This window comes from Thermodesulfobacteriota bacterium, assembly GCA_035325995.1.
Taxonomy (GTDB): domain Bacteria; phylum Desulfobacterota_D; class UBA1144; order Nemesobacterales; family UBA2774; genus JADLGH01.
The window spans coordinates 518,420-633,762 of record DAOKYU010000001.1 but is presented as its reverse complement, the minus strand read 5'-3'; the positions used below and the strand labels follow the sequence as shown (position 1 = coordinate 633,762).

The window sequence follows — 115,343 nt, the reverse complement described above, 5'->3', positions numbered from 1 at the left end:
ACGCCCCGGAAAGATTCCTCAGGATGACGGACCTCATAAGGGAGACAATGCCCGACGCGGCGATAGGCTCGGACATAATGGTGGGGTTCCCGGGCGAGACGGACGAGGAATTCGCCAACACCTGCGAGACGGCGGGCAAGTCCGCGCTCACGTATTTCCACGTGTTCCCGTACTCGCGCCGGAGAGAGACCCCGGCCGCCGCCATGCCTGAGCAGGTCAGGCCCGACGTCATACGCGAGAGGAGCAGGGCCCTCCGCGCCATAGGCGTCCGTAAGAAAAAGGAATTCTACTCCACGTTCATAGGAAGAACGCTCCCCGTGCTGGTCGAGTCGGGCAATACGGGGACGACGCCTAATTACATCTCCGTCCGCATCACCGGGGGGGACTTCAATGTCGGGGACGAGGTCCCGATGACCATAACCGGGCTCGACGGAGAGGAAGCGCTCGCCGCCCCCATCCGGGAAGGGCGCAACCGACGTATATTTTAAGTGTCATCATGACGCGAGCCCTCTTACCATTCATAGCGGCGGTCCTTATCTTCGGATCGTCCTGCCGCATCGGATATACTTCCGGAAAGGAAATGCTAGAAGCCGACTGGTTCGACCCGGTAAACACGCTCACCGTGTGGGTGCTCGCCGACATACAGCCGACGAAGAAGAGCCACAGGAAGGCGTGGGAAGAGGCTGTCCGGGACATGAACGAGAACGTCCCGGGGATAGATTTCGCCATCGTCGCCGGGGACATCGTGAACGACACCGAAGAGGAGACCTTCGACTGGTACGTGAACACGCGGAACGGCTCTTACGTCGAGGAATGGTACGAGATAATCGGCAACCACGACCTCAAGACCGACAGGGGGAAGCTCTTCAGGGAAAAGCTCCGGGAGGAAACGGATTACGCGATCCTCAAGGGAAACATACTATTCATATTCATGTCCGACTCCGAAAGGGGTAAATCGACGGAGATAAGCGACGAGACGTTCGAGTGGTGGAAGGACCTCGTCGTGAATAACCAGGACAAGATAATAGTCGTCGTGACGCACGCGCCTCTCAAGGGGAGCGGCATATCCTTTTCGGCCTGGAAGGGGAGGAACATCGTCGGCTCGAAAAGATTCAGACAGGTGCTCAAGGATTACAGGGTCGATCTCTGGTTCTCGGGGCACCTGCACATCCCGCACGGCATGCTGAGCACCACGGCCAAAAAGGAGAGTCTCGGGGGCACGGTGTTCATTCACGTCTCGTCGATACGCCCGGAGATGGCGGGGATGAAGGAATCCGAATCGCGTGTGCTGACGTTCGTCTGCGGCTCGGACAAGGTACTGGTGAGGGTGAGGAACCACGAGAGGCGCGAGTACATGACGCACTTGGGCGAAGTGTTTACGCTCTCGAAGCCCTACGAGTGCAAGGACGTAAATCCCGTCGCCGGGCCGCTGGCGCCGGGCAAGACGGCGAGGGCCGTTACCCCCGAAACCGCGCACTAGAGCATCTTCTTTTTTCTCTTGAGATAATCCACGAGCAGGTACTTCCCGAGCTGTGAAGGGGTGGTGAAAAACGCCCGGCCCTTGTTTATGCGCGTCATTTCTTCGACGAACCGCCGGAGGGACGCGCTGTCGTCGAGCATGAAGGTATTTATCTTTATCCCCATCCCCGTCACGCGCTTCACTTCCTTGAGCGTTTCGAACGTCGCCCTCGGCGAGAGGCCCCCGAAGAACATGGGCAGCTCCACCTGGAGGTAGCCGTCCATGTAGTACGCGGTCGGCTGGCCGTCCGTGATGAGGATTATCTGACGGTTGGAGCTCCGTTGCCTGGATAGCAGCTTGGCCGCCGCCGACAGGGCCTCCTGTATATTCGTGAAGGGGTCGTTCGAGTCCCACGCCGTGACCGCGAGCTCCGGGGTCGTAAGCCTCCGTGCGCCGGTAGAGAACCCGATTATGTAAAGCTCGTCGCGGGGGTAATTGGTGCGTATGAGGTGGTCGAGCGCGAGCGCCACCCTCTTGGCCGCGGGGAACCTCCCCTGAAAGCTCATCGACCAGGAGAGGTCGAGCAGCAGCGCCGTGGCCGCGTGCGTGTGGTACTCGGTGTCGTAGACCTCGAAGTCCCCGGGCTCTATCCTGAGCCCGCTCCCCCCGGCCTCGCGGGCGAGGGATTTCTTGAGCGTGTTTACTATGTCGAGGTTAAACGGGTCGCCGAACTCGTACTGCTTCGTCTCCTCGGGCCGCGCGGAGCCGGTGCCCCTCTGGCCTGTCTCGTGCTCGGAGAGCTTCTTACGGTCGAGGGACGAGAATATATCCGACAGCGCCGTCTCGCCGAGCTTCCTTATGCCCTTGGGGGTGAGCTCCGTCCGCTCGCCCCTCGTCGCGACGAGGCCCGATTTTTCGAGCTCCGATTTGAGCCCCTTTAAAAGCACGAGCGAATTCACGCCGTCGGGACTAAGGACGTCCTTCACGTCGTCCGGGCTTATGTCGTCGAGGCTCCCCGACGAGAGCAGCTTTTCCATGCGCTCCAGGTTATCGAGCTGTTCCATGAGATCGAGGAGCTCTTCGAAATCGACCTCGTTCCCGCCCGTGAACCTCTCGCCGTAGCGCTTGACGAACCTCTCGGCCTTCTTGATCTCTTCGAGGACTTCGGCGAGGCTGTCGTAGCGCATCTTCGCCTCCCCGTCCGTAAAGTCGTAACCTGAAAGGGCTTCGATGGCGAGGCTGAGCCTTCCTTCGAGGCCCTTGAGGAACTCTTCCCTCCGCCCCAGCTCTTCAGAGCCCTCGGGGAACTTCTCCCCAAGGCTTTCGAGCTCCTTCCCGATGATCTCGGCGAGCTCGTCCCTCAGGCCCGAGAGGGAGTTCTTAAGGCTCGCGGAATCGTAGAGGCCCTGCCTGTAGGACGATATACGCGAGCGGAGGTCTTCAACCCCCATGATGCGAGATTCCTTGCCGCGTATGCCCTGCTTCAGTATCCACTGGTACGCCTCGTCGGGCGACCACCCTTCCATGAGGTAGTCGGAGAGCCCCTCGAAGAGGTCGCCCGTCCTGACGTCGAACCCCTCCTGCGCGCCGTCCCACCGTCTGTACCTGTAGAGGGTCATTTGTACACCATCTTCCCGCCGACGTTTTCCTTGTTGAGCTTGTTGCTCAAATGGAGCCCTTCGAGAGTGAATTCGACCGCCGACGCGATCTCGGCGGGCGAGTCGCCCGCGCCGAGAATGTCTACGCAAGTACGGAGCCCCGGCACCTCGCCGAGCCCGGTCATGTATTCCTCGGAATGCATGTAGTCGGCCACCTCGACGTAGCCCTTTTCGAAGCTCTTTACGAGGTCGGCCATGACGTCGAGCGAGGGGAAATAGGAATCGAATACCGTCTTGACCGCGCGCTTTATGAGCTTGTCGACGACGCCGGATTCGGAAACGTCCTCGCCCAGGTATTCGAGCTCTATCTTCCCGGTGGTCGAAGGTATCATCGACGGGAAGTCCGTGATCCGGGGCGAAACGACCCTTTCGCCGAGCCTTATCGCCCGCTTGCCCGAGGCGGCTATCACGCTCTCGTAGTTTGCGATGGTCGTCCTTACGCTGACGCCCGAGCGCTGGTTTATGTCGGGTGAGGTGCGCGCCTGGAACGATATCTCCGCGACTATTTCCTTTATGAACGAGGGCACGCTGTAAGTGCAGCCGTCTATTTCCGGGACGTCGGCTTCCTGCTCCATTATCAGTATCTCGACGTCCCTCGTCCTCGGGTAGTGGGTAGCTATCTGGGCCTGGAACCTGTCCTTGAGCGGCGTGATTATGCGGCCCCTGTTGGTGTAGTCCTCGGGGTTGGCCGTAGCGACGATGCAGATGTCGAGAGGGAGGCGTATCTTGTAGCCCTTTATCTGTATGTCCTTTTCCTCCATGACGTTGAAGAGGCCTACCTGCACTTTTTCAGCCAAATCCGGGAGCTCGTTAATAGCGAATATGCCGCGGTTAGTGCGCGGGATGAGGCCGAAGTGTATCGTGAGCTCGTCTGAAAGGTAGCGCCCCTCGGCGACCTTTATAGGATCGACCTCGCCGATGAGGTCGGCCACCGAAACATCCGGGGTCGCGAGCTTTTCGCTGTACCGCGAGTCGCGCCCTATCCATTCGATCTCGGTGTCGTCGCCGTATTTGCTTACGAGGTTGCGGCTGGAGCGGGATACCGGGTCGTACGGGCTGTCGTTGAGCTCGCCGCCCTTCACGACCGGGATCTCCTCGTCGAGGAGATTGACGAGCGCCCGTATGAGCCTCGACTTGGCCTGACCGCGCTCGCCGATGAATATGAGGTCGTGCCCGGCGAGCACCGCCGTTTCGACCTGCGGCAAGACCGTTTCCTCGTAGCCGAGTATGCCGGAAAAGGGCTCTTCCCCGCTCCGGAGCTTCAGTATGAGGTTCTTCCGCATCTCGTCCTTCACCGAGAGGACTCTGTATTCGCTCGCCTTGAGCTCGCCGATCGTACGGGGTTTCGCTTGCATGGATAAAATCCCTCCGGACAGGTTTTGGCGGCCTGGGAGCGGCTTCCGGGGGGCGGGGGCACGGCGGGAATCGCGCCCCGGCATTCGACATACCCGGGCGGAAAGCCCCATCACCGCTTCGAGTAAAGTGTACTCGGAAATTATAGCAGTATCGGGTTTTATTTTGAACCGGTTGCGTCAAAACCCGTAAAAACGGGCCGAGCCTTTAAAAAAGGGCGTCCGGGATATATAATAAAATTCCCGGATATAAGGTTATCCGAGTCCCGGAGCCTTTTATTTCATCTAATGGTACATACAGGCAGTTAGAGAAGGAGATCGCAGCAAATATGGCCATATGCAGGGACGTGGTAGAGAACATCATGGATTACATAGACAACGAGCTCGACTTGAAGACGCTCCGGGAGCTCGAAAAGCACATGGGGGAGTGTCCGGAGTGTAAGGCGTTCGTCGATACGTACGCGCGGATGCTCGACCTCTCGGGGAAGATGAAGGAGCAGGCCTTCGTCACGCCCGAAGTGAGGGAGAGGCTGAAGAACCTTTTAAAATCCAGAATGAAACCCTGCTGAGCCCTCCGCATATACACGTGCGATCCGCGCCCCCCGGTCAGTACGCACGTTTCTCCGTTTTTCCTCCTTTATTTCTTAGTCGAATGTAATATAATTGTTACGGGTCTTCGCGGCCCGGAGAAAGGGATATGGAAAACGATACCGCTCAGGAGAGCGTCAGAAGGATTTCTGCGAATTTTGAGCTGGAGCTCCTCCGGCTTATTAAAACGCTCAACCTCATTTCACAGTCAAAAGAGCTCTTCCGCACACAGGCCGCGGGAATGGAAGCCTTCACCGCCGGATACAGGATAAGGCTTAACGATCTGAAGGCGAAGCTGGCCCGGGCCGGGGAGCCGGGAGCCGCCCCGGGCGACCCGTTTGCGCCCCCCGCCGAAAGGCCGCCCGTGCCGGATCATGTTTTCGGTATAACGGAGGACATCGAAAGCTATCTCGACGAGATAGGCTCCGACCTCGAAAAGCTGAAAACAGAGTATCTCGGAAAGCTCGATACGATTTACTCGATTTATAACATCGAGCTCGGCGCGTCACAGACCGACCTCGACACGCGGCTCAGGGAGCTCGAAAAGGAGCTTATGGGCATCCTGTCTACAGCGCGGGCCGAAAAAGCCCCCGAACCGGAGCCCGCCGCCCCGGAGGAGTTTACGCCTCCCCCCGCCCCCGGGGAGAAAGCCCCCGAGACGGCGTTCGTGCCGAGGATCGACTACATAGGCCCCGACCCGACAGTGGACAACATTACGACGACTGTGACGCCGGCCGAAAAGAAGCCGGAAGAGCCGGCGACAAAGGCGCCCGAGAAGAAAGAAGTAAAGGCGGCTAAGCCGACGGGGCAAGCCGCTCAGGCCGGGTTCAAGAGCCCGTACGTTATGAACGCGGTGCTTCTTTTCATGGGGCTCATACTGGGCGTCATTTTCTACGACGCGCTCATGAGGACGTGGGGCATACAGGACTATACGAACGGGAAGAAGGCCGAGGCCCCCGTGACAGCCCCCGTAGAGGCGCCGGCAGAACGGAAGGCCGAAGAGGAAAGGGCCGCCGTCACGAACGAGCGGCCGAAAGCGCCTTTGGCCGTGCAGAAGCCCGCCGGGCAGGCCGCGCCAGAGGTAAAAGCCCCGGCCGCGCCCGCGCCGGAAAAAGCGCAGCCCGGGACGGCCGGAGTCAAATCCGGCGACGCGGCGAAGCCCTCGGAGACCGCAGCCGAAACCGCACCGGAGAAAACGCCTTCCGCCGCCACAGGCGCGGCAGCCATGTACACGGTGACAGGGCCCGGCGCTAACATCAGGAGCGGGCCGGGAATGGGATACGACGTCGTTACGGAAGTCGGGGGAGGGGAGACACTCGCCTCGACCGGCGAGGTCCGCGGACGCTGGGTAAAGGTCGTCCTGCCGGGCGGCGGCGAAGGATGGATATCCTCCAAGCTTCTCAGGGAAGCGCAGTAATCTTCGAAGGAGCGTCCGCTCCCTTCGTCTACGGATATGCTGGAACGGACTATTCCGCGGGCGCGGGGTTCGTGCTCACGGCGGAGATGCCGGGCCGGGGAGCGAACCCGGTGCCGTAGAGGCCCTGGTAAATTTCACTCGCCTTTTCAGGCTGCCCCATTTTCTCGTATGAAAGTGCGGTCTGGAGCTTCGACTGCGAGCCGTAGGGGCTCGACGGGTCGTCGTTTATTATCTCGAGGTAGTCTATTGCCTCCTGCCATCTCCCCTGCCTGTAGCGTGCTATGCCTTTCTTTAAAACGGCCGCCTGGACCAGGAGGCGCTCCGTGTTCCTGGAATTGGTGTATGCGTCGAGCATAGCGACGGCTTCGTCGTAATTCCCGTTCTCGTACTGTATCAGGCCGGAGTAGTAGGCCGCAAGCGAAGCGGCCGGAGTGTTCGGATATTCGTCCCTTATGGCTGCGAACTCCGAAAGGGCTTCTTCGCTCGCCCCGGAGTTATACTGCGCGACGGCGGCGGAGAACCTCTCACCGGCTATGTCGCCCTTCTTGCCCGACATCCCGGCGATTATGTATCCGATGACGATCAGGGCGATGACAACCACGACCCCGATCACTATTTTTTTCGAATGGTCGGCGAAATAGTCGAAGCCCGCAACGACCGTCGAAACGAACTTGTCGGGCCCTTTAAGCTCTTTTTCAGTGTATTTGATACGTTTTGCCATGCGGGAAATTATAATCGGGGGCCCGAGAAATTCAAGCGCCGGAAACGCGCCCGAGGGCGCTTTGCGGAAAGGGGCTTTCCTTGCGATTGACGGGCACTGTGGCTAAACTTGTCTCTACTCCTTTACCATGATAAGAACCGTATCGCTGTCGCTTATAATCCTTTCTTTTTTCGTTTTTTTCGCCGGCCGGGCGCTCACACAGGGTCCGTCCCCGGAGAAGGACGAATCCGCACCCGCCGAAAGCCGTACGCCCGGAGAGGTGATAGTGCTCGAGATAAACGGGACGATAAACCCCGCCACGCTCGATTACATAAGAACGGGACTCGAAACGGCCGGGGCGGGCTCGGCCGAGGCCCTCGTAATTCTCCTCGACACACCGGGCGGCCTTTTGACGTCTACCAAGGAGATAGTGAAGCTGATATTGAACTCCCCCGTGCCGGTAGTCGTGTACGTTTCGCCCAGGGGCGCGTCGGCGACGTCGGCGGGGGTCTTCATAACCCTTTCGGCGAACATAGCCGCAATGGCCCCCGGGACCAGCATCGGGGCGGCGCACCCCGTATCTCTCGGGCCCGGAGGGGGCGAAGAGAAGAAGGAAAGCCCCGGGGAGAAGCCGGCGGAGGGCGACAAGAAGCCCGGCGGCGAAAAGGAGCCTTCTTCCGGAGATAAATCGAACGAAGGCATAATGGGCGAGAAGCTCGAGAATTACGCCTCGTCTTTTATAGAGAGCATTGCCGAGGAGCGGGGACGGAACGTCGAGTGGGCCGAGGAGGCCGTAAGGAAGAGCGACTCCATAACGTCGAGCGAGGCCCTCGAAATGAAGGTAATCGATCTTATAGCGCTGGACCTCCCGGCGCTCCTCGCGTCGATAAACGGATGGAAGGTCGAGGTTTCGGGCGGTGAGAGGACTCTCCTGACTAAAGACGTCCCCGTGAGAGACGTGGGCATGACGGCCAAGCAGAAATTCATAGACATCATCAGCACCCCCGATATAGCGTTCCTCCTGCTTTCGCTGGGCTCGCTCGGGCTGCTGCTCGAATTCTATAACCCGGGGCTTATATTCCCGGGCGTGGCCGGCGTGGTGTGCCTGCTGATGGGGTTCGTATCGTTCCAGGTGCTGCCGTTCAATTACGCCGGGATAGCGCTCCTCGTCCTCGGGATAGCGCTCTTCATCGCCGAGGTGTACGTCACGGGATACGGGCTCCTGGCTGTCGGGGGGCTCGTCAGCTTCGCCCTCGGCGCGCTCCTTCTTTTCGACACCCCGGAGTCGGACGTCAGGGTAGGGTTCGACGTGGTCGTAGCGTCGACGCTCGCGTTCGGGATCTTCTTCGCATACGTTATATTCTATTTGATAAAGGCGCAGAGGCTCGCGCCGCGCCTGGGGATGGAAGGGCTCATGGGCGAGGCGGGCGACGCGGTATCCGACATACACGCATCGGGTAAGGTGTATATAAACGGAGAGTACTGGGACGCCGTCAGCGACGAGCCCATAGCGAAGGGCGAGAGGGTAAGGGTCGAGGAAGCCCTCGAAGGCTTTAGGCTCAAGGTCAGAAAGGCTTGATCAAATTTTCACAGGAGGCCCGCACATGTTTTCACCGGTCGTAATATTCATAGCGATAATCGCGATACTCATTCTATCGGGTGTCAGGATCCTTAACGAGTACGAAAGGGGGGTAGTGTTCAGGCTCGGGAGGATCGTCGCCCCTAAAGGCCCCGGCTTCAAGTGGATAATCCCGATGGTGGACAAGATGATAAAGATAAGCCTCAGGATCATCACCATGGACGTCCCGCCGCAGGACATCATCACGAAGGACAACGTTTCTGTGAAGGTGAACGCAGTCGTTTACTTCAGGGTGGTCGATCCCGTAAAGGCCGTCATACAGGTCGAAAATTACCTCTACGCTACGTCTCAGCTCGCGCAGACGACGCTCCGCAGCATACTCGGCCAGGTGGAGCTCGACGAGCTCCTCGCCGAAAGAGAGACGCTCAACGTGAAGCTCCAGGAAGTCCTCGACAAGCAGACGGACCCCTGGGGTATAAAGGTTACGCTGGTGGAGGTGAAGTACGTGGACCTCCCGCAGGAGATGCAGCGCGCCATGGCGAGGCAGGCCGAGGCCGAAAGGGAAAGGCGGGCGAAGGTAATCGCGGCCGAGGGCGAGTACCAGGCGGCGGCGAAGCTGTCGGATGCGTCGGACATACTGTCGAAGAACCCGATGGCTCTTCAATTGAGATACCTCCAGACGATGTCGGAAATGGCGTCCGAGAAGAGCTCGACGATAGTCTTTCCGCTCCCGCTGGACCTGATCACGCCGCTCGTAAAGAAGCTGTCCGATTAATGCATACGACAGAAAACGGAGAAGGAGAACAACCTTGAGAACCGCACCCCTGTACACAGCCCTGCTTTTACTCCTCGCGCTCACGGCCGTTTCGTGCAAGTCGGGCGGCGGCGAAAACAAGACCACTACCAACGAAAACAGCTCTGCCGCGTCCGGGAGCCCCGGGACGAATTCCCCCGCGGGTGAGCCCGTCGAGGGGGACTGGCTCATTTATCACCTCGGCGCCGAGCCCGGCACGCTTAACCCGATCGTCGCGACGGACGCCTACGAAGGGGTCATCAACGGCGGCAACGTATACGAGACCCTCATCGAGCGCGACAACGAAACGCTGGAGTTAAAGCCGCTCCTTGCGGAGTCGTGGGAGATATCCGAGGACAAGCTCACGTACACGTTCAAGATAAGGCAGGGCGTAAAGTGGCACGACGGGACTCCTTTCACGTCGGCCGACGTGGTGTTCTCCTACAAGACGATCATGAACCCCAAGGTGGACGCGCCGCAATTAAGGAGCTACTACCAGGAGATAAGGGACGTCGAGGCTATAGACGACCACACGGTGAAGTTCACGTACGCGAGGCCGTACTTTCTCGCGCTCGAATTCTGCGGCGGGATGCCCATAGTCCCGAAGCACATATTCGAGAAGGGGGACTTCAACACGAACCCCGCCGGCAGGAGCCCCGTCGGCACGGGGCCGTTCAAATTCGTAAAATGGACTACGGGCAGAGAGGTCGTCCTCGAAAAGAACCCCGACTACTGGGGCGAGAAGCCGCACCTTAACCGCATAGTCTTCAGGATTATCACCGACTCTTCCGTGGCGCTCCAGGTGCTTAAGCGCCAGGAGCTCGACGTCGCAAGCCTGTCGCCCATACAGTGGGAGAAGCAGACGAGCTCGCCCGACTTCGAAAAGCACTTCGACAAGTTCAGCTACTTCACGCCGAATTACAGCTATATCGGATGGAACTCGAAAAGGCCCTTCTTCGCCGACAAGCGCGTAAGGACGGCGCTTACGCATCTCGTGAACAGGGAGCTCATACTGGACAAGGTAATGTACGGCCTCGGGGCCATAGTAACGAATCCCTTTTATATAAACAGCCCGGAATACGATAAATCCATCGAGCCGATTCCATACGACCCGGCTGCGGCGAGGAAGCTCCTCGAAGAGGCCGGGTGGGTGGACCACGACGGCGACGGCATAAGGGACAAGGACGGCGTGAAGTTCTCGTTCGAGTTTTTGATACCTGGCGGCTCCGAGACGGGCGAGAAGATAGCGACGATCCTCAAGGAAGAGCTCGACGGGATAGGTATCGATATGACCATCAGGAAGACCGAGTGGGCCGTCTTCACGACGAGGCTCAACGAGAGGAACTTCGACGCCGTGACCCTCGCATGGTCCATGGGCATCGAATCCGACCCCTACCAGATATGGAGCTCGACACAGGCCGAATCGGGCTCTAACTTCATAGGGTTCAAAAACGCGGAAGTCGACAGGCTGATCGAAACGGCCCGTAAGGAATTCGACAGGGACAAGCGTATAGAGCTCTATAGAAAGTTCTCGGAGATCATACACGAGGAGCAGCCCTACACGTTTCTCTTCTGCCGGAAGGCCACCGTGGCCGTGAACAAGCGGTTCGAGAACGTGACGGTATACCCCCTCGGCATAGAGCCCACCGAGTGGTACGTCCCGCTCCCGCTCCAGAAGTACAAGGAATAGCCGCCTCACATCCGGCGCATGCGGCTCGCGGCGGGAATTGTGCGGGCGGACTGTAGAGCGTGGAGCCGACTATAAAACCTAGTGCGGAATATCGAAAGCCCTATATCCGGCGGGCCGGGAATAAGTATAATTGTATTCTATATGCCGAAGCTGTACGGTTTAAACGCATACAATTCCCTTTGACCCGGACATGAGAGATTATTTAATAAAGCGGCTTTTGCTACTCATACCCACTATGCTGGGTATCACCGTCATTACGTTCTTCATAATCCAGCTCGCGCCCGGAAACCCCGTCGAGAGGAAGCTCCAGCTCGATGAGGGGATAAAGTCCGAGGCCATTACGCAGCAGATAGTCGAGGAGACGAAGAAGCTCTACGGGCTCGACAAGCCCATATACGAGCGCTACTGGATATGGCTCAAGCAGATAGCGACGCTCGACTTCGGGAGGTCCTACAAGGACCACAGGCCCGTCATCGACAAGATAGCCGAGCGCCTGCCCATAACCATCACCCTCAATATATTATCCATATTTATTATATACCTCGTAGCCATCCCGCTCGGGGTGTACTCCGCCGTCAGGACGGGATCGTTCATGGAGCGCTCGAGCACGTTCTTCCTCTTCATACTGTATTCGATACCGAGCTTCTGGATGGCGATGATACTGATCTTCTTCCTCGGTGGAGGGGAGTACTGGAACGTCTTCCCCGTCTACGGGATACTGTCGCCCGGGGCCGAGACCTACCCGTTTTACAAGAAGGCCCTCGATTTCCTCTGGCATATCGTCCTTCCCGTGTTCTGCCTCACGTACGGGAGCTTCGCATACCTTTCGAGGTTCCAGAAGGGGAGCCTGCTAGAAGTGCTGAGGGAGGATTTCGTCAGGACCGCGACGGCGAAGGGGCTTCCGCCGTCCAGGGTTATTCTGCGTCACGCGCTCCGTAACGCGCTCATCCCGATTATCACCATACTCGCAGGGATACTGCCGGCGATGATAGGCGGGAGCGTAATAATCGAGACGATATTCTCCATACCGGGCATAGGGCAGCTCGGGTTCGAGTCGGTCCTCGCGAGGGACTACCCGATGATAATGGCCATCGCCACTATATCGGCCTTTCTCACCCTTCTCGGCATCCTCGTATCGGACATCGTATACGTCCTCGTCGACCCGAGGATAAGCTTCGGGGGAAGGCGTTGAGCGAGCCGAAGAGCCCCGGATTCTGGGGGAGCGTCTGGGAGAAATTCAAGCGCGACAGGTTCGCCCTGGCGGCCCTCGTTATCATAATCCTGCTTTTCTTCATAGCCGTGTTCCAGGACTTCCTCGCCGGGAGCAGGCCCATAGTGCTGAAGTACGAGGGGGAATATTATTTCCCCGTCCTCTTCCATTACCCCGAATTTTTCCAGACGGATTTCAAGGACCTCGCGAAGGAGCTGCCCGAGGGGGACTTCGCTATCTTTCCGCCCGTCAGGTACAGCCCGACGGAGAACGACCTCCTCTCGATTCTGAACCCGCCGTCGCCCGAGCACTATTTCGGGACGGACGACAGGGGGAGGGACGTTCTCTCGCGGATGATACACGGGGCCAGGATATCGCTTTCGATAGGATTCATAGCCGTCGGCATATCGGCCATCATAGGAATCATACTGGGCGGCATAGCGGGATATTACGGCGGGAAGACGGACTTCATCGTCTCGCGGCTTTTCGAGGTGATGATGACGTTCCCCGTCTTCTTTTTGATACTGACTATTCTCGCCTTCAGGGACCCGAGCATATACAACATCATGATTGTGATAGGCGTTACGAGCTGGACGGGCGTCGCGAGGCTCATAAGGGGCGAGTTCCTCCGGCTCCGGAAGTACGGATACGTGGACGCGGCCATAGCCCTCGGCGGGAACGACGCCCGGGTTATGACGAAGCACATGCTCCCTAACGCTCTCGCCCCGGTGCTCGTGGACTGCACCTTCGGCATAGCGGGCGCGATACTCGTCGAGTCGGCGCTCAGCTTTTTGGGGTTCGGCGTGCCGCCGCCCGACCCGAGCTGGGGCGACATACTCTCGCAGTCGCAGAGGTACGTCGATTTCGCGTGGTGGCTTGTCCTATTCCCCGGCGCGGCTATATTTTTAACTGTGACGGCTTTTAACCTCCTGGGCGAAGGATTCCGTAACGCTATCGATCCGAAATTCACGGGTGACGGTTGACCCTTGCCGTGCGGCCTTAACGGCGCCGGGAGGAAGGAGACGAAGCGAAGACAAACAATGAACAGCGCGCTCGAAATAAGGGATCTCAGGGTTTCATTCTCGTCGAGGGGTAAAAAGCTCGAGGTCGTAAGCGGCGTTTCGCTGACGGTGCCGAAGGGGAAGATCATAGGCGTCGTCGGTGAGAGCGGCTGCGGAAAGACCGTGACGGCGCTTTCGGTCATGCGTCTCATACCCGAGCCCCCGGGCAGCATAGACTCCGGGAAGGTCATATTCGACGACGGGAACCTCCTCGAGTACAGCGAAAGGGACATGCGCTCCGTCCGCGGGAACAGGATATCGATGATATTCCAGGAGCCTATAAGCTCGCTCAACCCCGTTTTCACCGTCGGCGACCAGATAGGCGAGGCGCTCCGGACGCACCTTAAAATCTCGAAGCGCGAGGAAAGGCAAAGGGTCGTCGAGCTACTTAAGCTCGTCGGCATTCCCGCGCCCGAGAGGCGCATGAAGAACTACCCCCACGAGATGAGCGGCGGGATGTCGCAGAGGGTGATGATAGCGATGGCGCTCGCGTGCAGCCCCGAGGTGCTGATAGCGGACGAGCCGACGACCGCGCTCGACGTGACGATACAGGCCGGGATACTGGAGCTGATAGACGACCTCCGCGTGAAGATGGGGATGGCCGTGCTGCTGATTACGCACGACCTCGGCATAGTCGCCGAGGTGGCCGACAAGGTGTACGTAATGTACGCCGGGAAGGTCGTCGAGGACGCCTCGACCGAAGACCTCTTCGCCGCCCCGAAGCACCCCTACACGGTCGGGCTCCTGCATTCGATACCCGACCTCAGGGACAGTAAGGAAAAGCTCGACGCCATACCGGGCGTCGTGCCGAGCCCGGGCGACTTCCCGCCGGGATGCAGGTTCCAGGACCGCTGCCCGCTCGTCATAGACAAGTGCAGGGTGGAGGAGCCGCCACTCGCGGAGCACGCCCCGGGGCATCTCTCGGCGTGCTGGAGGGCGGACGACGTCGAGCTCAAGGTGTGATCGAAGAATGAAAGAACTTCTAAAGGTAAGCAGCCTCAAAAAATATTTCCCCATAACCTCGGGGATACTTTCGAGGGTGACCAACTACGTGAAGGCCGTGGACGGCGTGGACCTTACGGTCGCGCGCGGCGAGACGGTGGGGCTCGTCGGCGAGAGCGGCTGCGGAAAGACGACCCTCGGGAAGACCATCATAAAGCTCCACGAGCCTACCGAGGGCGAGATAATCTTCGAGGACAGGGACATCACGAACCTTTCGACCTCGGGCATGCGCCCCGTGAGGAAGCGTATGCAGATAGTCTTCCAGGACCCGTACGGCTCGCTCAACCCCAGGATGAAGGTCGAGGACATCGTGTCCGAGGGGCTCGTCATACACGGCGTCTCCTCGAATGCGGAGAGGAGGGCCGCCGTCAGGGAAACGATGCGGACGGTCGGCCTCAGGGAAGACGCCCTCTCGCGCTACCCGCACGAATTCTCGGGCGGGCAGAGGCAGAGGATAGCCATAGCCCGGGCGATCGCGCTCCGGCCGGACTTCATCGTGTGCGACGAGCCCATATCGGCGCTGGACGTTTCGGTGCAGGCGCAGATAATAAACCTCTTCATAGAGCTGCAGGAAAGATTCGGCCTGACTTATCTTTTCATATCCCACGACCTCCGTGTCGTAAAGCACATAAGCGACAGGGTCGCCGTCATGTACCTCGGCAAGATAATCGAGCTCGCAAAGAGTAAAGAGCTCTACGACAACCCCCTCCATCCGTACACGAAAATACTCATTTCCTCCGTCCCCGTGGCGGACCCGACGCGCAAAAGGGAGGCGACCGTCCTCAAGGGCGACGTACCCAGCCCGATCAATCCGCCGGGCGGATGCGCCTTTCATCCGCGCTGCCCGATAGCAGTAGAGAGGTGCAGCCGGGAAGAGCCCGGGCTCCGCGACGCGGGCGGAGGACACATGGTCGCCTGCCACCTCGTCTGACGCCGGTTATCCTTAACTTGCAAATGGATTATCTTGTATTATTATTTAGTTCCGTTAAATTCGAGGTAGTTTTCTTCGGCGAGTTCGGGCAATGAAAATCAGGGTATCGGATATTGGGGACGAGGGTCTACACATTGAAACACACAGAGACCCCCGGTGGCTGGATAATATCCCCGAGCTCTGGTCGGGCAACGAAGAAATGAGGCTCGTCTCCGATATCGACGTCGATATCGAGCTGACGAAGGTGCTTAGGGAAGTGTCCGTCCTGGGCAACGTCTCTTTTACGATAGAGGCCCCCTGCGCGCTTTGTCTCGAGCCGGTGCGGCTTGACATAAGCCCGGAGATTAGGCTTATACTTTCGCCGTCCGAAAAGGTGGAAGACGACGACGATCTCGAACACGAAACGTACAGGGGAGAGGACGTAGACCTCGGGGATTATCTCAGGGAGCTTATAGCCGTATCGCTCCCGGTGAAGGTGATATGCCGGGACGACTGCAGGGGGCTTTGCCCCGAATGCGGCACGAACCTAAACCGCGAAACGTGCGAGTGCAGCAAGAAATGGAAAGACCCGAGGTTTGCGAGGCTCGAAAAATTTAAACTTTGAGAAGGTAAGGGAGATATAGATTATGGGACTGCCAAAAAGAAAACACTCCAAGTCCAGATCCAGAAAGAACAGAACCCACTACAAGATAGCTGCTCCCGGCGTATCCGTATGCCGGAACTGCGGCGAGCACAAGCCGCCGCACAGGGCGTGTCCGAGCTGTGGCTTCCACAAGGGCAGGACGTTCATAAAAGAGAAGCAGGAAGAGATTCAGCCCTGACGGCAGCGGCCGTAAAGGAATAAGGTCTACATGATCGCATTCGTGTTCCCCGGACAGGGCTCCCAGTACGTGGGCATGTGCAAGGAGCTATACGACGGCTTCAGCGCCGCAAGGGAAGCCTTCGACGAGGCGGGAGAAGCGCTCGGCATCGACATGGCGAAGCTGTGCTTCGAATCGCCGCAGGAAGAGCTCTCGCTCACGGCCAACGCACAGCCGGCGATTCTGACCGCCAGCGTCGCATGCCTGAGGGTCCTCGGGCAGGAGACCGGCCTTGAGCCGGACTTCGTGGCCGGTCACAGCCTCGGCGAGTATTCGGCCCTCGTGGCCAACGGTGGGATGGACTTCGCGGACGCCGTAAGGGTCGTCAGAAAGCGGGGCGAGTACATGCAGGAAGCCGTGCCGGTCGGGGTAGGGGCCATGTCGGCCGTCCTCGGGCTAGATATAGAGGACGTGGAAGATATATGCAGGCAGGCATCGGGCGACAGATTCATAGTAAGCCCGGCCAATATGAACGCCCCGGGGCAGACGGTCATATCCGGCAACAGGGAGGCCGTTGCGGCTGCGTCCGAAGCGGCCAGGGCAAAGGGCGCGAGAAGGGTGGTGCCCCTCGACGTGAGCGCGCCTTTCCACTGCGCGCTCATGAAGCCCGCGGCCGAAAGGCTCGCCGAAACGCTTTCGGAGATAAATTTTTCTCCGATGTCGGCCCCGATTGTGATAAACTGTGACGCCGCGGTTAACAACGACCCGGGGAAGACGATGGACATACTCGTACGGCAGGTGACGAGCCCCGTGAGATGGTACGAATCGGTGGAGACCCTCGGAAGGGAAGGGGCGACGAGGTTTATAGAGATCGGCCCCGGGAACGTCCTTTCGGGGCTTATCAGGAGAACGCTCTCGAACATGGAAATCAGCAACATCGAAAATACAGCACAACTGGAGTCACTCAAAAATGGCAGAAAATGAGCAAAAGGTAGCGCTCGTGACCGGGGGCTCGAGGGGCATAGGGAGAGCGATAGCGCTCAGACTCGCGGCGGAAGGCGCATACGTCGTGGTCAATTACGCCAAAAACCGCGAAGCAGCGGAGGATGTAGTCTCATCGATCGAAAAGGCGGGAGGACACGCCAGGGTGAGCGGTTTCGACGTCTCCGATTTCGACACCGTACAGGAAGAAATCGAAAACCTCGTAACCGAGCTCGGCGGTATACACATACTCGTAAACAACGCCGGCATCACGCAGGACACCCTCATAGTCCGCATGAAAAAAGAGGACTGGGACAACGTCATGACCACTAACCTCAACGGCGTATTCAACTGCACGAAGGCCGTGGCGAGGATAATGATAAAGCAGAGGTACGGAAGGATAATCAACCTCACCTCCGTCGTCGGCGAAATGGGGAATTCGGGGCAGACCAACTACGCGGCCTCCAAGGCAGGGATAATCGGATTCACGAAGGCCGCCGCCAGGGAGCTGGCGTCGAGGGCGATAACCGTGAACGCCGTCAGCCCCGGCTTCATAGAAACGGACATCACGCAAAACCTTACGGAAGAGATAAGAAAGCAGTACATAGATAAAATCCCCCTCCAGAGGTTCGGCTCGCCGGAGGACGTGGCGGGAGTAGTATCGTTCCTCGCGTCCGACGAGGCGTCGTACATCACGGGGGAGGTTTTAAGGGTTAACGGCGGTATCTATACATAAAAATCGAACTCGAAAGGAGGTATTTGAAATGGCTCAGGAACAGGAAATACTCGCCAAGGTCAAGGAGATGGTCGCAAGCCAGCTCGGAAAGACCGAAGATGAAATCGCACCGGAATCTTCTTTTATAGAGGATCTCGGAGCGGACTCGCTCGATCTCGTCGAGCTTATAATGTCGATGGAGGATGAGTTCGGCCTCGAGATATCCGATGAGGACGCGGAATCCATAATAACGGTTCAGGATGCAGTAAACTTTATACTGGAGCGCAAAAAGTAATGAGAAGAAGGGTAGCGGTTACGGGCATAGGCCTTGTGACCCCTGTCGGCATAGGGAACGACGCCACGTGGCAGGCCGTTTGCGAGGGGCGCTCGGGGGTGCACAGGATCACGAAGTTCGACCCGACCGAGCACAAGACCCAGATAGCGGCCGAGATAAACGGCTTCGATCCCGAGCTCTACATGAACGCCAAGGAGGCGAGAAAGACCGATACTTTCATACAGTACGCGGTCACGGCGGCGAAGTTCGCCATCGAGGACTCGGGCCTCGAGATAACCGAAGAGCTCTCGCCCAGGATGGGCACGATAATCGGATCGGGCATCGGCGGCATGGAGACGTACGTCAACACCGTGCTCACGATGCACGCAAAGGGGCCGGGACGCCTTTCGCCCTTTTTCATAACCAACATCATCAACAACATGGCCGCGGGATACGTGTCGATATTCTTTAACGCCAGGGGGCCTAACTGCTGCACGACCACGGCATGCGCCGCGAGCGCGCACGCCATAGGCTACGCGGCCCAGGCGATACGTAACGGCGAGGCGGACGCCATGTTCGCGGGCGGCACGGAAGCCCCCGTGATACCGCTCACCTTCGCCGGGTTTAACGCCATGAGGGCGCTCTCGACGCGTAACGACGAGCCCGCGAAGGCCTCGCGCCCGTTCGACAGGGAGCGTGACGGCTTCATCATAGGCGAGGGGGCAGGGATGCTTATCCTGGAAGAGCTCGAATCCGCGAAGAAGAGGGGCGCCCATATATACGCCGAGATAGTCGGCTACGGCATGAGCAGCGACGCGAGCCACATCACGGCGCCGTCACTCGACGGGCCCGAGAGGTGCATGAAGGCGGCGCTCAAGGACGGCGAGGTCAACCCGGACGAGATCGACTACATAAACGCCCACGGCACGTCCACGCCCCTTAACGACGCCAACGAGACTAACGCGATTAAAGCCGTCTTCGGCGAAAGGGCGTACAGGATCCCGGTAAGCTCGACCAAGTCCATGACGGGGCATCTCCTAGGCGCGGCCGGCGCCGTCGAGGCGGCGTTCAGCGTGCTCGCGCTCGAGAACGGCATACTGCCGCCCACGATAAACTACGAATTCCCCGACCCGGAATGCGATCTCGACTACGTTCCCAACGAGGCTCGGGAGGCCTCGATAAGGACGATCCTCAGCAATTCTTTCGGATTCGGCGGGACAAACGCCTCGCTCATATTCAGGAAAATAGATTGAAATCACGGGCCGCTACCGCCCCCCGGGGGCTCGGGAAATGCGGCCCATACGCTTGATTTGTCCCCATTCAACTGTACAATGATTGGGGAGAACCTTCCTTTTAACCATCTATAAGCTAAGGAGAATTTGTATGAATGAAATAAGAGATGACCTGAAAGCGGTTTCTACGCTAAAAACCAGCTCGGGCGACGTAAAATACTATTCCCTAAAGGCCGTCGAGGCCCGCCTGGGGGTGGATATTTCGCGCCTTCCCGTGTCTATAAAGATACTCCTCGAGAACGTCGCCAGGAACTACGACGGCGACATAATCCACGACGGGCACTTAAAAGCGCTCGCGTCGTGGAACCCGAACAGCGAAACTGCCGAGGAGATACCCTACTGCCCCGCGCGCGTCATTCTGCAGGACTTTACGGGAGTGCCCTGCGTCGTAGACCTCGCGGCCATGAGGACGGTAGTCAACAGGCTCGGAGGAGACCCGGACAAGATCAACCCGATAGTCCCCGTGGACCTCGTCATCGACCACTCGGTGCAGGTCGATTACTTCGCGAGCGACAGGGCGTTTACGCTTAACGTAGAGCGCGAATACGAGCGGAACGGCGAGAGGTACGCGTTTTTAAGGTGGGCCCAGAAGGCGTTCGACAACTTCAGGGTCGTCCCCCCGGGCACGGGCATAGTGCACCAGGTCAATCTCGAATGCCTGGCGAGCGTCGTCGGATCGAGGGTCGTGAACGGCGAGACGCTGGCCTTTCCGGACACGCTCGTCGGCACGGACTCGCACACGACGATGATAAACGGGCTCAGCGTTCTCGGATGGGGCGTAGGCGGCATCGAAGCCGAGGCCTGTATGCTCGGCCAGCCGCTCTACATGCTGGTGCCGGAAGTGGTCGGATTCAAGCTCCACGGCCAGCTCGCCGAGGGAGTGACGGCTACGGACCTCGTTCTCACGGTCACAGAGATGCTGAGGAAAAAGGGCGTCGTCGGGAAGTTCGTCGAGTTCTACGGCCCGGGGCTTTCGCAATTGGCGCTCTCGGACAAGGCGACAATCGCGAACATGGCCCCCGAGTACGGCGCGACGATGGGCTTCTTCCCCGTGGACGAAGAAACGCTCACTTATCTTAAAATCACCGGCAGGGACCGGAAGCTCGTCGAGCTCGTAGAGGCATATACGAAAGAACAAGGCCTCTTCAGGACGGACGACACGCCCGACCCTGTATACACAGACACTTTAGAGCTCGACATATCGACTGTCCAGCCTTCGATGGCCGGGCCGAGCCGCCCGCAGGACAGGGTGCCGCTCAAGGATCTTAAAGAATCATACGAGAACGTGCTTAAAACGAAGACGAACGACCCCGAAGGAAAGGGCATAGGCAAGAAGGTCGCCATAACTATGGAAGACGGCAAGGAGGCAGAGCTGGGAAACGGCTCGGTCGTGATCGCGGCCATTACGAGCTGCACCAACACCTCGAACCCGTCCGTCATGGTCGGCTCGGGGCTCGTTGCCAAGAAGGCCGTCGAGAAGGGGCTTACCGTTAAGCCGACGGTAAAGACCAGCCTCGCCCCCGGGTCGAGGGTCGTTACGGACTACCTCGACGCCGCGGGCCTTACGCCCTACCTGGACGAGCTCGGATTCGACCTCGTCGGGTACGGCTGCACGACGTGCATCGGCAACAGCGGCCCGCTTCCCGCACCGGTTGAAGAGGGCATAAAGGCGAACGACCTTACATGCGCCGCGGTGCTGAGCGGGAACAGGAACTTCGAGGGAAGGGTGCACCCGCTCGTGAAATTCGCCTACCTCGCCTCGCCGCCGCTCGTCGTGGCTTTCGCCCTCGCGGGCACGGTGGACATAGACGTCTACAGCCAGCCGATAGGAACGGGCAGGGACGGCGAGCCCGTATTCCTGAAGGACATATGGCCCACGCAAAAGGAGATCAAGGACACCGTCAACAGCGTGCTCAACCCCGAGATATTCAGGGCGCAGTACAAGTCCGTTTTCGACGGCGACGACACGTGGAAGAGCCTCGACGTCCCCGAGGGGAACCTCTATAAATGGGACAAGTCCTCGACGTACATACAGAACCCCACGTTCTTCGAGACGTTCAAGCTCGAGCTCCCGAAAACGGGCGACATCGAGGGCGCATACGCGCTGGCGCTCCTGGGCGATTCCATAACGACGGACCACATATCCCCCGCGGGCTCCATACCGAAGGACGGCCCGGCGGGGAAATACCTCATCGGGCACGGGGTCGAGCAGAGGGACTTTAACAGCTTCGGCTCGCGCCGCGGAAACCACGAGGTCATGATACGCGGCACGTTCGCGAACATAAGGATAAGAAACCAGATGCTCGACGGCGTCGAGGGCGGGTATACGAAGCACGTCCCCTCGGGGGAGCAGATGTCGATATTCGACGCCTCGATGAAATACCAGGAGGAAGGGCTCCCGCTCGTCGTCATCGGCGGGAAGGAATACGGCACGGGGAGCTCCCGCGACTGGGCGGCCAAGGGCACCGTCCTTCTCGGGGTCAGGGCCGTCATAGCCGAGAGCTACGAGAGGATTCACAGGAGCAACCTCGTCGGCATGGGCGTTCTCCCGCTCCAGTTCAAGGCCGGGGAAAGCAAGGACACCTATGGCCTTACGGGTTACGAGCGCTACGACATAGGCGGCATAACCGAGGGGCTCGCGCCGGGCAAGGACATAACCGTGAAGGTTACCAAGCCCGACGGCGACAGCTTTGATTTCCACGTGACGTGCCGCCTCGACAGCCCCGTCGAAGTCGAGTATTACAAGAACGGAGGAATTCTGCAGACGGTCCTCCGCCAGATGATGAAGTCGTAACAACCCGTCCCCCCCGGGGGGACGGGCCTTTGAGAAGCAGTGGTAATCAGCCAATACGGGCTGCGCCGGAAACCTGCGTAATTTTAGTGCTAAGGGGACGGCGAGCCCGCCGAAAGTTGAATTCCGCTCGATTTTTATTTATATTTCAGACCAAATTTTTTATATAGGAGTTTCAACAATGTCATCCCGCAAACCCGCTTCGGGTGAGAAAATTCAGATAGATACAGCCAGCGACAGACTAATCGTGCCGGACAATCCCATCATCCCCTTCATAGAGGGAGACGGCACTGGACCCGACATATGGAATGCGTCACAGATAGTATTCGACGCCGCCGTCGAGAAGGCTTACGGCGGAAAAAGGAAGGTAACCTGGCACGAAGTGCTTACGGGGGAAAAGGCCTTTAAGGAAAAGGGCGAATGGCTCCCCGACGAAACGATAGAGGACCTCAGGGAATACGTAGTTTCTATAAAAGGCCCTCTCACCACCCCTATAGGAGGCGGCATAAGGAGCCTTAACGTCGCGCTCCGGCAGATACTCGACCTCTACGCATGCGTAAGGCCCGTCAAGTATATAAAGGGCACGCCCTCGCCCATAAAAAAGCCCGAGGACATGGACATGATAATCTTCCGCGAGAACACGGAGGACGTCTATTCGGGCATAGAATGGCAGAGCGGCTCTAAAGAGGCGACCGATATAAGAAACTACCTAGTCGAAAAATACGGGGTCAACATAAGGGAAGGCTCGGGCATAGGAATAAAGCCCATAAGCCCCTTCGGAACGAAGAGGCTCATGAGAAAGGCCATAAAGCACGCCATAGACAAGGGAATAGAGACGGTCACCATAGTGCACAAGGGGAACATCATGAAGTTCACCGAGGGCGCTTTCAGGGACTGGAGCTACGAGGTGGCCAGGGAGGAGTTCGCCGACGGAGTGGTAACGGAGGACGACCTCTGGGACAAGTTCGGCGGCAAGGCCCCCGCGGGGAAGGTCGTGATAAACGACAGGATCGCCGACAACATGCTCCAGCAGATTCTCACGAGGACGAGGGAGTACAACGTCATCGCCACGTCCAACTTAAACGGCGACTATCTCTCCGACGCCTGCGCCGCGCAGGTAGGCGGGCTCGGAATGGCCCCCGGCGGCAACATAGGCGATTACCTCGCGCTCTTCGAGGCGACCCACGGCACCGCGCCCAAGTACGCAGGGCAGGACAAGATTAACCCGAGCTCCGTCATACTCTCGGGCGTCATGATGTTCGAATACCTCGGCTGGCAGGAAGCGGCCGACCTTATCGTAAAGGCCATGGAGCTTACGATTCTCGACAAAACGGTAACGTACGACCTCGAGCGCCAGCTCGAAGGGGCCAAGCTTTTAAAATGCTCCGAATTCGGCAAGGCTATAGCGGCCAACATGGACAGGGTCGAAAAATAACAGACTTACGAACAAGGCAAGGGCGGGGGAAATTCACCTGAACCCCCCGCGAGGCGGTACCGGAAGCGAACTAAAATCCCCGAAAATTACGAAATCGATAAGAAATACAATAATACGTGTAAGGAGTGGTTAAATGAGCAGACCGAAGATTTCAGTTATAGGCGCCGGAAACGTTGGCGCAACGACAGCGCTCATGCTCGCGCAGCAGGAGCTCGGCGACGTCGTCCTCGTCGACATCGTGGAAGGAATGCCGCAGGGGAAGGCGCTCGACATGATGGAAATGAACCCGGTTTACGGTTACGACGTGAACATCACGGGCACGAACGGCTACGAAGAGACGGCGGGCTCGGACGTCGTCGTCATCACCTCAGGCATACCGAGAAAGCCCGGAATGAGCAGGGACGACCTCATCGCGACCAACACCGCAATCGTTACGGAAGTCACGAAGAACGTAGCGGCCAAGTCGCCGAACGCGATACTGATACTCGTCACGAACCCCCTGGACGCGATGGTCTACGTCGCACATAAAGTCAGCGGATTCCCGAAGGAGCGTGTAATGGGTATGGCGGGGGTGCTCGACGCCGCGAGGTTCAGGTCGTTTATCGGAATGGAGCTCGGCGTATCCGTCGAGAACATCCACGCGTTCGTCCTCGGCGGGCACGGCGACGACATGGTGCCGCTCACGCGATGCACGACCGTGGCCGGCGTACCGGTGACGGAGCTCATCCCGGCGGACAGGCTCGAGGCGATCGTCAAGAGGACACGCGGCGGAGGCGGCGAAATTGTCGCCCTCTTAAAGACGGGAAGCGCCTTCTATGCGCCTGCAGCATCGGCGGTCGAGATGGTCGAGGCGATACTCAGGGACAAGAAGAAGATCCTCCCGTGCTGCGTTCTCGCCGAAGGCGAATACGGCGTCGATAACACCTTCGTCGGCCTCCCGGTAAAGCTCGGCAGAAAGGGCGTCGAGGAGATATTTCAGGTAGAGCTCTCGGACAAGGAAAAGGAAGAAATAAAGATTTCCGCGAGCCACGTGAAAGAGCTCTGCGACCACATCGACAAGACTTCCAAAAACTGAAGCTAAAATCGGCCCCGGGCTGGCGGGTGGAATCCTTGACTAGCCCGGGGCATTCATATAATATTACACGCACCGATTTTCCCCGAATCGATGACGGCAACCCCGTGCAACCAATAAGAATAAGATTAGAGGCAAGTTAGGAGACATAGAGATGGCGAATGGAACTGCTCAAAGCTCGATTACCATGCGTAAGGACGCATGGTGGGCTGCGCCGCTTGTGACGGCGACGATTCTCACGGTTTTCGGTCTTTATTCGACGTGGCGTGCGTTCTCGAACGCCGATTTTCTCGTCGAGCCCTACCTCTCCCCGTTCTACTCCCCGTATCTTCTGGCATCGTGGTGGCCGCTTTCGCCGGCGCTTCTCATACTCTGGGCCCCGCTCGGGTTCAGGGCGACCTGTTACTACTACAGGAAGGCGTATTACAGGTCGTTCTTCATGGCGCCTCCCGGCTGCGCGGTGCGCCCGCTCGCCAAGGAAGGCACATACGTCGGGGAAACGAAGTTTCCTTTCATCCTGCAGAACCTGCACCGTTATTTCTTTTACGCCGCCAGCGTAATACTTCTTTTCCTCTGGATAGACGCTCTTCACGCATTCAAGTTCGAAGACGGGTTCGGCATCGGGGTAGGCACGATAGTTCTTGTCCTGAATGCCGCCTTTCTCAGCATGTACTCGTTCTCCTGCCATTCCTTCCGCCATCTCGTAGGGGGGAAGCTCGACGTGTTTTCGAAGTGCCCGACGCGCTTCCGGATTTGGGGGAGGATCAGCGTGTGGAACGAGCATCACATGTTCTGGGCCTGGGTGAGCCTGTTCAGCGTAGCTCTCGCGGACCTTTACGTTTTCCTCCTTGCCAAGGGAGTCATCACAGACATCAGGATCATATAAGAGGTAACAAAAGATGGAAATCGAAACACATACACATGACGTAATCGTCATAGGCGCCGGGGGAGCGGGGCTGAGGGCGGCTATAGAGGCATCGGCCAGAGGGGCGTCGGTAGGGCTCGTATGCAAGTCCCTTCTCGGAAAGGCGCACACCGTCATGGCCGAGGGCGGCGTCGCGGCCGCTCTGGCCAACGTCGATGCGCAGGACAACTGGAAGACCCACTTCCACGACACGATGCACGGCGGAAAGCTGCTCAACAACTGGCGCATGGCCCAGCTCCACGCACAGGAAGCCCCCGACAGGGTGAAGGAGCTTGAGCACTGGGGCGCGCTTTTCGACAGGACGAAGGACGGCAAGATAATGCAGCGCGCCTTCGGCGGACACACCTGGAAGAGGCTCGCACACGTCGGCGACCGCACCGGTCTCGAAATGATAAGAACCCTCCAGGACAAGGGCATACATTCCGGCATCGACGTATACATGGAATGCACTATTACTCACCTCTTAAAGGACGGCGAGAGGATTTCCGGCGCCTTCGGCTACTGGAGGGAGAGCGGCAGGTTCGTTCTCTTCAAGACGAAGGCCATTGTGCTCGCCACGGGCGGGGTAGGAAAGTCCTACAAGGTGACTTCCAATTCCTGGGAGTACACCGGCGACGGGCAGGCGCTGGCCTACGAGGCCGGGGCCGAGCTCATAGACATGGAGTTCCTGCAGTTCCACCCGACGGGCATGGTTTGGCCGCCGAGCGTAAGGGGCATCCTCGTCACCGAGGCCGTTCGCGGTGAGGGCGGCATCCTCACCAACCGTAACGGCGAGAGGTTCATGGAAAAGTACGACCCCGAGAGGATGGAGCTTTCGACGAGGGACGTCGTCGCGAGGTCCATATACACCGAGGTCATGGAAGGGAGGGGCTCGCCCCACGGCGGCGCTTTCCTCAACATCGCTCACAGGGGGGCGGACTACGTCAAGAAGAAGCTCCCGAGCATGTATCACCAGTTTATGGAGTTCGCGCTCATCGACATCACGAAGGAGCCGATGGAAGTCTTCCCGACGACGCACTACATCATGGGCGGCGTAAGGGTTGACGCCGACACGACCGGAACGACCGTCCCCGGGCTTTTCGCCGCGGGCGAGGTAGCCGGCGGTATGCACGGGGCGAACAGGCTCGGCGGAAACTCGCTCTCGGACCTTCTCGTTTTCGGCATGAGGGCCGGCATGGGCGCCGCGGAGTACGCGAACGAAATCAAGGACAATGCACTTAAAATAGACGACAAGGACCTCGAGCTCGCGGCGGAGGAGATGTTAAGGCCGTTCGAGAGCGAAGAGGGCGAAAACCCCTACACCATACACCAGGCCCTCCAGGAAACGATGGGCAAGTTCGTCGGCGTTTTCCGCACGAAGGAAAAGCTCCAGGAAGGACTCGACGAGCTCCAGGTGCTGAAGGAAAGGGCTTCGGACCTCAAGATCGAGGGCTCGCGGATGTACAACCCGGGCTGGCACCTCTGCAAGGACTTGAAGTCCATGCTCATAGTCTCCGAAGCAATAGCCAAGTGTGCGCTTCAGAGGGAAGAGAGCAGGGGAGCGCACAGCAGGGTGGACTTCCCCAAGTATAACGACGAGGTTTGGGGCAAGGTGAATTCGGTTATATCGGTAGACGGCAACGGCGAAATGCAGATAGGGACTTCTCCGCTTCCGCAGATGCCGGAGGAGCTAAGGAAAATAGTAGAGGGAGGTTATAAATAATATGGCCACAGCCAAGATGAGGGTATACCGCGGGGACTCCAGCGGCGGCGGGGAAGTAGAATACGATGTGCCCGTTGAGGAGGGGATGGTTGTCCTCGACGCGATACACTTCATACAGGCCAACTACGACGGCGACCTCGCCGTAAGGTGGAACTGCAAGGCGGCCAAGTGCGGCTCGTGCAGCGCCGAGATAAACGGCATGCCCAAGCTCACCTGCAAGACCCGCATGGATTCGCTCCCGCTCGATAAACCCGTTACCGTATATCCCATAAAGAGCTTCCCGATAATAAAAGACCTCGTCACCGACGTCTCGTGGAACTACAAGGTCAGAAAGACCATACCGCCCTTCAAGCCGGCCAAGGACACGAAGTGGATCATGTACCAGGAGGATGTCGAGAGGAGCCAGGAATTCAGAAAATGCATAGAGTGCTTCCTCTGCCAGAATGTCTGCCACATTCTCAGGAACCACGACAAAAAAGACGCGTTCGCAGGCCCGAGAATGCTCATCAAGATAGCCGAGCTCGAAATGCATCCGCTCGACACGGACGACAGGAGGGCATACCTCAGGACGGACGCCGGCGTCGGGTACTGCAACATCACGAAGTGCTGCACCGAAGTCTGCCCGGAGCACATACACATCACCGACAACGCAATCATCCCGCTCAAGGAGAGGGTGGTCGACGCATACTTCGACCCGCTCCAGTGGCTCATAAACAAGTTCAGGGGAAATTCGAAGCAGTAACCGGCGAAGGCGCTTTTTTTATTAAGGAGGATTTACGAAGTGAACATACACGAGTATCAGGCAAAGGAACTGTTATCCCTCTACGGCGCGGCGACGCCGACGGGGAAAGTCGCGTTTAACGAAGAAGAAGCGCACCAGATAGCGCAGGATTTAAACTCCGGAAAGTTCGTAATCAAGGCGCAGATTCACGCCGGCGGAAGGGGCAAGGGCGGGGGCGTAAAGCTCGCGAGCCTGCTCGACCAGGTTAAGGAAATAGCCTCCGAAATAATCGGAATGATACTCGTCACGCACCAGACAGGCCCCGACGGCAAGCTGGTGAAGAAGGTCCTCGTCGAAGAGGCCTCCGATATAGACAAGGAATTTTACCTCGGGATGGTTATAGACAGGTCGAAGGAAGAGATAGTTATAATGGCCAGCCGCGAAGGGGGCGTCGAAATCGAAGAGATCGCCCGCACACACCCCGAAAAGATACTCAAGGAATATATAGACCCCGTAGTCGGGCTCCAGCCCTTTCAGTGCAGGAAGATCGCTTACTTCCTCGGGCTCGAGGGAAAGAGCGTCGGCAAGGCCGTGAAGTTCGTATCCGCCCTCTACCAGCTCTTCACCGACAAGGACTGCTCCCTCGCCGAGATAAACCCGCTCATACTCACCAAGTCGGGCGACCTCATCGCACTCGACGCGAAGATGAATTTCGACGACAACGCCCTTTTCAGGCATCCCGACATCGAAAAGTATCACGACCCGGACGAAGAGGACCCGACCGAGCTCGAGGCCAAGAAGTGGAGCATCAGCTACGTCAAGCTCGACGGCAACATAGGCTGCCTCGTAAACGGCGCGGGGCTCGCCATGGCGACGATGGACATCATCAAGTACCACGGCGGCGAGCCGGCGAACTTCCTCGACGTGGGCGGCGGCGCCAGCACCGAGCAGGTCACCCAGGCCTTCAAGATGATCCTGAGCGACCCGAACGTAAAGGCGATATTCGTCAACATATTCGGCGGCATCATGAAATGCGACACCATAGCCGAGGGCATAATCGCGGCGGCCAGGGAAGTCGGCATACAGGTGCCCCTCGTCGTAAGGCTCGAAGGGACCAACGTCGAGCTCGGAAGGAAGATGCTTTCCGAATCCGGCCTCAATATCATCACCGGCGGCGACATGCGGGAAGCCGCGGCCAGGGTCGTGGAAGCGGCCGGCGTCTAACGGTAAAAATTAAAGCCCGCGGCCCGTTTTGACCGAAAAACGGGCCTTTTGAGGCTTTATCCGTCCAAATCATAAGAAATACATCAGCAATTAGCGTCTAACACCTTGATAACTCACTAAATTTTTGTATCTACCATAATGCCTCCTCCCCCTTGACATTTCCCGGATGATGATTAGTTTTCCAAAAGGAGGTATGAAAATTGACGAATGCCATAGCAGTTAGAGAGCCGATGGGAATATTTCTCAGGGAAATCGAGAAATACCCGGTTCTGAGCAGGGACGAGGAACATGCCCTTGCCTTGAGGTACTATGAAGACAAGGACCTCGAAGCTGCAAACCAGCTCATAGTGTCCAACCTGAGATTCGTCGTGAAGATAGCGTCGGAATATGCGTCGTACGGATTCCCTTTGACGGATCTCGTTCAGGAAGGCACTCTCGGGCTCATGAAAGCCGTAAAGAAATTCAACCCGCACAGGGGCTACAGGCTCATATCCTACGCGGTGTGGTGGATACGTGCGGGCATACAGAACCACATCATGAAGTTCTGGAGCCAGGTGAAGATCGGCACGACACAGGCCGAAAGGAAGCTCTTCCATAAAATAGGAAGGGCCAGGCGGCAGCTTCATCTGGACGGCGGAACCCTCTCCGAAGAGGACGCAGGCAAGGTGGCCAAGCTCTTCGGCGTAAGGGAGAAGGACGTCATAGACATGGAGCTTAGGACGGCGGCAAGGGACTTTTCGCTGGACTCCACCGTCACCGACGACAACTCGATAACATACGTCGACACGCTGGCCGTGGAAGGCCCCTCGCAGGAAGACGTCCTCGTGAACATCGAGACGAACGTCCTTGCGCAGAGGGGGCTCGAAGAGGGCCTGACGAAGCTCTCGCCGCGCGAGAAGCGCGTCATAGAAAGCAGGTATCTTTCCAGCCCGCAGGGCAAGCTCCGCGAGCTCGGCGAGGAGCTCGGAATATCCAAGGAACGGGTGCGCCAGATAGAGGTGCAGGCTCTAAAGAAACTAAAGGGCGAAGTAGAAAGCTCCATAGATTCAGGGGAAGTGGGGCGCGCTTCCGTCGACTGAAACGAACATAAAAAGTACAGGAGGTAGTAAACATAATGGCAACAGGCGGAAAAATTATAGGTATCGACCTCGGAACGACCAACTCGGTCGTGGCGATAGTCGAAGGCGGCGAGCCCAAGGTTATCATTAACGAGGAAGGGGCTCGTACGACGCCCTCCGTCGTCGCCTTCACGAAGGACGGCGAAATACTCGTGGGCGGGCCTGCCAAGAGGCAGGCCGTCGTGAACCCGGAGAACACGATCTTCTCCGTAAAGAGGCTCATGGGACGGCGCTACGACGAGGTCGAGGACGAGGCCAAGAGACTCCCTTACAAGGTGGTCAAGGCGAAGAACGGCGACGCGTGGGTCGAGGCGATGGGCAAGCAGTATTCCCCGCCCCAGATTTCCTCGCACGTGCTGATGAAGCTCAAGAAGGCGGCCGAGGATTACCTCGGCGCGGAAGTGAAGGAAGCCGTCATCACGGTGCCCGCATACTTTAACGACAGCCAGCGCCAGGCGACCAAGGACGCCGGCAAGATAGCCGGGCTCGAAGTGAAACGAATCATAAACGAGCCCACGGCGGCTGCGCTTTCGTACGGGTTCGACAAGAAGAACGAGGGCACCATAGCGGTGTACGACCTCGGCGGAGGAACGTTCGACATATCGATTCTCGAAGTCGGCGACAACGTCATAGAGGTCAAGTCCACGAACGGCGACACGCACCTCGGCGGAGACGACCTCGACAGGATACTCATGGAATATATAATCGCCGAATTCAAAAAGGATTCCGGCATCGACCTCGGGAACGACAAGATGGCGCTCCAGAGGCTCCGCCAGGAGGCCGAGAAGGCGAAGATAGAGCTTTCGAACACTCTGGAGACGGAAGTCAACCTGCCGTTCATAACCGCGGACGCGACGGGGCCCAAGCACCTCGTTATGAAGATCACGCGCTCGAAGTTCGAGCAGCTCATCGAGGACAAGGTCAAGGGAACGCTCGAGCCCTGCAAGCAGGCGCTCAAGGACGCCGGGCTCAAGGCTTCGGACATCAGCGAAGTCATACTCGTCGGCGGCTCCATCAGGATACCGCTCGTACAGAAGGTGGTTACGGACTTCTTCGGAAGGGAGCCCCACAAGGGCATAAACCCCGACGAGGTCGTGGCCATGGGCGCGGCGATTCAGGGTGCGGTCCTCGGCGGAGAAGTGAGGGACGTTCTTCTTCTGGACGTCACCCCGCTCTCGCTCGGTATCGAGACCCTTGGCGGAGTCATGACGAAGATAATCGAGAGGAACACCACGATACCGACGAAGAAGAGCCAGGTGTTCACGACGGCCGAAGACAACCAGACGTCCGTAGAGATACACGTCCTCCAGGGCGAAAGGCAGATGGCGGGCGACAACAGGACGCTCGCGAGGTTCATACTCGACGGCCTGCCGCCCGCATCGAGAGGCGTGCCCCAGATCGAGGTCACGTTCGACACGGACGCCGACGGCATACTCCACGTCTCGGCCAAGGACATGGCCTCGGGCAAGGAGCAGAAGGTCAGGGTAGAGGCATCGAGCGGGCTCGCCAAGGACGAGGTCGACAGGATGGTGCGCGACGCCGAGGAGAAGTCCGAGGAGGACAAGAAGCGCCACGAGCTCGTGGAGAACCGCAACAAGCTCGACGAGCTTATATACAGGACGGAGAAGAGCTTTAAGGAATTCGAAAACAAGCTCGAAGAGTCCGACAGGAAAGAGCTCGAAGAGGCGCTCGAGGAAGGGCGCAGCGCCATAAAGGGCAGCGACGCGGACGCCATAGCGGCGGCCACGGACAAGATAACCAAGGCCTCGCACAAACTCGCCGAGCTGATGTACAAGCAGCAGGCCGAGGGCGGTGCGCAGGAGCCGGGCGGAGACGGCGCCGAGCCCGGGGCTTCCGGGCCCGAAGAGGGCGCCCGGGACGAGGGCCCGAAGGATGACGGCGACGACGTTATAGACGCCGAATTCACCGAAAAATAAGAACAAAAACCGGATTTACGGCGGTTAACACCGCCTAACGCGAAAAAGGCGGCTGATATTGGCTGCCTTTTTTGCTTTTCCGGGGCCTGTTCTACTTGCTGAACCGCCATTTAAATGTTAATTTACTATTAATAGACAGGGGCTTAATTTAATTCATCATACCCTACGTATTCACTAAACAGGAGGCTGTAAATGAAGGCGGATATACATCCGGAGTATAAAGATGTCACCATAAGCTGCTCTTGCGGAGCGGTATACAACACGAAATCGACGCGTTTTGAAGACTTCACGGTGGAAGTTTGCTCGAACTGTCACACGTTTTACACAGGCAAGGAAAGGGCTGCGGAAGCGAAGGGCAGGGTAGAAAGGTTCAGGAAGAAGTACAACAAGAACTAGGCCTTTCGTCGGGTAAATCGGAACACGTTCACCTTAAAACCGGAATTTACCGGAGTTTATCTGTAGAGGAGACGAACAAGTTGACAAGGATTGCCGTCAATAACAGATTAAGGAGGTAACTCCACATGAAGGAGTACAGTAGAGACTGTATAAGGAATATCGCGCTCGTCGCACCCCACGGAGCCGGTAAAACATCTCTGGCTGAAGCTATACTCTACACCCACGGCGCTACCGACAAGCTCGGCAAGGTCGACGACGGGTCTTCGGTGCTGGACTACGAACCGGAAGAAAAGCACCGCAAGATGTCCATTAACTCCCACATTACCTTCTACGAAACCAGGAGCCACCTGGTAAACCTCATAGATACACCCGGGTTCTTAAATTTTCTGTACGAAGCCGAAAACGCCGTAAGGGCGGTCGACGGCGTCGTGCTCGTCGCGGGCGCCGTAGGCAGCGCCGAATCCGGGCTGCAGTTAAAAAAATACTGGGACATAGCGGGCGGGCTGCCCTCCATGGTCTTCGTCAACAAGCTCGACAGGGAGAACACGAGCTACGAGGCGACGGTACGCGCCGTCGCGAAGGAGCTCGCCGGTGTGAAGGTCATACCGCTCACGCTCCCGATAGGCGGACAGCACGACTTCAAGGGACTGGTCGATCTCGTCGACATGAAGGCGTACGCCTACGACGGGACGGGCGCGGCCCGGGAGATACCCGTTCCGGACGACATGATGGACGCCGCCGCGGCAGCGAGGGAGGAGATTATAGAGACCGTCGCCGAGCTCGACGACGACCTTCTCGAAAAGTATCTCGACGGCGAGCCTGTGGACGAGGACAGGATAACGAGCCTCCTGCACGAGGGCATCCTCGACGGGCGCGTCGTGCCGGTGTTCTTCGGCTCGGCGACGGGACTCGTCGGCCTGAACGTCCTCTCGGGCGCAATTACGAGATACATGCCGTCCCCGCTCGAAAGAAAGCCGATGAAGGGGATACTCCCCGAAGGAGGCGAGACGGAAATCGCCCCTGGGGAAAAGGGGCCGTTCTCGGCGTACGTATTCAAGACCATTTCGGACCCGTACGCGGGCAAGATAAGCGTTTTCAGGGTGTATTCGGGTACACTCAACGGCGACGGCGGGGCTTATAACGCGACAAAGGGGAACAAGGAAAAGCTCGGCCATTTCCACAGGCTCCTCGGGAAGAAGGAATTCCCGCTGAGCCCGGCTTCGTGCGGAGACATAGCGGCCGTAAACAAGCTCAAGGACGCCTCGACGGGCGACACGCTGACGGACGAGGCCCATCAAATGATAATACCCTCGGTGCCTCTTCCGGCGGCGGTTCTGTCCTACGCGATCGAGGCCAGGACGAGGAACGACGAGGACAAGCTCATGCCGTCACTCGCCCGAATCCACGAAGAGGACCCGACGATACATTACAGGATAGACGAAGAGACGAAGGAGTTCCTGCTTTCGGGGACAGGGCAGTCTCACGTCGAGGCTACGGTGAACAAGCTCAGGGATACGTACGGCGTTAACGTCGAGCTCAAGACGCCGCGCGTCCCCTACAGGGAAACCATACGCGGCAGGGCCAAGGCCGAGGGCAAGTACATCAAGCAGACAGGCGGAAAGGGGCAGTACGGGGACGCCTGGGTCGAAATCGAGCCTCTCCCGCGGGGCGGCGGGTTCGAGTTCGTCAACAACATCGTCGGCGGCGCTATACCGAAGAACTTCATCCCGTCCGTCGAGAAGGGCGTCGTCGATTCGATGAAGAAGGGCGTACTCGCCGGCTACCCGGTGGTGGACGTGAAGCTGACGCTCTTCGACGGGAAGTACCACACAGTGGATTCCTCGGACATGGCGTTTCAGATCGCGGGCTCCATGGGATTCAGGAAGGCGATGGAAGACGCCTCGCCCGTGCTTTTAGAGCCGGTAATGAAGATGGAGATAACGATACCGGACGAATGCATGGGTGACGTCATAGGCGACGTCAACGCCCGGAGGGGAAAGGTATCCGGGTTCGATTCGCTTTCCGGCACGAATATCATACGCGCGCTCATACCGATGGCGGAGGTTCTGACGTACGCACCCGACCTCAGGGCCATAACGAGCGGGCGCGGGACGTTCTCGATGGATTTCTCTCATTACGAGGAGCTCCCGGATCATATCGCGTCGAAGATAATAGAAAAGGAGCAGGCCGTTACGGCAGAGGCGCACGCCGGGCATTGAACGGGCCGCTCGCGCTCAAGGGCGCTATATACGGCCCCGGTGTGCGGACGGAAACGGAATGCCCCCTTCGGGCGGCTTTTCCCGGGCCGCGCTAATATCGCTTTATTTAGCCGCATTTCGTGGTATAAATCTTGTCATATCCAAAACCGCCCGGTGAGGCGAGCGGGAATTTTTCATGCTCCCTCACCCGGGACGCCGAATAGCTGTAAAATTGAGCATACGCCAATGAGAATAGCTTCCATAGACATAGGGACGAACACATTCAGGCTCCTCGTCACAGAGCCGGGCGAGGAGGGGGATTCGCTTCATAAGCTCTACGTAGGGCGCGAGATAACGCGGCTCGGCGAGGGCTCGGGCAACGGAACGAGGCTCATAAAGCCGGGGGCGATAGAAAGATCGCTCAAGGCCCTCTCGGGATTTTCCGAGATAATACGCGACCTCGGCGTCGAGAAGATGCGGGCGGTGGCGACGAGCATGGTAAGGGAATCCCGGAACGGGCTCGATTTCGTGAACCTGGTGAAATCGCAGACGGGCCTCCCCGTCGAGGTAATATCGGGAGAAGAAGAGGCCCTTCTGACAGTCAGCGGGGTCATGAAATCCGTCACATTCGACACGCCCGACTGCCTCATATTCGATATCGGCGGCGGCAGCACGGAATACATATACGTAAAAGAAGGGGCCGTGACGAACCTCACGAGCACGCGGCTCGGCGTCGTCTGCCTTACGGAGCGCTTCCTTTCGGAGGAAAAGGAATCAGAAGCCGCTCTCTCGGCACTCGGCGCGCATATAGAAAAGACCCTGTCAGAGGGGCTTTCCGGGTTCCCCGCGGGCGGCGAGTGGCTTACGGTCATAGGCACGGCCGGCACGCCGACGAGCCTTGCCGCGGTCGAGCTCGACCTTGTAAAATACGACGCGAACCTCGTAAATAACTACACGCTCACGCGGGACGGAATAGTCAATATCCTGGACAGGATACTTTGCACGCCCAGGGCGGAAAGGGCCGCCATTCCGGGGCTCGAAAAGGGGCGGGAGGATCTTATAGTTTCGGGGACGGAGGTGGTCCTCAAAACCCTTGACAGGTTCTCCGTCGGCGAGATGGTCGTAAGCGACGCAGGGCTCCTGGAAGGGGTCGCATACGGGCTTCTTGCCTGATCGCGGGGTCACCGGAAAGGCCCGACGGGCGCTGCCCGGCGCCTCGTTGACAAACCCCCGGCCGATTATTATATTTTGCGTAGGTCTGGACTTAATAAACTCATATTTCATACAAAAGCTTAACTATCGCGCTTAACCGGAGTATAATTATCATAAATTTTTACGCATTACATGTGATTTAACATCAGGAGACAATGATGAATTCCGAAGACAAGAAGGACAAGACAGGACAGATCGAGATCAGCGAAGAGGACGAGACGAACGAAGGGGCGGAGGATGTCCGCGCCGAGGTCGGGGACGACAAAAATTACAAAGAGCTCTACCAGAGATATATCAGGCTCGCGGCTGATTTCGAAAACTATAAAAAGAGGCTGGCCAAGGAAAAGGCCGATATTATCACTTATGGAAACGAGGAGCTGATAAAGGCTCTTCTTAACGTGCTCGACAATCTGGAGAGGGCGCTTTCGCACGGCGAGGGGCCCGAGAAAGATACGAAAGCGGTCCTCGAGGGCGTCAGGCTCGTTCACAAGCAGTTCCTGAGCCTGCTCGAAAAATTCGGCGTCGAGCCCGTGCCGGCCGAGCGCGGGCTGGAGTTCGACCCGAGGGTTCACCAGGCCATAGAGCGCGTCGATTCCGCGGACGTCGAATCCGGGCGCATAATTTCGGAGATGCTGCGCGGTTATACGCTGAAAGACAGGCTTCTCCGGCCGGCGCTTGTTTCCGTATCGAAGGGCGGGGGGGAGCCGCGGGATAATGGCTCCCCGGCAGATAAAAACAATGGAGGGGACGGCGGCAATTCCAGCGGGATATTCGACCTTACCGACGAAGGATAAGTCCGCACGCAACACAATCATATGGCTATAGTAGGAATAGACCTCGGTACGACCAACTCCTGCGTCGCGATAATCGAGGGCGGGAGCCCGGTCGTAATCCCCAACGAGGAGGGGAGCAGGGTAACGCCGTCGGTCGTGGCGTTCACGGAAGATAACTCGAAGTTCGCGGGAGCGGTCGCCAAAAGGCAGGGGGTCGTAAACCCGACTACCACGATATTCGGGGTCAAGAGACTCATCGGCCGGCGCTGCGACGCGCCCGAGGTGGCAAAGGCGGTGGACTTCGCCCCCTACAGCATAGTCCCCAACGACTCGGGCGACGCCTGGATAAATATAAACTCCCGCACTTACAGCCCGCAGGAAATCTCCTCCATAGTCCTTTCGAAGATGAAGCAGGTGGCCGAGGAATACCTCGGGTACGAGGTGACGGACGCCGTAATAACGGTGCCCGCGCACTTTAACGACCTCCAGCGCCAGGCGACGAAAGACGCCGGCAGGATAGCCGGTCTTAACGTCAGGAGAATAATCAACGAGCCCACGGCGGCCGCGCTCGCCTACGGGTTCGACAAGATCGGCGACAAGAGGATAGCGGTATTCGACCTCGGCGGGGGCACGTTCGACATAACGATTCTCGAGATTGCGAACGGCGTCTTCGAGGTGAAGTCCACGAGCGGGGACACGTTCCTCGGCGGCGACGATTTCGACCAGAAGCTCGTCGAGCTCGTCTTAGAGGATTTCCGGAAGCAGCACGACATCGACCTCCGCGAGGACAAGATGGCCCTTCAGCGCATAAGAGAGACCTGCGAGAAGGCCAAGCACGAGCTGTCGTCCGTCGAGGAAACGGTCATAAACCTCCCGTTTATCGCTGTCGACCAAGCGGGGCCGAAGCACCTTAACTACAAAATCACGAGGCCCGAATTCGAGGAGCTTGTTTCGGACCTTATCGACAGGCTCGAAATACCGTGCAGGCAGGCTATAGAGGACTCGCGGCTCGACGTCTCGCAGATAGACGAGGTCGTCCTCGTCGGCGGCATGACGAGAATGCCGAGGATCCAGGGGAAGGTGAGGGAGATATTCAAGAAAGAGCCGCAGACGAGGATAAATCCAGAAGAGGTAGTCGCCATAGGGGCCGCGGTGCAGGGCGGGGTCCTCGAAGGCAAGGTGGACGAGGTTCTTCTCCTGGACGTCGTGCCGCTTTCGCTCGGCGTCGAAACCAAGGGCGGGCTCTTCACCAAAATCATCGAAAGAAACACCACTATCCCCACGAAGCGGAGCCGGGTATTTACGACCGCCTTCGACAACCAGGACTTCGTCGGCATACACGTCCTCCAGGGCGAAAGGGAGATGGTGGACGACAACATCTCGCTCGCCAACTTCAACCTAATCGGCATCCCGCCCGCGCCGAGGGGCATGCCGCAGATCGAGGTATCGTTCGAAGTGGACGCGGACGGCATACTGCACGTCTCGGCGAAGGACCTCGGGACCGGGAAGAAGCAGGCGATAAACGTCGTCACCTCGGGCGGCCTCTCGGACAGCGAGATACACAAGATCATAGAAGAGAGCAGGGAAAGCAGCGACGCAGACAAGAGAAAACGCGACCTCGCGGTTTTGAAGAACGAGGCCGAGGGGCTTTTATATTCCGTGAAGAAAACCCTGGATTCCTACAGCGACAAGATCGACCCCGAGCTCAGGGAGCATATAGAGGGATCGGTAAGGGATATGAGGGAGTCGCTCGAAAGCGACGATTACGCCTATGTAAAGGACATGCTCGACCGCCTCAAGAACGCATCCTATAAATTCGCCGAAGTCATATACTCCCGGCACGAGAGCTACTCCGAAGCCTTTAACGAAAACGAATAGCCTCCCCGAGACGGGTATTATATTACTCTTATGAGCACTATAGATTATTACGAGATTCTCGAGGTCGAGCGCAGCGCCACGACCGACGAGATAAAACGGTCGTATAAGCGCCTGGCCTTCGAATGGCACCCTGACAGAAACCCCGGCAGCCGCGAATGCGAGGAGAGGTTCAAGGTCATAAATGAGGCCTACCAGGTTTTGAGTAACCCCGACAAGAGGGCCCGGTACGACAGCTTCGGGCACATATCGTCCGAGGGGCTCTTCACGGAATTCGACTTCGAAGCCGGTTTCGGCGACATATTCGGCGACCTCTTCAACGAGGTTTTCAGCGGCGCCGCGAGGGAGAAATCCCGGAGGGGGAACGACCTCAGGTATTCGATAGACCTCACCTTCGACGAGTCGCTCACGGGATGCGAGAAGACGATAAAAGTCCCCAGGCGGACGGAATGCCCCGAGTGCGACGGCAGCGGCGCCGCCCCCGGGGGCGACATCCCGTGCCAGTCGTGCGGCGGGCGTGGCGAGCTCCGGTACTCGCAGGGCCTTTTCACCGTAAGGCGCACATGCCCCACGTGCGGGGGGTCGGGAAGGCGTACCGTCAGGGGCTGCATCGAATGCAGCAGCCTCGGATACGCGATTATCGAGCACGACATAACCGTAAAGGTGCCGGCGGGCATCTCGGACGGCGCACGGCTGAGGATGAGGGGCGAGGGCGATGCGGGCCGGAAGGCCGGCGCGAACGGCGACCTCTACATAGACGTTCACGTCGACGAGCACCCGCTCTTCCGGCGCGACGGCGACGACCTTCACTGCACGGTGCCCATAAGCTTTGTTCAGGCCGCCCTCGGCGACGAGATAGAGATACCAGTTCCGGGCGGGAAGAGCACGATGGCAATCCCGGCGGGAACGCAGTCGGGGCAGACTTTCAGGATGAAGGGCAGGGGCGTTCCGAGGCTCGAAGGCAGGGGGGCGGGCGACCTCTACATCGACATACACGTCGAGGTCCCCGTAAAGCTCAGCCGGACACAGAAACTGTTACTGGAAGAATTCGCGAGGGCGAGCGAGGAAGAGAACGTCCCCATGGCGAAAAGGTTCATCTCCAGGCTCCAGGAGCTTATCAACAAATAATCCGAACACAACAATCCCGCCGGCCGGCGGCAGTGTAGAAAATACCGGCCGCGGTGTGGTTACGTTTAACGAGAAACCCTCGCGGTGAGGGATTACGCGCGGCCGCCCGCTATCGCGGGGATAATGGACACGACGTCTTCTTCCTTGAGAGAAGTTTCCTTGCCGTTTAGAAACCTGATGTCTTCGTTGTTGACGTAGAGGTTGATGAACCTCCTGAGGTTTCCGGACTCGTCGCAGAGCCTGTTCTTTATTCCGGGGAACTGCGACTCCAGGGTCTCGATCAGCTCATTCACGTTTGCGGCGCTTATGGAAACCTCGTCCTTGTCGGCGGTGAGCTTCCTAAGCGGGGTTGGTATGCGAACTGAGGGCATCTTGCGTACCTCCTTTTTCTTCCTGGTTCTTTATTTTCGAATACAGCTCCTCGAATTCCTCGAGCTGAGCCTCGATTATGTAGGGGCGTGAAACGCTGTCGGCTATGGCTTCCTGCGTCTTGAGCCCGTTACCTGTGATGCACATTACTATGGTTTCGTTTTTGGGCAGGACCCCCTGCTCGACGAGCTTCCTCGTCACGGCCATCGTAACGCCGCCGGCCGTTTCCGTAAAGATGCCTTCCGTCTCGGCGAGGAGCTTTATGCCGGCTATTATCTCGGCGTCCGAGGCGTCTTCGCCCCAGCCCCCGCTCTCTTTCATCACGCTCATCGCGTAAAACCCGTCGGCAGGCGTCCCTATCGCGAGGGACTTGGCTATCGTGTCGGGCTTAACGGGCTTGAATATCTCCCACTCGTTCTTGAGCGCGGTCGTGATCGGCGAGCATCCCGTCGCCTGTGCGCCGTAGATCTTCGTGCCGTTTTCGGGGATTATCCCCAGGAGCTCGAACTCCTTTATGGCCTTCCAGACCTTCGTCAGGAGCGAGCCGCTGGCCATGGGCACGACGACGTGCCCGGGCGCCTGCCAGCCGAGCTGCTCCATCATCTCGAACGCGAGCGACTTCGAGCCCTCGGAGTAATACGGGCGGAGGTTGATGTTGACGAATCCCCAGCCGTACTTCCCTGCGACCTCGCTGCAGAGCCTGTTGACGTCGTCGTACGCCCCCTTTACCCCTACGAGGTTCGCCCCGTAGACGGTGGTTCCGATTATCTTCGCCTGCTCGAGGTTATAGGGAATGAATATGAAGCTCTCGAGGCCGCCCTCTATGGAAAGCGCCGCGACTGCGTTGGCGAGGTTCCCCGTGGAGGCGCACGCCGCCGTTTCGAACCCGAACTCCTTGGCCTTCGAGAGCGCGACGGAAACGACCCTGTCCTTAAAGGAAAGAGTGGGGTAGCAGACCCCGTCGTTCTTGACGTATATCTCTTTTACGCCGAGGACGCGGGCGAGGTTGTCCGCCTTTATGAGGGGCGTGTACCCGACGCTCCTCCCTACGGCCGGGTCGGCGTCGACGGGCAGTAGCTCCCTGTACCTCCATATATTCCTGTCACGCTTTTCGATCACGTCACGAGTGAGAACCTTTTTTATCTCGTCGTAGTTGTAGGCCGCTTCGAGGGGACCGAAGCACGTCTCACAGACGTGAAGCGGCTCCTTGGGGTATTCTTCCCCGCATTCCTTACACTTTAGTCCCTTGACAAAACTCATTATATACCCCGCATATATTGAATAAAATAAAGAAGTTACCCATTCACCGTCAGGTTGTCAAAGCGCCCCGCCGGGAAGGAAACTTTAAGGCCAGTTATCCCGTTTTTTTATTTCCTCGTCTTTTTTGTCCTGTTCCAGGACGATTCTTTCGTACTGCTCGGCTTCTACGTAGCTCCCGTTTTTCCTGTAGATACCGCCGACGACTATATAGTCGTCGTCTTCGAGATCCCACGTCCCGGGCATTTCGACGTTTATGTAATTACCCTTGAGGTCTATAAGCCTGAAAAAGGTCGTGGGCCCTTCCGGGTGCTCGGTGTCGATTTCGAGCCTGTTCACGATGCCCTCGACGGCGACAAGCCGTCCGTCGTACGCCAGGGGGGAAAAAAGTATCCTGTATATAGGGGCCCTGTAGCCCTGGACGCTGCTTCCGGGAATGTATTCGGGTTTCTTGTTGCAGCCGGCGGATATAACGGCCAGCGAAAAGAAGGAAATTACGGCCGCGGCGAAGAGCAGGCGCCCGGGAAGGACGCTCCTTCCGGGGCCGTTCAGATTCTCGATATCCTGACCCGATTCCGTCATAGGCATATATTTTACCCAAACGGGAAAATTTTGCCGGTTTTGTGGCATAATTAACAGTTCTCAATAAACCGGCCGGGCGCCCCGGCACATGGAGGTAAAGGAAAAAGTGGAGACATTCAGCGGAGAAGGATACGGGATTGGAAGGATTAAATCGGAGCATAGCGACAACAACTACAGCTACGTCGTATGGTGCACGAAAACGTCCGACTGCATAGTCATAGACCCGAACGACCCGGTGCCGGTTCTCAATTACATAAGAGACCGCGGGCTCAGCGTCAAGTACGTGATAGATACGCACTGCCACCCGGATCACATACTCGGGAACGATCCTGTCATCAAAGTTACCCTGGGGAAGATACTCGTACATCCGCTCGGGTTTGGCCTCGTCTCGCCGAGGAGCGCCACGGTCGAGGACGGCGAGGCGGTTAAATTCGGCGAGCAGGAGATTAAAGTGGTTTACGCCCCGGGACACACCCCGGAGCACATACTTCTTCTCATGGACGGCGAGGCGTTCACCGGCGACACACTCTTCCTGGCCGGAGTAGGGAATCTGAAACACGGCGGCGTCGCCGAGGACCTCTTTAACACTATAGAGACGAAGATAATGACGCTCCCCGACGATACGCGCGTCTGGCCGGGGCACGATTACGCCGAGGCGAACCTGAGGTTCGCCGCCGACGTCGATCCCAAAAACAAGGACGCGAAGAAGAAGCTCGGAGACGTTACGAAACTGGCGAAAAAGGGCAAGGACCCCGAGCCCTCGACCATTGGCGAGGAGAAGAAATATAACCCCTTCCTGAGATTCTCCAGCCCCGATGTAATGAAAGGGTTAGAGAAGAAAAACCCCGAATTTAAAGGGGGCTCGCCGTTTGCGGCCTTCGGCGAGCTCCGGAGGCAGAGGGACGGCTGGAAGTGATTCCGTGCACATACCCTTGTAAATTATTGAAATAAAATCACTTTGGTATACTAAACTCACTATGACAAAGACTGAGAAAGATTCGGCGCGGCAGCTCCGGGGGCTGCTCGGGGAAAGGATTCTATTCCTCGACGGCGCCATGGGGACGATGATACAACGCTACGGCCTTACGGAGGAGGACTTCAGGGGGGAAAGGTTTAAAGACCACCCGGTGGACCTCAAGGGGAATAACGACCTCCTCTGCTTTACGCGGCCCGACGTCATAACCGAAATACATACGAAATACCTCGAAGCGGGCGCGGACCTCATCGAGACGAACACCTTCAACGCCAACCGCATATCGCAGGCGGACTATAACCTCGAAAGCATAGTGCCCGATCTGAACCGCGCCGCGGCCGGGGTGGCCCGTAAGGCGGCGGACGATTTCATGGCCGGGCATCCCGAGAGGAAGTGCTTCGTCGCGGGGGCGCTCGGGCCGACGACGAGGACGGCCTCGATATCGCCCAATGTCAACGACCCCTCGGCGAGGGGGGTCACGTTCGATGAGCTCGCGGAAGCGTACTACGAGCAGACGGCGGCGCTCGTGGAGGGAGGGGCCGACGTCATACTCGCCGAGACGACATTCGACACGCTCAATCTCAAGGCCGCCATATACGCCGTCTTCAAGTACAGGGAAGATTTCAAAAACGACATCCCCCTCATGCTGTCGGTCACGATAACGGACGCCTCGGGAAGGACTCTCTCCGGGCAGACGATAGAGGCGTTCTGGAATTCCGTCCGCCACGCAAGGCCGCTCAGCGTCGGCATCAACTGCGCCCTCGGGGCCGAGCAGATGAGGCCGTACATCGAGGAGCTTTCGCGCATCGCCGACTGCTACGTGAGCTGCTATCCCAACGCGGGGCTGCCGAATCCGCTGAGCGACACGGGATACGACCAGACGCCCGGGGATACGGCTACTTACCTCGAAGACTTCGCCGAAAGCGGATTCATCAACGTCGTCGGTGGATGCTGCGGCACGACGCCGGACCACATAAAGGCGATAGTCGAGAGGGTGAAGGACTACCCCCCGCGCGCTATCCCTGAAATCCCGCCGGCCACGCGCCTGAGCGGGCTCGAAGCGCTCAACATAGGCGAGGATGCGCCCTTCGTGATGGTGGGCGAGAGGACGAACGTCACGGGCTCGCCCAGGTTCGCCGGGCTCATAAAAGAGGACGACTTCGAGGGGGCGCTCTCGGTGGCGAAGCAGCAGGTGGAAAACGGGGCCAATGTCATAGACGTCAACTTCGACGAGGCTTTACTCGACGGCGAGGCGTGCATGACGAGGTTCCTTAATCTCATAGCGACCGAGCCCGACATAGCCCGGGTCCCTGTGATGATAGACAGCTCGAAATTCACCGTCATAGAGGCCGGGCTCAAGTGCATTCAGGGGAAGGGGATCGTAAACTCCATAAGCCTGAAGGAGGGCGAGGAGAAGTTTCTCGCCAACGCGCGCGAGATAATGCGCTACGGCGCTGCGGCCGTCGTCATGGCGTTCGACGAAAAAGGCCAGGCGGCGACCAAGGAAGACAAGATCAGGATTTGCCAAAGGGCGTACAAGCTCCTCACCGAAAAGGCGGGCATGGACCCCTCGGACATCATATTCGACCCGAACGTGCTTACAGTCGCGACGGGCATCGAGGAGCACAATAACTACGCGCTCGATTTCATAGAAGCCGTAAGGGAGATTAAAAAAGTCTGCCCCGGCGCGAAGACGAGCGGCGGGCTAAGCAACGTTTCATTCTCGTTCAGGGGAAACAACGTCGTAAGGGAGGCCATGCACGCCGCATTCCTCTACCACGCGATAAAGGCCGGGCTCGACATGGCGATAGTCAACGCCGGCATGCTCGAAGTATACGAGGAGATAGACAAGGAGCTTCTGGAGAAGGTCGAGGACGTCCTTTTCAACAGGAAGCCCGACGCCACCGAAATACTCGTCGATTACGCCGAGAAGGTGAAGGACTCCGGAAAGACGAGGGACAGGGAAACCGAAGAATGGAGGGAAGGGACCGTCGAGGAAAGGCTCTCGCACTCGCTGGTAAAAGGAATAGTCGATTACATAGACGCCGACACGGAGGAGGCGCTCAATAAATACCGAAAGCCGCTCGACGTCATAGAGGGCCCGCTCATGGACGGGATGAAAATAGTCGGCCAGCTCTTCGGCGAAGGGAAGATGTTCCTCCCGCAGGTCGTCAAGAGCGCGCGCGTCATGAAGAAAGCCGTCGCATTCCTCCAGCCCTACATGGAGCTCGAAAAGGCTAATGCATCCGGCGGGGCGGCGCGCGGGAAGTTCGTCATCGCGACGGTGAAGGGCGACGTCCACGACATCGGGAAGAACATCGTTTCGGTCGTCCTCGGGTGCAATAACTACGAGGTCATAGACCTGGGCGTCATGGTGTCGTGCGACAACATACTCAAAACGGCAAGGGAAGTGAACGCGAATATAATCGGGCTCAGCGGGCTCATAACGCCGTCCCTCGACGAGATGGTCTACAACGCCTCCGAGATGGAGCGGCAGGGGTTCAAAACGCCGCTGCTAATCGGCGGGGCAACGACGAGTAAGGCCCACACGGCCATAAAAATAGCGCCCCACTACAGCGGCGTCGTGAGCCACGTGCAGGACGCCTCGCTCGTCGTCAACGTCTGCAACAGCCTCCTAAACCCGGACAAGTACGAGGAGTTCGCCGAAGAAACGCGGCGCAAGCACGAGGAGCTCCGCGAGCGCCATTCGAAGTCCAAAAGCGCGGCCGAGTTCATCCCGATCGAAAAGGCCCGCGAGAAGAGGTTCACCGACGACTGGAAAACGGCGCGTATAGACGTGCCAGAGAAGCTGGGCGTCGAGGTCATGAAGAATATAAAGATAGAGGACGTCGTCCCGTACATCGACTGGTCGCCGCTCTTTTGGGTGTGGGGGCTCAAGGGGGTGTTCCCCGCCATACTCGACCATAAGAAATACGGCGCCCAGGCGAGGAGCCTCTACGATGACGCCGAGAGGCTGCTCGGGCAGATTGCCTCGGAGAAGAGGTTCGGCCCGAGGGCCGTCCAGGGGTTCTGGCCCGCGAGCAGCGTCGGCGACGATGTCGAGGTCTACGCGGACGAGAGCCGGGAGGAAGTCGTCGAGACGTTCCACTTCCTCCGCCAGCAGAGGTCGAAGGGAGAGAACGAAATATACTATTCGCTCGCGGATTTCGTCGCGCCGAAAGATTCCGGGAGGGCCGATTACATGGGCGGGTTCGCCGTCACCGCCGGTAAGGAGGTGGAGACCTTCGCCGACACGTTCCGGAAGGCGGGCGACGATTACTCGGCGATAATGGTCCAGGCCCTCGGCGACAGGGTGGCCGAGGCGCTCGCCGAGATGATGCACAAGCGCGCCCGCGACGCATGGGGCTACGGAAAGGAAGAGGACCTCACGTACGAGGACCTCGTAAAGGAAAAGTACAGGGGCATAAGGCCCGCGCCCGGATACCCTGCCTGCCCGGACCACACCGAAAAAGCGGCGCTGTGGAAGATGCTCCGCGTGAAGGAGAACATCGGTGTCGAGATAACGGAGAACTTCGCTATATACCCGCCGAGCTCCGTCGCCGGGTTCTACTTCGGGCACCCGCAGTCGAGGTACATGCACATAGGCGACATAGACAGGGACCAGGCCGAGGACTACGCGAAACGGAAGGGGATACCCCTTCCGGAGGTGGAGAAGTGGCTGAGGCCGAACCTCGGCTATTGACCGGATTTCATCGGGAACGGCTTTCCGGCGGCGATGTCGGTGAATATCTTCTCGACGTTCATCGCCATCCACGAGCGCGCCGCGACGAGGTCGTATCCCGCCTCTGCCGCTTTCTTTCTGAGATCCGTTTCTACGTGCGGGAGGAAGCCTATAACGCGCGCGCCGGAGAGGGCGGGCGCTTCCCGTATCTCCCTTATAACCGAGAAGGGATCGAGACCTTTTGTGCCGAGGTCGACGATAAAAAACGCGGGCGGACGGGAGGCGAGTTTCCCGGCGAACCCGTCGCCGGATTTTACGAATTCGAGCCTGACCCCGGTTCTTTTGGCCGCCTCGCGTATCCTCGAAGCGAACATGAGATCGCGGACGATGATAGCGGCGTATACGTCTTCGGTGCTCTCCATCACCAGTTACTCCTTCTGAAAATAGAGTGTATATTAAAGTCTTCATTCAGACAAAGAGAGACATTCGCATGACAAACGGAAAGATCACGACCATATTCTTCGACGCCGCCGACACACTCTTTTTCATAAAGGAAGGTCTAGGGAACACGTACGCCGGAGTGGCCCGCAAATACGGGGCCGACCCCGACACGGCCGCGCTCAGGAGGGCGTTTTCGAAGGCGTTCAGGAACGCGCCCCCGCTCGCTTTCGGCGGGGTTTCAGGCGAAGAGAGAAAAGGACTCGAAAAGGACTGGTGGAAAAAGGTGGTCACCGACGTTTACACGGAGGTCGGAATGTTCCCCGGCTTCGACGAGCATTTCGACGAGCTCTTCGAGGTGTTCAGGACGGAGGCGTGGACGCTCTTTCCCGAAACCGTCCCCGTGCTCGAATCGCTTAAATCCAGGTGCTACAAACTCGGCATAATATCGAATTTCGACTCCCGCGTCTACGACGTTATGGAGCGGCTCGGCATATATGATTACTTCGACACGTTCGTAATATCGAGCGAGGCGGGGTTCGCAAAGCCCTCTCACGGGATATACCTCGCCGCCCTCGAAAAGGCCGGGGTGGATCCCGGAGAGTCCATACACGTGGGCGACGACCTCAGGAACGACTTCCACGGCCCGCGCGCCCTCGGCATACGCGCGATACTCCTCGACAGGGAAGGGGAATACGCATCGCTGGAGCGCATGGACAGGATAGGCGACCTCACCGGGCTCGAGAGCTACCTCAACGACTCCGGCGCATCGGGCCTGAAAGCGGAAGGCTGAAACACCGTCCCTTCGGGACGTCCCTGTACACTCTGCGGCAGCGGATAATTCCGGAAGAAAAACCGGTCAGATGCTCTTGAGCCCTTCGGACTCGCCCGCGCCCGAGGTGAAGAAGATGAACGCCATCGTCGGCCTCTTCGAGGAGTCCCTCACGACGAAGTGAATCCCGTCGAAGGTCCACCCCTCGCCGGTCCACGTGTTGAGCGCCTTCTCTATCTCCTCGTCCGTGACGAGCGAGAGCTCGACGACCTTATAGTGGGGATTGCCGGCCATTTACTTCCCCCGGCCGCGGAGGATTTCGGCGGCTTCCTTTGCGTGGTAGGTGATTATGATGTCGGCCCCGGCCCGCTTTATGCTCGTCAGTATTTCCATCATTACGAGCTTCTCGTCTATCCACCCTAGCTTCCCGGCGGCCTTGACCATCGAATATTCGCCGCTGACGTTATAGGCGGCCAATGGGTGGTCGAACTCCTCGCGCGCGGCGCGTATGACGTCGAGGTACGAAAGCGCGGGCTTCACCATCACGATGTCAGCCCCCTCTTCGATGTCGAGGGCTATCTCGCGGAGCGCTTCCCTAACGTTGGGCGGGTCCATCTGGTAGCTTCGCCTGTCGCCGAACTGGGGAGGCGATTCGGCGGCGTCCCTGAAGGGGCCGTAGAACCCCGAGGCGTACTTGGCCGAGTAGGCCATTACCGGGACCTTCTCGAAACCCGCGTCGTCGAGGGCCTCCCTTATGACGCCGACCCTGCCGTCCATCATGTCGGACGGGGCGATTATGTCGGCCCCGGCCTCGGCGTGAGAGACGGCCATCTTCGCGAGATAATCCAGCGTCTCGTCGTTGTCGACGTCGCCGCCCTTTATTATCCCGCAGTGCCCGTGGCTCGTGTACTCGCACATGCAGACGTCCGTTACGACGAGCATGTCGGGCGTCTTTTTCCTTAGCTCGCGTACGGTCTTCTGTATGATGCCGTCATCGGCGTAGCCTTCGCTCCCCGTCTCGTCCTTGTGCTCGGGGATGCCGAAGAGGAGGACGGATTTTACGCCCAGCGCCTCGGCCTCGCGGGCCTCCTTGACGATATTATCGATCGACTGCTTGTATATGCCGGGCATGGAGGGGACTTCCTCCCTTACGCCCTTGCCCGGGGCTGCGAACATTGGGTAAATGAACTCGTCCGCGGACAGCCTCGTTTCCGAAACGAGGTCGCGGATCGTCTTTGTCCTTCTCAGCCTTCTCGGCCTGTATGCTGGGAAATACATCATGCGTAATTGTAATTGCTTAGGCGAGGTTAGGCAACATATCGGCGGTAATGAGCGGCGGCGGCCGGGGCTTTGATTTTTTCTCAGGTCGTATAATATTAATCCCCGGAGACATCGGGAGAAGGGAAACGGAATGGAAGAGAACGGAGAGAAGAGAAGCCTCGACTTCATACGCACGATAGTCGAGGAGGACAACGAGAGCGGAAAGTTCGGGGGCAGGGTGGCGACGCGTTTCCCCCCCGAGCCCAACGGCTGCCTCCACATAGGCCACGCCAAGTCCATCTGCCTTAACTTCGGCATCGCCGGGGAATACGGCGGCACGTGTAACCTGAGGTACGACGACACGAACCCGGCGAAGGAAGACACCGAGTATGTCGAGGCGATAGAGAACGACGTCAGGTGGCTCGGCTTCGACTGGGACGGGCTCTACCACGCTTCGGACTACTTCCAGGCGCTATACGATCACGCCGTAACGCTTATAAAGGCGGGGAAGGCCTACGTAGACAGCCTGTCCGCCGACGAGATAAGAGAGTACAGGGGCACACTCAGCGAGCCCGGAAAGAACAGTCCCTGGAGGGACCGCCCGGCCCAAGAGAACCTCGACCTCTTCAGGCGCATGAAGGAGGGCGAGTTCCCGGAGGGCGCGCACGTTCTCCGGGCGAAGATCGACATGGCCTCGGGCAACATCAACATGCGTGATCCCGTCATGTACAGGATAATCCAGGAGCCGCATTACAGGACCGGGGACGAGTGGCACATATACCCTATGTACGATTATGCGCACTGCGTATCGGATTCCATCGAAAAGATCACGCATTCGCTCTGCACGCTCGAATTCGAAGACCACAGGCCGCTCTACGACTGGTTTTTGGACGAGCTCGGCATATATCACCCGCAGCAGATAGAGTTTTCGAGGCTCAATCTCAACTACACGGTCATGAGCAAGAGGCGGCTTTTAGAGCTCGTCCGGGACGGGTACGTAAACGGCTGGGACGACCCGAGGATGCCGACTATCTCGGGCCTCCGGCGAAGGGGATACACGCCCGAGTCCATAAGAAACTTCTGCTCCAGGATAGGGGTCACGAAGCAGGAGAGCGTCATAGACATATCGCTCCTGGAGCACAGCATACGTGACGACCTCAACAAGAGGGCGCGGAGGGTTATGGCCGTCCTCAACCCGCTCAGGGTAACCATCACGAACTATCCCGAGGGCGGGTCCGAGGAGCTGGACGCCGTCAACAACCCAGAGGACCCTTCGATGGGCACGAGGAAGGTGCCGTTTTCGGGGCAGCTCTACATCGAACGCGACGACTTCATGGAGAATCCGCCGAAGAAGTTCTTCAGGCTCTCGCCGGGGGTGGAGGTGAGGCTCCGGTACGCCTATTTCCTCCGGTGCGAGGGCGTCGTAAAGGACGAAAACGGCGAGGTGACGGAGCTCCTTTGCACGTACGACCCTTCGACGAAGGGGGGAGACGCCCCCGACGGGAGGAAGGTAAAGGCCACGATTCACTGGGTTTCGGCCCCGCACGCGATAAAAGCCGAGGTCAGGCTCTACGACAGGCTGTTTACCGTTCCCGAGCCCGGGGCGGACGGCTCGGACTACAAGGAGCGCCTGAACCCCGATTCGCTCACCGTGCTGAAAGACCGCCCGGTCGAGCCGGGGCTGGCCGACGCCGAGCCCGGGGTAAACTATCAGTTCGAGAGGCTCGGGTACTTCACGCCGGACGCCCGGGATTCGAAAAAGGGCGCGTTAGTATTCAACAGGACCGTCACGCTCAAGGATTCGTGGGCGAAGGAAAAGAACAAGCCCTGACAGCCAGCGCATCCGGAATAGATTCTCTCATTATTGCAATGGGTTGAAAAACGAAGTTAAAGTGTTTTATAGACGCCGTGCGTTCTACTATTCCGTGCCTTTCATGGGATAGCCCGAAGGCCCGAGCCTCTTTCCGTCAACGTATAACGCCCCGTCCCCGTCGATCCCGGCCCTTCCCTTGGCCACGAGCTCGTGGACGGCGAATGGAAGCGCCTTCCACTCGGCCTCTTCCCTGATCCTGGCCCCCATGGCGTCCCTGTCGGCCTCGGTGAAACCAGCGAGCGACACGGGCGGGGACTGGACGAGGGCAGTGCCGAACCTCTCGCCGAAACGCTCCAGGTACACCGTGCAGCGAAGGCTGTCTTCCCCGGCCCTCAGCGCTTGGACGGAGGCATCGACGCCGCGTACGAGGTAGTCCTTCGTTATGTCGCCGGGGTAGAGGTTCAGTATCCTGCCGCCGTACCTTTCGATGAAGGCGCGGCCGAGCCTCCGCCTGTAACCGGCGAGGACTATAATGTCGGGAGTCGCGACGCTCTCGATAAGCGCGATCGCCGCGGCATCGTAATAGTCTCTCGTCTCCTCGTCTTCGGGGCCCTTGCCGAGGACGTCGAAATACTTTTTCGAGCCTAGGCCCAGAACCGGTATCCCGTACTCCGCCGCCTTCCCGGCTCCCTCGCACCCGGGGGCGTTCGTGAACACGGCGTCTATCCTGCCGTAGAGCCTTTCGCCCGAGCGCGCCAGCCGCCTTTCCTCCTCGACGACGGCGACGAAATTGGTCCCCGAGCCCGAGAGCAGGACGGCGACGCTCATCGGCCCCCCGCGCGGCTCGAACAATGGTTTTATATCGGATTCGCTCATAGGGGTTATATTCTATTTGCAATAACCGTCAGGTTATGGACATTATATCTATTCGACCCGTATGAGCAACTTCTGGCAAAGGATAGTGACGGCTGCGATAGCCGTCCCGATACTCTACGTCATATTCAGGATAGGGGGAATCGTATTCCTCCTGTTCATCATGGCGCTCGTCCTCACGGGGCAGATAGAATATCAAAGGCTGCTCCAGTCGCGGAGCCTCCCCTATGCGCGGGGGTCGGGGATAGTGCTGTCTCTCCTGATAGCGGCCACGGCGTACAAGGGATACGTCGATTTCTCGCTCATGTTCACCCTGTCCGTTCTGCTAGTCCTCATATTCAACCTCAGGAAAACGGGCGAGGAGAGCGCGATAATAAGAGGCGGGGCGACACTCTTCGGCATAGTATATCTCGGCTGGCTCCTCTGCCACGCCGTGCTCCTCCGTAACATAGACGCGCGCGGCGCTATAGGGCATTACGCCGGGAACGCACAGGGCCTCGCCGACCCGGGCTTCTTCTTCATATTCTTTACCGTTGCCTGCACGTTCCTTAACGACACGGGCGCCTACTTCACGGGACTCAAATTCGGAAAGAAGAAAATCGCCCCGGTAATAAGCCCGGGCAAGACGGTCGAGGGCACGCTGGGCGGCGTGGTCGTGTGCATAGTGACGGGCCTTATAGTGAATTACGGGTTCGGCTCGCCTATGTCGTCCGACTGGACTATACTCTTCGCGATATTCGTATCGGCGGCGGCGGTGTTCGGCGACCTCGTGGAATCCGCCATAAAAAGGGGGGTCGGCATAAAGGATTCGGGGGCCATAGTCCCCGGCCACGGCGGAGTGCTCGACAGGTTCGACAGCCTCATATTCGTCTTCCCCGTCTCGTATTATTTCGTCCTCGTTTACTACTCCATGCACGGCGTCGCCGTCGGCTGAGCAGCGCTCACTTCCAGAACGAGGCGGTTCTTATCTCCTCCACCTGCTCCTGCCTTATGAGCATCCTGAGGCCGACGAGTATCACGAGGTTAAAGCAAAGCCCCGTCAGCGCGGCGAACTGCTCCTTATAGAATACGAACACGTAGGTGAGGAGTATCGAGACGAGGAGGGCGCGCTCGAACATCATGTAGGCCTTCAGGCGCGAGCGGCGCATGTAGTAGACGCCGAGGAAGACGAAGACGCCCGACAGAGCCGACGACAGTAGCCGGGCGACGTCGACGAAGGAGAGGTCATTGACGTCGAGATTTGCGCGCTCAAGGGCGGCGAAGCTCAGGTTCGAGCCCAGTCCGAATCCGTAATAGAGCGTCAGGAAAAGGACGTACCCGAATGTCGCCACGAGCTGGGAAAGAAAGAGCACGACGAGGGCGCGCCTGAAAACAGCCGTCCCGGCTACCCTCTCGTAAAAGCCGCCGAAACGGTCCTTGAGCCTCCTGTAGAGCCCGGGCGAATGGTTGGGCAGCGGCTCCGCGTTCGTTATGAGCCCCCTCACCGCGGGCGTCAGCGGGTCGCCGGGGTCGCTCCTGTCGAGGTAAAGAAGGACGGTCTTCTTCTCGTCCTCGTCGAGGTCCGACAGCGCCACCTCCTCGAGCCCCTTAAGGGCGTTTACGAGGTACTCCCTCCCGGTGAACGTCCATCCGAACCTTATCATGTGAAGAGCGAGGACTATCAGCACGATAACGACGTACATTATCGCGACCGAGGGCTCGAAGAAGTAGTCGTTGTCCTTCGTCACGAACTTCCCTACCTCGTCTATGAACGTGCCGAACCCCGCGCCGCCGAGTATCGCCGCCCAGAGCTCTACGCGCTTCCCGATGAAGGAGAAAAGCATTATCAGCGCCGCCAGCATGAGGAGACCGCCCCACAGCATGTGCGCTATGTGGAGTGTGCCGTTCCCGATCTGCGGGTACCCGGTCATGTGGAGGAAGAGGCGTATGCCGAGAACCGCGGACACGGCGCATACGAGGAACACCTCGGCGTAGTAGAAGGCGTCGAGGTTTCTTACGAACTTGGGATGGCTTTTCATAATTGACTCCGGGGATTATACTATGTTAATCTCAGAGGCAATTCTACCGCATCAGGCCATATTTGCAGGAATCGAGAACATAGCCACGTCGGCTGCGCATATATGAACAATCCCGAAAGAGGTTCTTCACCCCCTTCGTTCGAAACGGCAAAGGACGGCAGGGGCACGCTCACACTGAAACCGGGCGGTCGTCTCGACGCGTATACCACGTCCGACGTCTGGGACAAGGCCGAGGAGGCCCTGTCCAGGGAAAAGCCCCGGAATGTCGTGGTGGACGCTTCGGGTATCGATTACATGGACGCCTCGGGGATGGCGCTTCTGATAGAGCTCAGGCTGATGCAGGAAAAAGCGGGCGGCGGCTTCGAGATAACGGGCCTAAGGGGCGACCTCGAAAAGCTGTTCGACCTGTTCGATCCCGAGAGCTTCGCCGGGACGAAAGGAGCGGCTCCGAAGAAGCGGACGGGGATAGTCGAGCAGATCGGCCGCGCGGCCTGGGAGCTGCTCGGGGAAATAAAGGTACACATAGTCTTCACCGGGCAGGTGACAGTCGGGTTGACAAAGGCGCTCATGAACCCGTTCGGTATAAGGTGGGGAGAGGTTTTCACGACCTGCGAGAAGTTCGGCGCCAACTCCTTTTTCATAATAGCCCTCGTCAACTTCCTCGTCGGGCTCGTCATCGCGTTCCAGTCGGCCATGCCGATGCAGCAGTACGGCGCCCAGATATTCGTCGCCGACCTCATAGTCATAGCGTACTTCAAGGAGCTCGGCCCGCTCATGACGGCCTTCGTCGTAAACGGCAGGAGCGGGTCGGCCTTCGCGGCCGAGCTCGGTACGATGAAGGTGAACGAGGAGTTAGACGCCCTCGACACCATGGGGCTCGACCCCGTTAACTTCCTCGTCGTGCCGAAGGTGATAGCGGCCCTCCTGATGCTCCCCCTGCTTACGGTATTCGGGAACCTCTTCGGCCTCCTGGGCGGCCTCGTCGTCATGCTCTCCCTGGGATTCACGTTCGGCACGTACATGAACCAGATAACGGCGTCCGGGACGTACGTCATGCTCCTGGCCGGGCTTTTCAAAACGCTCTTTTTCGCGGTGATAATAGCGGGGGTCGGATGCCTTTCGGGGATGAGGGCGTCGCGCGGCCCGTCGGCCGTCGGCGACGCGGCGACCGAGGCCGTCGTCATAGGGATAGTGCTCATGATCTTAACGGACGGCATATTCGGGGTGGTTTACTACGTTCTCGGGATCTGACATGAGCGGGAATAACGCCGAAAACAAAAGGGAAGTGATAATAAAAGTGAGGGACCTCACGGCGAAGTACGGCGACAACACCATACTCGACAATATAACCTTCGACGTCTACAGGGGGGAGATTTTTGTCATTCTCGGCGGCTCCGGATGCGGAAAGAGCACGCTTCTCAAGCACATGATCGGGCTCTACAAGCCGGCCGGCGGGAACGTCGTCATAGAAGGCCGCGACATCTCGGCGGCCGAAGGGGACGAAAGGATAGAAATACTTAAGCGAATAGGGGTCGCCTACCAGCTCGGGGCGCTTTTCGGATCGATGACGGTCCTCCAGAACGTCATGCTCCCGCTCGAGGAATACACGGAGCTGAACGCCGAGGCGAGGGACCTCATAGGAAGGATGAAGCTCTCGCTCGTCGGCCTTACGGGTTCCGAGGACAAGATGCCGTCAGAGCTCAGCGGGGGCATGATAAAACGCGCGGCGCTCGCCAGGGCCATGGCGCTCGACCCGAAGGTGCTGTTCCTGGACGAGCCTTCGGCCGGGCTCGATCCCATTACATCGGCCGAGCTCGACGAGCTCATAAAACAGCTTTCGAGGACGCTCGGCATCACGTTCGTCGTCGTGACACACGAGCTCAACAGTATTTACAATATAGCGGACAGGGTTATCATGCTCGATAAGAGCGTTAAAGGTATAATCGCCGAAGGCAAGCCCGTTTACCTGAGGGATCATTCGACCATACCGGTCGTCCAGAAATTCTTCAGGCGTCAGACGGACGCGGAGCTCGGCGGTGAAGAAAATAAAGGGGAGTCCGGCATATGAAAAAACCGAACTACTTCAAAATCGGGCTTTTCGTTATCGCCGCCACGCTTCTTCTGGCTGCGGCGATAATCATTTTCGGCGGAGGAAAGTTCTTCCAGAAAAAGACCACCATCGAGACTTATTTCGACCAGTCGGTTCAGGGGCTCTCCGTCGGGGCCTCCCTCGAATTCCAGGGGGTCCAGATAGGCAACGTCAGCTACATCGGGTTCGTTTTCAACGAATACCATACGAGAAAGACGTACGTTCTCGTCCGGGCCGAAATATACCTCGACAAGATAGCCGGAGAGGGCAAGAAAAGACTCTTTGAAACCGATGAGGAAAGGCTTCAAGGCTACGGGCAGATGATACAGAAGGGGCTCAGGCTCCAGCTCGCCTCTCAGGGCGTTACAGGCATAGCGTTCCTTAACGCCGTATACCTCGACCCCGAGCGGTATCCTCCGTTGGAAATCGACTGGACACCCGAATACTCGTACATTCCCTCGGCGCCCGGCACCATAACGCAGATTACGCAGACTATAGAGAATCTTTCACGAAGCATAGAAAGCATCGACATACAGAAAATAACGGACGGGGTGGAAGACCTCGTCGCGTCTCTTAACAACGCCGTCGAGCAGGCTAAGGTAGGGGAGCTCAGCGCCGACCTGCGGAAACTCGTGAACACGCTCGACACCACGACCGCCGAGCTCGACAAGATGCTCAAGAGCAAGGAGACCAAAGAGACCATCGCAAATGTCGTCGCGATTACGGACGAGCTCAACAGGACGTTAAGGCGCACGGACAGGCTGTTGTCCAACCGCGAGCACAACATCAAGCTCACCATGGAGAACATAGAGCGCATTACGGAGGACATGAAGGAGTTCATGGAGACCGTGAAGAAGTACCCGTCGTGGGTGCTCTTCGGGAGTCCTCCGCCGCACATCGAGCCCGAGGGGGGAGAAAAACAATGAGAGCAAAATTCCTTGTACTGATATCCGCCGCCGTATTCACAGCGCTCGGCGCGGCCGGATGCGGGGGCATAACGAAGAGCTACCCCGAGAGGAGCTATTACATGTTCGAGGTTCCCCCCGCGGAAAAGGTTCCGGCCCCGGTAAAGGGAGCGGTGGCCCAGGTGTGGAGGTTCAGCGTGTCGCCGGGGAGCGACGGGAAGGAATTCGTATACAGGACCGACGACATCAGCTACGAGTCGGACTTTTACAACCAGTTCTTCAGGGCTCCCGGCGCTCTCCTCACCGAAATGACCATACGCTGGCTCGCGGACACGGGGCTCTTCGAGGACGTCATGAGCTCGCTCGGCCAGGGTTTCGCCAGCTACTACATACAGCCGAACCTCGTCGAGCTCTACGGCGATTACAGGGGCGCGCCGGCGGCCGTGATGACCATACAGTTCTTCCTTCTCGAATACACCCCGGAAGGCGAGTACGGCGACAACACCGGGATAATTTTCAATAAAACATACAGCTCTCACGTTCCGATTCCGACCGCTTCCGCGCCGGACCTCATGAGGGGCTGGAACACCGCGCTCGGCGAGATATACGCCGCGTTTCTCGAAGATCTCAAGCTGTACGTGAAGCCTTTCCCGCAGGCGGACGCCGTAAATTAACGCCCCGGACGCATCCCGCCGCGCTTCGGCCCGATGCGGTGTATGTTAAGGTTTATTTAACCCCCGCAGTTGCATAAGCCGCGGCGCAGGAAATATAATTATCCGTTGTCAGAAGCCAGCAAGGGAGAGTGATATGAGGGTCGTATCCGTAATAATAATCGTTCTTGTCATAGCCGTCGTCGGGATGTCCTACAGGTTCGGAATGGACACGGAGTACGTCTATAACGACCTCATAGACCAGTACACCGAGGGCGACGCCTTCAGCGTCGTAAGCAGGAGCTACGACAGGGGGATATTGAGCTCCAAAGCCAGAACCGTTTTCGCCGTCAGGAATATGGGCAAGGAAATAGTAAGGCTCGACGAGACGGATACGATATATCACGGCCCGATCCCGGTCCTCGCCATATTCAAGGGAAAGGCGGGGCCCGCGCCCGTGCTTTCTGTGCTGGACTCCCGGATAAAGCTCGCCCCCGCCGAGGGGAGCGGGAATGCGGAGCTTTTCGAGAAGATTCCGCCTATAGACGCCCACACCGTTATCTCTTTCAAAAATAAAGCGACGGCCGACATGTCGATGCCGGGCTTCGAGCTCGACCTCGAAGACGGGGACAAGCTCTCCTGGAAGGGATTTACGGGCCGGGTCGATTACGACACGAACGAGTTTCACAGCTTGAGCGACCTCGAATCCCCCGGTCTCCAGATAGACGGGAAGGATTCGACCCTGACGGTCACGGAGATCAAGGCCTGGTCCGAGCTTTCGCACCCCGCGCCCGACGCCGAATACCCGACTGGGGATGTGAACTTCACCGTAGGAAAGCTCGATTTTCTGGCGAAGCCCGGAGCGAAGCTCAGGAATCTCACGATTACCGGAATCGATTTCAAGGGGAAAAATTCCGAGCGGGGGGGGCTTCTCGACAGCTCGCACAGCATGGTCTTCGACGAGCTCACATTCGGGGGCGATAAATACGGCCCCGGCGGTTACGAGCTTTCGATAAGCAACATAGATTCGAGATCGTGGAAGAAGCTCCAGGCGCTCATAAACGCGAACCAGAACGCGGCCGACAGCGAAGAGGCGAAGGCCCGATTCACCGGGGAGCTCGTAAATCTCCTGCCCGGGTTCGTAAGCAAATCGCCCAAAATCGAGCTCAGGAAGCTCTCGCTCGAAACGTCCGGCGGGAAGCTGGAAGGCCACCTCGGCATATACGCCGACGGGGAGGGGCTCGAGAACGTCGATCTCGCGCAGAACCCGGTCCTCATGCTGGCCGCCCTCACGGCCGACGCGGGGATAACCGTTTCGAAGGAGCTTTTCGTATCGGCCCTCACGGACTACAAGAAGGAAGAGGTGCTCGAGAACATGAAGGCCATGGGAGAGGACCCTCCCACGGACGAGGAGCTTGCGGAGCTTGCGAGCGGGGCGGCCGAGGACGAAATAAATCTCCTCGTCTCGGGGGATATACTGGTGGAAAAGGACGATTCCTATACCATCGAAGCCGCCTACAAGTCGGGGCAGGTAATCATAAACGGCCAGCCTATAGACCTGGGGGCGCTCCTTCAATAACCCGCCGCACGTAGTGTGTTCTCCGGTAAAGGAAGTACGATAACCCGGATTCCACATGAGCGTGTTTGCGCCACCCATTGAGGCGCCGGCCTAACCTTGGCGGCCAGCCCCATCGCGGTATACTTGAGTAATGCGACCTCTTCGGTATTCCATCAACGTCACATTGGACGGGTGCTGCGACCATCGCGCGGGGGTCGTGGACGAAGACCTGCATCGTCACGCGGTCGAGAACCTCGCACGGGCCGATGCCCTCCTCTTCGGCCGGGTAACCTACGAAATGATGGAGGCCGCGTGGCGGACGCCTGCACAGACAGGGCTGAGGCCGGACTGGATGGCCGATTGGATGCAGCCATTCGCCCTGACTATCGACGCGGCAAAGAAATACGTCGTGTCGAGTACCCTTCAGCGGGTGGACTGGAATGCGGAGATCGTGCGCGGGGACCATCTGGAGGACACTGTCCGGCATCTGAAGCAGCAGCCCGGGAACGGGCTGTTCGTGGGAGGGGTGAAGCTCCCGCAGGCACTGGCCGAGCTAGGATTGATCGATGAATACGAGTTCGTGGTGCATCCCAGGCTGGCGGGGCACGGGCCGACACTGTTCGCGGGACTATCTAAGCATCTCGACCTCAAGCTCGTGAGCCGGCTGGAGCTCGGCTCGGGGGCGGTGGCGATGCGGTATGAGCCGAAAACGTAGCCATCAGCAAATCAGGCCGGCCACGGACGGCCTCACGCGCCGAACCGACCCACTACCCGGATTCCTTGCCGCGCGAAGGTAGCTAACCGCGCTGCCCCGGAAGGTTGTCCGCACACCCGGTGGGCCGTTATATTTATAACGATCGGAAGATGAATCAATTCACGTACCGTACAGAATCGGATAACCGCACCAAGCCCGCTACGCCGAATTCCTGCAGGCGAGGCCTCCGTCCTGCTACAACGACCGGAAGATGAATCAATTCGCGTGCCGCACAGAATCGGATAACTGCACCAAGCCCGCTACGCCGAATTCCTGCAGGCGAGGCCTCCGTCCTGCTACAACGACCGGAAGATGAATCAATTCGCGTGCCGCACAGAATCGGATAACTGCACCAAGCCCGCTACGCCGAATTCCTGCAGGCGAGGCCTGCCTTAAGAGACGGTGAACTTCTTTTCGAGGGCGCGGTACCCGGGGACGTCCACCACTGCCTCGAACTCCCTGAACGTAAGCATGTCCGCATAGCCGAAGGTCGAGCCGTTTTTCCTGAGGTAGGCGAGGCACCGCTCCATCGCTTTGGTTGCCGAGAAAAGCCCGGACAGGGGGAAGACGACTATCTTGAACCCGAGCTCGCCGAGCTCGGCCGCGCTCAGAAGGGGCGTCCTCCCGCCCTCGACCATGTTCGCGAAGAGAGGGGCGTCGGGGAACGCGGCCGCTATTTCCCGGAGCTCTTCGACAGACTGCGGGGCCTCGATGAAGACGACGTCCGCCCCGGACTCGTAATAAATCCTCCCCCTGCGTATAGCGTCTTCGAGCCCGTTCACCGCGCGGGCGTCGGTCCGGCCTATTATGACGAGCTCGCTGGACCCGCGGGCCTCGACGGCGGCCCTAATCTTCTCGGCGTGCTCCTCGGCGGAGATGACGCGCTTACCCTCGAAGTGCCCGCACTTCTTGGGCCATTCCTGGTCCTCGAGAATTACGCCCGCTGCCCCGGCGGAGACGACGTCTCCGACCGTCCGCATGACGTTTAACGGATTGCCGTACCCGGTGTCTATGTCGGCCACGACGGGGATCCCGACGGAGGAGACTATACGGCTCACGCTCGCCAGCATCTCGGTAGCAGTCAGGAACCCGAAGTCGGGCCGCCCGAGCGTCGAAGCCGATATGCCGAAGCCGCTCGTGAACGCGGCCTCGAACCCCGCCGCCTCGGCGAGCCTCGCGCTTATGCAGTCGTGCACGCCCGGAAGGACGAGCACCCCTTCGCCCGAAAGCACCGCCCGCAGCTTCTCTCCGTTAGTCGTCATATCGTCACCCCCGTTTTAAAAGAAAAATAATTGAGCCCGGGCCGGTGTCAAGCGGGATTGAACTCGCGGCGGGATTTGTGATATTCTGAGTTTGTCGATTTATTTGTACGTGCATTTTTCTACGGACCCCGGACGTGAAAAAGAAAGCGGCGAAAGAGACGGACGGAAAGGAGCACCGGGTCAGGGTCGAATCCGGGCTCAAGAGCAGGGACGTCATAAAGCTCATCGAGGCCCTCGAAGGAGTGAGACTCGATTACGACCACCTATACTATTACGAGCATACGGGGCTCATAGTCCCGAGCCTGAGGTCGGCGCAGGGGAGGGGGGTCCCGAAGCTCTATTCCACGGAAGATTTTATTATCCTCAGATGGCTCGTGTCGCTCCAGAAAAACGGCATACCCGTAAGCCGCTTTCGCGAAGTGCTGGGGTTCCTCAAGGATAAGATGCCCGAAGTGCTGGCCGAGCCCCACAACTGGGTGCTCATCACGGACGGGAAGTCGATACGGTTCTTCGACAAGGTCTCGTCGAGGGCGTTCGACGTCCTCCGGGACACGGGGCAGTACCTATTCTTCTTCCCCATAGGCAAGGTAGCGGACGAGAGCAAAAAGGCCGTGAAAAAGCTCGGGGCCGGGAAGAAAAAGGGTAAGAAATAAGCTCCGGGCTATTTCTTTCCGCCGGGCGTCCGGAGGGATTTCGTGGGCTTTATGACGTCCGGTATGGACGTGAAGGATATCCTGAGCGGGGCGGCGTCCGGGGCCGCGTGCATCGATCCGTAATATATGCTGTTCGTTCCGAACTTGTCGTTTATGCTGTCGAGCGCGGCGGCGACGTCGTCCCTCTTCCTTTCCGCCGGCAGGAGCGGGAGGGTGCTTTCGCCGGCCGGGACGAGGTCGATGAACGCGACCGACACCCGGAGCGGCTTACGCCCCCGGGGCCTTTCGTTCCAGACGCCCGTGAACGCCTCTATCATCGTCTGCGTGTCGTTCTTCATATCTATACTTATGCCCTTCCTCCAGCCCCGATGCTCCCCGAAATAATCTATCCCGACAGTCATCTTCCGCGTGAGGCAGCCGAGACGCCTCAGCCTGAAGGCGGCCTTGTGTATGAGGTTCACGAATACGGCCCGGACGCCTTCGTCGGTCCTCTGCGCGGGCGGCAGGACGTGGGAATGGCTTACGCTCTTCCGCGCGGTTTCCGGCTCGGGGATGTCGTCGCCCCGGAGGAGCGCATGCCATCTCTTCCCGACGACGCTCTCCCATATGCGCCCCATCCTGTTTTCGGTGAGCCCGCAGAGCTCCTCGACGGTGCTTATTCCGTTGGCCCTGAGCCGCGCATACATGCGCCGCCCTATCCCGGGGAAGTCGGTCAGTGAAAGCGGGTAGAGCCTCTCGGGGAGCTCTTCCTTTTTTATGACGACGAAGCCGTCGGGCTTCTGCATGTCGCTGGCCACCTTGGCCAGGAAGCGGTTGGGCGCTATGCCGACGGAGCACTTCAGATACTCGCCGGCCTGTTTCCTTATGGCGTCTTTCACCGCATGGCCCAGCGCGACGGCGCTGCCATGCTCCGTCTGCCGTCCCGTGAGCCTGCACGACATCTCGTCTATGGAATCGACCCTGTGGACGGGGAGGACCGAATCGACGGCGGCACGTATCTTCCCGTGCATCTCTATGTATTCGACCGGACGCGATTCGACGAGCACGATGCCGGGGCACATCTCCCGCGCGGCCGAGACGCGCGTTCCCGTCGTGACGCCGAACGCCTTGGCCTCGTAACTGGCCGCTATGCAGCACGTGCTGTCGGCCATGACCGGGACTACGCCCACCGGAAGGCCGCGGAGCTCGGGGCGGAGCTCCTGCTCGACCGAGGCGAAGTAGGAGTTCATATCGACGAAGAGCCAGTTAAGGGGCGAGCCGTCCACGAATGAAAAGAATAACACAATATGAAAGCTCAAAAGCCCCCGGATTAATGTGCTAGAATATGGCTATGGAGAGGAGCTTCGACTTCCTTTTCGCGGGCGCGGGCATACTGGGCTCGTCCGCCGCGTTTGCGCTTTCGATGGAGCTCGAACGAAGGGGCGAGAGGGCGAGCATCGGCGTCATCGACCTCGACCTCGAAGGAGAGAATTCGTCAACGCTGAAGAATGCGGGCGGCGTCAGGGCTACGTGGCGCAGCAGGGCGAACATCGAGCTCTGCAAGTACTCGATAGACTTCTACGAGACGATTTTGGAGATCATACAGTTCCGTGAATTCGGGTACTACTGGATGCACGGCGGCGCCTCGTGGAAGGAGGTAAACGAGAACCATCCGCTCTACGTCGAGTACGGCCTCCCGGTCGAGCTTTATCCGCCGGAGGACGCGCCGCGCATTATACCGCTCGTCACCGGGACCGTGGGCATCGCCGGGCTCTCGATATCGCGTAAGGCCGGGCTCATCGACCACTACTCCCTGAGGGAATATTACAGGGGCTCGGCGAAGGGGAGGGGAGTGGAGTTCATAAGCGGATGCTACGTCAACGGGGTAAAGGTCGAGGACGGGCGGGCGACCGCCGTGACGGCGTACGACCTCGGCGGCCTCGGCAAGGGCACAGGCGGATACGGCGACGCGGCGAGGGAGATTCTGACGAAAGGCGCGCCCGACAAAGACTTGCCCGTGACCGAGTTCGAGTGCGGGACGCTCATAAACACGGCCGGCGCGTGGGCCCCCGTTGTATCGAGGCTGTACGGCTTCGAGGACGACGCCATAAAGCCCCGGAGGCGGCAGATGGTCGTCATCGACGCCCCCGACGTCGACCTTTCGGCGTACGGCATGGTCATAGACACCTCGGACGTTTACTTCCACCAGGAGGGGACGGGAATACTCGCCGGATACTCGAACATGGACGAGCCCGCGGGCTATAACTTCGACTTCAGCTTCGGCGGCATGAGCGAGGAAAGCAGGTTCGTAAAATACATCTGGGAGCCGCTCTACAGACGAATGAATAAATTCGAGAAGGTGAGGCTCGTAAGGGGCTGGGCGGGCATATACGCCGAGACGCCGGACAGGTCGGGCTATCTGGGGAAGGTGCCGGGGTTCGGGAATATTTATGAATGCGCGGGGCACACCGGAAGGGGGCTCATGATCTCCTACGGCGCCGGCGTCGCGCTCGCGGACATCATCCTCGACGGGAAGCCGAGGAGCGAATTGAAACACGCCGCGGATTTATCGCGGGAAAGAAAGGCCGGGCCGCTTTACGAAGGGCTTCATCTTTAGCATCCACCCGGCAGTGGAATTCAGAAACGCCCGTATCAATCCTCTATCATGTCTATTGCTTCCTCGAACTCCTCGGCCATGCCGGGATGCCCGTGCTTCGTCGCCGCCTCTATCCCCTTGAAGTAGGCTTCGCGCGCCATTTCGGAATCGCCGACGTTGAGGTAGCACTCGGCCAGCATCCTGTAGACGGCCCCCTGGTCTTCCGCGATCTTGAGGTATTCGCCTATCTCGGCGATCGCCTCGTGATAGAGCCCGAGCTTGTAGCATTCGTTCGCGAGGCTGTACCTTGCGAGGGGGTTATCGGGATTCTTCTCCACAGCCGCCTTGAATTTAACGATCCTGTTTACTTCGTTCATTAGTTTCACCCGTTTCCATTCGCTCCGCCGGCCGATTCGCCGGAACAAGAATATTAACACAGCGGGGGACGGGATTACAAAGCGCCCCCCGGCCTGGAGTTGAATGTTTCCGGCTATACTGGATACTCTTTGACGGCAAAGGAGGCGGCCCACAGATGCGCAGAATCATGAACTTTCTCTTTAACGCAATCGCCGTAAAGGAATTCCTCATCTTTTCGGGATGCTATTTCCTCCTCACGGCCATAGCGATCTACTACACCGACGAGATCGTAAGGCCGGCGGGCTGCGCTGGGATTCTCCAGCTCGAGCTCGCGTTCACCAAGGGCGCGTTCATGGATATCGTAAACAACTGCGGCGAAAAAGGCGTCCGCTCGCTGATCATACTCACCTGGATAGACTTCCTCTTCATCGTCGGATACATCGGGTTCCTGGCGAACCTCCTGGGGGCCCTGGTGAAGGGGCTCGAAAGGGAAACGGCTCTCAAGCTGTTCAGCATTCCCATAATAGCCGGCGCACTCGGCGTCCTTGAGAATTCGATTTTTCTCACCCAATTAGCCGACCCCGAAAGCGCGTCCGGAGCGGCCATATTCCTCGGCTCCGCGGCGGCGACGGCGAAGCTCACTCTCACGGCCATAACCGTGCTGCTGATCGTCTATTATTTGTACGGGGCCATCGGCAAAAGAAACCGTACTGCATAATAGGCCTTATTTCCGCAAGCATCGATTAAAAAAATTCTCGCCATTGGTCCATTTTTACATTGACTTACACTATAAATTAAATTTATAATAAGTCCATGCGCCTTCTCCTGGAATTTAATTCCGACAAAGATTTCATAGTATCCAACGACTATAACTATCAGGTGCAGGGGTTTCTTTATAAAGCGATTTCTCCGAAGCTCGCCCATATACTCCACGACAGGGGTTTTCAGGTGGGGAAGAGGAGCTTCAAGCTCTTCACGTTTTCGCGGTTCCTCGGTGATTATAAAATAGATAAAGCCGCCGGCGGTATCAGGTTCTCATCGCCATTCCGCCTCGTCGTGAATTCCGTCCTGAATGAATTCATAGAGGAGCTCGCGGAGGAGCTCCTCAGAAGGGAAGCCAGCGTAATCGCCGGCCAGCGCGTCTCGCTGGTCTCGGCCGAAGTGGCCGGCTCCGATATAGAAAATGACGAGGTCAGGATCAGGATGCTGTCGCCGGCTACGATTTATAGCACCCTTTCTCATCCCGACGGGAGGAAGAGAACATATTACTATTCTCCATTCGAGAACGAGTTCAGCCACCTGGTATCCGAGAACGTGAGGAAAAAGTTCAAGGCCTATTACAATAAAACGCCGCGCGGGCATATCGGCCTTACCCCGCTGAAAGTCAGCCCCGGCAACCAGAAAATCGTCTTGTACAAGGGGACGGTAATCAAGGGATGGACGGGCATATACGAGCTCTCGGGCGACCGCGAGCTGATGAAGATGGCGTACGACGCCGGCCTCGGGGGAAAGAACTCCCAAGGGTTCGGGTGCTTTGAGGTGATATAAATTGTTGATTCTCACACGCCAAAGCTATATGTATAACGAACCGCATACGGCGGTTCTAATCCTTGTAGGTAGGTTAGATAATATGTCCTATACAGTACCAATACAAATTTCAATCCCTTATAGGTTTTCTACGAGCGAATTAGAATACTCGATATTTCTCCACGTACAAAAATTTTATTGCTAAAGAGGTTTTTCCATTGTAATGTTAATGTATGATCTGCTTCAAAATCAGGGTAGCGATGAAGGAGCTAAAATTTGCGAGAAGAAACCACTATACTAGTTTCTCGACTTATAGTTTAGAATTACTAATTTACAATGATTTTGACATCTTAGGATGGCTAAGTAATTTATGGAACGCTGTTAAACGACGCCTATCGACGCCGTAATAATATTCATGGACACAGTCAAATAATGCCTATATACGAAAAACTAATGGGAAATTCTTTTGTCGACGCCGGGGCAAGTGTTTTATGCCAATGGCTAGATACCGAGCCTGAAGACATTACCATCGAGGATTTGAAGCAAGCGGTCAAAGATATCGTGCCACTTATGGACAACCCAGCACTTAAGAAAAATCTGCACTCAATTTTCCCCAATAGCACACTGGTTAATACATCTATAAAAGAAGATAGAAAAAAAAGACTGACCAGAGAGTTTAATGAATACATATCAGAGATAAAAGAACTCGGCAAGACAGGGGACTGCATAGGATGTGGAAGACGAGAGGCAAATCATAGACTGACCAAGACGGATATTCCCTTAACCGGAAGCGGAGGTCTCGTGAATTTTTTCCCGAGCTTTGATAGCGGGGCAGGTTACTGCTCCGCCTGCAGACTCGCTATTCAGTTCTCCCCCTGGTCTTTCGTCACGAGTGGGGGAAGATTTCTGGCTGCTAGCTCCAATTCGTGGCAAGCCGTCAATTTGTGGACAAGAACCTGCATTTCTGATATAACGCAGAAAATACTCAGGGGAGAAGACGCGGGATGCTACAACCCCGGGTTCAGCAACCCCCGCAATGCCCTCTTCTTCATGACTGGGAAAATGATCGAATTCGGGGAAATCAATGAAGATGCATCAATACAGGTGTTTTGCTTTACTAATTTCAATCAAGGTCCTACCCTCGAAGTTTTTTATCTCCCGGCTCCCGTTTTCAGGTTCCTTCGCTACGCCAATCAGGCCGAGTACAAGCCTGCATGGAACAGTATTGTGCAAAGCGGATACCAGAAAGTGAACTGGAACAAAGTACAATCAGAAGAGGATTACAAGAATAAACACAACAAGGTCTATGAATATCTTTTAAATGAGCAATCCATTATCAGCTTTTTTGTAGATTTAAAAAACAGGGGAAATAGGGGAGACTGGTCACTTCTCTCCCTATACTTGAAGGAGGTCAAGAATATGCAGGAAGAGAGAATTACAGCCATCAAGAGAGTGGCTGACAACATAGCCGAAAGCATACGAAAGTCAGGAAGAGACAAGAGATTAAAGCAATTAGAAAATGCGAAATACTACCGAGAATTTCAAAATGTCCTGCTATTTATCATAAAAGACAGGCTGAAGCTCGGCGAGCCGGATCCGCTTTTCACTCTCGACGAGTATCTCGACCATCTGTTCCCCTCCTCCGAAGACGGAATATCCCCGTGGAATGAAACCAGGTACCTGCTCCTCTTCCGAATTTACGAGCGGCTCCACGAATGGCTCAAGGACAGCGAGATAATAGAGGAAATTATTGAGGAAGAACTGAGTGAAGACATAAACCCGGAAATGGAGGCAAATTAATATGTCTAACAACATAATAGGACTTGTGCTTATAGATGCGCCGCATTCCGCATTGAATAATGCAGGACTCGAGGCCTCGCAATCGACTGAGAACACGGTAGCCGTAAAGACCTTGCGGAAAGGGAGAAAAACTTATCCCTATGTGTCGGGGCAAGCCTGGAGGAGCTGGTGGAGAAGAACGCTTGAAAAAGATCTGAAATGGCAACTCTCCCCGATCGAGCGCGCCGACAAAACGGCCTTCACGGCCGCAGACCCCGTCGAATATCCGGATGACGACGTATTCGGTTATATGCGAGCCCAATCCGTGGAAATCAAAGAAGAGGGGAAAAAGCCGAAGAAGCAGAATATTACCGTTACACGGCTCTCACCCCTTAAATGCTCGCCGCTCATTTCCATCGAGGCGCAGCAGCCCATAAACGACTTCGGCGTCATGGCCAGGCACGAGGGCGACCCGGTTCCATACGAGCATCAGTTTTACTCGACGGTTCTAAAGGGGATTTTTTCTCTCGACCTCGGCGCCGTTGGGGCCTTTTGGGATATCAACAGGACGGGCTACAAGAATATAGCAGAGAGCTACGTAACCAAGATAAAGGAAAACGGCGGCGGCAGGACAGACGACAGTTCACCATGGACACTGCCGAAGGATGTAAGGCTCCAGCGCAGCAAGGATACGATCAAGGCATTGTCGGTGTTGAGCGGGGGCGCACAGCTCACTTCGCACCTGACCGACGTCACACCTAAACTGATAATCCTGGCGGTCATAAAGGGCGGGAACCATCCCTTCATGAACCTTATGGTGGAAAGAGAAGGGAAGGGCGAATTCAGCATCCCCGCCTTCAAGCAGGTGCTCGACGACTACAAGGACCGTCTCTCGGGTCCGGTATATATCGGCCGAAGAGAAGGGTTCATGGACGAGCTCGATTCACAGTTTAAAGAAATGACGGGAGCCTCGGACGGGATAATATACGATTCCATTAATAAAGTGATAGACAGGTTCTCGGATAATCTCGCCGGGCACATTGGTGAATAACATGGAAGTTCTTCGCATCCATATAACCGCATGGGTGGCGTCGTTCCGGAATCCGCTGTTCGTGAGCGGGTTCCAGCCGACATTGCCGGTACCGCCACTATCGACAATATACGGGCTTATCTCCGCGGCATGCGGAGATTATATAACTCCCGACAAGGCGAGCGTGGGGTATGTTTTCCTAAGCAAGGGCATGTCGGTGGATCTGGAAACCATATACGAATTCGCGGGCAAATTGACTGCGAATCCGAATATTACCAGGCGTCATATTACCAGGCGTCAGTTCCTTGTGGCCCCCGAGCTATATCTCTACACACCCGACATGTGGCTCGAAGACGCCTTCAAAGAGCCGCATTATCCTTTGCTGCTCGGGCGCTCGACCGAGCTGGCGACCGTCGACTCAATCGAAAGAATAGAGCTCAAACACGTAGAAGAAACGGTATATACCGGCACGTTGCTGCCGTTTCCGAACGGGCAGTTAACCGGAACGCTTCACGCGCTGCCCACTCATTTCACGGAGGAAATACCGCGCCGCCCGCAAGGAATACGGCCGTTTATCGCTCTAACGGCACGAAACAGGTACAAGGGAAAATCATTAGAAGACGATTCCAGGGGGTGGGGTGTATATATGCATGGTCAACATTGAAACTATACCGCTTCTGGCCAAGAGCGATCCTCGGGAGAGCCTGGTAGAGCATACCGGCAACTGCATAGAGGTTTATTCGAGCCTGAGGGAAAGAATGCCCTTTCTAGCCGATATTTCAGGTCAGCCCGATTTCTTCGAGCATTTGTATTACGCCGTGGCTCTTCACGACCTCGGAAAGGCGGCGTCGGGCTTCCAGGAGCAGCTCCTGACAGGGGCCAGGTGGAATTACAGGCACGAAATATTATCCGCCGGTTTTGCAGTCGGTCTGAAATTTCCAGACAGCCAAAAACAGGCAATCGGGCTCGCCATCCTGACTCACCACAAAGACATAATGACTCTCAGGTCCGGCTATCCATGCTACCCCGAAACCAACCCCGGCTACCAGAATTGGAAAGATAAGATCAGTGAGATGGCAATCAACAGGGAAGACTTAATGGAGATACAAAATCTCATCGTGAAATGGTGCCCGTTTGACGCTTGCAAATTCGTTCCGGTGGAAGACATAAACAAGCTGATAAATGCATACCATGATTATCTCCTCCCGTATTACAAACAACGGAATAATAACGAGCTCACGCCGCTTCACGGCAATTACGGCATGCTGATGCGCGGATGTCTTATCGCCTGCGACCATCTCGCCTCGGACAGAGCTGGAAAGAACGAGATTCTATCCGCGCTGGATAATCTCGAAGGGGCCTTGAAAAAAAGCATTGAAGACAAAATCTATAAACCAGTCAGCTGGAACGGCATACAGGAGGAGGCTTCTCACTCCAGAGGGAACCTCTTCCTATCCGCCCCTACAGGATCCGGAAAGACGGAGGCTTCTCTTCTGTGGAGCGCCAACAATCAGAACGAAACCGCCGGGCAGCGCGTATTTTACGTTCTGCCGTATACAGCCAGCATTAACGCAATGTACAACAGGCAAAAGGAGATAATGACCGACGAGATGGTCGGCATGCTCCACGGTAAGGCCAATTATTTTCATTATAAATCCCTGACCGAACGGGGAGAGGATTATCTAAAGAGAAAAAAGAAGGTAGATAATATTCAGAGTCTCGCGCGAAAACTCTACAAGCCGTACAAAATACTGACGCCTTTTCAGCTGCTCAAAGCCTTTTTTGGTATAAAGGGCTTCGAAATGCAGTTCGCCGAAATGTCGAACGGGCTCTTTATATTCGACGAGATACACGCATATGACTCGCACACAACAGCACTCATAGTGACTATGATAGAGAAACTTCACCGGGAATATGGGGCGAAATTCTGCATCATGACGGCGACGATGCCGAAGTTTCTCAGGGAAAAATTCCTCTCCCTGTTCGAGCCGGACAGTCTCAACGAAGTGGAGATGTCGCCGAAGGACAGGGACGATCAATTTACGCGGCACAGGATCAAGCTCCTGGACGGGGACATCATAAGCAATCTACCGCTTATAAGAAAGGAGCTTGACCAAGGAAAGAGAGTCATGGTGGTGTGTAATACTGTAAAAAGCGCCCAGCATATATACGGAGAATTGAGAGACTACTCGCCTAATCCTCGACTGCTCCACAGCAGGTTCGTTCTTAGAAACAGGGAGTCGATAGAAAAGGAGCTGAAAGATGCGGGCCTGCTAGTTGGGACACAGGCGATAGAAGTCTCGCTGGACATAGATTTCGATGTCCTGTTCACCGAGCCGGCGCCAATAGACGCCCTCATACAGCGCTTCGGGCGAATCAACAGGAAGGGCGAAAAAGGCATTTGTGACGTAAACGTCTGCCGCATCGGGGGATCGAGCGATAAATACATCTATTCTGAAACAATCACCGAACGAACCATCGAAGCGCTCGGCGACGTCGATATACTCCACGAATCCTGTATACAGGGCCTTATCGATTATGTATACGAGAACGGATATGACGAGGAACAGGAAGAAAAATATAATTTCATAAGAAGCCTGTTCCAGCGATATTTAAAATCGCTTCATCCTTTCGTGGATAGTCCCGACGGCAGACAGGAATTCGAAGGTCTCTTCAAAAGCGTAGAGGTTATTCCGGCTCGCTTTCAGGACGAATACATGCAGTGCATTGAAGAAAAACGGTATTACGACGCGATGTCATTTGTAACCCAAATATCGGATATGCAGTTCAAGCTGCTTCATGGGAAGAAGCTGATTTATCGTATCAGCGACGACGGCGGCAACTTCGTCAGGCTCGAATACGACGAAGAATACGGCTTGCTTATGGACAAGGAAAATAATCCTTATTACGAGATATAGATGAACGAAATAAGGATCACGGGAAACACGATTCAATATTATTGCATCTGCAAGCGCAAAGTTTGGTTGAGCGTGAGGCAGATTGACCCGGACGAAGATAATCCGCATCTCGAATTCGGGAGATTTGTAAGTCGATCAGTTTACCCCAGGCACAAGAAGGAAATAAAACTTGAAAATATTATCATCGATCTATCCAGGCTGGAGGATAGCAAGATCATAGTAGGCGAAGTCAAAAAGAGCTCGCGGGCCGCCCACGCCGCCAGGATGCAGCTCTGTTATTACCTCTACGTCCTTAAGGAATACGGCATAGAAGCCGAGGGGGAGCTTTTGTTCCCGAAGGAAAAGAAAAAGGAAAAGGTCTCTCTAACGGACGAGGTGATCAAGGAGCTCGAAGACGCGATGGAAGATATAAGAAACATCGCATCGGAAGAGATACCTCCGCCGCCGGTGAAAATCGGGTACTGCACCAACTGTGCATACAGGGAATTCTGCTGGTGCTAAGGAAGAGAGAAGAGGCTATCGACGACAGATGAAATCGAGAATATTCGTATTCAGCGACGGGGAGCTCAAGAGGAAAGAGAATACGCTCTTCTTCGAGAACGAAGCCGGGGAGAAGAAATTCATCCCCGTCGAGGGTACGCAGGAGCTCATGATCTTCGGCGAGGTTTCGCTCAACAAACGCTTTCTGGAATTCACATCCAGGAAGGAAATGATTATGCACTTCTTTAATCATTATGGATACTACGTCGGGAGCTTCTATCCGAGAGAGCACCTTAATTCAGGCCACATGATCCTGAAACAGGCCGAGGCCTATCTCGACGAGGGTCGCCGGATCGCGCTTGCGAGAAAATTCGTCGAGGGGGCGGTCAACAATATCCTGAAGACGCTCGACTACTACGCGAGGAGAAAAGAGAATCCCCGGATTCAGACCGCGAGCTCCAAAATCAGGGAGCTGTCCTCCGTCTTGTGCGATCAGTCGAGCGCGGGCGCGCTCATGGCCATAGAAGGAAACATACGCGACCAGTACTATTCGGTCTTCGACGAGATAGTCGAGGACGAGGACTTCACATTCGAGAGCAGGACAAGGCGGCCGCCGAAAAACAGGATGAACGCTCTCATAAGCTTCGGGAACTCGCTCCTCTACACATCCGTGCTGAGCGAGATATACAAAACGCATCTCGACCCGCGAATCGGATATCTGCATTCGACGAATTTCAGGAGATTCACGCTTAACCTGGACGTAGCCGAAATCTTCAAGCCGATTCTCGTGGACAGGATGATATTCTCGCTCATCAACAAGGGCGAGCTCAAAAACCGGCACTTCGAAACACGGATGGACGGGGTAGTCATGAACGAGGAAGGTATGAAGATCTTCTCCAAGGAATTCGAGGAGAGGCTACAGACGACCATAACCCACAAGAAAATCGGAAGGCCCGTATCCAACAGGCGGCTTATAAGGCTCGAGCTCTACAAACTCGAAAAGCACATAATAGGCGGACAGGAATATAAGCCGTTCGTCTGGGAATGGTAAGGACCGGGACAGGTGTTTATAATTCTCGTATACGACGTCGGGCAGAAGAGGGTGTCGAAGGTATTGAAGACTGCGAGAAAGTATTTATACTGGGTCCAGAATTCAGTGCTGGAGGGCGAGCTCACCGAGGCACAATTCGAAAGCTTCAAACACGAGCTCAGGAAGATAATAAAGGAAGAATACGATTCCCTCATATTCTATACATTCAGAACCACGAAATATTCAGAGCGAGAGCTGATCGGAGTTAAAAAAGGCGGGGAAGAGCTCTTTATATAATTTCCGTCGATCCCCGGTAGCGTTATAAGGCTGGGACATCGACGGAAGTCAGATTTAATTAAATAACTTGACGCCGGAAGCAGATTTTCATACAATGCTCAATAAGAACTTTAAGTATATGTGCCGATCTTTGACAACTGAATATATAATGATTACAATAGGATGGATGGACCTCTAAACTACCTATAAGGAATTGAAACGGAAGAACAGGCAAGGGGGCAGGCGGCGTGAAGGGAACCTCTAAACTACCTATAAGGAATTGAAACGTGAAAGTTCCCGGACGTGGTTAGCGTAGCCTTTACACCTCTAAACTACCTATAAGGAATTGAAACACCTCATGTCGATAACACTTCTTTCTCGCTCGTTTAACCTCTAAACTACCTATAAGGAATTGAAACGTCTAAAATCCCGGCGGCCTTTACGGATGTAGACGCACCTCTAAACTACCTATAAGGAATTGAAACAGGCCAAAGAGTATATCGAGAATCAGGCCGATATTGAACCTCTAAACTACCTATAAGGAATTGAAACATATATCACCAGAGGCTTGAGAACGTGAATGTCGAGAACCTCTAAACTACCTATAAGGAATTGAAACGGCAAAATTCTGCGCGTTATTCAATCATGGGATACAACCTCTAAACTACCTATAAGGAATTGAAACACGACTGGATACGCCAGTTTGATAAGGTGGCGGCATTACCTCTAAACTACCTATAAGGAATTGAAACGTGGATGCAGGAGCGCGGACTGACGAACGCAAAACTACCTCTAAACTACCTATAAGGAATTGAAACGATGATATTGTTAACCAGACAGAAGTGCTTGAAATGGACCTCTAAACTACCTATAAGGAATTGAAACTAAATTCGGCGAGCTCATATTCACCTGGAACAAGAACACCTCTAAACTACCTATAAGGAATTGAAACGTGGGTAGGATGGTTCTATTGGCTATGGATGATTACGACCTCTAAACTACCTATAAGGAATTGAAACGAGGGGAGAACACATACAAAACAATCCAACAGGAGGACCTCTAAACTACCTATAAGGAATTGAAACTGATACAGGAACTTCTTAGCCCCGGATTGCTCGGCCTACCTCTAAACTACCTATAAGGAATTGAAACGGTTAATCTGAATACGAGAAGCCGGACAGGGATTTGTACCTCTAAACTACCTATAAGGAATTGAAACCTTTTTAGCTGATGGCTCCACGTCCCAAAGCCGGTGCACCTCTAAACTACCTATAAGGAATTGAAACAGGTATGCGTCCCTGAGGTCTGCGCCCCTGAGGTCTGACCTCTAAACTACCTATAAGGAATTGAAACGGCTGATAAAATGCGGCGCAATGCGCGCTTCAGGCGACCTCTAAACTACCTATAAGGAATTGAAACTTCTGTCGTGTGCGCAAAGGGAGGGTATTTGACCTGAACCTCTAAACTACCTATAAGGAATTGAAACTATTCCCCCGAGCTCTCGTATACACGCCGATAAAGGACCTCTAAACTACCTATAAGGAATTGAAACGTCCTTCATGTGCGAGGAAGACCTGTTTCACCGGCAGAACCTCTAAACTACCTATAAGGAATTGAAACCCGTACGGCCGGGAGATAGCGAAGTGGGTAAAGAAGACCTCTAAACTACCTATAAGGAATTGAAACGAAGAAACGAGAAATACGAAGGCCCTGGGCGGCATAGACCTCTAAACTACCTATAAGGAATTGAAACTTGGAATTTTTCAGCGATGAATACGATTGGAAAGTACACCTCTAAACTACCTATAAGGAATTGAAACGAAGGAAGTTATGGAGAAGGCGGAGTGGTTCGGTTGCACCTCTAAACTACCTATAAGGAATTGAAACGCAAGCCACGGTTGGAAATAGAAGCCCTTCTGCGCTCCACCTCTAAACTACCTATAAGGAATTGAAACGAGTATGCAACCGCTCCGGGAAGGCCCGGCAAGCCGACCTCTAAACTACCTATAAGGAATTGAAACTTTAGTGAATATAATTGGCGGGTACAGCGCATGAGAGACCTCTAAACTACCTATAAGGAATTGAAACCGGAATAGCGAAAGGCTCTTTAGAATCAGGGAGTATCACCTCTAAACTACCTATAAGGAATTGAAACGATTTACGGCTGCCGCGAGGGTCGTCGAGGCTCCTGAACCTCTAAACTACCTATAAGGAATTGAAACGAAGATCGGCGCTATAGCGGCAGCCGCTTTCTCCGGCACCTCTAAACTACCTATAAGGAATTGAAACGTTTGATAAAGTGGCCGCATTCACGATAGAGAATCTGAACCTCTAAACTACCTATAAGGAATTGAAACGAAGCTTACCTTGACCGTAGAGATAATGCGCGATAACCTCTAAACTACCTATAAGGAATTGAAACGTTTCTCGGATTGCCAACATGGGACACCCTCGCAGGACCTCTAAACTACCTATAAGGAATTGAAACCCGCAATTCGAGGACGCGATAAGCAAGCTAGACGATACCTCTAAACTACCTATAAGGAATTGAAACTTGGATAATTTACTTTGAACCTGCAAATGACTCAGAACCTCTAAACTACCTATAAGGAATTGAAACTTCATATAAGCAGGTTGCGGAAATCATGGGCGGCTCACCTCTAAACTACCTATAAGGAATTGAAACTTTGATTACTAAGAAGCGTTGGTTGCATAAACCACGACCTCTAAACTACCTATAAGGAATTGAAACGCGTACAGGGACGCAATCTGCACGTCCTCATACTGCACCTCTAAACTACCTATAAGGAATTGAAACGTTCAAGCCGCTGCTTAACAAGAGCCTCGACTTCCTCTTACCTCTAAACTACCTATAAGGAATTGAAACCTGGACGGGAATGCGACGGATAGAGCTTTGGCAGGCTACCTCTAAACTACCTATAAGGAATTGAAACGCGTATCGAACGTGAAAGTCGCATACGAAAATACCGACCTCTAAACTACCTATAAGGAATTGAAACTTTGGAGGCTCTGGCTCCACCCTTATCGCCTGCGAACAAACTAAACCTCTAAACTACCTATAAGGAATTGAAACCTTGACGAATATGAATCAATTCAGCAAGAGCTTGAACCTCTAAACTACCTATAAGGAATTGAAACAGAGCTCGGGTAGGCTGTACACGATGGGGATATTTAACCTCTAAACTACCTATAAGGAATTGAAACTTCGTCTGATTCCCGGCGAAGCTGTTTCCAGTACGCACCTCTAAACTACCTATAAGGAATTGAAACACTTATAGTATAATGCACTGTGGTGCATGTGTCAATACCTCTAAACTACCTATAAGGAATTGAAACCTTTACTTTTTAGCAAGCCCTCATGGTAGCTGTCTGGACCTCTAAACTACCTATAAGGAATTGAAACTAGAAAAGCTTCGCAAGGATGGCCTGTATGACCTTACCTCTAAACTACCTATAAGGAATTGAAACACTCATAGAGGACAAGATAGTCCGCACGGGCAAAGTACCTCTAAACTACCTATAAGGAATTGAAACACACCTTCAACCCCTTCAACCTGCCCGAGCCGGATGAACCTCTAAACTACCTATAAGGAATTGAAACCACATTACCCAAAGCTCTTCTGCGGCAACTCGGCTATACCTCTAAACTACCTATAAGGAATTGAAACTATAAAACATGGACGGCTTACGACGACGAGTGGCTTAAAACCTCTAAACTACCTATAAGGAATTGAAACCCCGAATCCAATGAGCCAAGAGAGCTATCCCTAAAACCTCTAAACTACCTATAAGGAATTGAAACGGATGTAATCTTCGAGATCGGGGTCTGTGGTGTAATACCTCTAAACTACCTATAAGGAATTGAAACTTACAGTCGATAGCTTTATTCGTGAAGGTTTGCGCACACCTCTAAACTACCTATAAGGAATTGAAACGTACGAATTCTCTCACGACTTCAATTTGAATTTCGAACCTCTAAACTACCTATAAGGAATTGAAACTCTTCTTTCTCCTGCTTCCTTGTAGGTAGTTTAAATACCTCTAAACTACCTATAAGGAATTGAAACCCTTACCTTGCATTCCGCGTGCTGATATTCGAGACTCACCTCTAAACTACCTATAAGGAATTGAAACTGCTTACCAATGTCCATCACCACGCAATCTGGCGAACCTCTAAACTACCTATAAGGAATTGAAACGAACCCGATTTTGATACGATTGCCGGCATCACTCAGGACCTCTAAACTACCTATAAGGAATTGAAACTGAGCATGGCGCTCATGGTTTCCGGGCTTGCGGCCAACCTCTAAACTACCTATAAGGAATTGAAACGGTGCTTGTGCAGGACTGCTTCGGTTAAGTTATCCAACCTCTAAACTACCTATAAGGAATTGAAACCCCAATGTAGCGAAGGTTGAGCGATTACGCGCCGCGAACCTCTAAACTACCTATAAGGAATTGAAACGCCTCTTGCCGAGCTTGGAATATGGGGAAATTTTTATACCTCTAAACTACCTATAAGGAATTGAAACTCATCATCACTTGCCTGATTCGAAAGCCGCACCCACACCTCTAAACTACCTATAAGGAATTGAAACTGAGTATCTTGAACACGACCGGCTTAATATCCTCTACACCTCTAAACTACCTATAAGGAATTGAAACACAGAAGAAGAACTACAGCGCGTCCGCGAGTGGGATACCTCTAAACTACCTATAAGGAATTGAAACGTATCTATACCCGGACTCATGGCAGTGACAGTTTTCACCTCTAAACTACCTATAAGGAATTGAAACCAGAAAATCCACGAGCTCCCCGGTCATGCGGGCTTCACCTCTAAACTACCTATAAGGAATTGAAACGTGATACTCACAGTGCTGGTCAGCGATATACGGATTGCACCTCTAAACTACCTATAAGGAATTGAAACTGGGAGTATTCTGAACGGATTGATGAAAGTTGCGAGACCTCTAAACTACCTATAAGGAATTGAAACTGTGGTGTTTAGCGCAAAGGGCGACCAGGTAACAGGGGACCTCTAAACTACCTATAAGGAATTGAAACTACGGATGCTATATATGCCGACGTTAACGGGCTCGAACCTCTAAACTACCTATAAGGAATTGAAACTACTTCTCCACGAACTTCAGCCAGAAGCGGAGGCCGACCTCTAAACTACCTATAAGGAATTGAAACAGTGTAAACTGTTTTCAGGAAATTAGCCGACGACGCCACCTCTAAACTACCTATAAGGAATTGAAACGTGTGATTCGACGACCCAAAATTCAAAACCACACCAACCTCTAAACTACCTATAAGGAATTGAAACAAAGAATCTTGCGCAACATTGCACGCGCAAGCTCCCTTCGACCTCTAAACTACCTATAAGGAATTGAAACAAAGTAGAGCACGTCACGGTCACGGAGAGGCCCTGCACCTCTAAACTACCTATAAGGAATTGAAACTCGATGTAGACGGCGCGGGCTACATAAGCTATGACCACCTCTAAACTACCTATAAGGAATTGAAACCGAGAAAAGCCACGCAAAGCACAATTCCAACCACGAACCTCTAAACTACCTATAAGGAATTGAAACGTCAGGATATTGTCCTCTTTGCAGGTCGGGCATGTAAACCTCTAAACTACCTATAAGGAATTGAAACCTACATACCCTGTTACACAGGCAAACTGCACTTCTGAACCTCTAAACTACCTATAAGGAATTGAAACATCATTAATTCGAGTTCGGTAAATCCTGACAAGTTGCACCTCTAAACTACCTATAAGGAATTGAAACGTCTTCCCGAATCCTTGTCAGGGGCAAACCGAGTAATACCTCTAAACTACCTATAAGGAATTGAAACGTCTCAGCTTCAGGGTTGCAATCTCGGCGTCGCGGACCTCTAAACTACCTATAAGGAATTGAAACACTCTAACAGGATGAATCCCGAAGGCCGAACGACCAACCTCTAAACTACCTATAAGGAATTGAAACGTATTCAGGGTTTGAGGTTTCATGATCTGCGACATAACCTCTAAACTACCTATAAGGAATTGAAACTCACGTGTCGCTGCCTCCTTGTCGCGGCGTAGCTGGACCTCTAAACTACCTATAAGGAATTGAAACCTCACTCGGCCCCTCCAGCGAAGTGCCCGTTTCTGAACCTCTAAACTACCTATAAGGAATTGAAACTCTTTTCTCCGCGCCATCCTGATCTGCGCACTATCGAACCTCTAAACTACCTATAAGGAATTGAAACCCTGCTCAAGATGGTACTGCCAGCCCTCCTCTCCGTACCTCTAAACTACCTATAAGGAATTGAAACGCGTGTACGACGATGGCATCAGCTCGGCGGGGACCACCTCTAAACTACCTATAAGGAATTGAAACCTGATGACGGCCGCGAGGGACTGGCTGATCAGGAGAACCTCTAAACTACCTATAAGGAATTGAAACCGACAAGGAGGGAGTCATGGCAAAGGTGACGTTCGACCTCTAAACTACCTATAAGGAATTGAAACTTAGTCCGCCCCCGCATTTCAGGAAGTAGAGCGACTCGACCTCTAAACTACCTATAAGGAATTGAAACGTATTCAGGGTTTGAGGTTTCATGATCTGCGACATAACCTCTAAACTACCTATAAGGAATTGAAACGGGAGACGGGGAATAAAACGACACGACGGCCCGGCTACCTCTAAACTACCTATAAGGAATTGAAACACGGACGAGATGCGGTCGCTGATGACGACGCAGCCGACCTCTAAACTACCTATAAGGAATTGAAACGTCTTCCCGTCCACGTACGTCTCAGCCATGAACACACTACCTCTAAACTACCTATAAGGAATTGAAACGACGAAGCGGGACGTCTCGCTCGAGCTCTCGAACGCGAACCTCTAAACTACCTATAAGGAATTGAAACGCTCGGGGACCTCGACAAGCTCTACATCGACGATTCAAACCTCTAAACTACCTATAAGGAATTGAAACTGTGAAGGAGCTCTTCGAGTACATCAGGACGGAATACACCTCTAAACTACCTATAAGGAATTGAAACCTTGCAGGGTATACGTTACATTCCCCGCGCCCGGTGTACCTCTAAACTACCTATAAGGAATTGAAACTGTAGTTCAGCACAAGGACGGACTCGAAGGCGAACGACCTCTAAACTACCTATAAGGAATTGAAACCCGGACGCGCGGCACGCCCCGCACTTCATCAGTCCGGACCTCTAAACTACCTATAAGGAATTGAAACACTGAAAATGTTATCCGCCTGCGTGTCAAACCTGCACCTCTAAACTACCTATAAGGAATTGAAACAGAGACTGGTACTTCTCAATCAGCTTGTGATATGCACCTCTAAACTACCTATAAGGAATTGAAACCATGGAGGGGCAGTTGTGGGAGCCATGCGAAAATTGTACCTCTAAACTACCTATAAGGAATTGAAACATACCTGTCGTCAGCACACCTGCGGCCTCCAAAGTGACCTCTAAACTACCTATAAGGAATTGAAACTCTTATCATTCTCCCACAAGAACGAATCTATGTAAGGACCTCTAAACTACCTATAAGGAATTGAAACCCAACCGGTTTCAAGGAGGCAATGTTGAAAGTAGATACCTCTAAACTACCTATAAGGAATTGAAACTGAAGCGCGGCGCGAAGCTGAACGCGGGCGGCGACAGACCTCTAAACTACCTATAAGGAATTGAAACTGTTTTCGAACGGGGCTTTCTCGCCCAGGTCCTTGTACCTCTAAACTACCTATAAGGAATTGAAACGACGCCTTGTCCTCGACCAAGACCTCGTTCGGGCGAACCTCTAAACTACCTATAAGGAATTGAAACGCACCTTCTTGCTGCTGTGGGATGGTGATAGGGACCACCTCTAAACTACCTATAAGGAATTGAAACTCGTCTCTTCCATCACCCTGAGCCCGAATGGTACGAACCTCTAAACTACCTATAAGGAATTGAAACGCAAACACTGCGAGTTGCGCAAGTCGTGTAGGTTCGCACCTCTAAACTACCTATAAGGAATTGAAACTTATAAAAGTTACGATTGTTCCCGCGTAGACCTGAACCTCTAAACTACCTATAAGGAATTGAAACTCAGAGTTGTTTGCCCTTGAGGCTGTGTCCCTATATTACCTCTAAACTACCTATAAGGAATTGAAACCTGTTCTGCCTATGAATTCTTTCGCAAGGTCCTCGAACCTCTAAACTACCTATAAGGAATTGAAACATGTAATGTCCCTGAGTACGTCGCTAAGATCGGACACACCTCTAAACTACCTATAAGGAATTGAAACAACGACATGAAGTACGGCATCATCACATGGGGCGCTCACCTCTAAACTACCTATAAGGAATTGAAACCCGAGAGCACCGTCCACGCCCACACGGCGGGGTCCCCACCTCTAAACTACCTATAAGGAATTGAAACCGCCCTCGAGCTCGACGAGTATCACCCCGCCGTGCTCCACCTCTAAACTACCTATAAGGAATTGAAACTGTCGAACCGCTCACGCTTGTGCCTGCTCTGCGTATCACCTCTAAACTACCTATAAGGAATTGAAACGCGGCGTGGGTCAACGACTCTGAACGGCCAGTTTGCAAACCTCTAAACTACCTATAAGGAATTGAAACGGGATTTCCCGAAGGCGCGGGACGTCGGGAAGGCTATACCTCTAAACTACCTATAAGGAATTGAAACGCAGCGTGGGTGTGGGCGGTGTCCCCCACCTCGGTCACACCTCTAAACTACCTATAAGGAATTGAAACGGGGCTGCAGTGTACTCGGCGAAGGAGATAGACATCAACCTCTAAACTACCTATAAGGAATTGAAACACTCATAAGAAATCTTAAGCCTCGATGCAATTTGCCACCTCTAAACTACCTATAAGGAATTGAAACCTTCTGAAGGCAAAGAACTACATCACTGGCGGCGACGACCTCTAAACTACCTATAAGGAATTGAAACGCAACAAGATCGACCAGACGCTCATTCAGGACAACCACCTCTAAACTACCTATAAGGAATTGAAACTTCGGAAGTTCGAACTCTTTCATCGCGGTCGGGAAAACCTCTAAACTACCTATAAGGAATTGAAACTTCCTTTTTCCTCTCTAACCCGGAATATCGCAACAACACCTCTAAACTACCTATAAGGAATTGAAACCAAATACAGTCTTCCGCCGGAGGGAATACATGGATAGAACCTCTAAACTACCTATAAGGAATTGAAACCCCATCTCTCGTCGAGGTGCTTTACTGCGTCCTCGTACCTCTAAACTACCTATAAGGAATTGAAACTCGTTCTGCCTGTCTTTCCCTTAATGGCCCCCCCGAACCTCTAAACTACCTATAAGGAATTGAAACTTGCCCTTCTGAGATTCGCCGCGTCGTTGATTATCTACCTCTAAACTACCTATAAGGAATTGAAACTTCGAACGATACGAAAAGGAGATAAACAAATACGGACCTCTAAACTACCTATAAGGAATTGAAACCGATATTTCATCTTCTTCCCTCCTGCCCCTCTATGGACCTCTACCTATAAGGAATTGAAACCGACAGTAGACCAGAACGCCCCGGCAACGGTAGAAACCTCTAAACTACCTATAAGGAATTGAAACTATCGGGCGATGTTCGTATCCCATATCTGGGGGCGGCTGAATGCCTCAAAAGACTGACCGCGCACTATTCCCTTCCCCCTCCCAGGGGGAAGGGCAGGATGGGGGTTTCCACCTTGCCTAAGAACGTAGACCTCTCCTTCGCCTTCGGGCTCAAGCCTGAGCGCGCAGTCGACTACATGAAGTCGAAGGGTTACACCTTCTCCTGGCGCTGGGAGGAGACCCTCGGAGCCGCGCACGCGAGGGCGTTCACGGTCGCGAAGGTCGCGCGCATGGACGTCCTCCAGGACATTCGCGGCATGGTCGAAAAGTCCCTCGAAGACGGGCTCACATTCGAGCAATTCAAGAAGCAGCTCGAGCCCGGACTCAGGAAAAAGGGGTGGTGGGGAAAACAGATCGCCGTGAACAAGAAGGGTGTGGCCGAGGTGGTCGAGCTCGGCTCCCCGCGCAGGCTGAGGACCATCTACAACCAGAACCTCATGACCGCCTACAGCGCCGGCCGCGAGGAGTTCTTTCAGGCCAACAAGGAGTTCCGGCCGTACGGCATGTACGTCGCCGTGCGCGACAGCAAAACACGCCATACGCACCTCGCCCTCCACGGCAAGGTGTACCCTCTCGACGATGATTTTTGGAAGTGGTTCACCCCGCCCATCGACTGGGGCTGCCGATGCCGGAAGCGGGCGGTCTCCCGGCGCTACGTAGACAAGAACAATATCACTGTCCTCAGCTCCAGGGGGCAGATCGGGAAGACCGACGCCCTCATCTCAACGAGGACCGGCGAGCTCCGCCAGGTGACGACTGTCACCCTCCCCGGCGGGCAGAAGGTTTCAACCGGAATAGGTTTCGACTACAACCCCGCCACCGCGGCATGGCAGCCGAACCTCGATTCATATGATTGGGATATAGCCGCCAAGTACGTAGAAGGCACGCTCACGGGGCCCGCCTTCCAGAGGTTTTACGCGCTCGATGTCGAGCGCGGAACATTCCCGGTTGCGACACTAGACCCCCAAACAAAAAGTCTTCTCGGGGCTAAAACCCAGCACCTGAAAATCAATAAGAGATATATGGGCAAGCAGGTGACTAAGCACCCTGAATTTGTGTCCTCGGACTACCTGAAGTTGCAAGCGTACATCAACAATGCCGACCTGATTGTTGATCAGGGCAAGAAAGGGATTGTTTTCGTAAGCGAGGATAAAGGTCTATATTACGAGGTAGTCGTCGAATTCCACAAAGGCAAAAGTAGTATGGCTTTCAGGAGCTTATACGAAATTCGTGAATCGCAAATCCAGGCGAGGAGGGAAGGAGGGCGCGTATTGAAGGACAAGCTGAAAAGAAAATAGGGGCGCGCCTGATCGCCCCTGTGAGGCCTATGCGGGGGACTCCACACTCCCCCGACGGAACCTGTTGGGACTCAGGCGGTCCCTCAGCAAGAGTGCCTGGAGACTTTCCCATAGGCCCTTACTCATAAAATAAATCATCTTCAAACCTTTTTCAACCGCTGTTTCCGTGGTCTGTCCCAGTACGGGCTCCTGCATTTCGGGTTAGGACATGTGCCCGGCGGCTCCGCGCTGCGCGGGAGCCATTCGTGACCGCAACGCTTGCACTTCAGCACGCGCGGCGCGAACGATTTCCCGCATATTGACTTTGGAAGAGGACTTCAATTACACTACTGAAACGGCTTGTTAGCATATCACTCAGTATTTGGGGTTTTACGTTTGTATAATTAAGAGTTTGGCGCCGTAGGATGCAGCCGGGGCGCTGGAATTGTCTGGTTTTGTACCTCACATTGAGCCTGGATTTGCATTCGTGCGTCGGCGCAACACTCTTGGAAATCGATATGAAACGGATCGCGCTCGCAGCATTCGGACTGCTCTTCATTGTCATACCTGCAACTGCTCAGCAGTCGGCACCCATGGCTGCAACGCTGTTCCAGAACGTCCGCATCTTCGACGGCAAGAGCAGCTCGCTCTCGGCTCCGTCCAACGTACTCATCAAAGGCAACATTATCGAGCGAATATCGACTGAATCTATAACCCCTGAACAGGGCGCGACGGTGATCGACGGCGGAGGGCACACGCTGATGCCCGGCCTGATCGACGCGCACTGGCACGCGATGCTCATACGGCCAAACCCGGCGCAGGCGATCAACGACGATGTCGGCTATAACAATCTCCTGGCCGGCGATGAAGCGAACGATACCCTAATGCGTGGTTTCACGACCGTCCGCGACGTCGGAGGGCCGGTATTCGGCCTCAAGCGCGCCATAGACGAGGGGGTGGTCAACGGCCCGCGCATCTATCCCTCTGGTGCGATAATCACCGTTACGAGCGGACATGGGGATTTCCGCCAGCTGTCAGAGCTGCCACGGAAGCCCGGCACGCCCAACCGCATGGAAGAGATCGGCGGCAGCATGGTTGCCGACAGCCCGGACGAAGTGCGCCTGCGTGTACGGGAACAGCTCATGCAGGGCGCCTCTCAGATAAAGCTTACTGCGGGCGGCGGGGTTTCGTCGCCTTTCAGCCCGATCGACGTGTCGAATTTCACCGATGCAGAGCTTCGCGCGGCTGTGGAAGCCGCCGGGAACTGGGGGACATACGTCACCGCGCACGCTTTCACTACGAAAGCGATCCAGGGAGCCGTCGCTGCCGGGGTGAAAGTCATCGAGCATGGATTCCTGATGGACGAAGCGACCGCCAGACTTCTTGCCGAAAAGGGAGTTTGGCTGAGCCTCCAGCCGCTCCCCGAGGAGATGCGGGATGGTCTCCCGGTGGGCTCTGTCCAGAGGGCCAAGGCCGATGAGGTATGGCCCGGCATAAGCAAAACATATGAGCTTGCAAAGAAATACAAGATAAAGACGGCGTGGGGCACCGACGTTCTATTTTCCCGGGCGCTGGCGCAGCGCCAGGGTGCGATTCTGGCCTCGCTTGCCCGGTGGTACACCCCGGCCGAAGCGCTTATCATGGCGACGAGCACCAACGCCGAACTCCTGGCGTTATCAGGCAAGCGCAATCCTTACCCGGGAAAGCTTGGGGTCGTAGAAGAGGGCGCACTTGCGGACCTCTTGCTTGTCGACGGGAACCCGCTTGAGAATATAGATCTCGTCGCGGACCCCGGCAAGAATTTCGTTGTGATCATGAAGGACGGGAAGATTTACAAGAATACTCTTCAGGATTGACGGGCCGCCGCGACGATGTAATTCGTCCTGATAGCCATAACTGTATTCCTCATCGCTTAGTATCTCTTCATGGCCGTGACGAAAAAACCGCAGCCTCAGTAGAGAAAATCATGCTTTAACTATAACTTCGGTATCCCCAGCCTTGAGTGCGCGCATATAGGCGAGAATCAGGTCGCAGGTGAGGAATCGTCCGTGCTCCTGCTCGTCATGGCGCTTTACAATTGGAAAAGTGGAAAGGATATAATCCGCATCGTCTTCGCTTATCTCATAGAGGTTAAAGAACAAAGCGTCGAGCTTTGCCATACGGTGACGACGGTCTTCCTCGTCCCAAATGAACGGCTCACCATCATAACCCATATCCCTGGCAAACGGCTGCATATCCCATGCGGTATAAGTGAGATGCAGGACATGTTCTTTTATAAACTCTGCAACGGTCGTATTGCCTAACGGCTTCTTGTATATTTGCAGGTCAATAAATGGTAGTTGTTCCAATATATAGGCATTCAGGTGGCGCGCTTGGATTTTTTGTCGTGATATATAATCCAAAGAAAAGCTATTCATATTCGCAATTAGTAACGGTGCTTGCTCAATATAAGTTTCAATGGCTGACGAATTTGGAATAAGTAGAGGCAATGTATTTCCGTGCCCTACTTTTGGGACTATTGAAGCTATTGTAGTGCGCCAATTATTGACGTTAGTTGTATCCCTGAATCCTATAACCCAGTTAATTCCATCAGGAAATGTAATATTTTGTGCATCAACCCAATATCGTGGCACTGGCATATATTCTGGGTTCTGTAAGTCAATTAATTGGGTCTCAATGATAACACCCTGTCCACTTACATTTATAGAATCAGCTTTGATGGATGCGTATCTATGATTGTACTGATCAATCATCTTACCCTCGTATAGAGGTAACAGTACACCTCCGGGGTATTTGTAAATTGAACTGCCTACTGGATATGCCTCAAGCTTGTTTAACTCATCGGGAGTTACGAAATGATTGGAATCGTTGGTCATGTGAAACATTGTAAAATACTTGATATCATAAAGATGCTGTTCAAGATTATCACGTCGATCTATTAAAATAGGATTATGTATGTATATACCACCTACAATTTGAGCATCACGACGATTTCGGAAGATAGGGGCAGTTTTTGTATTTGGGTTTATTAACGCAAACTCGTGGGAGTTGAGAGGAAAACAGCGATCCGGATCATCCAAGTCTTCTATTTGGTGGATGAAGAAGGCGCATTTTATATCATCAAATTTATTGTTTTTGCCACCAAATACGAAAATAGTTGGCTTATCTTCGTGATGAACATCATTAAAAAAGGTGCCACCTCTATTTTCAAAAACAAACAAAGTTTGGATTCTCTGTGTCTCTGAAAGCATTCCAAAGAACTTGCTGTTTCCTTTGTCGTAAGCAATGCCGACCGGGACAACTAAACCTACATAACCTTGATCTTTCAATAGACGTTCTGCCCTCTCAACAAAAAGGGCATATATGTTGAAGTCACCAGTCGCCATAAGGGGATATTGTCCATCTTTTCGAGCACGTTCTAATGCAACTTCTGCATGCCAAACTGCCTTTTCATATTCCTTCCAAAGTGGGTCATCTGTGTTTTTTAGCGCTTCAATCATTCTCTTGCGATCAGCAGCGCGTGCAGCCATTGCAATTTCAGGTTTGCGATCAGCAAACCATTCAACCTGTTGCAGCTTCATCCTGTCCCACGGCGGATTGCCGATTACGGCGTCGAAGCCGCCTTCGGGTTCGTGTCTTTCCCAGTATTTCCATACACCCGGAAAAGCAACTTCCCAATTGAGAAAATGTTCTTCTTCTATAAGATCTCGTGCTTTTGCTAACAATTCCTTGAACTGATTTGCCTGTATCGTATCTTTCTGGATTTGGATTTTTCCCTCGGCTATCTGATAAGGATCCCCATAGTCTCCAAAGAGCCAGCCATCAACAGCGACTTTGTCATTCGGTGACGATGCTATCCACTTGAACGCATGATAGAGCTGCAGGAATGAATTTAATGGCGCTGTTGCCTCTTCCACTCCTTCGAACATAGACGCTGACTGCTTGACTTCAGATATATCCGCATCTGTAAGTTGTTCAATCCGCAGCATTCCCGCTGCCGCGTTCTGGGCTTTAATTACAGTATTATGAGAAAATAAAACACCACGTTCATTTAATTCGTCCTGTAACTTTCCGACCCACTCGCCGAAAAGCGAGTCGCCGCACCTTAAGTGATGATCCAGGAAGGATAGGGGCGCACCAACAGTGAACGTATGAAGCCATAACGAAACCTTAGCCAGCTCGACCGCCATGGGGTTCTTGTCTACACCGTAAACGCAGCGCTTGAGTATCATTCTGCGTACTACTTGCTTATCGTCCAGTTGCTCTTCCTTCACGTTCCATCCGTGCTCATTTGCCTGCTCCAGAATAAGCGCACGAATTGATGCTATGCGTTTTGAGACCGGAGACACATATGGATTATCTTTATCCGCCCACGGCACAGACCCTTCGGTTTCGACTTCATCTATGGTCTCAAGTATGTTGTCGGCCAGATAGTCAACCAGACTAACAAGAAAATGACCGCTCCCCATAGCGGGATCACAAATCTTGAGGTCGAGCATAGCGGTTGCAGGGTCAGCGCTTTCAAGCATTCTGCTTTTCATTTTCTTGTCTTTCAGTTTTTTCAGTTCATGGACCTTGTTCAAGAAAGCATCTTTACATTCTTTCAACAGTGGTCCGACGGCGCGCTCGATAATAAGACCGACGAGAGATTCCGGGGTGTAATAGCTGCCGGATGTTTTTCGTGCGAATATATTGGGGCTGACCGCTAGTGATCCGTCATCTTCCAGCTTCGGATAGAATTCAAGCAGTCTTTCGTATATTGAACCAAGCTGTTGAACAGACAGATCACGGTAGTTAATCCACTTCATCACGCCTTTGTCTTCGAGATGCGATAGTTTGTAAATTATTGGAGCAAAGATTTTGTCCGGTATCCGTGCCCGGCTCAGTAGCCGATGTCCACCGCTATCGAAAAGCCCTCCGTTGTATGGGGGGAGCCCAATGCTTTCGTCACCCTTGTTTATAGATTCGAACAGATTCAGGGTATTGTGATAATAGTCATCGCGTGACTCGCTGAATATATCCTTTTCTCTCATGCGTTTTTCAATATTTTCTCTAATACGTTTTCTGAAACCATAATCGTCGTATTTGCTGTCATAAACCGGAAGAAGGTTTCTGTCCTCGGCATACAGGACGAACAGCAAGCGATAGAGAAGAGTAAGGGCGTTGTCTCTCAGCTCATCAAGATATGCATCATTTAACGGGTTGGGTTTTTGCGGGTCGTTATCCTTCAATGCTGTGAGGAGCGCCGGGAAAACGTTTTTGAAAACGATATCGCTGAGGTCGTCGGCAACTTTCGACTCCCAGAATCTGCCCCTTTCGAGCGCCTGCTCATGAAAGGTTTTCTCCTCCCTCTGCCGGAGGAAAGCATCACGGCGGAAGAGGAGATAGAAAACCTTTAACCAATCCTGCTCCCCAACATCACCGCTCGAAAAAGGGTCGGTCTGAAAACCGGGCAAGCCAAGCGCTAGAGGCAAGTCGATTTCGAGATAATCTTCTGACTTTGACTTGGCACGGTTATAGTAAAGACGCCAAAAGCGTCCATTTGTAAGAATGCCCCACTGGATGCGTCCGTCGGATTGCGTGTCGGCACTCGTGAGATAGCGTATTATCTGATTGGAAGGCACGCGGTCCATAGGCTGAGTGCCCTTACGGTCGAGCCGGACATTCCAGGGTTTCGCTTCGAGTATGGCAGTACCGTGAACATAACGCTTATATTGATCCCTTTCCTTGTTGGCTTTGTTCTTTGAATCTTCGTTATCAAAAAGCAGATAATCGGGGACGTCGTCTCTGCCCTTTGGGGCAGTAGTTTGTTGCGTCAGGAAGAAATTCCAACCGAGTGCTTTGATGACGGGTTCGATTAAATCATTTTCAGTCGTTGACTCAAGCGGGTTCCCATCGGTCGGGAATTTATCGAAGACGGCTTTAAGCTCATCTTTGAAATCTTTGACTTCATCCGTGGTGATAGAGTTCCATTCGGGAAAGCTTGTTATGCCTTCTTTTAAAAACTCCTCTGTAAAAAGCGATCCGTTAATCATCGTATTTTTATGTATCAAGAAGCTCAATCATATTATCACATCTTAAGATAGATACATTATCCCTTTCACCCCAGCCCCTTCCGCATCGAGTATTTCACGAGGTCCACGAGGTTGTGTATGTCGAGCTTCTTCATGATGTTGGCCCTGTGGGTTTCGACCGTCTTGATGCTTATCGAAAGCTCCCTGGCGATTGCGCTGTTGCTTAGCCCATTCGTTATCAGCCCGAGCACCTTCTTTTCCTTACCGCTAAGCATGCCGAACTTGTCGAGCTCGTTCTCGCCTTCCCTCATCAGCTCTCCCGGCTCGCGGTAAAACGGGCTCGTGTAAACCCTCCCTCTCTCGACTATCGTCGGATGGGTCCTGAATATCGCCAGGAGCTCCTTCGAGCTTATGCGCTCGACGTTGTGCTGCGTCAGCATTATGACGGGCTTCTCCAGGCTGAGCTTGTTAAGGGACGCCTTTATCCACATACGCTCGGACTGCGTCAGCGAGAAGAAAGGGTCCGTGTTGAGCATCATCAGCACACGGATCGGCCTCCCGCCTTTCTTCGCGGCTTTGTCGAGGCTCTTTTCGATTTGCGAGATAAAGGCGTCGGGCCTTCGCGGCTCCTTGAGGAAATTCGCCAGTACGATCTCCTCGAACGCCTTGCTCTTGCCTCCGTGCCTTACGCCGTGCCCTTCGAGCCTTTTAAGCAGATCGGGAGGGGCCGGCCTGTCGGAGATGTAAATACACTCCTTGCCTGCCCTTATGCCGTGAAGGAAGTAATTCGCCGCGATCTCGAAACATTCCGAGTCGTTCTCGTAGATGTGGCAGACGTGGTCGTGTTCCACGAATGAATTCAGATGCAGGAATATGGAATTTTCCATCTCTCTAGAGTTCTTCTATCGTGTCCTTTATTATCATCGCCGCGTGCCTTATGGCCTCTATCCTCCGGAGCGTTTCGCTGTCGTGCTTCTCGGCGCCTTCTTCGAGGAAGACCTCGGCGCTCCCTATTATGGCGGCGAGGGCGTTTTCCGTCTCCGCGACGAGCTTTCTTTCAATCCTGTGCTTGTGAATCGCTATCTCGATAGAGGTGAAGAAGTCGGTCTCCTGAAAGGGCTTAAGTATATATCCGTATGGCTTTGCGGTCTTCGCCCTGTGGAGCGTCTTCTCGTTCGAAAACGCCGTGAGGAAGATTATCGGGATGCTGTAGCTTTTGCGAATCCTCTCCGCTGCCTCTATCCCGTCAATTTCACCTTCCAGCATTATGTCCATCAGCACGATGTCGGGCCGGGGAGATTCACCGGACAGCCTTATCGCCTCATCGCCCGAAGACACTATGCCCACCACCCCGTACCCGAGGCTGAGAAGCGTGTCTTCTATGTGTCTCGCGACTATTATCTCGTCCTCGACGATCAGAACCTTTATATCTTCCATTTTATCCTTCCACGATTTTAATTCAGGAGCGGAACTCGAGCCTGAATTCCGTCACTTCTCCGCTGGACATGCCGATCGAGCCCTTGAGCTGCTTTGCGAGCGATGTGACGAGCTCGAGGCCGAGAGTCGCGCTGTCGTTGATGTCCACGTCTTCCGGGAACCTTTCGCCGTCGTTCGCCACGGTGAGAACGTATCTCTCGCCGTCCTTGCCGAAGCCGATTTTTATATTCCCCTTCGTCCGCCCGGCGAATCCGTGCTTTATCGCGTTGGAGACGAGCTCGTTCACTATGAGCCCGCAGGGAATCGCCGTGTTGATGTTGAGATAGACCAGGCCGGCGTCGATCTCCACGTTAATATCGCTGTTCCTGACGCCGTACGAGCGGAGAAGGTGGTTCGTCATGTTGCGAATGTGCGAGCCGAAATCTATCCTCGATAAATCCTTCGAGCGGTAGAGCTGCTCGTGGAGCGTCGCTATGGACTGTATGCGGTTATTGCTTTCGAGAAAGGACAAACGCGCATTTTTGTCCTTTATCTTCCGCGACTGCAGGTTCAGAAGGCTCGATATTATCTGGAGGTTATTCTTGACGCGGTAGTGGATTTCTTTCAGCAGCACGTCCTTTTCGGCGAGCGACTGCTTGAGCTCGTTTTCGACGCACCTTCGCTCGAGTATCTCCTTTATGAGGAGCGTGTTCGATTTCTGGAGCTCGGACGTTCTCTCCCTGACGCGCTCTTCGAGGTCGTCTTTCGTTTTCCTCAGCGCTTCCTCGGACTTACGGAGCGCCTCCGTTTTGCGGGCGTTGTTTATAGCCGTTTCGAGCTGCTTCGCCACTATTTCGAGGAGCTTCAGATGGTCCTTCGTGAACGCTCCCTTTTTGAACGAATGGATGTGAATGCATCCCACAGTATCGTCTTCGAGCTTGAGCGGCATCGAGACGTAGCTCGCCGCGCCGAAGTCCCTAGCCGCCTGCCCGAGACTCGGGTCCTCCTCGGCGTCGGGTATGAACTTGGCCCGGCCTTCGATTATCGTCTCCCAGGTTGTGCCGCGGGGATAGGGGATCCTCTCGATCTTCTCGAGGAATTTAATCTCGTGGCCGCGCTGGGCCTTGAGCACGGCGTAGGATCCGTTCCCGAAACCGGGCTGCTTCCCGCTCTCGACGAGATATACGAGCACGTGCTCGGCCTCGCGAACCTCCTTGTGTAGGCTCTCGACGGCGTTTTCGAAAACCTCACCCAGCCTGAGCGACTGGTGAAGGCTCATCGTGACCGTGTTTATGACCCTCTCGTAGCGATTCTTTCGCCTGAGCTTGGCTATGTTGTCCCTTAGCTCCTCTTTCGACTTCCTGAGCTCTTCGGCCTGCCGGGCGTTGTTTATGGCGGATTCTATCTGCCCGGCGACCTTTTCGAGGAGGTGAAGCTCCTCCTTCCCGAAGGCGTGTTTCCGCGCGGAGTTTACGTTGATGCTCCCTATCGCCTTCCCCGCGTGGCATATGGGCATGCAGACGTAGGACTTCGTCCCGATCTCGCGCCCCTTGGGCCCTATGAGCGCATCCTCGTCGACGTCGGGGCAGTGGATCGGTTTCGAGTCGATTATCGTCCTCCACGTAAAGCCCCCGGGATAGGGGATCACGCCGAGCAGCTTCATTATCTTCTTCGGGAATCCCCTGAAGGATTTCAGTACGGCATCGTCCCCCTCGACCATGTATATACAAACGTTCTCGGCGGACTCGATGTGCTTGTTCATTTCCTCGACGGCTATGTTTATGACCTCGCCCGGGTCGAGCGAGCGGTGAACGCTCTGTGTGATGATGCGTATGATCTTTTCATAACGGCTCATCTTTTCGTAGTGGAGGAGGCTCTTATAGATAAGCTCCGTGTGCTCGGCGGAAAGCACTTCGCCCCCGGACATCCCCCCAATGGATACAGGTGCTTCGGTACCGTCGTTTACGAGGTTTTCGATCTCCGAGCAGAGCAGCCCGAGCTTTTCGCTGTAGCCCCTGTGCCGGGAAAGATTTTCTTCGAGCTGGCGCACCTTCTTACGGAGGGCCTCTATTTCGTTTTCAGCCCCATCCGATGGGGCCAGTGTCCGGGGCTCTACGTTATTTTCTCGCTTTATTCGGTTCACTCGCCTGACGCCTTCTCGCCGGCCACTGGCGTTTTACGCCGGCAATATACGGCCTGGGATAGTTTATAATAATATATCTGTCCGCTTCCTTCCAGTGTTTCGGTAGTGATGTAATTATTTAAGACAGCCAAAAGCATTTCTGTATGTCCCTTTGAATAATAGATATTCGATTGTGAACCTACAGTATTGCCCTAAATGAAATACAGTAATCACCCGATTGCGTCAGCCCGGGTATTTTGTTATAAATAAGGGTGTCCATAATTCCAGCATTCACTTATTATCTAACAAACGCAATAAAACCCGGTGATGAATGAGCATCCATTCGAGGAGAAACGGCCCGGTATTCGGGCCCGGCGAGGGCGGCGGCGAGCCGGTGAGCGTCCTCGTCGTAAGCCTGCACCCGCTTATGATAAAAGGCATAACCGGAATGCTTGCGAACGCGCCGTCCGTGAAGGTTGCAGGTCAGTCGATGGGCAGGGTCGAGATGATGCTCAAGATATACGAAACCGACCCGGACGTAGTCATCATAAACGACGACGACAAGGACATAGATTCCCCGGAGACGCTCGAATCCATACGCTCCGCCATCTCGGAATTCCCCAGCGTAAACGTCCTCACGATTATAAAGGCTCACGATTTCGACAAGGAGCTGACGATGCTGAAGATCGGTGTAAAGGGCGTTCTTCTCGAGAACTTCGAGCAGGAGACGCTGGTCGATGCCATAGGCTGCGCTGCCTCGGGCGGGCTCTGGCACAGGAGGAAGATCATGGAGAAGTTCATCAGCGATCAGCTCTTCTTCTACAAATCACGGGGGGCGGACAGGGAAGAGTTTTCGATACCGTCCTTTACAAGGCGCGAGCTCGAAATAATGCAGCTCGCGGGGAGGGGGAAGAAGAACCGCGAGATCGCAAGCGAGCTCTACATAAGCGAAAAGACCGTAAAGCACCACCTGTCGAAGATATTCAAGAAGCTCAACATAAACAAGCGGGCGCACCTGAAGAACTTTTTGTGATAAGCCGCGCCGTATAGTGGGTTTGGGCGGAGGAGCGAGTGGAGGGGGCTTCATTCGTCCGCGGAGCTCCCCGGAACGGGAGAGTCCGGCAAATATCTCGAGGGAGCGACCGATGCCGCCCCGGCAGCAGAGCCCCGTAGACACCGGCACCCGCTTAGCTTTCGAGCCGCTTTTCTATGTCGAGCATCAGCTCGAAATCTGCGCTGTCTTCGGCGTTGCTTCCAAAAAGAGTTACGGTTTTAAGGTGCTTTTTGTTAAATACCTGAGAAAAGGCTTTAATTATATTTTCCTCGACGCCTACCATATCGACCTCGTCCTGCCTCGCCTGCCACCTCTGTATGGACGTCATCCTGACGTCCTGTATGCCGCACGGGACTATGAGGTCGAAACATGAAAGGTCCGTATTAACATTGAGTGCGAAACCATGGTAAGTAATCCATTTTTTTACTCCCACCCCTATGGAAGCGATCTTGTGCCACTTCGCCCAGACGCCCGTTACACCCTCGATGCTCCTTGCAGGTATCGCGTAGGGCCTCAGGGCGAGGATTATCGCGTCCTCGAGCCTCCGGAGGTATTTGTGGACGTCCTTGTCCGCTGAAAGGTCGAATATAGGGTAGCCGACGAGCTGACCCGGGCCGTGGAAAGTGACGTCCCCCCCGCGGCTTATGACCTCGAAGTGGATGCCCCTTTCGGCCAGGAGCTTTTCCGAAACGAGCAGGTTGGCCATGTTGCCCCTGCGTCCGGTCGTGAGAGTAGGGGGGTGTTCGAGAAGTAAAAGCGTGTCGCCGATTTCCCCGTTTTTCCTCTTTTCGAGAAGGCTGAGCTGAATGTCGAGCGCCTTCCTGTAAGGAACCATGCCAAGCTTATAGACCTTGAATGTGTTCATTATTTTATTATATCCGGAATCAGGAGAATGTATAGAAAAATTGGCAAATTCAGATCACACCCGGCCCTGGAGATTCGTCAGATATTCCTGGCCCGTCCCATGGCAGCCAGCGCCGCCTCCATGACCGCCTCTGAAAGCGTGGGGTGGGCGTGCGACGTTATCGCTATTTCGAGCGGCGTCGTTTCGAGCGTCCTTCCGACCGCAATTTCAGCTATTAGCTCCGTTGCGCCGTGGCCTATGATGTGGGCGCCGAGTATCTCGCCTGTCGCCTTGTCGGCGATGATTTTCACGAATCCATCCGTCTCGCCCGTGCCGACGGCCTTACCCGCCGCCTTGAACGGGAACTTGCCGACGCTGTAGTTATAGCCGAGGTCCTTCACCTGCTTTTCGGTCATGCCGAGCATGGACACCTCGGGCTGACAGTAAACGCACCCGGGGATGTTGTCGTAATGGACCTTGCTCGTGAGCCCGGCCATCATCTCCACAGCCGCGACGCCCTCTTCAGAGGCCTTGTGGGCGAGAAGAGGAGGGCCCGCGACGTCCCCAATCGCGTAGACGCCCGAGCAGGTCGTCATGTAGGAATCGTCGGTCTTTACGAACCCGCGCTCGTCGAGCTCGATGCGCAAATCGCTTAGGCCTATGTCGGCCGATTTCTTGTAGTAGCTGAGAGACGTCGGCGCGTCGTTCGCTATCGGGCGCCTGCCGACGGCCACCAGAACCATCGCGGCGGAAACTGTGACCTCGCTCTTGTCGGAGAGCTTTTCAAGAACGACGTCCACCGTCTTTTTCTTCTTTTTCACTTCTTTGAATTTCGTCGCCGTAAGAACGTCCATGCCGGCCTTCTTGAAGCTCTTTTCGAGCTCTCTCGATACGTCTTCGTCGGCGCCGGGAATGAGGTGGTCGAGCATCTCGACTATCGTGACCTTGCTCCCGAACGAGTTGTAGACGTATGCGAACTCGGCGCCGATATATCCGCCGCCTATGACGACGACCGACGGCGGCACTTCCCTGTAGAATATCGCCTCGTCGCTCGTCATGACGAGCTTGCCGTCGACCTCGAGGCCCGGAAGGGTTACCGGAACCGAGCCCGTGGCTATCAGAATCTTGTCCGACTCGACTTCGATCTGGCCCTTCTCCTGTGTGACGCCGACCTTGTTCTTCGCGATCAGCTTCCCCGTCCCGCTGATTAGCGTGATCTTGTTTTTCTTTAAGAGGAATTCGACGCCTTTGGTGAGCGTATCCGAAGCGCCCCGGCTCTTGTCGATAACTTTCGAAAAATCATACTTGAGCCCGGTGTGCTCTATGCCGAATTGATCCGAGTGCTTGAAGTACTGATACACCTCGGCGCATTTGAGTATGGACTTCGAGGGTATGCATCCCCAGTTGAGGCAGACGCCCCCCGGCCTGTCCCTTTCGATTACCGCTACCTTCATTCCCAGCTGTGCGGCCCTGATGGCGGCGACGTACCCGCCGGGGCCGGTTCCGATGACTGTCAGATCGAATTTTTCCATAGTGGAAGTAGTATATATTTTATTGTTATAGCGTCAATCGGTTTTGCCCTAAAATAATCGATTTTAACGCCCCGTGAACCGAATTCGGAGGCCCATTCCGCAGATACCCGTCCACCGGCCGCCGAAAGCTCCGCGCCGGTAAAACCGGTTGACTTGAAGACGGGGGGTGCTTTAATATTTAGTGTACTCAAGACGCCAAAATACGCTCGATCAGAGGTCCCGCCGATGCCCGAAAAATCCGACGACAGAAAAAAGGAGCTCGAGAAGATAGAGAACAGGGAATGGCTCGAATCCCTCGATTACGTCCTCGAAACGGCGGGCGAAGAGCGGGCGGCCACGCTCATAAAGATCCTCCAGATACACGCGCAGAAAAAGGGCGTCAGGCTCCCGTTCACCGCCAACACACCCTACATAAACACGTTCCCCCTCTCGAAGCAGCCCCAGTATCCCGGCAGGCAGGATATCGAATGGAACATACGGAGCCTCATCCGGTGGAACGCGATGGCAATGGTCGTCCGCGCCAACAGGCTCGAAGAGGGCATAGGCGGCCACATATCGACCTACGCCTCGGCGGCCGCGCTCTACGAAGTCGCGTTCAACCACTTCCTTAGAGGCCCCGACGGAAGGAGCGAGGGCGATATGGTCTACTTCCAGGGCCACGCCTCGCCCGGCATATACGCGAGGGCGTTTCTCGAAGGGCGGCTCTCCATCGAGGACCTCCAGAACTTCAGGCGCGAGCTCTCGCCCAACGGGGGCCTTTCGTCCTACCCGCACCCGTGGCTCATGCCGCGCTTCTGGCAGTTCCCGACGGTGTCGATGGGCCTCAGCCCCATAATGGCGATATACCAGGCGCGGTTCAACCGCTACCTCGAAGACAGGGGCCTTAAGGAGCCCTCCGACACGCGCGTATGGGTGTTTCTGGGGGACGGCGAATGCGACGAGCCCGAGACCCTCGGCGCCATAACGCTCGCTTCGAGGGAGAAGCTCGACAACCTCATATTCGTAATCAACAGCAACCTCCAGCGGCTGGACGGTCCCGTAAGGGGCAACAGCAAGATAATCCAGGAGCTGGAGGCCATATTCCGGGGCGCCGGGTGGAACGTCATAAAAGTCATCTGGGGCAGCAACTGGGACCCTCTCCTGGCCAAAGACAAGGACGGGCTCCTCGTAAAACGCATGGGCGAGGCTGTCGACGGGGATTACCAGAAATACAGCGTCGCCGACGGCGAATACATACGCAGGCACTTCTTCGGGAAATATCCCGAGCTACTCGAGATGGTTAAAGACCTCTCCGACGAGCAGCTTCAAAAGCTCCGCCGCGGCGGGCACGACCCCGAGAAGATATACCCCGCTTACAAGGCAGCGGTGGAGAACGAAGGCTCGCCGACCGTCATACTCGCGAAAACGATAAAGGGATACGGGCTCGGCGAGGCAGGGGAGGGGAGGAACGTCACCCACCAGCAGAAGAAGCTGAACGAAGACGAGCTCCGTGAATTCAGGCGGCGGTTCAACATCCCCATATCGGACGAGGACGTCGCCAAGGCGCCCTTCTACAGGCCGCCCGACGACAGCCCCGAGATAAAATATCTCCTCGAAAGACGCCGCGAGCTCGGCGGGTTCCTCCCGCAGAGGAAAGTACTCGCGGGCCCGATGGAGCTCCCGTCGCCCGCGCTGTTCGAGGAGTTCCACAAGGGCTCGGGCGGAAGGGCGGCCGCGACGACCATGGCTATAGTGAGGCTCCTCGCCAAGCTCCTTAAGGATAAGAATATCGGAAAGTACATGGTCCCCATAGTCCCGGACGAAGCCCGCACGTTCGGCATGGAATCCCTCTTCAGGCAGGTCGGTATATACTCGCACGTGGGCCAGCTCTACGACCCGGTAGACGCCGAAACGCTCCTCTTTTATAAAGAAGCCAGGGACGGCCAGATACTCGAAGAGGGCATCACCGAGGCGGGCGCGATGTCGTCCTTCATCGCCGCGGGGACGTCGTACGCCAACCACGGCATCAACATGATCCCGTTCTTCATCTTCTACTCGATGTTCGGGTTCCAGCGCATCGGCGACCTCATCTGGGCGGCGGGCGATTCGCGCGCGAAGGGATTCCTCGTCGGCGGCACGGCGGGGCGGACGACGCTCGCGGGCGAGGGGCTCCAGCACCAGGACGGGCACAGCCACCTTCTCGCGTATCCGCTGCCGAACCTGAAAGCATACGACCCGGCGTTCGCCTACGAGATAGCCGTCATCGTCGAGGAAGGCATAAGGCGCATGTTCGGCGAGCAGGAAGACCTGATGTACTACATAACCGTCATGAACGAAACCTACGAGCAGCCCCCGATGCCCGAGGGCGCGCGCGAGGGGATACTGAAGGGCATGTACAGGTTCAGGGCCGCGGCGAACAAGAACGGCGATCTCAGGGCGCAGCTCCTCGGGAGCGGGACGATACTCAACGAAGTGCTTACGGCGCAGAAGGTGCTCGAAGAGAAGTACGGCGTCGCCGCCGACGTGTGGAGCGTCACGAGCTATAAGGAGCTCCACAGGGACGGCTACGAGTGCGACCGCTGGAACATGCTCCATCCGTCGGAGATAAAGCGGACGCCGTACGCGGCCGCATGCCTCGGGGACGCCCCGGGCGTCATAGTGGCGGCGTCCGACTACGTGACGGCCCTCCCGGATTCGATATCCCAGTGGCTGCCGCGCCCGCTCGTCTCGCTCGGGACGGACGGCTTCGGGAGGAGCGCGGGCCGGAAGGCGCTCAGGGACTTCTTCGAGGTGGACTGGAGATATATAACCCTCGCGGTCCTGGCGTCCCTTACGTGGGAAAAGAAAATCGGCTCGGGCGTCGTCGAGAATGCGATAAGAGACATGGGCGTCAATCCCGGAAAGGCGAGCCCGCTCGTTTCCTGAGACGGCGCTAATCAAAAAGCTCCTTACGCGGGGCCGCGCCGTGTGTTAGAACAGTTATAAAGACCGGTAAAAAGAGGCGACTCCAAATGGCTATAGAATTCAAACTCCCGGACCTCGGCGAGGACATAGAGACAGGCGACGTTACGACCGTATACGTTTCGGCCGGAGACAAGGTGTCGAAGGACCAGGCGTTAATGGAGCTCGAGACGGACAAGGCCGCGCTCGAAATACCGTCCCCCGCGGACGGCGTGATAAAAGAGGTTCACGTGAAGTCGGGCGAGACGATAAAGGTAGGCCAGCTCCTGGTGACGATAGACGACGGGGCGGGCGGAGGCGAAGCGGAGAAGAAGGAAGCGCCGAAAGAGAAAAAGGCCGTGCCGGAAAAAGCCGAAGCCAAGGAAGAAGGAGAAGAAGGAAAGGAAGAACCTGCGAAGGAAGAAAAGGCGGAAGAGGAGCCCGCACCGGAAGAAGGGAAAAAAGAGGAAGCGCCCGAAAAGCCGGAAGGGAAGGCCGAAGAGCCGGAGGAAGGCGGGAAGAAAGAAGCCGGGGCAAAGGAGCCCCCGTCAGAGAAGGAAGCTCCGCCAAAAGAAGAGAAGAAGCCGGAGGCCAAAGCCGGGCCGAAAGCCGAAGAGAAGGAAACGGAAAAGGAAACGCGGCCCGCACCCGAAAGCACGGGGCCCAGCGGAATAATCCCGGCCTCACCGACAGTAAGAAGACTCGCCCGGGAAATGGGCGTAGACATAGCGAAGATAAAAGGCACCGGCCCCGGGGGGCGCATCACCGAAGAAGACCTCGAGCGCGGCGAAGAGAAGAAGCCCGCAGCGGAAGTAAAGCTCCGCGCACCGGAGGCAGCCGAGGAAAAGCCCGCCGCCGGTGAAGCGGAATCCGGGTCCGACAAGTGGGGCCCCGTAGAGAGCGTCCCCATGTCGAAGGTGAGAAGGCTCACCGCCGAAAGGCTCACCGATGCGTGGAAGGCCCCTCACGTTACGCAGCACGACAAGGCGGACATAACGGAGATGGAAAAGCTCCGGAAGCAGTACGGAAAGGAAGTCGCCGAGGCGGGCGGCAAGCTGACCATGACGTCTATAATCCTCAAGATCGCAGCCTCGGCCTTAAAGGCCTTCCCTCAGTTCAACGCCTCCGTCGATATGGAAAATAACCGGATCGTATACAAGAAGTATTATAATATAGGGGTCGCCGTCGATACCGACAGGGGGCTTCTGGTCCCGGTCATAAGGGACGCCGACAGGAAGAACATAGAGGAGCTATCGGTAGACCTCAGCGTTCTCTCCGAGAAAGCGAGGACGAAGAAGATCACCGCCGCCGAGCTTCAGGGGGGGACGTTCACGGTAAGCAACCTCGGCGGAATCGGGGGCACTTACTTCACCCCCGTCCTCAACGCGCCCGAGGTCGCGATACTAGGCGTCTCCCGTGCGGTTACCGAGGCCGTGTACATCGACGGGCAGTTCCAGCCGAGGCTAATGCTCCCCCTCTCCCTGTCGTACGACCACAGGCTCATCGACGGCGCCGACGCCGCGAGATTCGCAAGGTGGATTGCCGAAGCGCTCGAAGAGCCGTTCAGGCTCTCTCTCGAAGGATAGCGCTTCACACAGACGCACAACGCGAATCCGGCAGGGAATAATCGAGTGACGAATGAAAACGAAAAAGCGGAGGTCGTCGTTATCGGGGCGGGCCCGGGCGGCTACCCGGCCGCATTCCTCGCGGCGGACCTAGGGCTCGACGTTACGCTCATAGACCCCGAGGAGTTCCCGGGCGGGGTGTGTCTCTACAGGGGCTGCATTCCGTCCAAGGCGCTTCTCCACGCGGCCAGGGTCATAACCGAAGCCGCGCAGGCGGCCGACTGGGGCATCTCGTACCCGAAACCCGAAATCGACGCCGGAAAGCTCCGCGCGTGGAAAGACGGCGTCGTGGGGAAATTCGTGAGCGGCCTCGGCCAGCTCTCGAAAATGCGCAAGGTGAAGTACATACGCGGCCGGGCGGCGTTCACCGGCCCGCGAACGCTCGAAATAATAAAGACCAACGGCGACACGCAGAAGCTCTCCTTCGAATATGCCGTAATCGCGACCGGCTCGCGGCCGGCGGGGATACCGGGGATAAACGTGACGTCGCACCACATACTGGATTCCACCTCGGCTCTCGACCTGCCGTCCGTGCCGAAGTCGATGCTGATCGTCGGCGGGGGATATATAGGGCTCGAGCTCGGGACTGTGTACGCCGCACTCGGGACGGAGATCACCGTGGCCGAAATGTCTTCGGGCCTGATGCCGGGGGCGGACAGGGACCTCGTACGCATACTCCAGAAAAGGATAGAGGGTATATACAAGGCAGTGATGCTCGAAACCAGGGTCACGAGCCTTAAGCAAATAGAAAACGGCATACTGGCCACGGTCGAGAATAAAGGGGACAAGCCGGTCGAGACGGCGTTCGACAAGGTTCTGGTCTCCGTAGGCAGGAAGCCCAACAGCGAGGGCATAGGTCTCGAGAACACGTCCGTCGAAAGGGACGCGAAGGGATTCATAAAGGTCGACGAGCACCGCCGCACGAAGGAGCCCCGCATCTTCGCCATAGGCGACGTCGCCGGCGAGCCGATGCTCGCACACAAGGCGACCCACGAGGGGAGGGTGGTGGCCGAGGTGCTCGCCGGAAAGAAATCGGCCTTCGAGCCCAACGCCATTCCGGCCGTCGTCTTCACGGACCCCGAGATCGCCTGGTGCGGGCTCACGGAAACCGAGGCCCGCGAAAAGAAGATTCCGTTCACGATCGCGAGATTCCCCTGGGCCGCGTCGGGGAGGGCCTCGACGCTCGACCGCCCGGACGGCGTGACGAAGCTCGTTTTAGAGCCCGACACGGGACGCGTCCTCGGCGTCGGGATCGCGGGGGTAGGAGCGGGAGAGCTCATCTCCGAGGGCGTCCTCGCCGTCGAGATGGGGGCCCTCGCCGAGGATATAGCGCTGTCGATACATCCGCACCCCACGCTGTCCGAAACCTTCATGGAGGCCGCCGAGTCCTTCGTCGGATCGAGCACCCACTTCTACAAAACCAAAAAATCCTGATCCGGAAAGAGAGAATTTATGAGCGAAAACGACACCGCCGAAGTAATACACGAGCCCGAAAGAGAAATCGCACATATACGCATAACGCCCGAGAAGAGCCACATCAAGGCGCTGATAGACATGGTGACGGGCATCGCCGTTTCAAACGGCATGCGGACGCCCACTGCCGAGAGACTGGACAAGGTACTGGCCGATATAATCGAAAACATAGTCGCCCACGGCTTCGAGGGCGACATCAGGAAGCCCGTCGAGGTAATCATATACAGGCGGCTCCACTCGCTCGTGATAGCGGTTGAAGACAAGGGCCTTCCGTTCGATTACGACAAGCTCGAAAAGGGCGAAGAGAAGAGGTTCAGGGCCCACATGTCGCGGCACTATGCGGACGAGGTGAAATTCAGGAGCCTCGGCAAGGGCGGCAACAGGACCGAGATCGTGAAGAACCTCCCGTCCATGGACATAAGAGAGGTCATGGACATCGCGGAGCACCACGAGCACGTCAAACTCCCCGAAGCCCCCGGCGACGAAAATATAGGCGTCGCCATGCTCGACCCGGGCGGTATTCACGAGCTCGTGAGGCTCGTGTTCAAGTGTTACGGCTACACGTACGCGAACGACTTCATGTATGTGCCGGAGCAGATCGAGTCCCTTCTAAAGAGCGGCCTCATGCTGTCGTCGGGGGCGTACAACAGCAGGAACGAGCTCATAGGGCACGTCGGATTCATATTCAGCGCGCCGGGCGCGAAGGTGGCCGAATCCGGAGAGGCCGTCGTCGATCCGCGGTACAGGGGGCGCGGCCTTTTCCAGATGATGAAGAATTACCTGAAGGACTTCGTCACGCAGCAGAACGTGATCGGTATATACGGCGAGGCCGTCACCGTCCACCCCTACAGCCAGAAGGGGAGCATAGAGCTCGGCGGCCGCGAGACGGGATTCTTGCTCGGCTACAGCCCCGGGACGGTAAAGTTCGAGAGCATATCCGAGGACGAGAGGCCAAGGCGGCAGTCCGTCGCGTTCATGTTCACGCCGCTCCTTTCGAGCGGGCCCGAAACGATATACGTCCCCGAGGCGTACGAGCAAATCATTTCCGAAATATACGAGCGGCTCGGCTATGCGAGGAACATAGTCGCCGAGAACGGCCGCACAGGCGTCAAGGGCAGGCACCCCGGCGCGGCGTCCGTCTCGATACGGCACGACCACAACCAGGCGCGAATCGTCATCGAGAAAATCGGCCGGAAAACGATAGACGAAATACGGTTTCATCTCAAGCACCTGACACTCGAAAGGTTCGACTGCATATACGCCGACCTCCCCGTAAAACAGAAAGGCGCCGGATACGTCGGCTCGGTTCTCCGGGACATGGGATTTTTCTTCGGATGCGTGATACCCGAATACGGCGACGGCGACGTCTTCAGGCTCCAGTACCTTAACAACGTAAAGATATCACGGGACGACATAAAAACGGCGTCCGACTTCGGACGGAAGCTACTGGATACGATACTGGACGATATGGAAAGGGCCGGTTCGGGCTTCCCCCTGAAATAAATACGGTAAACCGGGGCCTGCTACGACTTCCCGAACACGGGCACGAACGCACCGCTCACGGAGCGGGCTTCCTCCGAGGAGAGAAACGCCACCACCCTGGCCACGTCGGGCGGCGGCACCCATTTCGAATAATCCCCGTCGGGCATAGAGGCCCTGTTCCCGGGGGTGTCCATGGTTCCCGGTATGACGGCGTTCACGGTTATGTCGTGCTCGCGGAGCTCCTCGGCCATCGACTGCGTGAGGTTCAGCACGCCCGCCTTGGACGCGCCGTACGCACTCATGCGCGCCGAGCCCTTGAGCGCGGGCCGGGAGCCGACGTTCACTATCCTGCCCCAGCCGTTCATTATCATGACGGGAACGACGGCCCTTGAGCAGAGGAAGGCGGACTTGAGGTTCATGCCCATCATGGCGTCCCAGTCGTCCTCGCCCGTGGCCCCTATCGGCCCCATCGTGAATCCGCCGACGACGTTCACCAGTATGTCGATGCGGGAGAACATCTCCTCCGTTTTGGACACGAGCTTGGCGACGTGGGGCTGCCGAATGACGTCGGCCTTGCCGAAGACTACCCTGTCTCCGAAAGACTGCCGGAGCAAGAGCGAGCCGTTAAGCTCCTCGTCCTTGAGGTAGGTGCACATGACGTTCGCGCCGCGCGTGAGCAGCTCGAACGTAACGGCCCTTCCGAGCGCGCCCGTGCCGCCCGTGACTATAGCCGTCCTGCCCGCTAGCTGATTCATCCGGCCTCCGTGAATACAGGTGTAATTATTAGACCCGTCCGCGGGCAAAATCAATACCGTTTCGTCACTCTTGACTTCACGCCGCGTCTGGCCATACAATAAATCTGACCCGGGATGCCGGGAATAAACCGTGCGAGATACCGTATGGAATTATTCATCTCCATGAAAGCCGAGAACCTTAACAAGGGCATCTACTTCAAGGAGAGTAATATCATGCAGATGCCCACGGCGCAGTCGGCCGGGTTCTTCATAGCCGAGTATAGAGAGGGCGACCCTAAAAAGCTCCTTCTCCTCCGCAGGTATTCCGGCATGCTGAAGTCGAGGCTCACAGGCGACCAGGAGCATTTCCTCGAAGAAACCCCGATAGGCTTTAAGCTCTACAAGAAGGTAGACGAGAGCAGGGAGTACATGGAGGCGTGGGAAGACTGGGTCGTATTTTCACGCCGGCTCCTCCGGGAGCTTAAGGAGCTGGTCGAGAAAGACTAGCCCCCGATCCTTGCATTTCGCCCTATCTGAGCTACAATTTTCCTTCATCTCGAACGACGAAGCAGTTCTCTATCTCACCCAAGCCATTGAATATTATCGGAAGATTATCGGAATAGACGAGGCTTTCGGGGCTTAAGGAGCTAAAGCGCCAAATGTCAGAGGCCAAGAAGATAAATTACAAGGATACGCTTAACCTTCCGCGCACGGACTTCCCCATGAAGGCTAATCTCGCGCAGAAGGAGCCTGAATTCCAGAAGCGCTGGAAGAAGATCGATCTCTACGGCAGGATCAGGGAAAGATCGAAGGGCAGGGAGAAGTTCGTCTTCCACGACGGGCCGCCCTACGCCAACGGCCCGATTCACCTGGGGCATCTTCTGAACAAGGTGCTGAAAGACATCGTCGTACGTTCGCGCACGATGCTCGGGTTCGACGTCGATTTCGTCCCCGGCTGGGACTGCCACGGCCTCCCGATCGAGCACAAGGTGTTAAAGGAGCTCGGCGAGGAGGCAAAGGACCTTTCACGCCTCAAGATAAGATACAAGTGCCAGTCGTACGCCGAAAAATACGTAAAGCTCCAGTCGGGGCAGATGCAGAGCCTCGGCACGACGGGGGACTACGAAAACCCCTACCTCACAATGATCCCGGCCTACGAAGCGGGCGTCCTCGAAGTCTTCGCCGAGCTCCTGAAGCACGGCCTCATATACAGGGACCTGAAGCCTGTCCACTGGTCCATAGAGAACAGGACGGCGCTCGCCGACGCCGAGCTCGAATACTACGAAAGGGTGGATAAGAGCGTCTACGTTTTATTCGAGGTGGAGAATACGGACATGCTTCCCGACGGGTTAAACGTTCCGGCGGGCGGAAAGCCGTCGCTCCTTATATGGACGACGACCCCGTGGACGCTCCCCGCGAACCTTGCCGTAGCCATATCGCCCGACGGCGACTACGGGCTTTATAAAGCTACCAAAAACGGGAGCGAAACCTTGGTCATACTGGTCGATAACCTCGCCGAGACGGTTTTCAGGAAGGCCGGCGTCGAGGATTACACGAAGCTCGGAGGCGTGAAGGGCAGGGACATAGCGGCCGCGGGCGTAATGTATACGCACCCCTTCGCGGGACGGACGAGCAGGGTGGTAACTGCCGACTACGTCCTCTTCGACGAGGGCACGGGGCTCGTCCACACCGCCCCCGGCCACGGCGTCGAGGACTACCAGACAGGGCTCAGGGAAGGGCTCGACATATACTGCCCCGTCCTCGGCGACGGCACGTTCGACGACACCGTGCCCGAATGGCTCCGCGGCATGGACGTATGGACGGCGAACGGCGTAATCGCCGAGCGTCTCACCGAATCCGGGCACCTCTTCCACGAGGAGGAATATCCCCACAGCTATCCCCACGACTGGCGGAGCAAATCGCCGACGATATTCCGCGCGACCGAGCAGTGGTTCATCGCCGTCGACAAGAAGGTGGACGAATTCGGAGGCTCGCTCAGGGACCTCGCCTTAAAGTACTGCGAGTCGGGGATAGACTTCTATCCCGAGTGGGGACGGAACAGGCTCCGGGGAATGCTCGAATCAAGGCCCGACTGGTGCATAAGCCGCCAGCGCGCGTGGGGGCTCCCGATACCGGCGTTCGTGAACGATAAGGGCGAGTGCCTTCTAACCCCCGCATCCGTAAAGGTCATAATCGAGAAAATAAGACAGAAGGGCTCTAACGCCTGGTTCCAGGGTACGGACGAGGAGATACTCGAAGGATACGATCCGCTCTCGGACCCGGACGCCCCGGAATGGGCCGGGGAAGAGGGCGCGCTCGGGAAGCTCACGCGCGGCATGGACATATTCGACGTCTGGTTCGAGTCGGGCTCGTCCTGGCACTCCGTCCTCGAGCAGAGGGGCATAGGCTTCCCGGCCGACCTCTACCTCGAAGGGTCCGACCAGCACAGGGGATGGTTCCAGCTCTCCTTACTACCCGCCCTTGGCGCGCGCGGGAGGCCGCCCTTCAAGGCGCTCCTCACGCACGGCTTCATGGTCGATGCGCAGGGCAGGAAGATGAGCAAGTCCGGCGGCAACGCCCTCGAGGTCGAAGAGCTCCTTAAGCAGCACGGGGCCGACATATGCAGGTGGTGGGTGAGCTCGCTCAAGTATACGAACGACATAAAAGTTGACTGGGAATTTTTCCGCGTCGCCGGGGACGAGTACAGGAAGGTCAGGAACACGATAAGGTTCCTCCTCGGCAACATAAGCGACTTCGACCCCGAGACCGATGCGGTCGAGTTCGGCGAGGAGGACAGGCATTCCCTCGACGCGTGGGCCATGGCGGAGCTCGCGAAGTTCATACGCGAGACTGTAGAGGCCTACACCGGGTTCCAGTACAAGCTCGCCAACGAAATAATATTCAAATTCTGCTACGATACCCTGAGCGCCGTCTACCTCGCGGCGACGAAGGACAGGCTCTACTGCGAGAAGTCAGGCAGCCGGAAGAGAAGGAGGTCGCAGACGGCGATGTACCGCATAACCGACGCCCTCGTGCGGCTCCTCGCCCCGATACTGGTCCATACGGCGGACGAGGCGTATCTTTCGCTGAAAGGGCTTCCGGCCGACTCCAAAGAGAGCGTTCATCTCGCCGGGCTTCCAGAAGCCGTGGACGTCCCGGCGGACCCGGCGTGGCGAGAAGCCCTCGACCTCAGGGCCAGGGTGCTTAAGGCGCTGGAAGACGCCAAGGAAGCCCAGGGCATATCCAACCCTCTCGACGCCGGCGTTACGGTTACGGTTGACGAAAAGCTCTACAAGAAATTAAAGCCGTTCGAGCCCGAGCTTCCGGACCTCGCGGGCGTGAGCAGGTTCAAGATACTCGAAGGGAAAGAGATCGCTATAAAGATATCGGACCTTTCGGGCGAGCCGCGCTGCGAGCGCTCCTGGAAGCGCGACGGCACCGTCAAAGAGCGCCCGGACGGCGGCTTCCTCTCCGACAGGGACGCCGAAGCGCTGGGCATGGATTAACCTCGCTGCGGACACAATAACCAGAACCCCACAGCTCTACGGTATATCTCCGTATGCGTGATCCTGCGCCGCCGGATCACATGGAGAACCCCGCACACTACGAGCTGCTAAATAGGCTGAATTTGAATAAATGGTGCGGCGTTATCCCGGGGGCCATTCCATCCGGCGGCCGCCGAGCAGGTGAAGGTGAAGGTGGCTCACTTCCTGCCCGCCTTCCTTGTTCGTGTTGACTACTATCCGGTATCCCGAATCCGAAATGCCCTGCTCCTTGGCGATCCGGGCGGCCGTGACGAGGAGGTGCCCGAGAAGCGGGGCGTCCTCATCCGTGACTTCGGCGAGGGATTTGATCTCTTTCTTCGGGACGATCAGTATGTGCTGCGGGGCCTTGGGGTCGATGTCGCGGAACGATATGCAGAGGTCGTCCTCGTAGACTATGACGGCCGGGATTTCCCTGTTTATTATCTTCGTAAAAATCGAGCTCATCTTACGCTCCCTTGATCGGTTTCTGGTCTCGCAGGTATCCAAGCATAACACGACGAACTGCAGGGGGCTAGAATTTCATGCCCGGCCAGTCCTCTATGGGCCCCGTCGAGCGGACGACGTGCATACCCGCGGCCGCGAATTCCCCGAACGCCCTGTCGGCCTCGTCGGTATAGTCTATAACGCCCGGGACGACTACCGGCGACGTGCAGTCCTCGAGGAGATATATCTTCCGGACGAGGCTTGCGTCCCCCTCGTGCGCCCGCTTCAGAAGATCCGCGATGGTCCACGCGACGCAGTGGCTCTTCGCCTGCCCGGCGATCACGACGGCGTCGAAGTCGAGGAGCTTCCTGTAAATCGCCGCCGAGGCCACCGGCTTCTGAAAGAGAGACTCCTGTCTCTGCCTGAGCGGCTCACCGTCGGGCCCCGTCGTAACCTCGGGCGCGAGGACGGAATAGTGCTCCGTCAGCGGGTGGTCTCCCTTCACGTGTATGTCGGGCTGGCTGTGCCGCGCCATCGAATGGAAGAAGACTGCCTCCTCGACGGACGAGGCGAGCGCGTGTCCGATGCCGCCCAGCATCGCGTGATAGGGCCATACGGTAAGCTCGTACTTCCCCGACTTCCTTAGCTCCTTTACGTAATGGAGGAGATGCCTTTCGATGTAGTCGTCGGGGTAGGCGAGGTTACGGCTCAGCAACCTGTTGAACTTCCACTTCCCGCTTTCTATGTCCTCGACCGAAATGCTCGTGTAGGGAGCGGGATGCCCGCCCTCGTCGTTCACGAAAAATACGGCGTGGAATATCTGCATGGCCTGATGGGTGTCCATGGTCGGGGCGATCTCGGTGATTACGCCGAGGTTCCTGTATATGAACTCGCATAGCCTCCTGTTGTCGTCCACGGCCCCCGTGCCCGATCGCCCTCCTACGAAGAGCTCGAACCCCGGGATGCAGAACGTATTCTGTGCGTCCACTATCACGAGCGCGACGCGGTGCTCGTCCCCCGAGGCCGGGCCGAGCCCGTGCACGTCGGCCCATTCCCTTGCCGACCTAGCTATTTCCCCGTACTCGACCCGCCATACCTCGCCCGCCCTTTCGGGCCTGAAGTGAGAGGGCGGCGGCAACTCTCTTTTATGCATTGAAAATCTCCGTTTCCGTTAATCCGGTCTCCCCGCTTTCCCGACTATAAATCTAACAGACGCGGCCGTGTTCGCCCAATCCCCGGTTTGAAAAAATTTCGACGATAGACGATAATGAAATAGTCCGCATCCGGCGGACGCGAGCGTGATGAGAGCTAATCTTTTTATCACCTGCCTCGTGGATACGTTCTTCCCGCAGGTGGGCGAGAGCATGGTCAGGGTCCTCGAAAGGCTCGGTGTAGACGTACGTTTCCCCGGGGAGCAGACGTGCTGCGGCCAGCCCGCCTTCAACAGCGGTTACAGGGCCGACGCGCGGGCAGTCGCGGAGAGGTTCGTTTCGGTCTTCGGCGAGGCGTTGTCGCATGGCGAAGACGAGGAATCGTACGTCGTATGCCCCTCGGGGTCGTGCACGACCATGGTTAAAGTATTTTATAAGGAACTATTCCACAACGAGCCTAAAATGCTCGACAAACTTCGCCTGATTACGGACAGGACGTACGAATTCTCTGAATTCCTGGTAAATATCCTCGGGAGGACGGACGTGGGTGCGAGGTACGACGGCGTCGTCACGTATCACGACTCGTGCCACCTCCTCCGCGAGCTCGGCGTGAAGGACGCCCCGCGCGAGCTCATAGCGTCCGTCGAGGGGCTCGAGTTCCGGGAGATGCCGCTTCACGACTCGTGCTGCGGCTTCGGCGGGACGTTCTCCATAAAATTCCCGAAGGTGTCGGTGTCGATGCTCGACGAGAAGCTTGACTCCATAACCGGGACAGGGGCCGACACGGTCGTATCGTCCGACATGGGGTGCCTCATGAACATAGGCGGGGCGATAAGCAGGCGGGGGCTCCCCGTGAAGGTGATGCACCTCGCGGAGCTCCTGGCAAACACCGGAAAAGGGTAGGTATTTAAAATCAGCCACGATAGAGTGAACTTCGAGAGGGACTCGGCGCGGGCCGTCGGTGACAAGAATCTCCAGAGCGCGCTCGTTAAGGTCACCGACCGCTTCAGGGCCGCGAGGAAACGCGCCAGCGACGAGACGCCCGGGTGGGACGCCCTCAGGGGCCGCGCCCGCGAGATAAAAAAGCACACTATAGCCCACCTCGACGAATATCTCCTCGAGCTCGAAAAGAATGTCCGGAAGGCGGGCGGACACGTCCACTGGGCGAGGGACGCCGAAGAAGCCCGGAATATCATAATCGACATCGCACGCCGGAATGGCGTAAAATCCGTCGTCAAGAGCAAGTCCATGGCGACCGAGGAGATAGAGCTCAACCGGGGCCTCGAAGCGGCGGGCATAAGGGCCGTCGAGACGGACCTCGGCGAGTACATCATACAGCTCGCAGGCGAGCACCCGTCGCACATAATCGCCCCCGCGATACACAAGACCCGCCACGACATATCCGAGCTCTTCGCCGAGAAGCTCGGCGTGCCCTATTTGAGCGAGCCCGAGGAGCTTACGAAAGTCGCGCGCGAAAGGCTCCGCGGCGAATTCCTCGGCGCGGGCATGGGCGTCTCGGGGGCCAACTTCGGCGTCGCCGAGACGGGCACCATAGTCATCGTCGAAAACGAGGGCAATGCGCGCCTTACGACGACAGTCCCCCCGATACACGTCGCCCTCATGGGCATCGAAAAGCTCCTTCCCCGGTTCGGCGACCTCTCGCTCTTCCTGCCGCTCCTCGTCAGGAGCGCGACCGGGCAGAAGACGTCTACCTACATATCGCTCATCACCGGCCCCCGGCGAAGGGACGACAGGGACGGGCCGGAAGAGTTTCACCTCGTACTACTCGATAACGGGCGGGCCGGAATACTCGCCGATCCCGAGACGCGGGAATCGCTTTACTGCATAAGATGCGGCGCATGCCTCAACAACTGCCCCGTCTACAGGAAGGTGGGCGGGCATTCCTACGGATGGGTGTATTCCGGCCCCATCGGCGCGATAATAAACCCACAGCTCATGGGGATAGACAGGGCCCCCGAGCTCCCCTTCGCATCGTCCCTCTGCGGGGCGTGCAGGGACGTCTGCCCGGTGAACATCGATTTCCCGAAGGTTCTGCTCGAGCTGAGGAGCAAGGTCGTCGCCATGAAAGAGAAGACCGGCGGGACGGGCGCAATCATGGAGGCGCTGTCGTTCAGGTTCTGGCGCACGGTCGTCACGCACAGAAAGATATACGAGCTGGCGCTCCGGCTTTCCCGTTACGCACAGCTCCCCTGGAAGAGGGGAGGGGTGCTCCGGTCGCTCCCGTATCCTTTTTCGAGGTGGACGGACGAGAGGGATTTCCCGGCCGTGAGTGAAACGACGTTCAGGGAGAGGTGGAAGGAAATGAGCCGTAAGGGGGGCCCACGATGACGGCCGATTCGCGCGAAGAGATACTCCACAGGATAAGGAAGGGCCTCGGGAAAGGGGAGGGCGGCGAGAGTAAAGATGCGTATCCCCCGGAACCGGCGAATTCACCTGCAGACGACGGGCTGTCCAAAGACAGCCTTGCCGACACTTTCGCCGAGTCCCTATCCGGAATCAACACGTCCGTTTACAGGGCGAACCGGGACGGAGTTCTCGAATTCGTAACCGGCTTCATCAAAGAAAGGGGCGTGAAGTCCTTCTCGATATGGGAGACGGCATACCTGGAGTCGCTCGGCATTGCCCGTTCCCTCGAAGGCGGCGGGCTCGACATCGCCCCGGCCGAAGACAAGGCCGGAATCGCCGGTACGGGCATCGGGATCACCGAGGCCGATTATGCCATCGCCGATACCGGATCGCTCGTCCTCCTTTCGTCGCCCGAAAGGCCGAGGGGCGTCTCACTCATCCCGCCGGTACATCTCGCCATAGTCAGGAAAGAAAATATACTGAGCGACATCGGGGAATTATTCGGCCTGCTCGATGAAATTTACGAATCCCCCGAAGCCGTACCCGCCTGCACTACGTTCATCACGGGGCCCAGCAGGACGGCGGACATAGAGCTCAATCTCACCCTGGGCGTCCACGGCCCGAAAGAGCTCCACGTCCTGATAGTTTCCTGATCCGGTACCGAACACCCTTAAGGATGTCCCGGGAAATCGACGTAGGGGCCTTCGGGGTCCTGATCCGGCGGAAGGTACCTGGGCATGGGCTCGCCGGCAGGCCCCAGGGCCTTCACGAAATAGTATATGTCGGCAAGGTCCGATTCCTTCATTTCCCTGAGAACGTACCATGGCATGGGCGGAAGCCACTTCGTATTGTGCGCCAGGTGAACCCACTCCTCTTCGGTCATCGAAGCGACGAGCAGCCTCAGGTTAGAGGCGTACGTCGTGCCCCACGGGCCGCGCCATCCGAGAGGGCTCCCGGTGAGCCATTTTTCAACCGGCATATCCCCGGCGGCTTCCGTGTATCCCGCCGTGTGGCAGTCGTTGCACCCGGCTATTTTGACTATGTACTCGCCGTTGGCGTACCTATCCTGCTCCGTCTTTTCAGTGCTTACGGGCACTTTCTCGTGTGTGCAGGAAACAAAAAAAGCCGCTCCCGAAATGGCCGCGGCCGCGATCAGCAAACTCGAAAAAATCGACCTCACTTTCATGCACCCTCCCTACCTTCTTTTATGCATTTACGTCGCCGTGCGGCAGCCCGAACCGCCGGCCCGAACCTGCCGGATGACAAAAGGCCCCCTACACCTCGCCTGCGGAAAACATAACATTGAGAAAATAAGAAATAAAGGCGATGCAAAAAAACCTGATCGCAGTCCGGGAATCGAGTGAAAGCACTATAAATACGGCTTCGGAAGTCGCCGCCGGGGGCTCAATTATTCCGGCCGCCGCCGGGATATCCGACCTCGTAAATAAAATAGCTCCTCATGTCCTCCGGCATTTCTATCTTCTTCACCAGGAAGGAGTTCCTCCGGAATTTTCTGGGCCGGCCGGAGGAGACGATGAGCGTTCCTTCATCGAGACACGCCGGGTCGTCCATGTCCCGAACGATCTCCATGCTCCAGCCGAGCGCATAGTAATCGACAAGCTGAAGCTCGTTCCCGAAATGGAGGTTTCCCATGCAGGCGCGCTTATGCCCGTCTTCCAGGCCTTAGAGCGCGGCGAATATATCCCTGTGCCCGCACTCCCAGGCGCCGCAGGACTGTTTCGGATACTCGTAATAATACCTCTTCGCG

At 56.1% G+C, this 115,343-nt stretch carries 92 protein-coding genes and 1 CRISPR repeat array (2 of these 93 running past the window's edge); of the genes, 66 read left to right on the top strand and 26 right to left on the bottom strand.

What is annotated here, in order from left to right:
* Both mtaB and PKC29_02845 read left to right on the top strand, forming a co-directional pair.
* Nucleotides 1-488: the final stretch of a tRNA (N(6)-L-threonylcarbamoyladenosine(37)-C(2))-methylthiotransferase MtaB gene (gene mtaB / locus PKC29_02850; GenBank protein HML94351.1), read on the top strand. The gene continues 826 nt to the left of window position 1, outside the view; only the last 488 of its 1,314 coding nucleotides appear in the window; its start codon lies off the left edge, out of view; it ends in the stop codon at nucleotides 486-488.
* A 92-nt stretch (nucleotides 489-580) separates the two neighbouring features.
* Entirely contained in the window at nucleotides 581-1,480 is a 900-nt protein-coding gene (locus PKC29_02845) for a metallophosphoesterase (protein HML94350.1), read from the top strand.
* On the opposite strand, the gene PKC29_02840 is transcribed toward PKC29_02845, so the two are convergent.
* Together PKC29_02840 and PKC29_02835 are read right to left on the bottom strand one after the other, a co-directional pair.
* On the bottom strand, nucleotides 1,477-3,078 hold the full coding sequence (locus PKC29_02840; protein ID HML94349.1) for a VWA domain-containing protein: 1,602 nt from the start codon (nucleotides 3,076-3,078) through the stop codon (nucleotides 1,477-1,479). The two genes, PKC29_02845 and PKC29_02840, sit on opposite strands and share 4 nt — an antisense overlap.
* Nucleotides 3,075-4,472 (bottom strand): AAA family ATPase, encoded by a 1,398-nt coding sequence (locus PKC29_02835; GenBank protein ID HML94348.1) that lies wholly within the window; start codon nucleotides 4,470-4,472, stop codon nucleotides 3,075-3,077. The genes PKC29_02840 and PKC29_02835 overlap by 4 nt, the downstream gene beginning before the upstream one ends.
* A 326-nt stretch (nucleotides 4,473-4,798) precedes the next feature.
* Between PKC29_02835 and PKC29_02830 the strand changes: the two genes are divergently transcribed.
* Together PKC29_02830 and PKC29_02825 are read left to right on the top strand one after the other, a co-directional pair.
* On the top strand, nucleotides 4,799-5,038 hold the full coding sequence (locus PKC29_02830) for a zf-HC2 domain-containing protein (GenBank protein ID HML94347.1): 240 nt from the start codon (nucleotides 4,799-4,801) through the stop codon (nucleotides 5,036-5,038).
* 128 nt (nucleotides 5,039-5,166) lie between these two features.
* Nucleotides 5,167-6,474, top strand: a complete 1,308-nt coding sequence (locus tag PKC29_02825; protein HML94346.1) for an SH3 domain-containing protein — start codon at nucleotides 5,167-5,169, stop codon at nucleotides 6,472-6,474.
* Between the two features lie 49 nt (nucleotides 6,475-6,523).
* Here the strand turns inward: PKC29_02825 and PKC29_02820 are convergent, their stop codons facing one another.
* Nucleotides 6,524-7,195, bottom strand: coding sequence for a tetratricopeptide repeat protein (locus PKC29_02820; protein ID HML94345.1), 672 nt, complete (start codon nucleotides 7,193-7,195; stop codon nucleotides 6,524-6,526).
* Between the two features lie 127 nt (nucleotides 7,196-7,322).
* Between PKC29_02820 and PKC29_02815 the strand changes: the two genes are divergently transcribed.
* From PKC29_02815 to dnaJ, 28 genes are all read left to right on the top strand, one after another.
* The gene (locus PKC29_02815; GenBank protein ID HML94344.1) at nucleotides 7,323-8,753 is read left to right on the top strand and encodes a nodulation protein NfeD; all 1,431 of its coding nucleotides are present in this window, start codon (nucleotides 7,323-7,325) and stop codon (nucleotides 8,751-8,753) included.
* A gap of 25 nt (nucleotides 8,754-8,778) precedes the next feature.
* Nucleotides 8,779-9,528, top strand: a complete 750-nt coding sequence (locus PKC29_02810; protein HML94343.1) for a slipin family protein — start codon at nucleotides 8,779-8,781, stop codon at nucleotides 9,526-9,528.
* Nucleotides 9,529-9,562: 34 nt separating this feature from the next.
* Entirely contained in the window at nucleotides 9,563-11,236 is a 1,674-nt protein-coding gene (locus tag PKC29_02805; GenBank protein ID HML94342.1) for a peptide-binding protein, read from the top strand.
* A gap of 190 nt (nucleotides 11,237-11,426) precedes the next feature.
* Nucleotides 11,427-12,428: an ABC transporter permease gene (locus tag PKC29_02800; GenBank protein HML94341.1), complete on the top strand. Its 1,002-nt coding sequence runs from the start codon at nucleotides 11,427-11,429 to the stop codon at nucleotides 12,426-12,428.
* Nucleotides 12,425-13,429, top strand: a complete 1,005-nt coding sequence (locus PKC29_02795) for an ABC transporter permease subunit (GenBank protein HML94340.1) — start codon at nucleotides 12,425-12,427, stop codon at nucleotides 13,427-13,429. The genes PKC29_02800 and PKC29_02795 overlap by 4 nt, the downstream gene beginning before the upstream one ends.
* Nucleotides 13,430-13,486: 57 nt before the next feature.
* A complete protein-coding gene (locus PKC29_02790) occupies nucleotides 13,487-14,470 on the top strand; it encodes an ABC transporter ATP-binding protein (GenBank protein ID HML94339.1) in 984 nt (327 codons plus the stop codon).
* Between the two features lie 7 nt (nucleotides 14,471-14,477).
* Nucleotides 14,478-15,440 carry a dipeptide ABC transporter ATP-binding protein gene (locus PKC29_02785; protein HML94338.1) on the top strand — a complete coding sequence of 321 codons (963 nt, stop codon included), beginning with the start codon at nucleotides 14,478-14,480 and terminating at the stop codon, nucleotides 15,438-15,440.
* Between the two features lie 91 nt (nucleotides 15,441-15,531).
* A complete protein-coding gene (locus PKC29_02780) occupies nucleotides 15,532-16,044 on the top strand; it encodes a DUF177 domain-containing protein (protein ID HML94337.1) in 513 nt (170 codons plus the stop codon).
* A gap of 22 nt (nucleotides 16,045-16,066) precedes the next feature.
* Nucleotides 16,067-16,261 (top strand): 50S ribosomal protein L32, encoded by a 195-nt coding sequence (gene rpmF / locus PKC29_02775; GenBank protein ID HML94336.1) that lies wholly within the window; start codon nucleotides 16,067-16,069, stop codon nucleotides 16,259-16,261.
* Nucleotides 16,262-16,291: 30 nt separating this feature from the next.
* The gene (fabD, locus tag PKC29_02770) at nucleotides 16,292-17,224 is read left to right on the top strand and encodes an ACP S-malonyltransferase (GenBank protein ID HML94335.1); all 933 of its coding nucleotides are present in this window, start codon (nucleotides 16,292-16,294) and stop codon (nucleotides 17,222-17,224) included.
* Nucleotides 17,211-17,957 carry a 3-oxoacyl-[acyl-carrier-protein] reductase gene (fabG, locus tag PKC29_02765; GenBank protein HML94334.1) on the top strand — a complete coding sequence of 249 codons (747 nt, stop codon included), beginning with the start codon at nucleotides 17,211-17,213 and terminating at the stop codon, nucleotides 17,955-17,957. The genes fabD and fabG overlap by 14 nt, the downstream gene beginning before the upstream one ends.
* A 28-nt stretch (nucleotides 17,958-17,985) precedes the next feature.
* Nucleotides 17,986-18,231, top strand: a complete 246-nt coding sequence (gene acpP / locus PKC29_02760) for an acyl carrier protein (protein HML94333.1) — start codon at nucleotides 17,986-17,988, stop codon at nucleotides 18,229-18,231.
* Nucleotides 18,231-19,463 carry a beta-ketoacyl-ACP synthase II gene (fabF, locus tag PKC29_02755; protein ID HML94332.1) on the top strand — a complete coding sequence of 411 codons (1,233 nt, stop codon included), beginning with the start codon at nucleotides 18,231-18,233 and terminating at the stop codon, nucleotides 19,461-19,463. Before acpP ends, fabF begins: the two co-directional genes overlap by 1 nt.
* A gap of 130 nt (nucleotides 19,464-19,593) precedes the next feature.
* Nucleotides 19,594-22,296 (top strand): aconitate hydratase AcnA, encoded by a 2,703-nt coding sequence (acnA, locus tag PKC29_02750; protein HML94331.1) that lies wholly within the window; start codon nucleotides 19,594-19,596, stop codon nucleotides 22,294-22,296.
* Between the two features lie 178 nt (nucleotides 22,297-22,474).
* A complete protein-coding gene (gene icd, locus PKC29_02745) occupies nucleotides 22,475-23,728 on the top strand; it encodes an isocitrate dehydrogenase (NADP(+)) (GenBank protein ID HML94330.1) in 1,254 nt (417 codons plus the stop codon).
* Nucleotides 23,729-23,861: 133 nt separating this feature from the next.
* Nucleotides 23,862-24,803 carry a malate dehydrogenase gene (gene mdh / locus PKC29_02740; GenBank protein HML94329.1) on the top strand — a complete coding sequence of 314 codons (942 nt, stop codon included), beginning with the start codon at nucleotides 23,862-23,864 and terminating at the stop codon, nucleotides 24,801-24,803.
* A 151-nt stretch (nucleotides 24,804-24,954) separates the two neighbouring features.
* The gene (locus tag PKC29_02735; protein HML94328.1) at nucleotides 24,955-25,686 is read left to right on the top strand and encodes a succinate dehydrogenase; all 732 of its coding nucleotides are present in this window, start codon (nucleotides 24,955-24,957) and stop codon (nucleotides 25,684-25,686) included.
* Nucleotides 25,687-25,699: 13 nt separating this feature from the next.
* Entirely contained in the window at nucleotides 25,700-27,427 is a 1,728-nt protein-coding gene (locus PKC29_02730) for an FAD-binding protein (GenBank protein HML94327.1), read from the top strand.
* A gap of 1 nt (nucleotide 27,428) precedes the next feature.
* Nucleotides 27,429-28,169 (top strand): succinate dehydrogenase/fumarate reductase iron-sulfur subunit, encoded by a 741-nt coding sequence (locus PKC29_02725; GenBank protein HML94326.1) that lies wholly within the window; start codon nucleotides 27,429-27,431, stop codon nucleotides 28,167-28,169.
* A gap of 39 nt (nucleotides 28,170-28,208) precedes the next feature.
* Nucleotides 28,209-29,372, top strand: coding sequence for an ADP-forming succinate--CoA ligase subunit beta (sucC, locus tag PKC29_02720; protein ID HML94325.1), 1,164 nt, complete (start codon nucleotides 28,209-28,211; stop codon nucleotides 29,370-29,372).
* Nucleotides 29,373-29,602: 230 nt separating this feature from the next.
* Nucleotides 29,603-30,451, top strand: coding sequence for an RNA polymerase factor sigma-32 (locus PKC29_02715; GenBank protein HML94324.1), 849 nt, complete (start codon nucleotides 29,603-29,605; stop codon nucleotides 30,449-30,451).
* 35 nt (nucleotides 30,452-30,486) lie between these two features.
* Entirely contained in the window at nucleotides 30,487-32,427 is a 1,941-nt protein-coding gene (gene dnaK / locus PKC29_02710; protein ID HML94323.1) for a molecular chaperone DnaK, read from the top strand.
* Between the two features lie 192 nt (nucleotides 32,428-32,619).
* Nucleotides 32,620-32,823 (top strand): 50S ribosomal protein L31, encoded by a 204-nt coding sequence (gene rpmE / locus PKC29_02705; protein ID HML94322.1) that lies wholly within the window; start codon nucleotides 32,620-32,622, stop codon nucleotides 32,821-32,823.
* A gap of 125 nt (nucleotides 32,824-32,948) precedes the next feature.
* Nucleotides 32,949-35,042: an elongation factor G gene (fusA, locus tag PKC29_02700; GenBank protein ID HML94321.1), complete on the top strand. Its 2,094-nt coding sequence runs from the start codon at nucleotides 32,949-32,951 to the stop codon at nucleotides 35,040-35,042.
* Nucleotides 35,043-35,267: 225 nt separating this feature from the next.
* Nucleotides 35,268-36,194 carry a Ppx/GppA phosphatase family protein gene (locus PKC29_02695; protein HML94320.1) on the top strand — a complete coding sequence of 309 codons (927 nt, stop codon included), beginning with the start codon at nucleotides 35,268-35,270 and terminating at the stop codon, nucleotides 36,192-36,194.
* A 197-nt stretch (nucleotides 36,195-36,391) separates the two neighbouring features.
* The gene (grpE, locus tag PKC29_02690; GenBank protein HML94319.1) at nucleotides 36,392-37,027 is read left to right on the top strand and encodes a nucleotide exchange factor GrpE; all 636 of its coding nucleotides are present in this window, start codon (nucleotides 36,392-36,394) and stop codon (nucleotides 37,025-37,027) included.
* 21 nt (nucleotides 37,028-37,048) lie between these two features.
* Nucleotides 37,049-38,884, top strand: coding sequence for a molecular chaperone DnaK (dnaK, locus tag PKC29_02685; protein ID HML94318.1), 1,836 nt, complete (start codon nucleotides 37,049-37,051; stop codon nucleotides 38,882-38,884).
* A 30-nt stretch (nucleotides 38,885-38,914) separates the two neighbouring features.
* Nucleotides 38,915-40,009 (top strand): molecular chaperone DnaJ, encoded by a 1,095-nt coding sequence (dnaJ, locus tag PKC29_02680; GenBank protein ID HML94317.1) that lies wholly within the window; start codon nucleotides 38,915-38,917, stop codon nucleotides 40,007-40,009.
* A 92-nt stretch (nucleotides 40,010-40,101) separates the two neighbouring features.
* Here the strand turns inward: dnaJ and PKC29_02675 are convergent, their stop codons facing one another.
* The 3 genes from PKC29_02675 to PKC29_02665 all read right to left on the bottom strand — a co-directional run bounded on the left by PKC29_02675 (nucleotide 40,102) and on the right by PKC29_02665 (nucleotide 42,223).
* A complete protein-coding gene (locus PKC29_02675; GenBank protein ID HML94316.1) occupies nucleotides 40,102-40,380 on the bottom strand; it encodes a MoaD/ThiS family protein in 279 nt (92 codons plus the stop codon).
* Nucleotides 40,349-41,638: a threonine synthase gene (gene thrC / locus PKC29_02670; GenBank protein HML94315.1), complete on the bottom strand. Its 1,290-nt coding sequence runs from the start codon at nucleotides 41,636-41,638 to the stop codon at nucleotides 40,349-40,351. The genes PKC29_02675 and thrC overlap by 32 nt, the downstream gene beginning before the upstream one ends.
* Nucleotides 41,639-41,722: 84 nt before the next feature.
* On the bottom strand, nucleotides 41,723-42,223 hold the full coding sequence (locus PKC29_02665) for a hypothetical protein (protein HML94314.1): 501 nt from the start codon (nucleotides 42,221-42,223) through the stop codon (nucleotides 41,723-41,725).
* Nucleotides 42,224-42,323: 100 nt separating this feature from the next.
* On the opposite strand from PKC29_02665, the gene PKC29_02660 reads away from it, so the two are divergent.
* Together PKC29_02660 and metH are read left to right on the top strand one after the other, a co-directional pair.
* The gene (locus PKC29_02660; protein ID HML94313.1) at nucleotides 42,324-43,133 is read left to right on the top strand and encodes a hydroxyacylglutathione hydrolase; all 810 of its coding nucleotides are present in this window, start codon (nucleotides 42,324-42,326) and stop codon (nucleotides 43,131-43,133) included.
* 61 nt (nucleotides 43,134-43,194) lie between these two features.
* Nucleotides 43,195-46,893: a methionine synthase gene (gene metH / locus PKC29_02655; GenBank protein ID HML94312.1), complete on the top strand. Its 3,699-nt coding sequence runs from the start codon at nucleotides 43,195-43,197 to the stop codon at nucleotides 46,891-46,893.
* Here metH and PKC29_02650 read toward each other — a convergent pair.
* The gene (locus tag PKC29_02650) at nucleotides 46,887-47,294 is read right to left on the bottom strand and encodes a hypothetical protein (protein HML94311.1); all 408 of its coding nucleotides are present in this window, start codon (nucleotides 47,292-47,294) and stop codon (nucleotides 46,887-46,889) included. The two genes, metH and PKC29_02650, sit on opposite strands and share 7 nt — an antisense overlap.
* Before the next feature lie 68 nt (nucleotides 47,295-47,362).
* Between PKC29_02650 and PKC29_02645 the strand changes: the two genes are divergently transcribed.
* Nucleotides 47,363-48,103 (top strand): HAD-IA family hydrolase, encoded by a 741-nt coding sequence (locus PKC29_02645; protein ID HML94310.1) that lies wholly within the window; start codon nucleotides 47,363-47,365, stop codon nucleotides 48,101-48,103.
* Between the two features lie 66 nt (nucleotides 48,104-48,169).
* On the opposite strand, the gene PKC29_02640 is transcribed toward PKC29_02645, so the two are convergent.
* On the bottom strand, nucleotides 48,170-48,376 hold the full coding sequence (locus PKC29_02640) for a DUF4177 domain-containing protein (GenBank protein ID HML94309.1): 207 nt from the start codon (nucleotides 48,374-48,376) through the stop codon (nucleotides 48,170-48,172).
* Nucleotides 48,377-49,360: a porphobilinogen synthase gene (gene hemB, locus PKC29_02635; protein ID HML94308.1), complete on the bottom strand. Its 984-nt coding sequence runs from the start codon at nucleotides 49,358-49,360 to the stop codon at nucleotides 48,377-48,379.
* A 133-nt stretch (nucleotides 49,361-49,493) separates the two neighbouring features.
* Here hemB and PKC29_02630 point away from each other — a divergent pair, with 133 nt between their 5' ends.
* Nucleotides 49,494-51,173: a glutamine--tRNA ligase/YqeY domain fusion protein gene (locus PKC29_02630; protein ID HML94307.1), complete on the top strand. Its 1,680-nt coding sequence runs from the start codon at nucleotides 49,494-49,496 to the stop codon at nucleotides 51,171-51,173.
* Nucleotides 51,174-51,260: 87 nt separating this feature from the next.
* On the opposite strand, the gene PKC29_02625 is transcribed toward PKC29_02630, so the two are convergent.
* Nucleotides 51,261-52,031: a formyltransferase family protein gene (locus tag PKC29_02625; protein ID HML94306.1), complete on the bottom strand. Its 771-nt coding sequence runs from the start codon at nucleotides 52,029-52,031 to the stop codon at nucleotides 51,261-51,263.
* Between the two features lie 61 nt (nucleotides 52,032-52,092).
* On the opposite strand from PKC29_02625, the gene PKC29_02620 reads away from it, so the two are divergent.
* On the top strand, nucleotides 52,093-52,962 hold the full coding sequence (locus tag PKC29_02620) for a phosphatidate cytidylyltransferase (protein ID HML94305.1): 870 nt from the start codon (nucleotides 52,093-52,095) through the stop codon (nucleotides 52,960-52,962).
* 7 nt (nucleotides 52,963-52,969) lie between these two features.
* Here PKC29_02620 and PKC29_02615 read toward each other — a convergent pair whose 3' ends face one another.
* Nucleotides 52,970-54,046: a hypothetical protein gene (locus tag PKC29_02615; protein ID HML94304.1), complete on the bottom strand. Its 1,077-nt coding sequence runs from the start codon at nucleotides 54,044-54,046 to the stop codon at nucleotides 52,970-52,972.
* A gap of 102 nt (nucleotides 54,047-54,148) precedes the next feature.
* Here PKC29_02615 and PKC29_02610 point away from each other — a divergent pair, with 102 nt between their 5' ends.
* From PKC29_02610 to PKC29_02585, 6 genes are all read left to right on the top strand, one after another.
* Complete coding sequence (locus PKC29_02610; GenBank protein ID HML94303.1) at nucleotides 54,149-55,297, top strand: ABC transporter permease; 1,149 nt, start codon at nucleotides 54,149-54,151, stop codon at nucleotides 55,295-55,297.
* A gap of 1 nt (nucleotide 55,298) precedes the next feature.
* On the top strand, nucleotides 55,299-56,114 hold the full coding sequence (locus tag PKC29_02605) for an ATP-binding cassette domain-containing protein (protein ID HML94302.1): 816 nt from the start codon (nucleotides 55,299-55,301) through the stop codon (nucleotides 56,112-56,114).
* On the top strand, nucleotides 56,111-57,061 hold the full coding sequence (locus PKC29_02600) for an MlaD family protein (protein ID HML94301.1): 951 nt from the start codon (nucleotides 56,111-56,113) through the stop codon (nucleotides 57,059-57,061). Before PKC29_02605 ends, PKC29_02600 begins: the two co-directional genes overlap by 4 nt.
* Nucleotides 57,058-57,714 (top strand): hypothetical protein, encoded by a 657-nt coding sequence (locus tag PKC29_02595; protein HML94300.1) that lies wholly within the window; start codon nucleotides 57,058-57,060, stop codon nucleotides 57,712-57,714. Before PKC29_02600 ends, PKC29_02595 begins: the two co-directional genes overlap by 4 nt.
* 133 nt (nucleotides 57,715-57,847) lie before the next feature.
* Nucleotides 57,848-59,269, top strand: coding sequence for a YdgA family protein (locus PKC29_02590; GenBank protein ID HML94299.1), 1,422 nt, complete (start codon nucleotides 57,848-57,850; stop codon nucleotides 59,267-59,269).
* Between the two features lie 130 nt (nucleotides 59,270-59,399).
* Nucleotides 59,400-59,963, top strand: a complete 564-nt coding sequence (locus PKC29_02585) for a dihydrofolate reductase family protein (protein ID HML94298.1) — start codon at nucleotides 59,400-59,402, stop codon at nucleotides 59,961-59,963.
* Nucleotides 59,964-60,394: 431 nt separating this feature from the next.
* Here PKC29_02585 and PKC29_02580 read toward each other — a convergent pair whose 3' ends face one another.
* On the bottom strand, nucleotides 60,395-61,264 hold the full coding sequence (locus PKC29_02580; GenBank protein ID HML94297.1) for an oxaloacetate decarboxylase: 870 nt from the start codon (nucleotides 61,262-61,264) through the stop codon (nucleotides 60,395-60,397).
* 134 nt (nucleotides 61,265-61,398) lie between these two features.
* Between PKC29_02580 and PKC29_02575 the strand changes: the two genes are divergently transcribed.
* Entirely contained in the window at nucleotides 61,399-61,917 is a 519-nt protein-coding gene (locus PKC29_02575; GenBank protein ID HML94296.1) for a hypothetical protein, read from the top strand.
* A gap of 8 nt (nucleotides 61,918-61,925) precedes the next feature.
* Here the strand turns inward: PKC29_02575 and PKC29_02570 are convergent, their stop codons facing one another.
* The gene (locus PKC29_02570; protein ID HML94295.1) at nucleotides 61,926-63,215 is read right to left on the bottom strand and encodes a DNA polymerase; all 1,290 of its coding nucleotides are present in this window, start codon (nucleotides 63,213-63,215) and stop codon (nucleotides 61,926-61,928) included.
* Nucleotides 63,216-63,241: 26 nt separating this feature from the next.
* On the opposite strand from PKC29_02570, the gene PKC29_02565 reads away from it, so the two are divergent.
* Complete coding sequence (locus PKC29_02565) at nucleotides 63,242-64,513, top strand: FAD-binding oxidoreductase (protein ID HML94294.1); 1,272 nt, start codon at nucleotides 63,242-63,244, stop codon at nucleotides 64,511-64,513.
* A 35-nt stretch (nucleotides 64,514-64,548) separates the two neighbouring features.
* Here PKC29_02565 and PKC29_02560 read toward each other — a convergent pair whose 3' ends face one another.
* Entirely contained in the window at nucleotides 64,549-64,869 is a 321-nt protein-coding gene (locus PKC29_02560) for a tetratricopeptide repeat protein (GenBank protein HML94293.1), read from the bottom strand.
* A 155-nt stretch (nucleotides 64,870-65,024) separates the two neighbouring features.
* On the opposite strand from PKC29_02560, the gene PKC29_02555 reads away from it, so the two are divergent.
* From PKC29_02555 to PKC29_02505, 11 genes are all read left to right on the top strand, one after another.
* Complete coding sequence (locus tag PKC29_02555; GenBank protein HML94292.1) at nucleotides 65,025-65,567, top strand: hypothetical protein; 543 nt, start codon at nucleotides 65,025-65,027, stop codon at nucleotides 65,565-65,567.
* Between the two features lie 95 nt (nucleotides 65,568-65,662).
* Nucleotides 65,663-66,397, top strand: a complete 735-nt coding sequence (gene cas6, locus PKC29_02550; protein ID HML94291.1) for a CRISPR-associated endoribonuclease Cas6 — start codon at nucleotides 65,663-65,665, stop codon at nucleotides 66,395-66,397.
* Nucleotides 66,398-66,808: 411 nt separating this feature from the next.
* Nucleotides 66,809-68,176, top strand: a complete 1,368-nt coding sequence (cas8a1, locus tag PKC29_02545; protein HML94290.1) for a type I-B CRISPR-associated protein Cas8b1/Cst1 — start codon at nucleotides 66,809-66,811, stop codon at nucleotides 68,174-68,176.
* 1 nt (nucleotide 68,177) lies between these two features.
* On the top strand, nucleotides 68,178-69,206 hold the full coding sequence (cas7i, locus tag PKC29_02540) for a type I-B CRISPR-associated protein Cas7/Cst2/DevR (GenBank protein ID HML94289.1): 1,029 nt from the start codon (nucleotides 68,178-68,180) through the stop codon (nucleotides 69,204-69,206).
* 1 nt (nucleotide 69,207) lies between these two features.
* On the top strand, nucleotides 69,208-69,849 hold the full coding sequence (gene cas5b / locus PKC29_02535; GenBank protein ID HML94288.1) for a type I-B CRISPR-associated protein Cas5b: 642 nt from the start codon (nucleotides 69,208-69,210) through the stop codon (nucleotides 69,847-69,849).
* Nucleotides 69,836-72,103 carry a CRISPR-associated helicase Cas3' gene (gene cas3 / locus PKC29_02530; GenBank protein HML94287.1) on the top strand — a complete coding sequence of 756 codons (2,268 nt, stop codon included), beginning with the start codon at nucleotides 69,836-69,838 and terminating at the stop codon, nucleotides 72,101-72,103. Before cas5b ends, cas3 begins: the two co-directional genes overlap by 14 nt.
* Nucleotides 72,104-72,604 carry a CRISPR-associated protein Cas4 gene (cas4, locus tag PKC29_02525; protein ID HML94286.1) on the top strand — a complete coding sequence of 167 codons (501 nt, stop codon included), beginning with the start codon at nucleotides 72,104-72,106 and terminating at the stop codon, nucleotides 72,602-72,604.
* Between the two features lie 28 nt (nucleotides 72,605-72,632).
* On the top strand, nucleotides 72,633-73,634 hold the full coding sequence (gene cas1b, locus PKC29_02520; GenBank protein ID HML94285.1) for a type I-B CRISPR-associated endonuclease Cas1b: 1,002 nt from the start codon (nucleotides 72,633-72,635) through the stop codon (nucleotides 73,632-73,634).
* A 12-nt stretch (nucleotides 73,635-73,646) separates the two neighbouring features.
* Nucleotides 73,647-73,910, top strand: a complete 264-nt coding sequence (gene cas2, locus PKC29_02515) for a CRISPR-associated endonuclease Cas2 (protein HML94284.1) — start codon at nucleotides 73,647-73,649, stop codon at nucleotides 73,908-73,910.
* A 170-nt stretch (nucleotides 73,911-74,080) separates the two neighbouring features.
* A CRISPR array of direct repeats spans nucleotides 74,081-83,558; the repeat unit is 30 nt; unit sequence ACCTCTAAACTACCTATAAGGAATTGAAAC.
* Between the two features lie 113 nt (nucleotides 83,559-83,671).
* On the top strand, nucleotides 83,672-84,895 hold the full coding sequence (locus tag PKC29_02510; protein HML94283.1) for a phage minor head protein: 1,224 nt from the start codon (nucleotides 83,672-83,674) through the stop codon (nucleotides 84,893-84,895).
* Between the two features lie 497 nt (nucleotides 84,896-85,392).
* Nucleotides 85,393-86,730: an amidohydrolase family protein gene (locus PKC29_02505; protein HML94282.1), complete on the top strand. Its 1,338-nt coding sequence runs from the start codon at nucleotides 85,393-85,395 to the stop codon at nucleotides 86,728-86,730.
* Between the two features lie 108 nt (nucleotides 86,731-86,838).
* On the opposite strand, the gene PKC29_02500 is transcribed toward PKC29_02505, so the two are convergent.
* The 4 genes from PKC29_02500 to PKC29_02485 are packed head-to-tail and all read right to left on the bottom strand — an operon-like array spanning nucleotide 86,839 to nucleotide 94,447.
* A complete protein-coding gene (locus PKC29_02500) occupies nucleotides 86,839-90,936 on the bottom strand; it encodes an Eco57I restriction-modification methylase domain-containing protein (protein ID HML94281.1) in 4,098 nt (1,365 codons plus the stop codon).
* Nucleotides 90,937-90,974: 38 nt separating this feature from the next.
* Nucleotides 90,975-91,775, bottom strand: a complete 801-nt coding sequence (locus tag PKC29_02495; protein HML94280.1) for a LuxR C-terminal-related transcriptional regulator — start codon at nucleotides 91,773-91,775, stop codon at nucleotides 90,975-90,977.
* A 4-nt stretch (nucleotides 91,776-91,779) separates the two neighbouring features.
* Nucleotides 91,780-92,325 carry a response regulator gene (locus PKC29_02490; GenBank protein ID HML94279.1) on the bottom strand — a complete coding sequence of 182 codons (546 nt, stop codon included), beginning with the start codon at nucleotides 92,323-92,325 and terminating at the stop codon, nucleotides 91,780-91,782.
* A gap of 22 nt (nucleotides 92,326-92,347) precedes the next feature.
* Nucleotides 92,348-94,447 (bottom strand): GAF domain-containing protein, encoded by a 2,100-nt coding sequence (locus tag PKC29_02485; protein ID HML94278.1) that lies wholly within the window; start codon nucleotides 94,445-94,447, stop codon nucleotides 92,348-92,350.
* Between the two features lie 310 nt (nucleotides 94,448-94,757).
* Between PKC29_02485 and PKC29_02480 the strand changes: the two genes are divergently transcribed.
* Complete coding sequence (locus tag PKC29_02480) at nucleotides 94,758-95,459, top strand: response regulator transcription factor (GenBank protein ID HML94277.1); 702 nt, start codon at nucleotides 94,758-94,760, stop codon at nucleotides 95,457-95,459.
* Between the two features lie 154 nt (nucleotides 95,460-95,613).
* On the opposite strand, the gene lipB is transcribed toward PKC29_02480, so the two are convergent.
* Nucleotides 95,614-96,345: a lipoyl(octanoyl) transferase LipB gene (gene lipB / locus PKC29_02475; GenBank protein HML94276.1), complete on the bottom strand. Its 732-nt coding sequence runs from the start codon at nucleotides 96,343-96,345 to the stop codon at nucleotides 95,614-95,616.
* A gap of 77 nt (nucleotides 96,346-96,422) precedes the next feature.
* Nucleotides 96,423-97,856: a dihydrolipoyl dehydrogenase gene (gene lpdA, locus PKC29_02470; GenBank protein ID HML94275.1), complete on the bottom strand. Its 1,434-nt coding sequence runs from the start codon at nucleotides 97,854-97,856 to the stop codon at nucleotides 96,423-96,425.
* Between the two features lie 225 nt (nucleotides 97,857-98,081).
* On the opposite strand from lpdA (PKC29_02470), the gene aceE reads away from it, so the two are divergent.
* From aceE to PKC29_02450, 4 genes are all read left to right on the top strand, one after another.
* Nucleotides 98,082-100,760, top strand: coding sequence for a pyruvate dehydrogenase (acetyl-transferring), homodimeric type (gene aceE / locus PKC29_02465; GenBank protein ID HML94274.1), 2,679 nt, complete (start codon nucleotides 98,082-98,084; stop codon nucleotides 100,758-100,760).
* 86 nt (nucleotides 100,761-100,846) lie between these two features.
* Nucleotides 100,847-102,361 (top strand): 2-oxo acid dehydrogenase subunit E2, encoded by a 1,515-nt coding sequence (locus tag PKC29_02460; protein HML94273.1) that lies wholly within the window; start codon nucleotides 100,847-100,849, stop codon nucleotides 102,359-102,361.
* A gap of 45 nt (nucleotides 102,362-102,406) precedes the next feature.
* Nucleotides 102,407-103,834, top strand: a complete 1,428-nt coding sequence (gene lpdA, locus PKC29_02455) for a dihydrolipoyl dehydrogenase (protein ID HML94272.1) — start codon at nucleotides 102,407-102,409, stop codon at nucleotides 103,832-103,834.
* An 18-nt stretch (nucleotides 103,835-103,852) separates the two neighbouring features.
* The gene (locus PKC29_02450) at nucleotides 103,853-105,376 is read left to right on the top strand and encodes an ATP-binding protein (GenBank protein HML94271.1); all 1,524 of its coding nucleotides are present in this window, start codon (nucleotides 103,853-103,855) and stop codon (nucleotides 105,374-105,376) included.
* Between the two features lie 20 nt (nucleotides 105,377-105,396).
* On the opposite strand, the gene PKC29_02445 is transcribed toward PKC29_02450, so the two are convergent.
* Nucleotides 105,397-106,110, bottom strand: a complete 714-nt coding sequence (locus PKC29_02445) for an SDR family NAD(P)-dependent oxidoreductase (GenBank protein HML94270.1) — start codon at nucleotides 106,108-106,110, stop codon at nucleotides 105,397-105,399.
* A gap of 144 nt (nucleotides 106,111-106,254) precedes the next feature.
* Between PKC29_02445 and PKC29_02440 the strand changes: the two genes are divergently transcribed.
* Nucleotides 106,255-106,596 (top strand): hypothetical protein, encoded by a 342-nt coding sequence (locus PKC29_02440; protein ID HML94269.1) that lies wholly within the window; start codon nucleotides 106,255-106,257, stop codon nucleotides 106,594-106,596.
* A 152-nt stretch (nucleotides 106,597-106,748) separates the two neighbouring features.
* Nucleotides 106,749-109,595, top strand: coding sequence for an isoleucine--tRNA ligase (gene ileS / locus PKC29_02435; GenBank protein ID HML94268.1), 2,847 nt, complete (start codon nucleotides 106,749-106,751; stop codon nucleotides 109,593-109,595).
* A gap of 141 nt (nucleotides 109,596-109,736) precedes the next feature.
* Here ileS and PKC29_02430 read toward each other — a convergent pair whose 3' ends face one another.
* Nucleotides 109,737-110,078 (bottom strand): histidine triad nucleotide-binding protein, encoded by a 342-nt coding sequence (locus PKC29_02430; GenBank protein ID HML94267.1) that lies wholly within the window; start codon nucleotides 110,076-110,078, stop codon nucleotides 109,737-109,739.
* A 67-nt stretch (nucleotides 110,079-110,145) separates the two neighbouring features.
* Nucleotides 110,146-111,210 carry an isochorismatase gene (locus tag PKC29_02425; protein ID HML94266.1) on the bottom strand — a complete coding sequence of 355 codons (1,065 nt, stop codon included), beginning with the start codon at nucleotides 111,208-111,210 and terminating at the stop codon, nucleotides 110,146-110,148.
* 148 nt (nucleotides 111,211-111,358) lie between these two features.
* Between PKC29_02425 and PKC29_02420 the strand changes: the two genes are divergently transcribed.
* From PKC29_02420 to PKC29_02410, 3 genes are read left to right on the top strand one after another with little or no spacing between them, the layout of a single operon-like run.
* Complete coding sequence (locus PKC29_02420; protein HML94265.1) at nucleotides 111,359-112,111, top strand: (Fe-S)-binding protein; 753 nt, start codon at nucleotides 111,359-111,361, stop codon at nucleotides 112,109-112,111.
* A gap of 24 nt (nucleotides 112,112-112,135) precedes the next feature.
* Complete coding sequence (locus PKC29_02415; GenBank protein ID HML94264.1) at nucleotides 112,136-113,557, top strand: LutB/LldF family L-lactate oxidation iron-sulfur protein; 1,422 nt, start codon at nucleotides 112,136-112,138, stop codon at nucleotides 113,555-113,557.
* Complete coding sequence (locus PKC29_02410; GenBank protein ID HML94263.1) at nucleotides 113,554-114,228, top strand: lactate utilization protein C; 675 nt, start codon at nucleotides 113,554-113,556, stop codon at nucleotides 114,226-114,228. Before PKC29_02415 ends, PKC29_02410 begins: the two co-directional genes overlap by 4 nt.
* A 17-nt stretch (nucleotides 114,229-114,245) precedes the next feature.
* Here the strand turns inward: PKC29_02410 and PKC29_02405 are convergent, their stop codons facing one another.
* The 3 genes from PKC29_02405 to PKC29_02395 all read right to left on the bottom strand — a co-directional run.
* Nucleotides 114,246-114,761 carry a cytochrome C gene (locus PKC29_02405; GenBank protein ID HML94262.1) on the bottom strand — a complete coding sequence of 172 codons (516 nt, stop codon included), beginning with the start codon at nucleotides 114,759-114,761 and terminating at the stop codon, nucleotides 114,246-114,248.
* 218 nt (nucleotides 114,762-114,979) lie between these two features.
* Nucleotides 114,980-115,228 (bottom strand): hypothetical protein, encoded by a 249-nt coding sequence (locus tag PKC29_02400; protein HML94261.1) that lies wholly within the window; start codon nucleotides 115,226-115,228, stop codon nucleotides 114,980-114,982.
* 30 nt (nucleotides 115,229-115,258) lie between these two features.
* Nucleotides 115,259-115,343: the 3' end of a glycosyltransferase family 39 protein gene (locus PKC29_02395; GenBank protein HML94260.1), read on the bottom strand. Its footprint extends 1,124 nt past the window's final position; only the last 85 of its 1,209 coding nucleotides appear in the window; its start codon lies beyond the right edge, outside the window; its stop codon occupies nucleotides 115,259-115,261.

Coding starts and splice junctions, on each gene's coding strand:
- PKC29_02845 (HML94350.1), top strand. CDS start 581: ATGCTAGAAGCCGACTGGTTCGACCCGGTAAACACGCTCACCGTGTGG.
- PKC29_02840 (HML94349.1), bottom strand. CDS start 3,078: ATGACCCTCTACAGGTACAGACGGTGGGACGGCGCGCAGGAGGGGTTC.
- PKC29_02835 (HML94348.1), bottom strand. CDS start 4,472: ATGCAAGCGAAACCCCGTACGATCGGCGAGCTCAAGGCGAGCGAATAC.
- PKC29_02830 (HML94347.1), top strand. CDS start 4,799: ATGGCCATATGCAGGGACGTGGTAGAGAACATCATGGATTACATAGAC.
- PKC29_02825 (HML94346.1), top strand. CDS start 5,167: ATGGAAAACGATACCGCTCAGGAGAGCGTCAGAAGGATTTCTGCGAAT.
- PKC29_02820 (HML94345.1), bottom strand. CDS start 7,195: ATGGCAAAACGTATCAAATACACTGAAAAAGAGCTTAAAGGGCCCGAC.
- PKC29_02815 (HML94344.1), top strand. CDS start 7,323: ATGATAAGAACCGTATCGCTGTCGCTTATAATCCTTTCTTTTTTCGTT.
- PKC29_02810 (HML94343.1), top strand. CDS start 8,779: ATGTTTTCACCGGTCGTAATATTCATAGCGATAATCGCGATACTCATT.
- PKC29_02800 (HML94341.1), top strand. CDS start 11,427: ATGAGAGATTATTTAATAAAGCGGCTTTTGCTACTCATACCCACTATG.
- PKC29_02790 (HML94339.1), top strand. CDS start 13,487: ATGAACAGCGCGCTCGAAATAAGGGATCTCAGGGTTTCATTCTCGTCG.
- PKC29_02785 (HML94338.1), top strand. CDS start 14,478: ATGAAAGAACTTCTAAAGGTAAGCAGCCTCAAAAAATATTTCCCCATA.
- PKC29_02780 (HML94337.1), top strand. CDS start 15,532: ATGAAAATCAGGGTATCGGATATTGGGGACGAGGGTCTACACATTGAA.
- rpmF (HML94336.1), top strand. CDS start 16,067: ATGGGACTGCCAAAAAGAAAACACTCCAAGTCCAGATCCAGAAAGAAC.
- fabD (HML94335.1), top strand. CDS start 16,292: ATGATCGCATTCGTGTTCCCCGGACAGGGCTCCCAGTACGTGGGCATG.
- fabG (HML94334.1), top strand. CDS start 17,211: ATGGCAGAAAATGAGCAAAAGGTAGCGCTCGTGACCGGGGGCTCGAGG.
- acpP (HML94333.1), top strand. CDS start 17,986: ATGGCTCAGGAACAGGAAATACTCGCCAAGGTCAAGGAGATGGTCGCA.
- fabF (HML94332.1), top strand. CDS start 18,231: ATGAGAAGAAGGGTAGCGGTTACGGGCATAGGCCTTGTGACCCCTGTC.
- acnA (HML94331.1), top strand. CDS start 19,594: ATGAATGAAATAAGAGATGACCTGAAAGCGGTTTCTACGCTAAAAACC.
- icd (HML94330.1), top strand. CDS start 22,475: ATGTCATCCCGCAAACCCGCTTCGGGTGAGAAAATTCAGATAGATACA.
- mdh (HML94329.1), top strand. CDS start 23,862: ATGAGCAGACCGAAGATTTCAGTTATAGGCGCCGGAAACGTTGGCGCA.
- PKC29_02735 (HML94328.1), top strand. CDS start 24,955: ATGGCGAATGGAACTGCTCAAAGCTCGATTACCATGCGTAAGGACGCA.
- PKC29_02730 (HML94327.1), top strand. CDS start 25,700: ATGGAAATCGAAACACATACACATGACGTAATCGTCATAGGCGCCGGG.
- PKC29_02725 (HML94326.1), top strand. CDS start 27,429: ATGGCCACAGCCAAGATGAGGGTATACCGCGGGGACTCCAGCGGCGGC.
- PKC29_02715 (HML94324.1), top strand. CDS start 29,603: ATGGGAATATTTCTCAGGGAAATCGAGAAATACCCGGTTCTGAGCAGG.
- dnaK (HML94323.1), top strand. CDS start 30,487: ATGGCAACAGGCGGAAAAATTATAGGTATCGACCTCGGAACGACCAAC.
- rpmE (HML94322.1), top strand. CDS start 32,620: ATGAAGGCGGATATACATCCGGAGTATAAAGATGTCACCATAAGCTGC.
- fusA (HML94321.1), top strand. CDS start 32,949: ATGAAGGAGTACAGTAGAGACTGTATAAGGAATATCGCGCTCGTCGCA.
- PKC29_02695 (HML94320.1), top strand. CDS start 35,268: ATGAGAATAGCTTCCATAGACATAGGGACGAACACATTCAGGCTCCTC.
- grpE (HML94319.1), top strand. CDS start 36,392: ATGAATTCCGAAGACAAGAAGGACAAGACAGGACAGATCGAGATCAGC.
- dnaK (HML94318.1), top strand. CDS start 37,049: ATGGCTATAGTAGGAATAGACCTCGGTACGACCAACTCCTGCGTCGCG.
- dnaJ (HML94317.1), top strand. CDS start 38,915: ATGAGCACTATAGATTATTACGAGATTCTCGAGGTCGAGCGCAGCGCC.
- PKC29_02675 (HML94316.1), bottom strand. CDS start 40,380: ATGCCCTCAGTTCGCATACCAACCCCGCTTAGGAAGCTCACCGCCGAC.
- thrC (HML94315.1), bottom strand. CDS start 41,638: ATGAGTTTTGTCAAGGGACTAAAGTGTAAGGAATGCGGGGAAGAATAC.
- PKC29_02665 (HML94314.1), bottom strand. CDS start 42,223: ATGCCTATGACGGAATCGGGTCAGGATATCGAGAATCTGAACGGCCCC.
- metH (HML94312.1), top strand. CDS start 43,195: ATGACAAAGACTGAGAAAGATTCGGCGCGGCAGCTCCGGGGGCTGCTC.
- PKC29_02650 (HML94311.1), bottom strand. CDS start 47,294: ATGGAGAGCACCGAAGACGTATACGCCGCTATCATCGTCCGCGATCTC.
- PKC29_02645 (HML94310.1), top strand. CDS start 47,363: ATGACAAACGGAAAGATCACGACCATATTCTTCGACGCCGCCGACACA.
- PKC29_02640 (HML94309.1), bottom strand. CDS start 48,376: ATGGCCGGCAATCCCCACTATAAGGTCGTCGAGCTCTCGCTCGTCACG.
- hemB (HML94308.1), bottom strand. CDS start 49,360: ATGTATTTCCCAGCATACAGGCCGAGAAGGCTGAGAAGGACAAAGACG.
- PKC29_02630 (HML94307.1), top strand. CDS start 49,494: ATGGAAGAGAACGGAGAGAAGAGAAGCCTCGACTTCATACGCACGATA.
- PKC29_02625 (HML94306.1), bottom strand. CDS start 52,031: ATGAGCGAATCCGATATAAAACCATTGTTCGAGCCGCGCGGGGGGCCG.
- PKC29_02620 (HML94305.1), top strand. CDS start 52,093: ATGAGCAACTTCTGGCAAAGGATAGTGACGGCTGCGATAGCCGTCCCG.
- PKC29_02615 (HML94304.1), bottom strand. CDS start 54,046: ATGAAAAGCCATCCCAAGTTCGTAAGAAACCTCGACGCCTTCTACTAC.
- PKC29_02610 (HML94303.1), top strand. CDS start 54,149: ATGAACAATCCCGAAAGAGGTTCTTCACCCCCTTCGTTCGAAACGGCA.
- PKC29_02605 (HML94302.1), top strand. CDS start 55,299: ATGAGCGGGAATAACGCCGAAAACAAAAGGGAAGTGATAATAAAAGTG.
- PKC29_02600 (HML94301.1), top strand. CDS start 56,111: ATGAAAAAACCGAACTACTTCAAAATCGGGCTTTTCGTTATCGCCGCC.
- PKC29_02595 (HML94300.1), top strand. CDS start 57,058: ATGAGAGCAAAATTCCTTGTACTGATATCCGCCGCCGTATTCACAGCG.
- PKC29_02590 (HML94299.1), top strand. CDS start 57,848: ATGAGGGTCGTATCCGTAATAATAATCGTTCTTGTCATAGCCGTCGTC.
- PKC29_02585 (HML94298.1), top strand. CDS start 59,400: ATGCGACCTCTTCGGTATTCCATCAACGTCACATTGGACGGGTGCTGC.
- PKC29_02580 (HML94297.1), bottom strand. CDS start 61,264: ATGACGACTAACGGAGAGAAGCTGCGGGCGGTGCTTTCGGGCGAAGGG.
- PKC29_02565 (HML94294.1), top strand. CDS start 63,242: ATGGCTATGGAGAGGAGCTTCGACTTCCTTTTCGCGGGCGCGGGCATA.
- PKC29_02560 (HML94293.1), bottom strand. CDS start 64,869: ATGAACGAAGTAAACAGGATCGTTAAATTCAAGGCGGCTGTGGAGAAG.
- PKC29_02555 (HML94292.1), top strand. CDS start 65,025: ATGCGCAGAATCATGAACTTTCTCTTTAACGCAATCGCCGTAAAGGAA.
- cas6 (HML94291.1), top strand. CDS start 65,663: ATGCGCCTTCTCCTGGAATTTAATTCCGACAAAGATTTCATAGTATCC.
- cas8a1 (HML94290.1), top strand. CDS start 66,809: ATGCCTATATACGAAAAACTAATGGGAAATTCTTTTGTCGACGCCGGG.
- cas7i (HML94289.1), top strand. CDS start 68,178: ATGTCTAACAACATAATAGGACTTGTGCTTATAGATGCGCCGCATTCC.
- cas5b (HML94288.1), top strand. CDS start 69,208: ATGGAAGTTCTTCGCATCCATATAACCGCATGGGTGGCGTCGTTCCGG.
- cas3 (HML94287.1), top strand. CDS start 69,836: ATGGTCAACATTGAAACTATACCGCTTCTGGCCAAGAGCGATCCTCGG.
- cas4 (HML94286.1), top strand. CDS start 72,104: ATGAACGAAATAAGGATCACGGGAAACACGATTCAATATTATTGCATC.
- cas1b (HML94285.1), top strand. CDS start 72,633: ATGAAATCGAGAATATTCGTATTCAGCGACGGGGAGCTCAAGAGGAAA.
- PKC29_02505 (HML94282.1), top strand. CDS start 85,393: ATGAAACGGATCGCGCTCGCAGCATTCGGACTGCTCTTCATTGTCATA.
- PKC29_02495 (HML94280.1), bottom strand. CDS start 91,775: ATGGAAAATTCCATATTCCTGCATCTGAATTCATTCGTGGAACACGAC.
- PKC29_02490 (HML94279.1), bottom strand. CDS start 92,325: ATGGAAGATATAAAGGTTCTGATCGTCGAGGACGAGATAATAGTCGCG.
- PKC29_02480 (HML94277.1), top strand. CDS start 94,758: ATGAGCATCCATTCGAGGAGAAACGGCCCGGTATTCGGGCCCGGCGAG.
- lipB (HML94276.1), bottom strand. CDS start 96,345: ATGAACACATTCAAGGTCTATAAGCTTGGCATGGTTCCTTACAGGAAG.
- lpdA (HML94275.1), bottom strand. CDS start 97,856: ATGGAAAAATTCGATCTGACAGTCATCGGAACCGGCCCCGGCGGGTAC.
- aceE (HML94274.1), top strand. CDS start 98,082: ATGCCCGAAAAATCCGACGACAGAAAAAAGGAGCTCGAGAAGATAGAG.
- PKC29_02460 (HML94273.1), top strand. CDS start 100,847: ATGGCTATAGAATTCAAACTCCCGGACCTCGGCGAGGACATAGAGACA.
- PKC29_02450 (HML94271.1), top strand. CDS start 103,853: ATGAGCGAAAACGACACCGCCGAAGTAATACACGAGCCCGAAAGAGAA.
- PKC29_02445 (HML94270.1), bottom strand. CDS start 106,110: ATGAATCAGCTAGCGGGCAGGACGGCTATAGTCACGGGCGGCACGGGC.
- PKC29_02440 (HML94269.1), top strand. CDS start 106,255: ATGGAATTATTCATCTCCATGAAAGCCGAGAACCTTAACAAGGGCATC.
- ileS (HML94268.1), top strand. CDS start 106,749: ATGTCAGAGGCCAAGAAGATAAATTACAAGGATACGCTTAACCTTCCG.
- PKC29_02430 (HML94267.1), bottom strand. CDS start 110,078: ATGAGCTCGATTTTTACGAAGATAATAAACAGGGAAATCCCGGCCGTC.
- PKC29_02425 (HML94266.1), bottom strand. CDS start 111,210: ATGCATAAAAGAGAGTTGCCGCCGCCCTCTCACTTCAGGCCCGAAAGG.
- PKC29_02420 (HML94265.1), top strand. CDS start 111,359: ATGAGAGCTAATCTTTTTATCACCTGCCTCGTGGATACGTTCTTCCCG.
- PKC29_02410 (HML94263.1), top strand. CDS start 113,554: ATGACGGCCGATTCGCGCGAAGAGATACTCCACAGGATAAGGAAGGGC.
- PKC29_02405 (HML94262.1), bottom strand. CDS start 114,761: ATGAAAGTGAGGTCGATTTTTTCGAGTTTGCTGATCGCGGCCGCGGCC.
- PKC29_02400 (HML94261.1), bottom strand. CDS start 115,228: ATGGGAAACCTCCATTTCGGGAACGAGCTTCAGCTTGTCGATTACTAT.